We start from the raw sequence: 109,777 nt of genomic DNA on the forward strand, positions 1-109,777 counted from the left end.
CGTTCAGGACTTTGGGCTGGGTCATGTCTTGTGTTTGGGTGTTGGGGCTTGAAACAGAAAGAAGCAAGGGCGGCAAGCATAGCGACGCAAGGGCGGCCTGGCGCAGCCCGCCTGGCCTGGCAGCCGGGGGGCCAATCCGCCCGCCGGAGCTGGCGCAGGACTGCTGTAGCGGAATGATTTCTGCTATTTGATTCGTAGCATTACGTCTTGGTGAAGCGTGCGCAAATGCCGTTTTTCAGGGCCTGGATTTGCTCCTGTTTCAGAAGTGATTCCGGCCTTGCTGGCGCACCGGCTGGCGCATGTCTGGCGCGTGTTCCGCTGCGCCAGACGGCCTTGACGGATGGGCTGCTATGGCCGCTGATCTGCCGCCGCGCCGCGCTGCTGCGCCTGCAAGGCGGCGCGCACGGCATCCAGCGCTGCGCTGGTGTCGGGCCGCAGGCCGCGCCACCAGGCAAAGGATTCGGCGGCCTGCTCCACGAGCATGCCCAGGCCGTCCGACTGGCGCGGGCAGCCTGCCGCGCGGGCGGCCTGCATGAAGGGCGTGGGGGCCGCGCCATAAACCATGTCGTACGCCAGAGCGGCGGCGGCCAGCAGGGCGGCGGGCACGGCAGGCGACTGCGCGGCCAGCGAGGCCGAGGTGGCGTTGATCACGATGTCAAAGCCCTCATGCGGCGCAGAAAGCGCCGCCAGCTGCTCCAGCCCCATGCCGCGCACGGGGCAGCCAGGCAGGCGCGGGGCGAATTCGGCGGCCAGCGCTTCGGCCTTGTCCGCGCTGCGGTTGGCAATGCGCAGGCAGGCAATGCCCGCGCGGGCCAGCGGCAGCAGTGCGCCGCGCGCTGCGCCGCCCGCGCCCAGCAGCAGCACGCGCTGGCCTTGCAGGGGCTGGCGCAAGCGCGCGGTGATGTCGCGCACCAGGCCCGCGCCGTCGGTGTTGTGCGCTTCGATGCGGCCTGCGGCGTCAAAACGCAAGGTGTTGGCCGCACCGGCCAGGCGGGCCTCGTCGCTGGCGGCGTGGGCGGCGGCCAGGGCGCGCAGCTTGAAGGGCAGCGTCACATTCAGGCCGCGCCCGCCAGCGGCGATGAAGGCGGCCAGCGCAGCCTTAAAGCCGCCGGGCTGCGCGCCGCCGTCTATGGCCTCATACGTCATGCGCTGCCCCGTGGCGCGGGCGAACAGGGCGTGAATTTGCGGCGAGAGGCTATGGCCGATGGGGTGGCCGATGACGGCATAGCGGTCAGGTGCGGACATGGCGGCAAGGAAGGGTGCAAGAAAGGGAGCAAGAAAGGGAGCAAGAAGATGGGCGGCAGGGTAGCGAATGGCGCATGGCTGGCTGAAAAGGGGGCTGAAAAGGGGCTTATTTCGCTCCTTGATTCATAGCATGATGTCCTAGTGCAAACTGCGCAAGGCGGTCTTTTTGTGCCATTATTTTGCTCCTGTTTTTGTGATGCCTGGCGCGATATAGTGCCGGGCCTTGTTTCCCGCTGACCGCCATGCCCGCTGCGACTTTGCCCCCACCTGCTGAAGAACCCGTTTCGGTGCAGCGCCTGCACTTTGCCTGGGGGCGGCAGCTGCTGTATCAGGGGCTGTCGGTGCGGGCGCGCCAGCCGGGCGTCTATGGCCTGTTCGGGCGCAATGGCTGCGGCAAATCCACCTTGCTGAAGCTGCTGGCGGGGCTGCTGGCGCCGCAGCGCGGGCAGGTGCGGGCGCTGGGGTTTGTGCCGCGCCAGCGGCTGCCGCAGTTTCTGGCGCAGGTGTATCTGCTGCCGGAGGAGTTTCATCTGCCCAATCTCACGCCGCTGGAGCTTCAGCGTACGGAAGGCGGTTTTTGGCCGCGCTTTGACGCGGCGCTGTACGCCGCCTGCCTGCAAGCGTTGCAGGTGCCGCTGGCGCAGCCTTTTGCGGGCATGAGCCTGGGGCAGAAAAAGAAGGCGGCCATCGCCTTTGCGCTGGCGGCGCAAACGCCGCTGCTGCTGATGGACGAGCCGACCAACGGGCTGGACATCGTCAGCCGCGCGCAGTTTCGCGCGCTCATGGCGCGGCCCGAGCAGGCGTGGCGCACGGTCATCATCAGCACGCATCAGGCGCATGACCTGGAGAGCGTGCTGAGCCATTTGTGGTTCATGGATCAGGGCCGCATCGTGCTGGACGCGAGCATGGCCCGCCTGGCGCAGCGCCTGCACATGGGCGTGGCCGCCAGCGAGGCCGATTTGCCCGCCGCCACGCTGCACCGCGAGCCGCTGGGCGCGCCATCGCCCCACGCGCCCTGGGCCTGGGTGGCGCGCCGCGAGCCAGCGCCTGACGCGCCCGCCGCGCCCGTGCAGCTGGAGCTGCTTTACAAGGCGCTGAGCCTGGCGCCGCAGGCGCTGCTGGCGGCCATAGGCAATGAAGGCGCTGAAACCGGCGAGCCGCCCCAAGGGCATTGGCCGCAAGAGGAGACGCAGCCATGAAGCAGTCATTTTTCAGCCCCCGGCGCTTTGCGCGGCTGGCGCGCCAATACGCGCGCGAGCATGGGCGCGGCTGGGCCGTGGCGGCGCTGGCGCTGGGCGTGCTGCTGGCGCTGCTGGCCGTCATGGTGCTGTCCATCGGCTCTTACGGCCAAGGCATGCAATCCGGCTCGCAAGCCGGCTTTTATTACACCGGCCTGCTGCTGTCGGGCTATCTGGCGGCGCACCGTCTGCATGGCGTGTGGCGCTCGCGCGAGGCGGCGCTGGTGTATCTGATGCGGCCCGCCGCCGTTTTCGAGAAATGGCTGCTGGCCGCGCTGCTGGCGCTGCTGGTCTGGCCGCTGATTTACAGCGCCGTGTTTGCCGTGGTGTATGGCGTGGCGGCGCAAGTGGGCTACGGGCTGGCCGTGAGCGCGTATGAAGAGATGCTGCGGCACGGCGGCAACTGGAGCCGCCCGCCCGATGCGGCCGACTACGCCCTGTTTGTGCCCTTGCGCCAGCTGAAAAACGCGCCCGGCCTGGTGGCGCAGGGCATGCTGGCGCTGGCCTATGCCGCGCTCATGGGCTACGCGGCGGCCACGCTCACCTGGTTTGGCCGCCATGCGGCGCTGCGCGCGCTGCTGCTGCTCATTGCGCTGGGCCTGATCACGCTGGTGCTGCTGGCGGGCCTGGGCAACAGCTCCAGATGGGGCTACGTGCTGTTTGACGCCTGGCTGCGCCCGCGCCCGCTGCCCTTGTGGGCCAGCCTGCTGGCGGCGGCCTTCTGGCTGGGCGTGCCCGCGCTGCTGTGGCTGGCAAGCTGGCGCGCCTTGCGCGAAAAGGAGCTGGCATGAACGCGCCCGGCCGTCCCCGCTCTCTGGCCGCGCCGCTGCTGGCAGCGGCCATCGTGTTGTTCTGGCTGTGCTTTGCCCTGCCCGAGTGGCTCATGCCCCGCACATTTGACGAAAAGCGCCTGGCCTGGCCCGAAGGCGCGGCGCAAAGCGTGCGGCGCGTGGTGGTGGACCAGAGCCAAACCGAAGCGCGCTACGTCCCCGGTATCCGGCTGCAATGGTCTACCACGCAAGCGCCTGAAATCAGGATTGACCGGGCCGTGGGCGGCGAGACCGGTGCGTCTGTCAATCTGGAAGTCAAGGGCGACACCCTCTACATCCGCCCCCGCGCGGATGCGGCGCAACAGGCGCGCGGGCCAGAGGTGAACTCGATCACCTTGCCCATGCAAGTAGCCGAAGTGCAAGCCTGTTCGCTGCACCTGTTTGACACGTCATGCCAGCCTTGCGGCCAAAAGCCGGACACGGCAGAAAAAGACACGCTGCCCGCCCTGACGCTGCGCGGCCAGCGCATCGCCGTGGTGGGCGAAACACACATCGGCCAGCTGCATATCGACGCCACGGACAGCTCTGCCTTGTGTCCCAAAGAAGAAGAGGAATCGCGCAGCTGGGTGGAGCAGCCCGACATCGAGGTGAACGCCCGCCACGTGCAGGCGCTGCGCATTCGCGCGGCGGGCGGCTCGCTGGACTTGCGCGAAATCAGCCATCTGGACACCGTGCCCGTGACCGCCCCCGGCAAGCTGAAATTGAAGCTGGACCGCATTGAAGACGCGCACCGCGTGCGCTGGCAGCCCCTGCCGCCCTGACTTCGGGCAGGCCAGCCAAGAGGCATCAGAAACAGGAGCGAATTCAAAGGGGATAAAACCGCTCTCGCGCCCATTCCACGAGGACATCATGCTATGGATTGAGGAGCGGATTCAGGCCGCATTCCTCTTTCGCCGCCGCCGCGCGGGCTTCTTCAGGGCCGCCCCGGCAGCCCGGTTTTGCAGCGGCTCACGCTTCCATCAGCTCGGGGTCGGTGGACTCCATCTCGTAGCTGACGGCCACCAGCGCCAGGCGGGCCGCCACACCGTACATGTAAAAGCGGTTGGGGGCGCTGGCGCCGGGTTTGGCCCCGGGGCGGGGCAGGTGGTCGCTGCCTGCAAGGGCCAGGGGGCGCTGGCGGGCGTCGGGCGTGTCCAGCACTTCGCCGGAGCCGCGCCCGGCGTTCAGGCGGTAAAAGCCCCCGACCACGTAGCGGTCAATGGTGTAGATGACCGGCTCGGCCGTGGCGCTGTCCAGCCGCTCTTGCGTGAGCACGCCTTCTTGCACGACGTATTCGGCCAGCTCCGCCGCAGCGGCCTTGCCCTTGCCCCTGGCTGGCTTGGGCGCGGGCAAGGGGGCGATGTCGCGCGCGTCATGCACGGCCATGGCGGGCATGCTGCTGGAACCCAGATTGGCCTTGACCACGGCGAAGGGCTTTTCATGAATGCCGTATTCCTTGTATTTGCGCCGCACCTTCGCCAGCAGCGCGTCTACGGCGGCGCGCAGCTGGTCGGCCCCGGCCTGCGTGTGCAGGTCAATGGGGCCGGTGACGGCTGACAGCGGGTTGAGCAGCCAGGCGTCAATGCCGATGAGCTTGCCAAAGCGCTTGCACACCTCGGCATAGCAGTGGTGGAACACGCTCTTGCGCCGCACGCTGCCGCCCGCCTGCAAGGGCGGCAGCAGGTATTGCTCGTGCAGCTCTTCCAGAATGCCCGGCGCGCCCGCGTTGAGCCGGTTGTTGAGCAAGATGGTGCAGGGGGTGAAGTGATCCAGCCCCAGCCGGTAGGCGCTGCGCTGCGCGGCTTCAAAGGTGAGCAGCTGGCCATCGGCGGCGGCGTAGCTGGCCGCGCTGGCAATGGCCGGGTCGATGGAGCCGTAGCGCACGTTCAGGCCCGCCATGCGGAAGATGTCGCGCAGGCGCTCCAGCCCGGCCAGGTAGTCCGGCTGCGGCGTGCCGTTTTCGGGAATGATGAGCAGGTTGCGCGCTTCAGGGCAGATTTTTTCGATGGCCGCCTGCGCCGCCTGCGCCGCCAGGGGCATCATGCTGTCGGCCAGGTGCTGCCAGCCGTCCGGGAAAAGATCGGCCGCCACGGGCGCGAGCTTGAAGCCGGCGTTGCGCACGTCCACGGCGCAATAAATGGGCGGCGTGTGCTCCATCCACTCCAGGCGGAACCAGCGCTCGATGACGGGCGTGGCGTCGAGGATGCGTTGTTCAAGCTCGTTGATCGGCCCGGTCAGGGCGGTGGTGAGGTGGGGAACCATGTGTCAGGGTCTTTCGCGGCAGGAAGGGAAAAGGGGCCAGACAGCAGCTGGCGCATTCTAGGCCGCGAGATGCCGGCCTTTTGCGAAAGGCTCCCAGGTGCGCAGTCTTGCAAGCGCCTGTCCGCAGGCGCGAAAAAAGCGGCGAAAAGGACGGCTTCCTGCGGGCAGGCCGTGAACCGGCCGCTCCAGGCTCAAGGCCCGCCCCGCCCGCTTTGCTTGCCAGCGCAGCTCTGCACATCAAAAACAGGAGCAAATTTTGCGCCTTGAAAATGGCTCCTGCGCCCGTTTCACTAGGACGTTATGCTCTAAAACAAGGAGCGCAAATCATGCTTTCCAGCACCCGGAAAACGGCCTGCAAATTGCCGCGCGCGCTCACTGCCGGATATGCCCTTCGCCCAGCACCACCCATTTGAGCGAGGTCAGCCCCTCGATGCCCACGGGGCCGCGCGCGTGGAATTTGTCGGTGCTGATGCCGATTTCCGCGCCCAGGCCGTATTCAAAGCCGTCGGCAAAGCGCGTGCTGGCATTGACCATGCAGCTGGCCGAGTCCACTTCGCGCAAAAAGCGCTGGGCGTGCGCGTGGCTGCTGGTGAGGATGGCGTCGGTGTGGTGGCTGCCGTAGTGGTTGATGTGGGCCATGGCTTCATCCAGCCCCGCCACCACCTTGATGGCGATGATGGGCGCCAGGTATTCGGCGCGCCAGTCTTCTTCTTGCGCGGCGGCCAGTTGCGGCTGCGGCTGGCCGGGCGGCAGGCTTTGCCGCCATTTTTCAAGCAGCGCCAGGCTTTCGGCGTCGCAGCGCATGAGCACGCCTTTGGCCGCGTAGATGGCGGCCATGCGCGGCAGAAAGCGCGCGGCCACGCCACGGGCCACCAGCAGCGTTTCGGTGGCGTTGCAGGGGCTGTATTTCTGGGTTTTGGCGTTGTCGGCCACTTTCAGGGCCAGGTCTTCGTCGCACGGCTCGTCCACGTAGGTGTGGCACACGCCGTCCAGGTGCTTGATGACGGGCACTTTGGCTTCGGCGCTGATGCGCTCGATCAGGCTGCGGCCGCCGCGCGGGATGATGACGTCCACGTATTGCGGCATGGCAATGAGCGCGCCCACGGCGGCGCGATCGGCCGTGGGCACCAGCTGCACGCCGTGCGCGGGCAGGCCGCTTTCTTCCAGCGCCTGCGCGCACAGGGCAGCCAGCGCCTGGCAGGACGTCAGGGCTTCGCTGCCGCCGCGCAGGATGCAGGCGTTGCCGCTTTTGATGGACAGCGCCGCCGCCTCGATGGTCACGTTCGGCCTGCTTTCGTAAATCATGCCGAACACGCCCAGCGGCACGCGCATTTGCCCCACGCGGATGCCGCTGGGCTGCTGGCGCAGGCCGGTGATTTCGCCAATCACGTCGGGCATGGCCGCCAGCTGCTCGCAGCCTTGCGCGGCCGTTTCGATGATGGCGGGCGTGAGCTTGAGGCGGTCGCGCATGGGCGCGCTCAGTTCGCTGGCGCGGGCCAGATCGCGTGCATTGGCCTCTTGCAAGGCGGCGGCGTTTTCGCGCAGCAGCCGCGCCAGCGCGCGCAAGGCGCGGCTTTTGCTGGCGGCGCTGGCGCGGGCCATGTGCGCGGCGGCGGCGCGGGCCTGGCGGCCCAGGGTGTCCATGAGGGCGGCCAGGCCGCTGTCGGTGTGTTGTTCAGTCATGCGCGGCATTGTGGCGCAGGGCCGCAGGCCAGGCGGGCAGGCAGGGCAGCCCTCCGCGCCGGCCCCGCCTGCGCCGGGCATCAAAGCACGGCACCAAAAACAGGAGCGGATTTGAAGGGCATGAAATGCCGTTCTGCGCAATACCTACCAGGAGGTATTGCTATGGATAAAAGAGCTGAATAAAGCGCTGTATCCGGCCTCTGCGCATGCCTTGCCCGCCCGGCCTTCTGCGCGCTTTGCACCGGTTCTCAGCGCGCGCGGCTGCGGGCCACTTCGCCGGTGGCGGCGCTCACGTGGAGCTTGACGGGCTGGCCCTGCGCGTCGCGCGCCTTGACTTCGTAGAAGCCGCGCTTTTCCAGCTCGATTTCGCGTATGTCGGTATAGCCTGCCGCTTGCAGCTTGTCATGGATTTGGCCGATGTTCAGGATGGGCTGCGCGGCAGCGGGCGCGGTCTGCGCCGCCGTGGCGGCGGCTTGCTGGGCATGGGCGGCTGCGCCGGTGAGCGTGGCGGCCAGGGCAGCGGCGGCGAAAAGCGGGCGCAAAAAGCGGGGAGTCATCATGATGGATTTTCCTTTGCTGAATGAAAAAGGGGTTCAGTGAAATGGCGGCTTTCAGTCGTCAAAGCGGTTGCGTTCGATTTCTCCGGTTTGCGCGTTCACGTGCAGTTTGACGCGGTCGCCTTGGGCGTTGCGGGCCTTGACTTTGTAATGGCCATATTTTTCCAGCTCGATTTCCCGGATATTCACGTAACCGGCGGCTTCCACGCGGTCATGAATCTGGCGGATATTCAGGGCGGGCGCGGCGGTCTGGGTGGCTTGCGCGGCGCGGGGGGCAGCGGGCTGGACGGCCTGCGCCAAGGCGCTGGCGCCGCCGAGCATGGCCGAGGCGAGGGCGGCTGCGGCGAGGAGGGATCGGGTGGCGTTCATGAAGGTTTCTCCTGTATGAATCAAAGGGTTGAAAATCCGCCTCAATGGCGGCGCTGCGTATTGTTGAAAAACCAGACTGAATTCAGGCTGAAGGTTTTATTCATTCCGCATTCAGGTTTTCAATACGCAGGCCGGCAAAAGCGGAGCGCCTGTTTTTCAAAAGCGCCGCCGAATGAAAAGTGAAAAAGGCGTTCATTTTCCATTCAGACCCGGTTTGCAAACGGCTTGCGCATTTTCAGCGCCTGCGCTGAATCAGGGCTGAAAGGCGTGTTCAGCCTGCATTCAGGCGCGCGCGGTTACGGTTGCGGTTACACACAAGGCGTTTGCGCCGCCCGGCGCTCGTGCTGCTGCCTGTGCCGCCGTTTCTCACTCCCACAATCCGCCCTGCCATGAAGCGCCGCCATTTCCTGTTTCAGTCCCTGCATTCCGCCCTGGCCGCCACGCTGCTGGCCGCGCTGCCCGCGCGCGCCGATGACGACGACGATGATGACGACGATGACGATGATCACGACCGCGCCCGCCGCGCCGTGGAACAGGGGCGCGCCTTGCCGCTGCGCGTGGTGCTCGATCAGGTGGAGCGCCAGTTTCAGGGCCGGGCCGTGAACGTGGAGCTGGTGCGCGAGCACGGGCGGCTGATTTATGAAATCCGCCTGCTGCAAGCCGATGGGCGGGTGGTGAAGCTGGAGGTGGACGCCGCCAGCGGCGCGGTGCTCAAGGTCAAGCAAAAGTCAAGGAAGGACTGAAGATGCGCATCCTCGTTGTGGAAGACGAAGCCACGCTGCGCCGGCAGCTGGTGCAGGCCATTGCCGCCGCCGGGCACACGGTGGAAGAAGCGGCCGACGGCGAGCAGGCGCACTACCTGGGCGATGTGGAGTCGTTTGACGCCGCCGTGCTGGATTTGGGCCTGCCGGGCATGGACGGGCTGACGGTGCTGCGGCACTGGCGCAGCGTGGGGCGCGGCATGCCGGTGCTCATTCTCACGGCCCGCAGCGCCTGGCACGAGAAGGTGGCGGGCATTGACGCAGGCGCGGATGACTACCTGGCCAAGCCCTTTCACATGGAAGAGCTGCTGGCACGGCTGCGCGCCTTGCTGCGCCGCGCGGGCGCGCACACCAGCGCCGAGTGGCGCTGCGGCCCCATCCTGCTGGACACGCGCCAGGCGCGCGTGCTGGTGGACGGCATGCCGCTGACGCTGACAAGCCACGAGTTCAAGCTGCTGTCGCTGCTGATGCAGCGCAAGGGGCAGGTGCTCTCGCGCACCGAGCTTTCGGAGCACATCTACCCGCAAGACGGCGACCGCGATTCCAACACCATCGAAGTGTTCGTGGGCCGCCTGCGCAAAAAGCTGCCGCCCGGCCTGATTGAAACCGTGCGCGGCATGGGCTACCGGCTGGTGGAAGCGCCAGCGGCATGAGCGCAGCGCACAAGGCCCAGGCTGCGCCGGGCGAAGGCGGCGCGAGCGCTGCGGCTGATGCCGCCCCATCCGGCCCTGCCCATGAGTCATCCGCTGGCGGCGGCTGGCTGCGTTCCCTGCGCGCGCGGCTGCTGGCGGGCGCGCTGGCGTGGATTGCGCTGGCGCTGGCGCTGGCCGGCTGGGGGCTGCGCAATCTGTTTCAGGAACACATCACCGCGCAGTGGCAGGCGCAGCTGGCGGTGCAGCTGGACCAGCTCTCGGCGGCTGTCAATCTCTCGCCCGGCGGCAGCATCACGCTTGCGCCCGAACCGGGCGATCCGCGCCTGTCGCGCCCGCTCTCGGGTGTGTATTGGCAAATCGACCGGCTCCAGGCCCGTGGCGATGGCGCTTTTGCCGTGACCCAGCCTGCCGCCGCCCGTTCACGCTCGCTGTGGGACCAGACCTTGCCCCTGCCTGCCACGGCCACGGCCCCGCCGCCATCGGCCCAAGACGGCTCTGGCGGCGGCTTGGGCGGCGGCGCTGGCAGCTTTGCCGCTGCGCGGCTGCAAGACGGGCAAGGCCGGCAGCTGCTGGCGCTCACCCGCATCCTGCAACTGCCCGAAGACGAAGCGCCCCCGCTGCGCCTGACCGTGGCGGCCGACCACGCCCTGGTGGCCGAGCCGCTGCAAGGCTTTACCCGCCTGCTGCTCATCGCCCTGGGCACGCTGGCCGCCGGGCTGGCTGCCGCCGTGGCCGTGCAGCTGCACTTGGCGCTGCGCCCGCTGCACCTGCTGCGCCAGCGCCTGGCCGCCGTGCGCCGGGGCGAGGCCGACGCGCTGCAAGGCCGCTTTCCGCAAGAAGTGCAGCCGCTGGTCAGCGAGTTCAACCACGTGCTCGGCGAAAACGCCCGCATGGTGCAGCGCGCCCGCACGCAAGCGGGCAACCTGGCGCACGCCGTGCACACGCCCCTGTCCATCATGGGCAACGCCGCCGCCGTTGAAAGCGGACCGCTGGCCCGCCTGGTGCAAGAGCAAGTGGACAACGCCCGCCGCCAGGTGGACTACCACCTGGCCCGCGCGCGCGCCGCCGCCGCCACCCGCGCCACCGGCTTGCGCACCCCCGTGCGGCCCGCCATGCAGGCGCTGGCGCGCACCATGCAGCGCCTGCACGCCGGGCGCGGCGTGACTTTCGATGTGCAGGCCGGCGAGGCCCTGGCCTTCAAGGGCGAGCCGCAAGACCTCTACGAAATGCTGGGCAATCTGATGGACAACGCTGGCAAATGGGCCGCGCGGCGCATCACCGCCGCCGCCGCCATCGAAGGCGGCAGTCTGCTGATTACCGTGGATGACGACGGCCCCGGCATCCCCGCCGGGCAGCGCCAGCGCATCTTCCAGCGCGGCGCGCGCCTGGACGAAAACCGCCCCGGCTCCGGCCTGGGCCTGGACATCGTGCGCGACATGGCCGAAACCTACGGCGGCCGCATCGAGGCGGGCGAATCCCCCGCTGGCGGCCTGCGCATGAGCCTGCGCCTGCCAGCGGCGTGAGCGCCTGCTCGCGCGCTGGCCCGCGAAAGCGCGCAAGACGAATCAGGGCAGGCAGGGCGAAAGCCGCAGCCAAGCGGCCTATTCCGCTCCTTTATTCCGCTCCTTTATTCGTAGCATGATGTCCTAGAAGACATTGCGCCATAAGGCATTTTGACCCCTTTGTATTTGCTCCTTTTTCTGATGCCTTCTAGCCCGCCGTGCCAAGCTTGCGGCGCGCGGCCTGGAACTTAAAACCCGTTTGCCAAACAGGTTCTCAGGCCCCGCGCGCGTCCACGCGCACCACGGCGGAGACGGCGCCTGCGGCCAGGCCGCCTTGCACGGCAATCATGGCGTCGTGCAGGTTCACGGTGGGATCGCAGTGGCTGGGAATGAGCCAGACGGTGTCGCCCACGGCGGGCAGGGGGCCGCCAGCCGTGGCGGGGCGCAGGATGCCGTGTTCGTCGCCGCCGCTGGCGTAGATGAGGGCGGGCTGGCCAGGCAGGGCATGCACGAGGGGCGGGCCGCTGTCGAGCGCGATGCTCTTGCAGCCTGCGTCGCAGACGGCGTGCCCGTCCTGCACGCTGATGACTTGCGATTTGACGAAAAGGGCCTGCTCGAAGGCGGGCTGGGCGTTGTCGCGTTCGTTGCGGGCGTAGTCGGCGTCCATGAACAGGAAGCTGCCGGGTTGCAGCTCGTTCCACAGGCCGCTGGCCGCTTCAAGGCCGAAGGTGCCGGTGCCGCCGCCGGTGATGATGGCGGGCGCCAGATTGGCCTGGGCCAGCGCGTCGCGCGTGGCGGCCACGCGCAAGGCAGCCTGGCCGATCGCGTTGCGGCGCTCGGCCACGGTGCGCAGGTGCTGCGCGCCGCCGTGGTAAGCGTGCAGGCCCGCGTAGCGCAGGCGGGCGCTGCCTTGCAGGCGCTGGACTAGGGCGACGGCGGCAGGGCCGGGCGCAACGCCGCAGCGGCCCTGGCCGACGTCGATTTCAATGAACACGTCAATGGCGGCGCTGGTGGTTTGCATGGCCAGGGCAAGGCGGTCAATGCCTTCGTCGCTGTCCACGGCAATGGCGAGCTTGCCGCTGCGGTTTTTGAGCAGCTGCGCCAGGCCAGCCACGCGGCGCAGCTTGGCGGGGGAGACGATTTCGTTGCTGATGAAGATGTCATTGACGCCGCCTGCGGCCAGCGCCTCGCCTTCGCCCACGGTTTGCACGCACACGCCGATGGCGCCCGCCTGCATTTGCAGCCGCGCGATGTCGGCGCTTTTGTGCAGCTTGGCGTGCGGGCGCAGCTTGATTTGGTGCTTGGCCGCGAATTCAGCCATGCGCTGCATGTTGCGATTGACGGCTTCGGCATCCAGTACGAGGGCGGGGGTGTCAATGGCGTCGGGTTTCTGGCCTTGCAGGGCGGCAAAGCGGCTTTGGTGATTACTGGCTGCGTTCATCAAGCGGTTCCTGTTGGTCAAAGTGGAAAGTATCGGCCCAGGCGATGAGGGTCAGGCCCTCGGGCGTGTAAAGCAGGCGGTTGATGGCGGCGTTGGCCAGCGGCCAGCTGCGCGGCTCTTGCAGGGGCAGGCGCATGGCATGGCGGTAGAGCATGTCGAGCATGCCGCCGTGGCCCACGAGGACGATTTGCCCGCCTGCGTGCCTTTGGGCCAGACGGGCGGCGGTGGAAAGGATGCGGCGCTGGATGTCCGTCAGCGTTTCGCCGCCTTCAGGGGCGTAGGTGATGTCGCGCCCGCGCCAGCGCGCGGCTTCTTCGGGAAACTGCGCCTGCACTTGCGCGAAAGTCCAGCCCTGAAAGCGCCCCAGGTTGCGTTCGCGCAAGCCTGGCTCCAGCACGAGCGGCGCGCCGCAAGCCTGGGCAATGGCGCGCGCGGTGGCGCTGGCGCGCTGCAAATCGCTGCTATAGACGGCGGCCACGCTCTCGCCCGCCAGCGCGCGGGCGGTTTGCCGCGCCTGCCACTGGCCGTGCGCGTTCAGGGGCACATCCAGATGGCCCTGCATGCGGCTGGCACGGTTCCAGTCGGTTTCGCCGTGGCGGATGGCGATGATGCGCGTGGCCTGCATGGGGCGTCAGATGGGGCGGAGCGCTGGCGCGCGCTTCAGCGGCTGGCCTCGCCCAGCGGAATGACCACGCGCCGCCAGCCTGCGGGCGGGGTGGGAAAGCCTTGCAGCGCGGCATCAAACAGCGCTTGCAGCACGGTGTCGGATGCGCCGCGCGCGCCATCGTGCTGGGCGCGGGTTTCATACAGCACCTGGCCGCTGCGGGCGTCGCGCATGATCAGGCTCACGCGGCTGGCGTAGTAGCGCGTGGGGGTGTCCCACATCCACGCGCCGCCATAGAAGCTGCCCGTGCCCAGGCCGAAATAAAAGCGCCCCGGCCAAAAGCCCCAGCCGTCATCCCAGCCGTAATAAGGATCGCCCCAGGGATTGACCCACTGCGGCGTGACGTGCGCGCTGGCTTGCACGGTGATGCGGGCGGCTGCGTCATCGCGCACCAGTCCGGCGCGCGCCAGCGCGGCCTGCGCCAGCGCCTGCACGCGCGCCGTGCCCGGCTGTCCCGCCTGCAATGGCAGCTGCTCGAAGCGGTAGTGCGCGCCCGCCAGGGCGGCAGCGCCAGCCGATGCAGCGGGCGCTGCAACGGCGGCTGATTCCACATCAGCGTCAATCTGGCGCACGCCAGCGCAGGCGGTCAGCAAGAACGCGGCAGCGCCAGCGGCAAGCAAGGCGGTGAATCTCATGGCAAATCCTTTCCGTGCAAGCAAAAAGAAGCGAATGCGCATTGTGCGTCCGCCCGCACAAAGGAAAGAAACAGGCCGGGCAGGGCGCATGCCAGGGCTATAGTGCGCGCCCGTTATCAACCACGCCCCGCACGGGGACAACAAACCATGTCTTATGAACTGATTCAGACCCGCACCGAAAGCAATGAGCGCATTGGCGTCATCACCCTCAACCGCCCGCAGCAGCTCAACGCGCTCAATGACCAGCTGATGGACGAGCTGGGGCTGGCGCTCAAGGCGTTTGACGCCGATGACAAAGTGGGCTGCATCATCCTCACCGGCAGCGAGCGCGCCTTTGCCGCTGGCGCGGACATTGCGGCCATGCAGAAGCTGAGCTTTGTTGATGCCTACAAGGGCAACTTCATCACCCGCAACTGGGAAACCATCCGCAGCATTCGCAAGCCCGTGATTGCCGCCGTCAGCGGCTTCGCGCTGGGCGGCGGCTGCGAGCTGGCGATGATGTGCGACTTCATCATTGCCGCCGACAACGCCAAATTCGGCCAGCCTGAAATCAAGCTGGGCATCATCCCCGGCGCAGGCGGCACGCAGCGCCTGCCCCGCGCCGTGGGCAAGGCCAAGGCCATGGACATGATCCTCACGGGCCGCATGATGGACGCACAGGAAGCCGAGCGCGCCGGCCTGGTCAGCCGCGTCGTGCCCGTGCAAGATTTGATGGGCGAGGCGCTGAAGGCCGCCGAGGCCATTTGCAGCTTTGGCCAGGTGGCCGTGATGGCCGCCAAGGAATGCGTGAACCGCGCCTTTGAAAGCGCCCTGAGCGATGGCGTGATGCACGAGCGGCGCCTGTTCAACGCCCTGTTTGCCACGGCAGACCAGAAAGAAGGCATGGACGCTTTCCTGAACAAGCGCCCCGCGCAGTTTGCCAACCGGTGATACAATTCGCGCCTTTGGCGCTTTAGCTCAGTCGGTTAGAGCGATGGAATCATAATCCACAGGTCCGCGGTTCGAGTCCGTGAAGCGCCACCAGACTTCCTTTCAAAAAACCTTCGCAAGCGCCCGTGTTTCGCGCAGCGCAGCATCAAGGCACCGGGCTGATTCGCCCAGTGCCTTTTTTTCTGCCTGGCGCAGCCGCTTTCTCATTTGCCATCTCGCTTTCAGGGAACCATCATGAAACCCATTCGCCCCGCACTTGCATCCACCCTGGCTGCCTGCGGCCTCGCGCTGTGCGCGCTGGCAGGCAGCGCGCAAGCGCAACAGGTGCAGGCCCAGCAGGTGCGGCGCTTTTTCCCGGCTGGCGTGGAACACGGCATCATCGCTTTTGGCGAGCCGCCTCACATCACGCTGGACGGCAAGCCCATGCTTTTGGCGGCAGGCACACGCATCCGCAGCGAAACCAACCGCGTGATGCTCTCCGGCGCGCTCACCGGACAGACGCACATGGTCAATTACGCGCTGGGCCCCAGCGGTGAACTGCGTGAAATCTGGATTCTCACGGCCGAGGAAATCAGCGAGATCAACCAGTCCCGCCTGATTCGCCCGCGCCCCTTCAACGACACGGAGCGCAACCCGTATCGCGGCAACTGAACGCGAGCCGTGAACGGGCAGACGCACGCGAAGCGCCGCCTTGAACCAAGTTTCGCTCCTTGTTTCATAGCATGACGTCCATGCTGCATGGGCGCAGGCGGTGTTTTCAGATGCCTTGAATTTGCTCCTTTTTCAGAAGCTGCCGCTGCCCGCTTCCATCAAACTTCCCACGAAACTTTCGCCATGTCCCGCAAAGTCTTCATCAAGACCTTTGGCTGCCAGATGAACGAATACGACTCGGCCAAGATGGCCGATGTGCTGGCCGCCGCCGAAGGCTACGAGTCCACCGACGACCCGGAGCAGGCCGACCTGGTCATCTTCAACACCTGCTCCGTGCGCGAGAAGGCGCAGGAAAAAGTCTTCTCTGACCTGGGCCGCATCAAGCACCTCAAGGACAAAGGCACGCTCATCGGCGTGGGCGGCTGCGTGGCCAGCCAGGAGGGCGAGGCCATCATCGAGCGCGCGCCGTATGTCGATGTCGTCTTCGGCCCGCAACCCCTGCACCGCCTGCCCGATTTGCTGGCCGAGCGCCGCCGCCAGAACGCGCCGCAGGTGGACATCCGCTTTCCCGAAATCGAAAAATTCGACCATCTGCCGCCCGCCCGCGTGGAAGGGGCCACGGCCTTTGTCTCCATCATGGAAGGCTGCTCCAAATATTGCAGCTACTGCGTCGTGCCCTACACGCGCGGCGAAGAGTTCAGCCGCCCGTTTGACGACGTGCTCACCGAAATCGCCGGCCTGGCCGCGCAAGGCGTGAAGGAAGTGACGCTGCTGGGCCAGAACGTGAACGCCTATCGCGGCCCGATGGGCGGCAGCGGCGAAACCGCCGACTTCGCCCTGCTCATCGAATACGTGGCCGAAATACCGGGCATCGAACGCATCCGCTACACCACCAGCCACCCCAACGAATTCACCCAGCGCCTGATTGACGTTTACGGCAAGGTGCCCAAGCTCGCCAGCCACCTGCACCTGCCCGTGCAGCACGGCTCCGACCGCATCCTCATGGCCATGAAGCGCGGCTACACCGCCATGGAATACAAAAGCATCATCCGCCGCCTGCGCGCCGTGCGCCCGCAAATCAGCCTCTCCAGCGACTTCATCGTGGGCTTTCCGGGCGAAACCGACGCCGATTTCGACAAGATGATGAAGCTCATCGACGATGTGGGCTACGACAACTCCTTCAGCTTCATCTTCAGCCCCCGCCCCGGCACGCCCGCCGCCAATTTGCAAGACGACACCCCGCACGAAGTCAAGCTGCGCCGCTTGCAGCGCGTGCAGGCCGCGCTGGAGCAAAGCGAGCGCGCCATCAGCGCCAGCCGCGTGGGCACCGTGCAGCGCATCCTGGTGGAAGGCCCCTCGCGCAAGAATCCGCAGGAACTCATGGGCCGCACCGAATGCAACCGCGCCGTCAATTTCAGCGGCGGCGAGCAGCCCGCCCGCCTGATCGGCCAGATGATTGATGTGCGCATCACCGAAGCCATGCCGCACTCCCTGCGCGGCGCGCTGATCTGAAGAACGGCTGGCCGAAGGCAGAGCGCGGCCCTGCGGCTCAGCAGGGCGCGGCGGAAAGTGCGCCTCAAGTGTCAAGCCCGGCGGCCCGGCCTCTTCAGAGCGCGCACCTCAGCAGCCTGCAAGAAAAAAGCGCAGATGGCAAATAGGCGCAGCCTCATGCGTGCAAGACAGAGGAACGGCTCAATTTCGCTTCTAAAACCATAGCAACAGGCCTTGATAAACAGTGCGCAAAGCAGCCTTTGCACGCTTTTGAATTCGCTCCTGCTTTAAGAGCCAGATTGGAGTCTGTCCGTGGAGCGAAAAATGCGGCCTTGAGCGGCTCTGAGGCGTTGCAAATTCTCTTGAGCCGCAAGACCCGTCTGCGATTTGCGTCTTGCCGCCCCCGGATGCCCCCTTCGACCTCCGCGGCAGTCTCTGACAAACCCTCAAAAACAGGCGCGAATTCGGGGGCCTTAAAAGCCGTCTTGCGCAGGTTCCACTAGGCCGAATCGACATTCCCCCCACCCACAAGGGAATCGATGCGAGGTAGAGGAAAGCCAGGAAGTGGGAGGGCTTGCGGTCGAAGCGAGTGGCGATGCGGCGAAACTGTTTGAGCCTGGCAAAGCAACGTTCGATGCGATTGCGTAGCCGGTACAGTGCCTTGTCGCAGGCACGCGGTTGCTGGCAGCTGCGAGGCGGGATCACAGGCTGGGCGCCGAGCGAGTGGATCTGCGCCACCAGTTGCCGGCTGTCATAGCCTTTGTCGGCCAAGACGCACTTGGGCTTGAACCGGGCCAGCAGCGCTGGGGCTTGCGTGATGTCGTTACGCTGGCCGCCAGTGAGGATAAATCGCACCGGGCGGCCCTGGCCATCCACCGCCATGTGGATCTTCGTGCTCAGCCCTCCTGGGCAACGCCCCAGAGCCGGGTGCGTTGCCCCCCTTTTGCGGTCGCCGCCTGTGCGTGCGCCCGGACAATGTTACTGTCGATCATCAGATACTCGTTGCTTCGATCCTGAATCAGGGACTGCAACACCCGCTCCCAGATGCCCTTGGCCGCCCAGCGGGTGAAGCGCTTGTGCACGCTCTTGCAGGCTCCGTAGCGCGTCGGCAGATCACTCCAGCGCGCCCCGGAGCGCAACACCCACAGCACGCCATTGACGAAGCTGCGGTTGTCCGCTGCCGTACGCCCAGGGTCACTGGCCTTGCCTGGGAGCAGATCTTCGATCCGCTCCCATTGGGTTTGGGTCAATTCGTAGCGGCTGGGCCGCGGATGCTTGGTCTCGGACATCCGCCGGAGATACCGGATGAATGTCGATTCGGCCTAGGGCGTGTCATCAGGCGAGCCATACGCCAGTCGCTGCCAGACGGATGGCGCCCAGGAAGTTGCGAGCCGTCTTGTCGTACCGCGTGGCGATGGCCCGGCACTGCTTGAGCCTGGCAAAGAAGTTTTCGATCAGATGGCGGGGGCTTGGTAAAGATGCGGGTCGTAGTCCCGAGCTGCCTTCTTGTTGCTGCGTGAGGCAATGACAACGCCTCGAGCACTCGAGCTTGGGCGTCATAGCCCTTGTCGGCGATCACGGTTTCGGCTGCTGTTTGAGCCAAGAGCATGTCGGCTCTTTCGAGGCCGTGCGCCTGGCTTTGGCGTGAGATGAAATCCGGTGGCCCAGTGCATCCGCCGCCGCTTGAATCTTGGCGCTCAGCCCGCTGCGGCTGTGTCCGATGGCTTGCGGCCCCCCCTTTGTCCCAGCACCGTGCTGGTGCGCTCGCACGATGGTCGAGCCGATCATCGCGTACTCGTTGCCGGCCTGCTGCGCCAGGGCTTCAAAGACCTGTTGCCATACACCGCTGTAGCTCCAGCGACCGTGGTGCAGGTGCGCCACCTGGAAGTCTCCGAAACGTGCCGGCAGATCGCGCCAGGGGATGCCGGCCCGGTAGCGGCACGGCATCGACAAACAAGCGGTTGTCCTGTGCTCCTGGCTGGCCGGCACGCCCGGGCAGCCAATCCTTGATGCGCTCCCACTGATCGTCGCGCAACGCGCATCTTCTGGTCATGGCCCTTCTTCTGGGCTCTCTCCAGCAGGCTTCAAGCTCGGCACTTGGTGATTGATGACTCGCCCTAGGCTTTTGGGAGTACTTTGAAGGCAGGTTTTGAGAACTTCTTTGCCAAACTCAAGCTGTATCAAGCCACCGTCCGTCACACGCTATGGCAAAACAGCACCTCTCGCAAACAGTTTTTGAGGTAGCGGTTCGAAATCTCTTCTTTCATTTTCCAGTCGCGCCCCGCCTCGCCCCGCGCGCGACTTTAATGACAACCGCCGCTCTTGCTGCTTTCACTGCAACCGTTGCACTTGCTGCAGGCAGAGCCTGGGGCGCCGCCAGCGGTTTTCTTGCGAAAAACGAATTTGCGCAGCATGTAGATAAAACAGGCGGCGACGATGAGGCCAACGATGATTTGCTGTGTCATCCCAAAATCCTTGATGCAATCTGATAGACGATGAGGGCGAACAAGTAGGCTGCGGCAAACAGGCCGCCCGTGATCATCAGAGTGTGGCGGGCCGAATTGGTTTCGCGCCGGATGGTGGCCAGCGTGGCCAGACACATGGGCGCGTAGATGTACCAGGCCAGAAAGGCAAAGGCGGTGGGCAGACCCCAGTTGTCGTGCACCACGGGGATGAGGGCCGTTTCCAGCGCTTCTTCGGAGCTGGCTGTCATGGCATAGACAGTGCCCAGGGCCGAAACAACCACTTCACGCGCGGCAATGCCGGGGATCATGGCAATGCACATCTGCCAGGTAAAGCCCAGCGGCGCGAAAAGCGGCTGAATGAGATGACCCAGATGGCCTGCGATGCTGTAGTCAATGGCCGGCTGCGTGGCGCCTTCGGGCGCGCCGGGAAAGCTCACCAGCGCCCAGAGCACCACGCTCAGGGCAAAAATCACCGTGCCTGCGCGCATCAAAAAGGCTTTGACCTTGCCCCACAGGCTGATGAGGATGTGCTTGAAGTTGGGCATGCGGAAGGTGGGCAGCTCCATCAGCAGCGGAAACTGCTGCACGTGGCCACGCTTGCGCGCCAGCACCTTGAGCACCCAGGCCGTGAAACCCGCTGACACAATGCCCGCCAGGTAAAGGCCAAAGAGCGTGAGGCCTTGCAGGTTGAAGATGCCCAGCACGGTTTCGTCAGGAATGACGGCGGCGATGATGAGCGCGTAAATGGGCAGCCGCGCCGAGCAGGTGAGCATGGGCGCAATGGCGATGGTGACCAGGCGCTCGCGCGGGTCTTGAATGGTGCGCGCCGCCATCACGGCAGGCACGGCGCAGGCAAAGCTGGACAGCAGCGGAATGAAGGCGCGGCCCGACAGGCCGCTGCGCGACATGGCGTTGTCCAGCAGCAGCGCCGCGCGCGGCAGATAACCGGAGTCTTCCAGCAGCAAGATGAAGGCAAACAGGATCGTGATTTGCGGCAGAAACACCAGTACGCTGCCCACGCCGGCCAGGATGCCGTCTTTGATGAGACTGGCTAGCGGACCTTCATCCATGTTCTCCGTGATCACATCGCCCAGCCAGGCGAACGAATCTTCAATCATCCCCATCACCGGCTCGGCCCAGGCGTAAACCGCCTGGAACACCAGCATGAGGATCAGCATGAGAATCAGCATGCCCCAGACCGGGTGCATCACGATTGCATCCAGCTGGCGGTGCCAAGCGGGCAGGGTGAGTTCGTGGCGCACCACCTGGCGCAAGATGTCCTCGACCTGCGCATAAAGGGCGTTGCTGTCCAGCGCGTCAAGCCGTTTTTCCGCCTCTTCGAGCGTGAGGGCATGAGCGGCACCTTCAGTCTTGCGCGGCAGCCTGGCCACCGCCTCGCGCACGGCGCGCATGCTGCGGCTGTCAATGGCCGCCGTCTCCAGCACAGGCACACCCAGCAGTTCACTGAGCTTGGCCGCGTCAATCTTCAGGCCACGATGGCGCGCCACGTCACTCAAGTTGAGCGAAACCACCATGGGCAAGCCCAGCGTCTTCACCTCCAGCACCATGCGCAGCGTCATGCGCAGGTTGGTCGCATCGGCCACGGAAACAATGGCGTCAGGCTGCTGCCCGAGCTTGCCCAGCACCACGTCGCGCGCCACCTTTTCATCAGGGCTGGTTGCTCGCAGGCTGTAAGTGCCGGGCAGGTCAATCACCACCACGTTCGGGTCGTCAACAAACCGGCCTTCGCGCCGGTCCACCGTCACACCGGCATAGTTGGCCACCTTGGCATTGGAGCCGGTCAGGCCGTTGAACAAAACCGTCTTGCCACAGTTGGGCGCGCCCAGCAGGGCGAATCGACTCGCAGTCATCACAGGATTCTTCGTGAAAAAAGAGTGATTTTCACTCTTCCACGCGACACATGATCTTCGCCGCCTCCGGTCTCCTCAATGCGAACTGGGACAAATTGCCCAGCCGCACCGCGTAAGGCCCGCGTTTGAGCAAGCCGCGCGATAGCAGCGTGATGGACATGCCTTCGGAAAAACCCAAGTCCGCCAGCCGCTGGGTCACCAGCGGATCAATGTCGCCGAACTCGGCGCTGGGGACGATGGAGACGATGCGCGCCTTGACTCCCAGCTCAACCAGTGGCAATGAAATGATTTCTAACACACTCAATTCCTCAATGGCAATTAAGCACATGCCTGCTTTCTAAGCCCCAACCTAAAGTCTCACACAGCCACAGACACAATTCAACACAATCACCAATCTGACAAGTAAATTATGATAAGAAGCCAATTTGATCCATTAAAATGCCTCAATGAATTGAAGAGAATTTGTAGAGCTAGACATCATGTCATAAACTCTAGAAGAACCAACATCCTGCCGCGTCAATACACGAAAATTAAACGCAACAAACGTAGCAGTCATTTATCGCTCATCTTTATTATATTTTCCAACACTATATTTCTCCATCTGTCAACATAGTGCGAAGGCAGCCTGTCTATCAAATTTATTTTTTCACCCCAATCCGAACCCAGATTAAACACATATTCCCGACCGTCATCCGCATTCACCCAATATTTATATCCAACGAAACCATCTTCGAGAGACAATAATCCAGATTCTCCCTTTTGTTGAAAAGAAAAATAACTTCTATCGTCATTTGATTGTAATGCAATCCCCTTCCATGTAGGAACCGGCTTGATCCCCGCCTCAATAAATAGAGTCGGCGCCAAATCAACCTGCGATATCCACTTTTTATATGGCAATTGTCCGCCTGTATAGCCATAACGCAGAAATATAGCCGGTATATCAAGCACAGGTTGAAAAACACCAGCAGCATGCGAAAGAATACCATGCTCACCAAGCATTTCGCCATGATCAGCTGTAATCAAGACGATGGCATTCGCCAAATATCCTTTATTCTCCAATATATCTAGCAACTCATCAATTACTTCATCCGCCTGACGTACGCCATTATCGTAATAATTTTTAGCTAGCTCTATCTGCCTTTCGGACAAATCTAGTTCTCCGCCTTTTGCCAACCAGGGGGCGTAACTCTCGACCGGCTCATACCATTTCGAACCCGGCCAACGAACGCCAAGCGGATGATTTGAAAGCAGCATCACCTGAATAAAGGCGGGATGCCCACTAAAATCAGGTAGCTGCATTGCGGCATCGAATAGCATCTTGTCATCATTGACAAATCTTTTGCTCTGCGTGGAGGCATCGAAATAGAGATCTGCTGGCCTGTATATCTTCGACAATCCAAAATAGTTTGTGTGATCTCCCGTCAGCAAAATATAATTTTCATATCCGCGAATCTTTAAAGCTTCAGCCATGCCGATAGCATTCGCATGCATGTTTTCAGGCTGCTTCGAATAAAGCAATCCAGGCATGCCGCAAATCGTCTCCGCACATACTGATACCGCCCGCATAGGTCTACCAGCTGCCGCTTTTCCGATTCGCTCCATCAACAATGGCGTAGTATTGCGCTCGTAATCGAACGGCGTCATGTGATCTGCGCGCAGCGCATCACTTATTATAAGAATAATGTTTCTTCCTGGTCCAGTGATATCTGCTCTGAGGATCTCGCGCGCTCTATTTTCAGCTTCTTCCATCGTTTTGTCATATCGATAGGTTTTCGCGAACCCTTCATCAAATGATTTAGGAAAAAACGTCATGCTAACAGGCTCATTTAGATAGGTCGGAGGATTATCGAAAAACTCGAATACCCTAACTGCTATAACGAACGTCAAACCTGTCAAGATGGCGCCCCATATGACACCTCTTTCTATGAAAGGAAACATCCAGTCATTGGCGAGGAAAATACTCTTCCAGAGATAAAGCAGGAGTGATAAAAAAAGTACGCATATCGCCATGCACAGCGTCATGGACACCCCTGCATACTCAAATGTCGATCTAACGTTAATTACATAGGGACGCAGTATGGGCCAAGTGATAACCTTTCCGAAACCGTGAAGACCAGCCGCCACTATCAAATAATATATCACGCTAGAGAATGATATTATGGAGCAGACACACGCAGCCAAGATGGCAGACATACGTGAAGAGAAAAATCTCCTGAAGATGATCCAAAGAGCAATACCTCCTCCCCAGATACAAGCCATTATATTAATATGGGAAAGATGAGCGCCCATTCCAGGCAAAAAGGACGTCGCTCTTTCATAAAAGAACAAAAATATCAATGTTGGAGCCAACGCCAAAGACGCTCCACATAGGGCAAAGACAATTCTCGGAAAACACATGTTTCAATTACGAATTCTTCTTAGACAATTTGCAATTCATTCGAATGTCAATAATGTAGGACTCTTCGCCTTCATCCGTTTATAAAAGCTATAGGCTGTAATGTATAAGCATCAAGTAACGCTGTAGCTTCTGCAAAATTCCTTCCAACTACGGGTAGGACCAATACCTGATCTGTCTTCGTGGCAAGTTTATCCAGTTGTTCTCTCGCCTGTTTCTGGATAGGCAATGGCCAACTTGGCATCACTTCCATCAACGGCCTGGCTTTTTCTCTAATCTGTACACGAGCTTCATCGTAAGGGCGCCACAATTCTGGCCGATACGCCTCATAAATACCATGCTTGAGGGCGTCTGTCAGAATCTGGTTACGCGCACTACTGCTTTCAGGCATCCGTACAGATTTTAACGTTGGCCCAGTCCATGGCAACTCGACAAGCAACGTCCCAACTGATTGATATACATCACTGGCATGGACTACACGCAGCAGATCTTTCTCGAAAACCATGTGAACGGGCCGCGCCGCTGCGACAGTGAATACACCGTAGGCCAAGGCGAAAATTTGCAACAAACCAATTACGAAAAAGTCAAACACCTTTGCCCGGCGCGTCTTGGATTCCTGGTACACAAGCAAAGTCAAGAAAGGACCGACAATAACATCTACACCAACTACCAGCCGTAATAATTCAATCCCGCCAGATAAATAAAGATAAGGAGCCGGGTACCAAACTCCCAATATCAGCCATACAACGCATAAGGCCACAAGCAAGCTGATAGCAGCATGCCAAGACGCGGCCCTGAGTTTTCCTTCTAGCTTCATTATGAGCAATAATTTAGCGACAGCTGCTGGGCAAATATTTATTTGCTGCGTTCGACGAACAAGTCCAAATCACTGATCCTTCACGTGTCGAAGGAAAACTCGGCGTCAGACTCAAGGTTTTTCCTCGTATAGATTCTGAAACACCGCTCATTCGCATGGTTGCAGTAATTACGCCATTTGCTCCTACGGCGGTTTCTGCCACGTAAGAACCGCTAATCATTGATTTGTCTGCCAGGCCGGCTTGCAAATTATTAGAAGGAATCGTGCCGGTATTCCACCATACATCTACCACCGCTGGTTTCGCACCCGCAGCCAACGTCACGGCCTCGACCATTTGCGAACGTGCAAGATAGTCTTGATAGGCAGGCAATGCTACAACTGCCAGCACACCGATGACGGCGACAACAATCATCAGCTCAATTAAAGTGAAACCATCCTGTTTTCTCATTGAGCACCTCCTAAAAGGGAAAAGGGTGCCTTTACCAGGCACCCTTTCCATATTCGCTATTTAAAGCGACTTAAACATCAGCGGCAAGAGGAAGGCAGATATTTTGGGGCCGCATCTGAAGAGCAAGCCCATGTAAAGGACCCCAATGTAGTGCCTGCGGTACCCTTCAGTATCAGCTTTTTACCCTTGATGCCTGCATTCACGCCCGTGCTTCTCAGGTATGCAGTCGCCGTGTCACCAGTAATGTTGACCTTCTGGACGTATTTTCCGTTGATATCACCCTCAGCAGCTGCACCTGCAGCAGCGTTGTTGGCTGGCCACTGACCATGATTAGAATAGTATTCAGCCATTGTACCCTTCTGACCGCTGGCCAAAATGAATGCCTCAGACATTTGAGAACGGCCCAGATAATCCTGATAGGCAGGCAGAGCTACGGCGGCCAGCACACCAATAATCGCCACGACAATCATCAGTTCGATGAGGGTGAAACCTTTTTGCATTGCTTTCATGATTTTCTCCTTGAGAGAGTTGTGAAATGGATCTTTGGAATTCGGGGCGGATACTGATGCGCCGCCGACGCCTTTTATCTTGCAGCCGGTGTGCCAGCGCATGCCAAGGTTGAGGGTGCCGCCGGAATGAGCGGAGAAAGTGCGCATTTGGTCACAGAAGTGGCGCTCTAGCCTTCCGGAAGTGACACTTTTTGTGCAATCGGGCTGGCAAGTTGCGGCATCAATGTGTGTCAGATCGTGCCAACGCGAGAAAAGAGTGACGCAAATGGGTGTTTACCCGCATGCGGAGCTGACGTTTCATGCGCCCAGCGCTTCCCAGCGCTCCAGTGCGTGCAGCAGTTCTTCTTCGATGGCGCTGTCTCTGGCCTGTAGGGCAATGGCTTTGGGCAGGTCGCTTTGGTAGAGCGTGCCGTCGGCCAGCTGGGCGCGGACGGCGGCCTGCTCAGCTTCCAGTGCGTCGATGCGGGCGGGCAGGGCGTCCAGCTCGCGCTGCTCTTTGTAGCTGAGCTTGCGTTTGACGGCGGGTTGGGCGGCAGATTTGGCGGCGGTTTGGGCTGTCGCCGGGGCGGGCGGCGCGGCCGGGCGGGGTGCTTTGGATGTTTTGGATGCAGGCGCGGCGGCGGCGGTTTCGGGCGCCAGCCAGGCGCGGGCGCGTTCGCTTTGCTGCTGCCAGTCGGTGATGCCGCCTTCGTATTCGCGCCATTGGCCGCCGCCTTCCCAGGCGATGGTGCTGGTGACGACGTTGTCCATGAAGGCGCGGTCGTGGCTGACGAGAAAGACGGTGCCGTCGTAGGTTTGCAGCAGCTCTTCGAGCAGTTCCAGGGTGTCGATGTCCAGATCGTTCGTCGGCTCGTCGAGCACCAGCACATTGGCGGGGCGGGCGAACAGGCGCGCCAGCAGCAGGCGGGCTTGCTCGCCGCCGGAGAGGCTGCGCACGGGCGAGGCGGCGCGCGCGGGGCTGAAAAGAAAGTCGCCCAGATAGCTTTTGACGTGCTGGCGGCGCTGGCCGATTTCGATCCATTCGCTGCCCGGGCTGATGAAGTCTTCCAGCGTGGCATCCGGGTCGAGCTGCGCGCGCATCTGGTCAAAGTAGGCTACTTGCAGGCTGGCGCCCTGGCGCACGCGGCCGCTGTCGGGCGCCAATTGGCCCAGGATCAGTTTGAGCAGCGTGCTTTTGCCCGCGCCGTTGGGGCCGATGAGGCCGACTTTGTCGCCGCGCAAAAGGGTGGCGCTGAAGCCTTGCACCACGGGCGGGCCGCCAAAGGCTTTGCTGACGTTGTGCAGCTCGGCCACGATTTTTCCGCTGGGCTGGCCGCTGGCCACTTCCATGCGCACGCGGCCCAGCGCCTCGCGGCGGGCGGCGCGGGCGGCGCGCAGGACGTGCAGGCGGTTGATGCGGCCTTGCGCGCGGGTGCGGCGCGCTTCCACGCCTTTGCGCACCCAGATTTCTTCTTGCGCCAGCAGTTTGTCGGCCCGGGCGTTGAGTGTGGCTTCTTGCGCCAGCTGCTCTTCTTTTTGCGCCTGATAGGCGGCGAAGTTGCCGGGGTAGCTGCGCAGGCGGCCCCGGTCCAGCTCCACGATGCGCGTGGCCACGGCATCCAGAAAAGCGCGGTCGTGCGTGATGACAACCACGCTGCCTTTGTAGGCCAGCAGCAGCTCTTGCAGCCAGCCAATGGCGGCCAAATCCAGATGGTTGGTCGGCTCGTCCAGCAGCAGCACATCCGGCTGCGCCACCAGCGCCTGGGCCAGCGCCACGCGCTTTTGGCTGCCGCCCGAAAGCTCGGCCACGCGGCGCGCGCCGTCCAGCCCCAGCTTTTGCAGGGTTTGCTGCACGCGCTGCGGCCAGTTCCAGCCGTCTTCGGCCTCGATGCGGGTTTGCAGCTCGGCCAAATCGCCTTCGCCTTGCGTGTATTGCTCAATCAGCGCCGCCATGTGCGCCATGCCTGCGCTCACGGCGTCTTGCACGGTTTCAAAGCCTTGCAGCGCAGGCGTTTGCGGCACATAGGCCAGCCGCAGGCCCTGCTGCATTTGCAGCGCACCGTCATCGGGCTTTTCCAGCCCGGCCAGAATTTTCAGCAGCGAAGACTTGCCCGCCCCGTTGCGGCCAATCAGCCCCACGCGCTCGCGCTCCTGCAAGGCAAAGTCTGCGTGGTCAAGCAAAGGCAAGTGGCCAAAGGCCAGTTGGGCATCAAGCAAAGTCAGCAAGGCCATGAGTGAAAACCGCCAGCAAAAAAGCCCTGATTGTGCCCATTTCAATTGCAAATACGACAAAACCAGTGCGGTTATGAAGCGGCGGGTATGATGCCCGGCAATCATTCACCCAAGGAAAAAACCATGAGCGCCACGCCCGATTTGATTTGCTACAAAACCATGCCCGTCTGGACGAAAAACAATATTCCGCCCAGCATCTTGTCCCGCCACAATACCAAGGCAGGCACCTGGGGCAAACTGCGCGTGATAAAAGGCCGCGTGAAATTCCACGAGATGAACGAAGCCGGAGAAACCCTGGCCGAACATATTCTCACCCCGGAAAGCGAAGTATGGACCATTGCCCCGCAAGCCTGGCACAAGGCCGAATTGCTGGATGACGATTCGGCTTTCCAGCTTGAATTTCACTGCGAGAAAAAAGATTATTTCAGCAAGAAATACGGCATGACGGCCACCCACTCCGCCGTGGTGGACGCCGCCCGCCGCGTGCCGCCCGGCAAGGCGCTGGACCTGGGCTGCGGGCAAGGGCGCAACGCGCTCTATCTGGGCCTGCTGGGTTTTGACGTGACCGCCAGCGACTACAACCCGGCCCCGCTGGCCGCGCTGGAAGACATGGCCGACGCGGAAAACCTGCGCGTGCAAACCTGCATTTACGACATGAATACCGCTGCGCTGGCTGAAAATTACGATTTTCTCGTGGCCACCGTGGTTTTCATGTTTCTCGATGCCGGCCGCGTGCCCGCCATTATTGAAAACATGCAGGCGCACACTACGCCGGGCGGCTACAACCTGATTGTTTCGGCCATGGATACGGAAGATCACCCTTGCGTCATGCCATTTTCATTCACCTTCCGCGAAGGCGAATTGAAAAAATATTACGAAGGCTGGGAAATGGCCGAATACCGCGAAGAAATCGGCTCCATGCACGCCACCGACGCGCAAGGCAAGCCCATTCAACTCAAATTCGTGACCATGCTGGCCCGCAAGCCCGCCTGAATAGGCCGTCTCCAGCCTGCCAGGCGAGCAACCCAAACCCCAAGCCCAAGGGAAACCCAGAAATCCAAAGCTCTGGGCTTTTCCGGCACTGGCAGCTGTCGTTCAGATATCCAAAAAAGAGAGCAAAATAACGATGCTTAAAAGTTCGGTTTGCGCACGTTCCACTAGGACCTATTGCTATGGATAGAGGAGCGAAACACCTCCGCGCTTTTCCCTCCAACGGTCCGCCACCCAACCCCACGCGGCGGCAGGCCATTCGGCCTCGCGCAGCCCGGTGCTATGCTGGCTTGGCCCCCAGACCAGAAGAACCTCAAAACAACCCACCTTCTCATGACCGACGACACAAGCCGCAGCGCCGCCCCGTCTCAAGCTCTCTGGGCGGCCGTCGATCTCGGCTCCAACAGCTTCCGCCTGGAAATCGCCCGAGAAACCGCTCCAGGCCGCTTCGAGCGCCTGCACTATCTGAAGGAAACCGTGCGTCTGGGCGGCGGGCTGGACGCCCAAGGCCAGCTTTCGCCTGAAGCCATGCAACGCGGCTGGCAATGCCTTGAGGGCTTTGGCCAGCGCCTGAAAGAGCTGCCCCAGGCGCGCGCCCGCGCCGTGGCCACGCAAACCCTGCGTGAAGCGCGCAATGCCGCCGCCTTTTTGCAAAAGGCCGAGGAGTTGCTGGGATTGCCCATCGCCATCATCAGCGGACGCGAGGAGGCTGCCCTTATTTACCAGGGCGTAACCAGCCTGTTGCCTGAAGGCGACGAGCGCCGCGTGGTAGTGGACATCGGCGGCCGATCCACAGAAATCATCACTGGCCAGGGGCGGCAGGCGCAAGACATGGAGTCCTACCCCATCGGCAGCGTGACCTGCTCACAGCGCCACTTCGCCAGCGGTCAGTTCACCGCGCTCGCTTTCGCCAATGCCGAAGCCGATGCCAAGGCCGCGCTGGCTGAAGCCGCCACGCGCTTTGCGCGCCCCCGCTGGGATGCGGCCTACGGCGCCTCAGGCACCGTGGGCGCCGTGCTGGCGGCGCTGCGCAAGTCAGGACGCACCAGCATGGACGACGCCATCGCCCTGAGCCAGCTGTATTGGCTGCGCCAGCGCTTGATTGATGCGGGCGACATCAACGCGCTGGATATGCCAGGCATTCGCGAAGACCGCAAGGCCATCATTGGCGGCGGGCTGTCGGTGCTCATCAGCCTGTTTGAGCTGCTGGGCATTGACACCATGCGCCGTGGCCACGGCGCGCTTCGCCACGGCCTCTTTCATGCGGCCCATGCCGCACGTGAGCAGGAGCTGCCTGCATGGCGCCAGGCGGTCTGAGAGACTGCCCTTGAAAGGCTGAAGCGACAGTGGCCTCGTCGTCCTTGCTCAGCCTTCTCGATTGATTCAACCAGGCAAAGGCTCTCTCCACAATCCAGTGCTTGGGCAGCGCCTTAAAACCATGCCGCTTACTGCGCTTGATCACCCGCATGTTTCAGCCGAACATGCTCAGCGCTCATCCAATCAGCGCACCCGCGTAGCCGCCATCGACAAAAAGTCTTGAGGCACTCAAAGCGCATGAACAGCCTCACAGCAAAGCCCTGGCTCCCACCCGGTCCTGAACATCTTCTGAAAGCATCACCACAGCCAGCATGTGTCTGCGACAAATCAAGCTCGTCACGGGATGCACAAGTGAAAGCAGGGTTGATGCATGACAGGCTCCAGAACATCATGCCGCCCTTTCCAGAGCATTCACCCGCTACGGATTCCCGCTGATGAACACCCTTCCTACTCTGGCGCGCCTGGCTTCTGATCTGGCCGAAGGCCGCGCCAGCGCCCGCTCGCTGGCTGAAGCCGCACTGGCGCGCGCCGAAGATGCCGCTGGCGAAGGCGCGCGCGCATTCACCCTGATTGACCGCCCCCGCGCGCTGGCGCTGGCCGCCGCCAGCGACGCGCTGCGCAAGGCGGGCATCGTGCGCTCGCCGCTGGAAGGGCTGCCGGTGTCGGTCAAAGACGTGTTCGACGTGGCCGGCCAAGTGACCACGGCCGGCTCGGCCGTGCTGGCCGATGCGCCGCCTGCCGCGTGCAACGCGCCCGTCATTGACCGGCTGCTGGCGGCGGGCGCGGTCATCGTGGGGCGCACCAGCATGACGGAGTTCGCCTTTTCCGGCCTGGGCCTGAACCCGCACCGGGGCACGCCGCGCAACCCCTGGGACCGGGCCACGGGCCGCATCCCCGGCGGCTCCTCCAGCGGCGCGGCTGTTTCGGTGACGGACGGCATGGCCGCGCTGGCCATCGGCACGGACACGGGCGGCTCCGTGCGCATTCCATCGGCGCTGTGCGGGCTGACGGGCTTCAAGCCCACGCAGCGGCGCGTGAGCCGGCAAGGCGTGCTGCCGCTGTCTGCCTCGCTGGACTCCGTCGGCCCGCTGGCCGCCAGCGTGCAGTGCTGCATCACGGCCGATGGCGTGCTCAGCGGCCAGACATGGCAGCTTCAGCCCCGGCCGCTGGCAGGCACGCGGCTGGCCTGCCCGGCAGAAATCGCGCTGGACGACATGGACGCCCACGTGGCCGCCGCCTTTGACCGCGCGCTGGAGCGTCTGCACAGCGCGGGCGCACGCGTGACGCGCCTGCCCCTGCCCGAGTGGCGCGAGCTGGCCGCCCTGCACGCCAAAGGCACGCTCTCCAACGCCGAAGCCTGGGCCTGGCACCGACAGCGGCTGGCGGCCCAAGGCGCGGCTTACGACCCGCGCGTTCGCGCCCGCATCGAGGCGGGCCGCCAAATGGACTGCGCCGACTACATCGACCTGCTGGCCGCCCGCCGCCGCTGGATTGCACAGGTGGAGCAGCGCCTGGCCGCTTTTGACGCGCTGCTCATGCCCACCGTGCCCATTGCCGCCCCTGCCATCGCCAGCTTGCAAACCGACGACGCAGCCTACTGGCGCGCCAACGCGCTGATGCTGCGCAACACCAGCCTCATCAACTTTCTGGACGGCTGCGCCCTGAGCCTGCCCATGCACCCGCCCGGCGAAGCGCCCGCCGCACTGATGCTGGCTGGCTGCGCCGGCACGGACGCGCGCGTGCTGGTGCTGGGGCTGGCGGTGCAGGCGCTGCTGGATTGGTGAAGGCGCTTTCAGCGGGTGCCTGTTCCCGGAACCTGTTCAAAGTCTGCCCGTGGGTGTGAACAGCACAGAGCCGGGTTCTCTTGGGCCTGGCAGTTCATCACGATTCACTCTTTGCCTCTCACGGCCAGGCTCTGAACAGTCTCTCAAAAACAGGAGCAAATCTGATGGCTCCAAAACACCTTCCAGCGCTGTATCCATCAAGACATCATGCTATGAATAGAGAAGCAGGAAAACTCTATTCAACGCCCGTCCGCAGGCGCGAAAAGCAGCTCCATCGGCCTGCGGCGCTGCAACCGGCCAGCCGCTTGGCCTGTCCGTCTGCGGCTTGCGCATGGCCACCCAGTCTCATTCACTCTCGCGTCCGACTTTGAACAGGTTCTCAACCTCAGGACTTGCGCCTGACTGAAATTTGCGAAATACCTTCGCGCACGTATTGCATGTATTGCAATGAATACGCGCCATGAGGCGCATCGCAGGCATTTATTTTCACGGCGATGGCGCGCCGCAACAAATGTATCTATAATGTAAACAAGGCGAGCGCCCTGCGTTGCCTTGGCAAGGCAGGGTTTGTTTAAAAGAACCGTCAAGAGAAGGAGGCTGACGTGAATGCGCCGCGTATGCATTTTTACTGCGATATTCAAGCGCTGCCGTGCCCTGCCCTCCCAGAAGCGCGCTGCACAGGCGTTGCCATCAAGCATGCTCTGGCGAAGCGGATTTTGTCTCCTGAATCCGTCTGCCGATGCTTTTTCTTATGATTTAACCAATCTGGCCGCAGGCTGATTTTCAAATTCAGCCGTCTTGAGTATCTTCATTGGTAAAAAAGCATTGGTTCATTGATTTTCAGAAAATAAATGAACCCTGTCCTTTCCAGGAATATGCTTGATCAGCCCAGGCGGCCATGCCGCCGCTGCCGGCTCCAATAATGGAAAAGAAGTCGTCATGCCCCGCTCCAGCCAGCTTCTGTATCCGGCCCGCCCGCCTGCCGAGCCTCAGGCTGCGGCCTGCCTGCTTTTGCTGCGCGACGGCCCGAAGGGCCTTCAAGTGCTGCTCACGCAACGCTCCGCCCAGGCGCGGTTCGCGCCCGGCGCCTACGTTTTTCCGGGCGGCTGCGTGGATGCAGACGATGCCCGTCTGCCCGCTGCCACCCGCCCCCGCCAGCGGGGGCATGCGCTGACAGCCGCGCTGGCTGCCTTGCGCGAAACCTTTGAAGAAATGGGCGTGCTGCTGGCCCGCCGCCCTGACGGCCTGCCTGCCATAGCGCAAGACGTGGCCGGGCTGGAGCGCCACGCCCCGCTGGCGCCCCAATGCCAGGCGCGAGGGCTGAAACTGGCAGCGTGCGAGCTGTTTCTGCTGGCGCGCTGGATCACGGGCTGCGACTGGCCACGCCGTTATGACGTGCCCCATTTCGTGGCCCGCATGCCATCGGGGCAGCGTCCCCAGGCGGATGGACAGGAGCAGCTCAACGCCCAGTGGCTGACGGCCAGCGCCGCGCTGGCCCGGCATGCCGCAGGCCGCCTGCCGCTCATGTTTCCCACGCTGAAAACACTGGAATGGCTCCGGAGCCAGCCCAACGTGGCCGCCGTGCTGGCCGCTTGCGCAGGCGAGGCTCCTTTGTGGACGAGCTGCCCGCGCGCGGCCCGCCGGCAGGGACGGATTGCGCGCTTCATGGAACACGAGCTGCCCTTTGGCGAGCTGGCGCTGGTCTGTCCCGATGGGCAAGGCGAGCACGAAATTGGCTGGCAGCACGAAAAGCCCGTGCCCCTGCTGCGCAATGTGCGGCGGCTGACGGCGGCCAACTCCGGCTTCATGACCGGGCCGGGCACCAACAGCTACCTGGTGGGCGACGCTGCAGCAGGTTTCATCGTGATCGATCCCGGCCCGGCTGATGAGGCTCATGTGCAGCGCCTGTGGCAGGCCGCAGGCGGGCAGGTGCGCGCCATCATCTGCACTCACTCGCACCCCGACCACGCTCCTGGCGGCTGGCTGCTGCAAGCCATGTGCTCCAAGCAAGTGCCCGTGCTGGGCCTGCCCTCGTCGCCACAGGGGCGCCCAGACAGCGCCTTCACCCCCGACCGGGCGCTGTATGACGGCGAACGCCTGCAACTGGCAGGCGAGCAAACGCACACCCTGCGCGTCATCCACACCCCCGGCCACACCGCCAACCACCTGTGCCTTGTGCTGGAGGAAGACGGCTTGCTTTTTTCAGGCGACCACATCCTGAGCGGCAGCACCACCGTTATTGATGCGCCCGATGGCGACATGACCGTTTATCTGGCCTCGCTTGACAAATTGGCCGCCGCCTGCGCCGCCTATGGCGCGAACTTCATCTTGCCGGCCCACGGCCACGTGCTGCATGAAGCGCAGCAGGCCATCGTCCGCCTCAAGGCCCACCGGCTGGCCCGCGAGGCCAAAGTGCTCGCCGCCATGCGCCAGCGCCCCAGCGGCACGCTCGATGACTGGCTGCCTCTGGCCTATGCAGACGTTCCTCCCGAGGCGCATGCCGCCGCCCGCAAGTCTTTGCATGCGCACGTGCAACGCATACGCCAGCTGGATTTGCTGCGCGAAGACGGAGCCAGCGCCTGGCGGCAGGCCGCGTAGCTGCATGGGAAGGGTTTGACGCCCAGCAGGCCCTGGCTCAATTCCTCGTGTTCCCTGCGTTCCGGCCCGTGCTTGCCGACCGGGCTACTGCCGCGCCGTGCGCGCGCTGGCAGGCGCGGCCTGCGGGTGGCTGGCGCGCCAAGGGTTGATGTCCAGCCCGCCACGGCGCGTGTAGCGGGCCTGCACCATCAGCCGCGCAGGGCGGCAGTGGCGGGTGATGTCCATGAAGATGCGCTCCACGCAGTGCTCGTGAAATTCGTTGTGCTCGCGAAAGCTCACCAGGTAGCGCAGCAGGCTGGCCTGGTCGATTTGCGGGCCGCTGTAGGCAATTTGCACGCTACCCCAATCGGGCTGGCAGGTGACGGGGCAGTTGCTCTTGAGCAAATGGCTGGTGAGCGTCTCCTGCACGGGCTGCTCGTCAAAAGCGGCGGTGAGCAGCTCCGGCGCGGGCGGGCCGTAGCGGTCGCAGGCAATGTCCAGCCTGTCCAGGCACAGGCCCGCCAGCTCCTGCATGCGCTCGGCGCCAAAGTCTTCGGGCAGCGTCAGCCGCACGCCTGCGCCCGCCTGCATGGCGCCGCCGTGCCAGATGGCAGCGTTCACGTCGGCCAGCAGGCGCTCACGCACTTCATCCGCGCTGGCAAAGCGCGTGCCGTTGTAGCCGTTCAGGTAGAGCTTGAAAGACTTGCTTTCGATGATGTGCGTGCTCTCGCACGGCACCGTCACATGCGCCAGCGCCACCTGCGGCTTGCCGCGCGTGTTCAGCCACGAGAGTTCGTAGGCCGTCCACACATCCGCCCCCACAAAAGGCGGCTGCCCGGCCAGGCCCAGCTCCGCCCGCTTGGGCGCGCGCGGCAGCGGCTCCAGCAAGCTGGCGTCATAACGGTCAGGGTAGTGCGTGGCCTTGCCCAGCAAGGTGCCCGCCAGCGCAGCGGCGTGTTCGGTCAGGGGAGAGCGGTCTGGCATGAAAGAAAGCTCCGGTTACTCTGTTTTTGATAGCGGCCTGCGCCCATTCCACGGGGACTTGCGGCCGATTAGCCATGGAATTGGGCCATGAAATTGGACTATGAAAGCTGGCGGCGAAACACCAGCTGGCTGGCACTGGAAGCGGCGGCATCCAACGCATAGCCCTCTTCGTCAAAGCCCCGCAGGGCTTCAGGCGTGGCGGCCTGCCGTTGCACGGCCCAGCGGGCCATCAGGCCACGGGCGCGCTTGGCGGCAAAACTTTCAACCCTGTACTGCCCGCCACGGTATTGCTGAAACACGCACGTCACCACGCGGGCGCGCAGCGCCTTCTGGTCCACCGCCCTGAAATACTCCTGCGAGGCCAGATTCACCACCACCGGCTCCGCCTCGCCTTCTTGCGCCAGCCGCTCGTTCAGATACTGCGCAATGCGGCTGCCCCAAAACTGGTAGAGATTGCCGCCAGCATCCGTGGCCAGCCGCGCGCCCATCTCCAGCCGGTAGGGCTGCATCCAGTCCAGCGGCCTGAGCACGCCATACAGCCCGCTCAGAATGCACAGGCGCTCCTGCGCCCAGGCCAGCTGTTCAGCGCTGAACGTGCGCGCCTGAAGGCCGCCGTACACGTCGCCATCAAACGCCATCACGGCCTGCCGCGAGTTGCTGGCCGTGAACACGGGCGACCATGCCTCGTACCGCGCCACATTCAGCGCCGCCAGCTTGTCGGAAAGCCCCATCAGGCTGGCCACCTGCTGCGGCGAAAGCTGCCGCAGCTTCTCAATCAACTGCGCCGCCTGCGCCGCAAACTGCGGCAGCGTATGCGGCAGGCCGGGCGGCAGCGGGGTTTGGTAGTCCAGCGCCTTGGCTGGTGAAAGAAGAAAAAGCATGGAGCGATTGTGGGGGCGCGCCGAACAGGGCGCCAAGTTTCGGGTTGGCAGCAAACCAGATCCCCGGTCCTGAATGCCAGCCGAAGGCCCACCACAGCCAGCAGCAGCCCCATCGGGTGACGGCCAGGCGCTTGCGTCATCGCTGCCCCCTTTTGAGACGGGCTTGACCAATTGAGAGTCGAAGATGCCCACGCAGAAACTTGGCCCACCTGCCCGCTTGCCAGCACGGCAGTGCGCGCCACTGAAAACCAGTTCAAAGCCTGGCCGCGAGTTATGGAAAGCGGGATTTAGCTCCTTATTCAATAGCAATACGTCCTAGTGGAAAGAGCGCAGGCTCTATTTTCCGAGCCACTGAATTTGCTCCTCTTCTTGAATCAAGAAACGCGCCGAGGCGACACGAAGTGCATTTCGGGCGGGCGGACACTGGCGCCGGGTTCAGCCGCTGCGCCTGACGTAGCGCACAAAGCTGAAGGGCAGGCCGCTGGCGGCGGTGTGGCTTTCGCGGCTGGCTTCGCGCCACTGGGCCGGGTCCAGAGCGGGGGCGAAGGCGTCGCCTTCAAAGTCGGCGTCGATTTCGGTGATGAGCGCCTCATCGGCCAGCGGCAGGGCCAGGGCATAGATTTGCGCGCCGCCAATGACCCAGGCGCCCGCTTGCGGCGGGCACAGCGCCAGCGCCTGCGGCAGGCTGGCGGCAGGCCGCGCGCCCGGGGCGCTCCAGCCCGGCTGGCGGGTGATGACGATGTTCACGCGGCCCGGCAGGGGGCGAAAGCGCGGCGGCAGCGAATCCCAGGTTTTGCGGCCCATGATGACGGCGCAGCCTGCGGTGGCCTGCCTGAAGTGGGCCATGTCTTGCGGCAAATGCCAAGGCAGCGCGCCTTCGCGGCCTATGACGCGGCGGCGCGCCTGCGCCCAGATCAGGCCCAGGCGGGCCGGTCTGGCCTGGGTTTGGGGCTGGGCATTGGTTTCGGCGCTCATACGGCCACGGGCGCCTTGATGGCGGGATGGGGCTGGTAGCCGGTGATTTCAAAGTCGCCGTATTCGTAGTCGAACAGCGAAGGCGGGCGGCGCAGCAGGCGCAGAGTGGGCCAGGGGGCGGGCTGGCGGGCCAGTTGCTCTTGCACTTGCGCGAAATGGTTGTTGTAGATGTGGCAGTCGCCGCCGGTCCAGATGAAGTCGCCTGGCTGCAAATCGCACTGCTGGGCCAGCATATGGGTGAGCAGCGCGTAGCTGGCAATGTTGAAGGGCACGCCCAGAAAAACATCGGCGCTGCGCTGGTAAAGCTGGCAGCTCAGGCGCCCGTCGGCCACGTAGAACTGAAAGAGCGCGTGGCAGGGCATGAGCGCCATGCGGTCCAGATCAGCCACATTCCAGGCGCTGACGACGATGCGGCGCGAGTCGGGCGTGGTCTTGAGCTGCTGCACCACTTGCGCGATTTGGTCGATGTGGCGGCCATCGGGCGCGGGCCAGCTGCGCCACTGCACGCCATAAACGGGGCCCAGATCGCCCGTTTGCGGATCGGCCCATTCGTCCCAGATGGTCACGCCCCGCTCTTGCAGCCAGCGGGCGTTGCCGCTGCCGCTCAGAAACCACAAAAGCTCGTAGATGATGCTTTTGAGGTGCACTTTCTTGGTGGTGACGAGGGGAAAGCCCTCTTGCAGGGCAAACCGCATCTGGTAGCCAAACACGCTGCGCGTGCCGGTGCCGGTGCGGTCGGTTTTGGCCGTGCCATGCGTGTAGACATGGCGCATGAAGTCTTCATAAGTGGAGCGGGTGGTGGTGGCAGTCATGGCCGGTGATTGTCAGGCCCGCCACCCGCTGTTTCCAGGCTCAGGGCCTGTTGGCTTCAGGCCGCTTCAGCTTCGACTTCAGGGTTGCTGCTGCGGGCCGTGCGGATGCGCAAAGCCAGCAGGCCTTTGGGGCCTTTTTCCAGCGCGAATTTCACGCGCTCGCCTTCCTTGAGCGTTTTGAAACCCTCCATTTCAATGGCTGAAAAGTGGGCAAAGGCGTCAGGGCCGCCGCCATCAGGCTCAATGAAGCCAAAGCCTTTTTGATTGTTGAACCATTTGACGGTGCCGTCGGACTCACCCAACACATTGTCAGACATATGAAAACTCCTTTTCTTGATGAGGTTGCTGCCGTTTACGGCCCCATTTTGGGATTGATTTTTTTAATGTCAAGTGCGAATACGGTGTATTACGTGTTTTTTCTGAAAATTTTCTGGCCTGGCTTGCATGGCGTGGTTTTACGATCATTTGGAGCAGGCCGCGCCCGGCCCCTGCGCCGATAGAATGACTTCTCATGGCTTCGCTTCCCTCCTCCCGTCCCCCTGATTCTCCTGCCGGCCCCCAGCATGACGAAGGCGGCGGGGTGGTGCTGGAGCGTGCGCCCTCGCGCGTGCAGCCTCCGCCCATGTATCAGGTGGTCATGCTCAATGACGACTACACGCCCATGGAGTTTGTGGTTGTGGTTTTGCAGGAATTTTTCGGCAAAGACCAGGCCACGGCCACGCAGATCATGCAAAAGATCCATTTCGAGGGCAAAGGCATCTGCGGCGTGTATTCGCGCGATGTGGCCACCACCAAAGCCGCACAGGTGCAAGATGCGGCCCGCCAGGCAGGCCACCCCTTGCAATGCGTGGCCGAGCCTGCCGGGTCTGGTTGAAAGCGCCCGCCAGCGGCCCCATGTCGGTCTGCATTCGCACACACCCGCTGCTCTCGCAGCAAGAAAGGACACACCATGATTGCCAAGGAACTGGAAGCCAGCCTGCACATGGCTTTTGTCGAGGCGCGCAAGCAGCGCCATGAATTCATCACGGTGGAGCACCTGCTGCTGGCCCTGCTGGACAACCCCAGCGCCGCCGAAGTGCTCACGGCTTGCGCCGCCAATGTGGAAGAGCTGCGCGCCTCTCTTTCAAGCTTCATCGCCGACAACACCCCGCAAGTGGCGGGCGAAGGCGAGGTGGACGCGCAGCCCACGCTGGGCTTTCAGCGCGTGATCCAGCGCGCCATCATGCACGTGCAGTCCACAGCCAGCGGCAAGCAGGAAGTCACGGGCGCCAACGTGCTGGTGGCCATCTTTGGCGAGAAAGACTCGCACGCCGTCTATTTCCTGCACCAGCAGGGCGTGACGCGGCTGGACGCGGTGAACTTCATCGCCCACGGCGTGCGCAAGGACGAAGCCGACGCCGAAAGCGGCGAAGCCGCTGCGGGCGCTGACGGCGCCGCCGCTGAAAAAAACGAAAAGCAAACGCCGCTGGAGCAATACACCGTCAATCTCAACCAGCAGGCGCGCGAAGGGCGCATTGACCCGCTCATTGGCCGCGAGCACGAGCTGGAGCGCACCATCCAGATTCTTTGCCGCCGCCGCAAAAACAACCCGCTGCTGGTGGGCGAGGCAGGCGTGGGCAAAACCGCCATTGCCGAAGGGCTGGCCTGGCGCATCACCGAAGGCAAAGTGCCTGAAGTGCTGGCCGGCTCCGTCGTTTACGCGCTGGACATGGGCGCGCTGCTGGCAGGCACCAAATACCGGGGCGACTTCGAGCAGCGCCTCAAGGGCGTGCTCAAGAGCCTGCGCGACAAGCCCCACGCCATCCTCTTCATTGACGAAATCCACACGCTGATTGGCGCGGGCGCGGCTTCCGGCGGCACGCTGGACGCTTCCAACCTGCTCAAGCCGGCTCTTTCCAGCGGGCAGCTCAAGTGCATTGGCGCCACCACCTTCACCGAATACCGGGGCATTTTTGAAAAAGACGCGGCGCTTTCGCGGCGCTTCCAGAAAGTGGAAGTGCCCGAGCCTTCCGTAGCCGAAACCGTGGAAATTCTCAATGGCCTGCGCCCGCGCTTTGAGGCGCATCACGGCGTGGTTTACGCGCCCGCCGCCCTGCAAGCGGCCGTGGAGCTGGCTGCGCGCCACATCACCGACCGCCACCTGCCCGACAAGGCCATCGACGTCATCGACGAAGCCGGCGCGGCCCAGCGCATCCGCGCGCCCGAGCAGCGCAAGCAAACCATCGACCGCAGCGAGATCGAGGCCATCGTCGCCAAAATCGCCCGCATCCCGCCCGCCAGCGTCAGCCATGACGACCGCAGCAAGCTGCAAACGCTGGAGCGCGATCTCAAATCCGTCGTTTTCGGGCAAGACGCCGCGCTGGAGGCGCTGGCTGCTGCCGTCAAGGTTTCGCGCTCGGGCCTGGGCAAGACGGACAAGCCCATCGGCGCCTTCCTTTTCAGCGGCCCCACCGGCGTGGGCAAAACCGAAGCGGCCCGCCAGCTGGCCTACATCATGGGCGTGGAGCTGCAACGCTTTGACATGAGCGAATACATGGAGCGCCACGCCGTCAGCCGCCTCATTGGCGCGCCTCCCGGCTACGTGGGCTTTGACCAGGGCGGCCTGCTGACCGAGGCCATCACCAAAAAGCCGCACTGCGTGCTGCTGCTCGATGAAATCGAAAAAGCGCACCCCGACATCTTCAACGTGCTGCTGCAAGTGATGGACCACGGCACGCTGACCGACAACAACGGCCGCAAAACCGACTTCCGCAACGTCATCATCATCATGACCACCAACGCGGGCGCCGAAACCATGAACAAAGCCGCCATCGGCTTTACCAACACCCGCCAGGCGGGCGACGAAATGGCCGACATCAAGCGCCTGTTCACGCCCGAGTTCCGCAACCGGCTGGACGCCATCGTCAGCTTCAAGCCGCTGACAGAGCCTGTCATCTTGCGCGTGGTGGACAAATTCCTGCTCCAGCTGGAGCAGCAGCTGGCCGAAAAGAAGGTGGAAGTCACCTTCACCGACCACCTGCGCCAGACGCTGGCGAAAAAGGGCTTTGACCCGCTCATGGGCGCGCGCCCCATGCAGCGCCTCATTCAGGACACCATCCGCAAGGCACTGGCCGACGAGCTGCTCTTTGGCCGCCTCGTCAATGGCGGCCGCCTGACGGTGGACCTGGACGCCGAGGGCAAGGCCGTGCTCGACATCACCCCGGCTTCTTCCGGCGGCGCGCCCGCCGCCCTGCCGGAAGCGGTCGGCTCCTGAGCGTCTGAACGCAAACAGCCCGCAAATCACATCAGAAACAGGAGCAAATATGGGCAGCTGAAATGCCGCCCTGCGCAGATTCCACTAGGACATCATGCTATGGATAGAGGAGCTAAATAACACCCTGCGCATGAAAGCGGAACGGAGGGCATGAAAAAGGGAGCGCCGCCGCTCCCTTTTTTCATGCCCGCATCCTTTGGGCGCTGGTTTTGGGCGGCGCAATGCCTTGCCGCTCAATGGAAATCGGCCATTTTTTTGATCGCTCCATCTTCAAACGGCTCCGCCTGCCCGGCCACAGCCACTGGCAGGGTGAATGAAAACACCGTGCCCTGCGGTTCGTTGGCTTCGTGCGTGAGCGTGCCGCCGTGCTGCTCCACCACGGTGCGGCACAGCGGCAGGCCCAGGCCCATGCCTTCGCTCTTGGTCGTGAAAAAGGGCGTGTACAGGCGCGGGGCCACGCCGGGGGCGATGCCGCAGCCGTGATCGGCCACGCTGAAGATCACTTTGTCGCACGAGAGCGCGAGGCGGGCCGAAAAGCGCAGGCTGCGCAGCGGCGGGGGGGTGCCGCTCATGGCCTGGATGGCGTTGCGCGCCAGGTTGAGCAGCACTTGCTCCACCATCACCTGGGCGCACCACACGGGGGGCAGGTCATGCGGCACGTCCACTTCCACCATCACGTTCTGGCGATCGGCGTGCAGGTGAACCAGCGGCAGGATGGCTTGCACCAGCGCCTGCGGGGTGATGTTCACGCGCTGGTCGCTGCCGCGCCGCACGGCCAGGTGCACGCTGTGGATGACTTGTCCGGCGCGATTGGCCTGTCCGGCGATGCGGGTGAGGGCGGTGCGCAGATCGGCCACGATGGCCGCGTCCTGGCCGCCGTGCAGCTGCTCCAGCAGGTTGAGCGAGCCGGTGGCGTAGCTGGAGATGGCGGCCAGCGGCTGGTTCAGCTCGTGGCTGAGGTGCGAGGCCATTTCGCCTGCGGCGGCCAGGCGGGCGGTGGCTTGCAGGCGCTCCTGGCTGTCGCGCGTCATCTGCTCGATGCGGCGCTGCTCGCTGACATCCATGACCACGCTCATCCAGCCGATATGGCGGCCGTCGTGCGTGACCAGCGGGGCGTCGAACACGAGCACGGGAAAGCGCGTGCCGTCCTTGCGCTGGTAAATGGCTTGCTGGCCCTCTTCCGTCTTGCGCCACAGGCCCGAGAGCCACTGAATCTGGTGCTGCGCGTATTCGGCGGCCAGCTCCGGCGGCCAGTAGGGCGCGGGAATGCCGGTGCCCAGCAGTTCGCTTTCGTCGCAGTCCACCATTTCGCAGAAGGCGGGATTCACATAGACGATGCGGCCTTGCTGATCGCGCGCGCGCAAGCCCACCATGAGCGAGTCTTCCATGGCCTTGCGCACGGCCAGCGCCTCGGCCAGCGCGCTTTCGGCCCGCTGGCGGCGCGCGTGGTCATAGGCCAGCAGGGTGAGCACGGCCAGCAGCGCCAGGGCGAGACCGGCCAGCAGGGCGGTCATTTCGCTGCTCAGCAAGCTGGCGGCGGGGCGGCGGCTGTCCATGCGCAGCACCAGGGTGGCGCCCGGCAGATCCAGCACGCGCTGAAACGAGATGGCCCGGGAGCCATGCCGCACCACGCCCGCCACGGCCAGGCGCGTGCCGTCCGGCTCGGCGAGCGACACCTGGTGGCGCCGCGTGTAGGCCGTGTCCACCATGTGCGCCAGCATGGCGCTGAGCGAGTAGGCGGCCACCACGTAGCCGCGATCGACGGGCACGCACAGGGGCATGACTTCGTGGCCCGCGCCGCCGTCGTGCTGCGGCATGAACAGGCTGGGCGCGTAGGCGGGGCCGTTCAGGCGCTCCGCCGTCACGCAGGCGGCTTGCGCTTCGGCGGCCAGGCTGCGGCCAGGCGGGTCCAGGCGCGCGTGCCAGGGGCTGGTTTCGCTGGCCACGGGCCTGAGGCGGCTGTCCAGCCAGTCCAGCTGGAGCCATTCGCGGTGGCTTTGCAGCAAGGGGCGGGCGTGCAGCGCCCAGCTCGCCGGATCGGCCTGCGACAGATGCAGCCCTTGCAGGATTTGCGCGTTGTGCGACAGGGCGCGCCCCAGTTCGATGGCGGCGTCTGTGGCGTCGCGGGCGAGCGCGCGCTGGGCGCGCTGCTGGCCGTGCTCGTGCGCCAGCCAGATCAGCGCGCCCAGCAGGGCCGCCAGCAGCGTCATCAGCAGCAGCCACAGCCCCCAGCCACGCGGCGAGAGGGCCGCGCGCTTGTGCCAGGGCAGCTCCCGCGTGGGGGTGGAGAGAAAGGCAAAGTCGCTCACAGCACGCGGTGCGCCAGGGCGGGCAGGCTGGCGCGGCAGGCCGCCGTGTGGGCGGCGTCCAGCTCGGCCAGCGCCACGCCCGCGCCTTCGGCCTGCATGGCCAGTACCTGCCCCCAGGCGTTGATCAGCATGCTGTGCCCCCAGGTGCGGCGGCCGTTTTCATGCGTGCCGCCCTGGCCGGGCGCGATGACGCAGGCCAGGTTTTCGATGGCGCGCGCGCGCAGCAGCGTTTGCCAGTGCGCCTGCCCCGTCACCCAGGTGAAGGCGCTGGGCGCCAGCAGCAGATCGGCGCCCTGCGCCGCGTAGTGGCGGTACAGCTCGGCAAAACGCAGGTCGTAGCAGACGGACAGGCCCACGCGCCAGGTGTGCCCGTCGCGCGAGGGCAGATCGAACAGCGCCGGCTTGAGGCCCGCTTTCAGCGTTTGCGATTCGTCGTAGGCGCGCTGGCCGTCGTTGAAGCGGAAAAGGTGCATCTTGTCGTAGCGCGCGGCGCAGCGGCCTTCGGGCGAGAAAACCAGCAGGGCGTTGAACGCGCGCGCATCCGCGCCTGCTTCTGCGTCTTCTTCGCCCCGCACGCGCAGCGGGATGGTGCCGCCCGCCAGCCACAGCCCCAGCCGCCGCGCCTGGCTGGCCAGCCACTCTTGCAGCGGCCCCTGGCCAAACGGCTCGGCGATGAGCAGCTTGTCGGCGTCGCTTTGGCCAAACAGGCAGAAATACTCCGGCAGCACGGCCAGCTCCGCCCCGGCGCGGGCGGCCTGCTCCAGCAAGGCGGCGGCAGTGGCGAGGTTTTCTTCCACGCGCGGCGTGGAAACGGTCTGGATGGCGGCAGCTTTCATGGCAGCGTTTTCAAGGCGAAGGTTCGCGAGAAGGTTGCAGGTTCTGGGACTGTTGACGCCGGAAGGCGGGCATAGCGGCGATTCTGGCGAAAAACAGGCCATGAAACGGGCCCAATAAGCCGCAAGCCCTGATGGAATCAGCGCGGGCAGCTATTGTTTTTGCAACACCCAGGCAGGCCGCCCGGGGCCGCGCTTTTGGCCCTCACGCTTTGGCGCCTGCGGGCCATACGCGGGTTACACGATAACGGCGCGGGTATCATCCGCGCCTCTTTTCCGCTGGCAGCGGCCTGCCTGCGCCGCTGGCGCGGCGGCCCGAAGCGCCCACGATTCATGCCCGCTCCTGTTCCCGCCCAGGCCGCGTCGTCGGCCCCGCCCCCGCCGGATTCATTGCCTCATCCATTGCCTGCCACGCCTGCCGCCAGCTTGCTGCTGGCTTCTGCCGCGCAGCGGCTGCTGTGGGCGCTGCTGGCGTGCGCGGGGCTTTGGGGGCTGCTGGCCTGGGCCGTCTCGCCCGTTCAGTGACCCGGCCATGACGGCAACAGGCATGACGCCGCGCATCACCCTGCATGAGCTGACGCTGGGCTATGAAGGCCGCGTGGCGCTGCAAGATGTGTCGCTGACCATCGAGCCGGGGGCGCTGCTGGCGGTGGTGGGGCCGAACGGCGCGGGCAAGTCCACGCTGATCAAGGCGCTGGCGGGGCTGCTTGCGCCCTTGCGCGGGCGCATGGAAGGGCTGGCTGGCGCGCGCGTGGCCTACATGCCGCAGCAAGGCACGCTCGATCGCAGCTTTCCGGCCACGGTGCTGGAGCTGGCGGCGCTGGGGCTGTGGCACGAAACGGGCGCGCTGGGGCAGCTGACGGCGGCGCAGCGCGCGCGCTGCCAGGCGGCGCTGGTGCAAGTGGGGCTGGGCGATTTGGCGCAGCGCCGCCTGCACGAGCTTTCAGGCGGGCAAATGCAGCGGGCGCTGTTTGCGCGGCTGCTGCTGCAAGACGCGCCGGTGCTGCTGCTCGATGAGCCTTTCGCCGCGATGGACGAGCGCACATGCCAGGATTTGCTGGCCCTGCTGCGCGGCTGGCAGGCGCAGGGCAAAACGGTGCTGGCCGTGCTGCATGACCTGGCGCAGGTGCGCCAGGCTTTCACGCAAACCTTGCTGCTGGCCGGGCGCGTGCTGGCCTATGGCCCCACGCAGTCGGTGCTCACGCCGCAAAACCTGCTGCGGCTGCGCATGCCCGATGGGTCTGGCGAGCCAGCCGGCATGGCCTGCCAAGGGGCCGCGCCATGACGCCAGCCGCTGCGGATGCCAGCCTGTGGGCGCTGCTGGCCGGGCCGTTTCTGGAATTCGGCTTCATGCGCCGGGCGCTGGCCGGGTGCGTGGCGCTGTCGCTGGGCTGCGCGCCGGTGGGCGTGTTCCTGCTTTTGCGCCGCATGAGCCTGACGGGCGACGCCATGGCGCACGCCATCCTGCCCGGCGCAGCGGTGGGCTACCTGCTGGCGGGCCTGTCGCTGCCGGCCATGACGGCGGGCGGCGCGCTGGCCGGGCTGCTGGTGGCCGTGGCCTCGGGCGTGGTGGCGCGCTCCACGGTGCTGCGCGAAGACGCGAGCATGGCCGCCTTCTACCTGCTCTCGCTGGCGCTGGGCGTGCTCATCGTCTCCACGCGCGGCAGCCATGTGGATTTGCTGCACGTGCTCTTTGGCACCGTGCTGGCGCTCGACGACGCGGCGCTGTGGCTCATTGGCGGCATCACCGGCTTCACCCTGGCGGCGCTGGCGCTGCTGCTGCGCCCGCTGGCCGCCGAGTGCATGGACCCCGGCTTTTTGCGCAGCGTGTCGCCGCGCTGGAGCGCCGCCGCGCATTACGGTTTTCTGGCGCTGCTGGTGCTCAACCTGGTGGCGGGCTTTCACGCGCTGGGCACGCTCATGGCCGTGGGCATCATGGTGCTGCCGGCCGCCAGCGCCCGCTTGTGGGCGCGCAGCCTGGGCGGCCTGCTGGCGCTGGCGGCCGGCATGGCGCTGGCCGCCAGCGTGGCGGGGCTGCTGCTGTCGTATTACCTGGATTGGCCCGCCAGCCCTGTCATCGTGCTGTGCCTGGGGGCGCTGTATGCCGCCAGCCTTGCGCTGGGGCGGCATGGCCTGTGGCGCGGACGGGGGGAGCGGTTCTGAAAGCCTTCAATTCGCTCTTTAACCAATAGCATGAAGTCCCCGTATTCATTGCGACAACTGCGTTTTATACCCCTCTGAATTTGCTCCTCTTTCTGATGATTTCTGGCTTCTTTTCACGCTTCAAAGGAATTCCTCTCATGAAACCCCTTGCGCCTTCCGCCCTGATCGCCGCCGTGCTGCTGGCCGCCGCGCCCGCCCATGCCGGGCAGGAAGAGCCGCCGCTGCGCGTGGTTGCCAGCTTCAGCATCCTGGCCGACTTGGTGCGGCAGGTGGGCGGCCCGCAGGTGAGCGTGCAGCCGCTCGTGCCCGCTGGCGGCGACGCGCACGTTTACCAGCCCACGCCCGCCGACGCGCGCGCGCTGGGGCGCGCCGATCTGGTGTTCGTCAATGGCCTGGGCTTTGAAGGCTGGATCGACCGGCTGGTGCAGGCCGCCGGCTACAAGGGCGAGCTCGTGGTGGCCACGCAGGGCATCGAACCCATTGCCAGCGAAGAAGGCGGCGAGGGCGGCGGCCACGAGCATGAGCACGGCCATGATCACGAGCACGGCCACGGTCATCACGATCACGCCCACGGCGGCCAAGACCCCCACGCCTGGCAGAGCGTGCCCAACGCCATGCGCTACGTGCGCAACATTGCCGATGGCCTGTGCGCCGCCCGCCCCGCCAACTGCCCCGTCTGGCGCGACAACGCCGCGAAATACCTGGACGAACTCACGCGGCTGGACGCCGGCATCCGCGCCGCCTGGCAGGGCGTGCCGCCCGCGCGGCGCAAGGTCATCACCTCGCACGACGCCTTTGGCTACTACGCGCGCGCCTACGGCGTGCAGTTTCTCGCGCCGCAGGGCGTCAGCACCGACAGCGAGCCTTCCGCGCAGGACGTGGCCCGCCTCATCCGCCAGATCAGGGCCGAAAAAATCCGCGCCTTGTTCGTCGAGCAGCTGGCCAGCCCGCGCCTGCTGGAGCAGATTGCGCGCGAAACCGGCATCCGCCCCGCTGGCGCGCTGTATTCGGACGCCCTCTCGCCCGCAGATGGCCCCGCCGCCACTTACGTGGACATGATGCGTCACAACACCGCCGCGCTGACGCAGGCCGCCAAGGGCGAATGAAGGACGAATGAGGGCCGCGCTCCGTTTTTCAGCCGCTTTTTTGCCGTCTTTCCCACGGGCTGGCGCGCAGGGGGCGCGTGATATAACCCGCCGCATTTTTTTCCCACGCAAACAGGCGGTTCCCTTGACACAACGACAGGCGCGCCCCGCGCACGCAGCTTCATGAAGCGGGGCTTTTACACCATCATGGCGGCGCAGTTTTGCAGCTCGCTGGCCGATAACGCGCTGTTTGTCGCGGCGGTGGAGCTGCTCAAGGCCGATGGCGCGCCCGGATGGCAGGGCGCGGCGCTGGTGCCGATGTTTGCGCTGTTTTACGTGGCGCTGGCGCCGTGGGTGGGCGCGTTCGCCGATTCGCAGCCCAAGGGGCGCGTCATGTTCATCAGCAACGCCATCAAGATTGCGGGCTGCCTGATGATGCTGTTTGGCAGCCACCCGCTGCTGTCTTACGCCGTGGTGGGGCTGGGCGCGGCGGCCTACTCGCCCGCCAAGTACGGCATCCTGACCGAGCTGCTGCCGCCTTCGCAGCTGGTGCGGGCCAACGGCTGGATCGAGGGGCTGACGATCTGCTCCATCATCCTGGGCGTGCTGCTGGGCGGGCAGCTGGTGGGGCCGGCGGTTTCGCAGTGGCTGCTGCAAATGCCCACCGCGCAAACGCTGGGCCTGGGCAGCGCGCCGCACGCCGCCATTGCCGCGCTGACGCTGGTGTACATGCTGGCGGCCTGGTTCAACCTGCACATTCCGAAAACAGGCGTGCAGATGCACCCCATGCCGCGCAACGCGCTGGCGCTGTTGCCCGATTTCTGGCGCTGCAACGCGCTGCTGTGGCGCGACAGGCTGGGGCAGGTGTCGCTGGCGTCCACCACGCTGTTTTGGGGCGTGTCGGGCAACATGCGCTACATCGTGCTGGCCTGGGCGGGCGCGGCGCTGGCCTACGGCACAACGCAGGCGGCCAGCCTGGTGGGCGTGGTGGCGCTGGGCACGGCAGCCGGAGCGGTGCTCGCTTCCGTGCGCGTGCGGCTGGACAAGGCGCCGGGCGTGATTCCCCTGGGCATCGTCATGGGGCTGCTGGTGGGGGCGATGGTGTTCGTGCGCCACCTGTGGGTGGCCGTGCCGTTTCTGATCGCGCTGGGCGCGCTGGGCGGCTACATCGTGGTGCCCATGAATGCGCTGCTCCAGCATCGCGGCCACAACCTGATGGGCGCGGGCCGCTCCATCGCCGTGCAGAACTTCAACGAGCAGGCGTGCATCCTCGGCCTGGGCGGGCTATACAGCCTGGCGATGGGGGCGGACATGTCCGTCTTTTTGGCGCTGGGGCTGTTTGGCGGCCTGGTGGCGGCGGTCATGCTGGGCATCTGGCTCTGGCATGCGCGCAACCTGCGCTGCCACGGCAGTGAAGTGCAGCGCCTGCTGCAAGCGGCCCGCAGCGACCGCCACAGCAGCCACGGGGGCCAGGGGCAATGAAGTCCGCCCCGGCGCCAGTGGCGCGGCCCGCCAATGCCGCGCTGCCCGCGCTGGTGCTGCTGTTCAACGCCTTCATCTGGGGCACTTCCTGGCTGCCCTTTCGCGCCTTGCGCGAGCACGGCTCGCACCCCTTGTGGAGCACCGTGTTCGTGTATGTGTGCGGCGTGGCGCTGTTTTTGGCGTGGCGGCCGCGCGTGCTGGGCGAGCTGGCGCGCCATCCCAAGCTGGCCGCGCTGGCCCTTGCGGCGGGGCTGACCAACATTTGCTTCAACTGGGCCGTCACCGTGGGCGACGTGATGCGCGTGGTGCTGCTTTTTTATCTGATGCCCGCCTGGTCCATCCTGCTGGCCTGGGCGCTGCTGGGCGAGCGCCCCACGGCGGGCGCGCTGCTGCGCCTGGCGCTGGCGCTGGCGGGCGTGACGCTGGTGCTCAAAAAACCCGGCGTGGCCTGGCCCTGGCCCGAAAGCCAGGCGGACTGGCTGGCCATCGCCGGGGGCTTTTCCTTTGCCTTGACAGGCGTGCTGCTGCGCCGCTGGCGCGGCACGCCCGCCACGGCGCGCACCTTCGCCATGTTTCTGGGCAGCGCCATCGTCTCCGCTGGCGTGGCGCTGGCCGCGCAGGCCGCCCATCTGGCCGCGCCGCCTGCCCTGGCCAACTGGGTCGGCTGGCTGCCCTGGGCGCTGGGCCTGACGGCGGCGCTGCTCACGGGCAACATGGCCCTGCAATACGGCACGGCGCACCTGCCCGCGCAAACGGCCTCGCTCATCATGCTGGCTGAAGTGGTGTTCGCCAGCGTCTCGTCCGTGGCGCTGGGCGCCGCTGCCCTTGCCACGGGCACGCTGGCAGGCGGCGCCATGATTCTTTCCGCCGCCTTGCTGGCCGTGCTGATGCGGCGCTGAAGCGCCTTCCGCCCACTATTGAAACCATAGCTGCAAGTCCAGTCTGCACGGGCGCAAACGGCCCATTTGATGCTGAATCCAGGCGCGGGTCTCACGGGCAGGCGGGGCTTGCCGCGCACACGACAATCAGGCCCGTTTTCCCGCAGGGCCTTTCGCGTTGAAACCCCTTTTCCCAACTCCATGTAGAAAGCCATGCAATTCAAGGACTACTACCAGATCCTGGGCGTGGACAAAAGCGCCAGCCAGGACGACATCAAAAAAGCCTACCGCCGCCTGGCCCGCAAATACCACCCCGACGTGAGCAAAGAGCCAGACGCCGCCGCCCGCATGGCCGAAGTAAACGAGGCCAACACCGTGCTCGGCGATGCCGAAAAACGCAAGATTTATGACAGCGTGGGCGCGCAAGCCTGGGCCGCAGGCGCGCGCTCCGGCGACGACGTGCGCCCGCCGCCCGGCTGGAACGCGGGCTTTGGTTCAGGTTTCGGCGCGGAAGGCGGCGCGGGCGGCTTTCACCACTTCACAGGCGATTTTTCAGGCTACACCGGTGAAGACGCAGGCCAGTTCAGCGACTTTTTCGAGCAGATGTTCGGCCAGGCGCGCCAGGCGCGGGCTGCCCGTGCATCCGGCCCGCAAAAAGGGCGCGACGAACACGCCCGCATCGAGCTGGACCTGGCCGACGCCTACCACGGCGCCGAACGCCACATCACCCTGCGCGGCAGCCGCGTGAACGAAAAAGGCGAACTTGAAGCCGCTGACCGCACGCTGCGCGTGAAGATTCCGCAAGGCGTGAAAGAAGGCCAGCTCATCCGCCTGTCCGGGCAAGGCCACCCGGGCCTGGGCGGCGGCGAAGCGGGCGACCTGTTTCTGGAAGTGCGCCTGCGCCCCGATGAACGCTGGCAAGTGCAAGGCCGCGACGTCACGCTGAAAGTGCGCGTGGCCCCGTGGGAAGCGGCGCTGGGCGGCAGCATCGAAATCACCACGCCCGACGGCAAGGCCATCGCCGTCACCGTGCCCGAAGGCAGCGGCCACGGGCGCAAACTGCGCCTCAAAGGCCGGGGCATCCCGTCAGCCACTGCGCCGGGCGATCTGTATCTGGAGCTGCAAGTGGCGGTGCCCAGCGCCGTGACCGAGCCGCAAAAAGCCGCCTGGGCCGCCTTGCGCGACGCCTACCCTGACTTCAATCCGCGCCGAGCCTGAAGGAGAGAACACGCATGCAAACCCTTTTTGACGACACCCTTGCCAGCGCCGCCCAGTTGATGACCGATGACGCGCTCGACCCGCAAACCCTGGCCGGCGGCTGCCAGATGACGCTCGAATGGGTCAGCGCCCGCGTGCAGGCCGGCGTGCTGGAGCCGGTGAGCGGCGACAGCGCTGCCACCTGGCGCTTTGCCAGCGCCGCCCTCACCCGCGCGCGCCGCATCGCCCACCTGGAGCGCGCCTTTGACGCCGACCCCCAGCTGGCAGCGCTTGCCGCCGACCTGATGGAAGAAGTGGCCCGCCTGCGCCGCCTGCTGCCGCAGGCCGGATAAAGCGGCCGCCCCGCCTTGGGCCTCAACCCTTTTCCCAAGCCGCAGCCAGCGTGGGCGGCTGAAAGGCGGGGCGGAACTTTCAGCGCAAAAACAGGAGCAAATTCAGAGGGGCAAAAATACCGCATGGCGCAGTCTCCATCGTGACCTCAAGCTATGGATTTGGGAGCAAATACGGTGCTGGCCTTCCGGCCATTTCCGTGCCCCCCTTTTTCACTGCCGCCTGCTGCTCTTCTTCACCCGCGCGCGGCTCACTTGCCAGCCTGCTGGGCGCGGGCGGCAATTTCGTGGAAGCGCTTTTGCGCGGCGGCGGGCACTTCGGGCGGAATCTGCATTTGCTGCGGGCCGGGGCCGTCGCCCACGCGGATGAGCATGACCATGCCCATGGTGTAGTGCGGCATGCAGCGCACGCCGTAGAGGCCCGGCTGCTCGAAGGCCACCTCGATTTCCTCGTTGATCTTGCCCGTGAAGGACGGCGCGCCTTCGGGAGCCATGCCGGGAATGGAGGCAGCGTTGTGACCGTTGTGAACAGCGAGAAATTTCACCTTGTCGCCAGGGGCGATGTGCAGATAGTCCGGCTCGAAGGGCATGGGGCCGGTGGCGTTGCGGTTGAGCATCTTCACCTCCCATGTTTTGGCCCAGGCGGGCGCGGGCGCGTGCGCGGCGCAGGCCAGCGCGAGGAGCGCGAAAGCGTTGAAAAGCCAGCGCGAACGGCGATGGAAATGGCGGCGGGAATGACTGTGGATGAGGCCACGGGCGGACTGCGCCACAAAGGCCGGGGGTAAAGCGTGGAACATGCGCTGATCTCCTGGCCGCCCGCTTCTCCCGCGAGCGGCGTGGGTTGCCAAAAGGCAGCGCAGGCGGGAGCAAAAGCGCGGTCAGGGCCGGGCAGCGCGAAAGTCATGCGGGACGGCGGCGCGGCAAACGGCGCGCGCCTTGCGGCATGGCAGGTGCATGGGCCTTGGCCGGCCAGCCGCACGCCCGCAGCCGCCGACGGAAAGGCTTGAGGGCAGGCCGGTATCCGGGCTTGCGGACCGCCGCAGGCGGCGCGCGGCTTCTGGCGAAAGCGCGCCTGGCTTGCTGCGAGGCCCCGGCCTTCCCGCGCCAGCCCTGAATAGCTCAGGGCAAGAAGCGCAGTGGCTGCCGCGCGCGAGGGGCGCGCTGGCTGTCGGGGTTTGGTTTCCGCTGACCGTTGCGGGGGCAGCGCAGGCTTTGCGGCCCGGGCGCATGCCGTTGCGGCATGGCCTGAAGACGCGCACCTGCTTCCCGTTTAACCCTTTGACCGCAAGAAAGCAGCCTTGGGGCACCTGTCAAGCTGGCCGCCGCCCTTTTCGCATGCGATGGCGCATGGGAGCAAGGCGGCGGCCGGGGGCGATTGTGGCGCAGCGCGGCCCGCCGCCAGGCGGCGCCAGCGCCTGCGCGGCGGTATTCGCTTCAGAAAAAGAAGCAAATTAAAGGGGTAGAAAACAGCGTTTGCGCTCTTTCCACTAGGACATCACGCTATGGATTCAGAAGCAAATTGACGTTTCTCTTTCCGCCGCCTGTTGCGCTGACGGCCGTGACAGGCACAAAAAAAGCCTGCCGGGAGAGGGCAGGCTTTGGTGGCGGGGGCGGCTCAGCGGTTGGGCCGGTCGGCCGGGGTGGCGGGGCGGGGCACTTGTTCGATGAATTTGCGGGCGATGGCGTCGCGGCGCATGAAGACGGCGTCTTTCTTGGACTGCGCGTAGCGGATGAATTCGGCCAGGCCGTTGGCGCGGGCGGGGTTGCCGGTGATGCGCGGGTGCAGGCCGATGGACATCATGCGGCCGCAGTCGTCGCCGTCGTCGAGCAGCTGGTCAAGCGTGCGCGAGGCCATTTCCACGAAGTCGGAGGCGGCGGCAAAGCCGGTGCCCATGATGTAGCGGCAGTCGTTGGTGACCAGCGAGTAGGGCACGATGAGGTGGGATTTGCCGTTGATGAAGGTCCAGTGCGGCAGGTCGTCGCCGTAGTAGTCGGAGTCGTAGAGAAAGCGCCCGTCTTCCACGAGCAGCTCGCGGGTGTTGACGGACATTTCCCGGCAGTACCAGCCGCTGGGCTGGCGGCCCAGGGTTTTCTGGAACGAGTCCATCGCCAGGTTGATGAGGGCTTTTTCTTCTTCGCGCGAGTATTCGTAGTGGTCAATCCAGCGGTAGCCGTGGCCGACGACTTCGTCGCCGCGTTCGTTGAGCTTGCGGGCGACTTCGGGGTTGCGCTCCAGCGCCACGGCGGCGGCAAAGAAGGTGGCGGGCACCTGGCAGCGGTCGAAGATGCGCAGCAGCCGCCACACGCCGGCGCGCGAGCCGTATTCGTACATGGATTCCTTGGCGAGGTCGCGCTGGTCGTCCACGTTGAAGGGCAGCTCGTACATGCCGTCATTCATGCGGTCGCCCATGGCGAAGGTTTTTTCGGAGCCTTCTTCGTAATTGACGACGATGTTGATGGCGACTTTGGCGCCCCCGTCCCAGCGGATGCGGGGCGGGCGCTCGCCGTAGCCAATGATTTCGCGCTCGGGGCCGCTGACGCCGGGCAGGTCGTCGTTGCGATACCAGTGGTTTTTGGCGATTTGTTCCGGGCTGGGCATGGCATGGGCCTTTCTCTGTGGGTGGAAACAGCCGGATTCTAGGAAGCGGAGAAACGCCAATCACATTGTGAATACCCACAAGTTACAAGAGTCCATTTCGGGCGCAAGATGCCGTGCTTTGCAACGCCATTTCGCAAGGAGTGAAAAAGTGTCTGATCTGCCCGCAGCCGGCGGCCGCCAGGAGCCGCAAGGCAATGAGGAGTTCATGCTGGAGCCGGTGCCGCGCGGCGCGCGCCGCTCTTGGTGGGCCATGTTCGCCATCTGGGTGGGCTTTGGCTATGTGCCCACGGGGCTGATCGTGGGCGGGCAGCTGGCGGGCCAGGGCGGCCAGCCAGGCATGCCGTTTGGCCAGGCGCTGCTGGCCATTGCCACGGGCGAGGGGCTGCTGCTGGCGCTGACTTTTCTGCTGGGTTACGCGGCCATGCGCACGGGGCTGAATCTTTCGCTGATTTCGCGCATTTCCTACGGGCGCAAGGGCATGGTGCTGCCCATGCTCATCATGGCCTGCCTGACGCTGGGCTGGTTCGCTTCCATCACCGGCATGGTGGGCGACATTTTCAAGGCGGCGCTGGGCGATGTGACGGGCGTGACGGTGGTCAATGGCCTGTCGCTCGAATACGTGCTGCTGTGCCTGCTGTGGGGCGCGGTGTTCACCTACTCGGCCTGGCGGGGCATTGCCGCGATCGAGAAGATTTCGTCGGCGGCCACGCCCTTCGTGCTGGTGGTGGCCGTGGTGGTGGCCGTGATGATGGTGGGCGAGGCCGGCGGCATGGGCGCGGTGCTGCGGCAGGCGGCCACGCGCTCGGGCATGACGCCCGGCACGGCCGTCACGGTGCTGATTGGCGCGTGGATTGCGGGCGTGATCATGGGCGTGGACATCTTCCGCTACGCGAAAAACGCCGCGCATGTGCTGGTGGGCGCGGCGGCCTGCTTCGTGCTCACCAATCCGCTGCTCAATGTGGTGGGCTACCTGGGGGCGGTGGCCACGGGCAATTCGGACTTCATCGCCTGGATGGTGCAAAAGGGCGTCATCCTCACCGTGCTGGGCGTGGCGCTGTGGGTGCTGGCGCTGTGGACGACCAATATGTCCGAGCTGTACTGCAACGCGCTGTATGTGGGGCCTAGCGCCGAATCGCTGGGCGCGCGCTGGCCGCGCGGGCGCATCGTCATCATCGTGGGCGCTCTTGGCTCCGTGCTGGGGGCGCTGGGCTTTTACAGCCATCTTTTCGGGCACTTCATCACCATTTTGGGCGCGGCCTTCGTGCCGCTGGCCGGCCCCATCCTGGCGGACTTTTACTTCGTGCGCCGCGCCGAATACGCCACGGCCAACCCCAACGACATGCCGCCCGTGCGCTGGCCCGCCATCCTCTCATTCAGCGCCGGAGCCGTGGCGGGCGTGGCGTTCCAGTACAAGCTGCCGCTGCCGTTTGACTTTCCGTCAGGGCTGGCGGCGCTCATCATCACGTTCGTGCTGCACCTGTCGCTTTCCAAAGCCATGGCCAAGCGGCCCGAACAGCGCCAGGTGGTTTCACCAGGCTTTGCCAGCCCGATGGCCGAGCGAAGCTGATGCCCCAAAAAAAGGAGCAAATTCAGAGACCTGAAAACTGGCGTTGCGCACGTTCCACTAGGACATCATGCTATGAATCAAGGAGCGAAATCATCCTTTCTACTCTGCTTTCCCTCCCGGTTCGGCATGGCGCCAGCGGGCAGGTTGCGGCTTGCCGCTCATGCATGAAAAAACCGGCATCGGCCTTGCCCCGCTGGCGGCGCAACGGAAAATGGCCCATCCGCCATTTTTCATTTGCGGATAACGCCTGCCAGCGGCATGGCAGAAGGCGAGTGGCATGCTGTTGAAACGGATTTTCAGACTGCGCGGCGGCCCATGATTCGCAGGCGGGCAGGCATTGCGCCTGGCGCGGCTGGAAATGGGTTTTCACTCATACGGGCCAGACGGTGCGCGCCGTGAAAGAAAGGAAAAATACGGCGCGGCGAATTCAAGCTTGCGCCGTCATTTTTTTGCTCCTGCTTTGACAGCTGCCAGCGCAGGAGGGTTGCGCGCCAAGGCTGTTTATGGGATGGAAAATCTGCTCTTCTTTTTGATGCCCTGCGCCTTGCCGAATGGCGTGCGGTCTGGCGGTTGAGCGCCATTTGAAAACCAGATTATCAAAATAGGATGCAACGCAATGATGGCCCGCCGGTTTCACACATCGATTTCCGGCAGGCAAATCATGCCGAAAATCGCCTTATCCATTGTGCAGACATGAAATCCGCCGAATGCAAAACGCATTATTCTTCCGGCCTGCAATCGCCCGCTTCATTTGCCTGCCGGAACCGGAAAATGCTGAAATTCTTGCCCGCTCTTTTTCTGCTGGCGGCCACGGCCGTTTTTGCCGCGCCGCCCGAGCCGCCGGTCAATAGCGAAATCAGCCGCCTGGCCGACACCAGCGTGCTCACCAGCGAGCATGAGGGCTACGCTTTTCACCGTTTTGATTTGAATGACGAAGACGGCCGCCCGCACCGCGTGTTTGTGGCCGTTCCGAAGGCCGCGCCGCCTGAAGGCGGCTTTGCCGCGCTTTATGCGCTGGATGGCAATGCGCTGCTTGAATTTCTGCCCGCCGCCCGCCTGCGGCCGCCGCTGGAGCAGCTGCCGCTGCTGGTGCTGATCGGCTATCCGACCGAGCGGCGTTTTGACACCGCCGCCCGCGCCTGGGACTACACCCCGCCCGGTCCGCAAGGCCAGCCCCTGCCCGATCCGGTGGCAAAGGAGCGCGTCAATGGCGGCGCGGCGGCGTTTTTGCGCTTCATCGAGCGCCAGGTCAGGCCGCGCGTGGAGCAGCTGGCGCGCACCGATGCGCGCCGGCAGACGCTGTGGGGGCATTCATATGGCGGGCTGTTCGTGCTTTACACCCTGCTGAATCAGCCGCAGGCGTTCACGCGCTATATCGCCGCCGATCCTTCGCTGTGGTGGCAAAAGGGCCTGATGCTGCAATACACGCAGCAGGCGCTGGAGCGGCTTGAGCGCTCCGCCTTCAGCGGCCGGTGGATGCTGATTCAGAAAAGCGGGCGCGCCGATGACAAGCGGCCCGCCAACGCGCAGCAGGCCGCCATGCTGGCGCGCCGCGAGGAAATGACCCGCGCCGTGCCGCCTGAAGCGGCGGCGCAGCTGGCCCAGCGCCTGGCCGGGCATGGCTTGCGCGCCGATTACGCCGCCTTTGCCGGTTTGACGCATGGCGGCTTGCTGGCCAAGTCGTTCATGCAGGCGCTGGAGCAGGCGGCGCTGCCGCTGGAGAAATAGGCGGCGCGGGGGCGGCCAGAGTCAGCCTTCGGGCGGGGCCGCGTCCTGGGCGTCCTGGGCGTCTTGTTCTTCGCTTTCGCCCCAGCGGTCCAGGTCTTTCATGGCCAGCCGCATCCAGGCCCAGGCCAGGTTCTGGCGCTCGCCGAAGGCGTCGTAGAGCGCGTCTTCGCTCATCACGCTGTATTCGCCTTCGGTGCGCAAATCAACGGGCAGGCCCGCCGAAATGGCCTGGTTCAGGGGGCCGTATTCCTGCTCGTAAAAGTCTTCCAGCTGGCGCATGAGGCCGCTGGCTTGCCGCCATTGCCGCTGGGCGGCTTGCAGCGCGGGCAGCAGGCGCAGCCACTGGCGGTAGAGGGACTGGATTTCGTCGATGCGCCGCTGGGCTTGTTGAAGGTCAGGGGAGGGCATGTTTTCTTCCGGTTTTCAGGATGCCAGTCTGCTTGCCAGCGCGGCGGCCAGCTCGCGCGCGAAGGCGGGGCGCAGCTGGGGGTAGAGCGCGGGTTCGATGAGTTCGACTTCGTTGATGGAAAAGCCGCTTTCGCCGCTGCCGCCTTCGCTGATGAGGCCGTCCACGCGGGCGTAAAGCGGCGGCTCGGGCAGGCAGCGCAAGGCGGCTTCGGCGCAGGCCAGCCATTCCGGGCGGGGCGTGACGGACTCGATTTGCGCCCCATAGGCGGAGTTGGCGCGCCACTCGCCGGGCGCGAGGCGGCGGCGCGCGGCGTGCGAGTAGCGCCCGGCCAGGTAAATGAGGCAGACCTCGCCGAAGCTGGCCTGCACGAAAGGTTGCAGCAGCGCGCCTTGCGGGTAGCTGGCCAGCGCAGGCGCTTCGCCTTCAGCCAGGCGGCGCACGCCGCGCCCGCTTTGGCCAATGAGCGGCTTGACGACCGGGCGCGGCCAGCCGCATTCGGCCACGCGCCGCGCCCAATCGGGCGCGTGCTGCGGCAGCAGCGCCAGGCTGGGGGTGACGGGCAGGCCGCGCGCGGCCAGCTCGCACAGGTAGCGCTTGTCCATGTTCCACAGTTGCAGCGCGGGCGGGTTGAACACGCGCGCGCCTGCGGCTTGCAAGGCGTGCAGCCAGTCGCGAAAAGCGTCCGGGGTTTCGCTGTAGTCCCATGCGGCCAGAGGCAGCACGGCGGCAGGAGAAGGCTGGGCGGCCAGGGCGGCGGGGCGGATGTCCTGCCAGGGCGCGAGCGTGGCGCGCAAGGCGGCGGCCAGCGCTTGCAGCCCGGCGTTGCCCTGCGGCCAGTCGCGGCAGGTGGCGATGTAGGCGTTCATGCGAAAAAACAGTGTGAAGACGAGGGGCCAGGGAGCGGCGGCGCGCATTGTCTCCGCCGCCGGGGCCGGCGGCAGATGAAAGTCATTCCTGATGGCTGCCTACAATCGCGCCCGCTCTGGCGCTTGCCGGGGCTTTTTTTGTGTTTGCTGCCAGCGGATGCGCAGCCTGCTGTACGGCGGGCGTTCACTAGCGGCTTTTTGGAAGGAACCTCCCCATGAAAACCTCTCGCTTCGTTGCCGCTGCCGCCTTGCTGGCCGCAGGTCTGGCCGCCAGCCAGGCCGCGCAGGCGGCCAGCCATCCCGTGAAGATTGACAACTGCGGCGTGACGCTGCAATTCGAGCAAGCGCCCAAGTCTGCCGTCACCATTGGCCAGGCGGGCACTGAAATGCTCTACGCGCTGGGCGTGGGCGACAAGGTCGTGGGCACGGCGCTGTGGTTCAACCCGGTGCAGCCGCAGTTCGAAAGCATCAATGCCAAGGCGCCGCGCCTGGCCGATGACATTCCGAGCTTTGAATCGGTCATCAACAAGCGCCCCGGCCTGGTGGTTTCGCAGTTCGAGTGGATGGTGGGCAAAAACGGCGTGGTCGGCACGCGCGAGCAGTTCAAGGAAATCAATATCCCCGTCTATGCCATGCCCACCGACTGCGAAGGCAAGGACAACGAAACCGGCGCCGACGGCACGCGCAAGACGGCTTTCCATGTGGACACGCTCTACAAGAGCATCACGCAGCTGGCCGCCATTTTTGGCGTGCAGCCCAAGGGCGAGGCGCTGGTCAAAGAGCTGAAAGAGCGTGAGGCCAAGGCCGTCGCCAAGGTGAAAAACGCGCAGCTGAAAGACCTCTCGGCCGTGCTGTGGTTTTCCAGCGCCGATTTGACCGTGGACCCCTACGTGGCGGGCCGCAAGGGCGTGGCCGGCTACATGCTGAACACGCTGGGGCTGCGCAACATCGTGCAGTCGGATGAAGAGTGGCCCACCGTGGGCTGGGAAACCATTGCCAAGGCCAATCCTTCGGTCATCGTCATCGCCCGCATGAACCGCCGCCGCTTTCTGGCCGATGACTACGAGAAAAAGCTCGAATTTCTCAAAACCGATCCGGTCGCCAAGGAAATGGACGCCGTCAAGAACGATCGCATCGTGATCGTGGACGCCGACGCGCTGCAAGGCTCCATCCGCATGGCCAGCGGCATGGACCAGATTGCCGACGCGGTGCTCAAGCTCAAGAAGTAACGCGCCGCATGAAGGCCCCGCCTGGCGGGGCTTTTTTCCGGTTTTCCGCGCTTGCCTGGCGCGGGGCCTGCGCGGCCGTTTTCCTGCGACCCTCTCCGTCTTTTCCTCTCATGACAACTCATTCAACCGCCCGGACGTGGCTGCGCATCGCCTTGCTGACGCTGGGCGCGGCGGCCGTGCTGGCCGTCACGCTGCTGCTGGGCACGGCCATTGGCGAAACGCGCATTCCGCTGGAGATGGTGCGGCAGGTGCTGGCCAACCAGCTTTTCGGCGCTGGCTACGCGGTCGATCCGATTGACCAGGGCATCGTGTGGAACTACCGCCTCACGCGCGCCATCGTCGCCATGTGCTGCGGCACGGGGCTGGCGCTGTCGGGCGTCATCCTGCAATCGCTGCTGCGCAACGCGCTGGCCGATCCGTATTTGCTGGGCATTTCGGCGGGCGCTTCCACCGGCGCGGTGCTGGTGACCGTGGCGGGGCTGGGCGCGGGCGCCATTTCCATGACGGCAGGCGCCTTTGGCGGCGCAGTGCTGGCCTTCACGCTGGTGGCGCTGCTGGCGCACGCCGCCGGCGGCGGCGGGCTGCACAACAGCGGGCAAATCGTGCTGGCGGGCATCGCCGGATCGCAGCTTTTCAACGCGCTCACCTCGCTCATCATCACCAAATCGGGCAGCGCCGAGCAGGCGCGCGGCATCATGTTCTGGCTGCTGGGCAGCCTCTCGGGCGCGCGCTGGCCCAGCGTGTGGCTCACGCTCACGGTGGCCGTGGCAGGCGTGCTGGCGTGCCTGTGGTTTGCGCGCGCACTGGACGCCTTCATCTTCGGCACCGAATCGGCCGCCGCGCTGGGCGTGCCCGTGCGGCGCGTGCAAATCGTGCTGCTGCTCACGGCGGCGCTGGTCACGGCCGTCATGGTGTCGGTGGCCGGAGCCATCGGCTTTGTGGGGCTGGTCATACCGCACGTGGCGCGGCTGCTGGTGGGCGTGCGCCACAGCCGCCTGCTGCCAGCCAGCGCGCTGCTGGGCGCGGTGTTTCTGGTGGCGGCGGATGTGGTCTCGCGCATCCTCATAGCCGGGCAAGTGCTGCCCATTGGCGTCATCACCTCGCTGGTGGGCGCGCCCATATTCGCGCTGATGCTGCTGCGCCAGCGCCAGGGAGGCCGCTCATGAGCACGCAAACCCATCTGCAAACCCATCTGCAAACCAGCCCGCAGGCCAGTTCGCCAACCGGCACGGCCCTGCCCGCCCTGCAAGGGCGCGATCTGGTCTGGGGCGCCACGCGCGGCGGCGCGCCCATCGTGCGCGGCGTCTCGCTCACCGTGCGCGCAGGCACGACGGTGGGGCTGATCGGCCCCAATGGCTCCGGCAAATCCAGCCTCATGCGCCTGCTGGCAGGCGTGACGCAGCCGCAATCGGGCGAAGTGCTGCTGGGCGGCCAGCCCATGCAGCGCCTCACGCGCCGCCAGATTGCGCACCAGCTCGCCCTCGTCTCGCAAATGGCCGACACGCAAGACGCCATCACCGTGCAAGACGCCGTGGAGCTGGGCCGCACACCCTGGCTGTCAGCGCTGCAAACCTGGTCGGCGCGCGACGACGCCATCGTCGAACAAGCCCTGGCCGACGTAGGCATGGCCGAAAAAAAGGGCCGCGTGTGGAACACCCTCTCCGGCGGCGAGCGCCAGCGCGTGCACATCGCCCGCGCCCTGGCCCAGCAAACCAGCGTGCTGCTGCTGGATGAACCGGGCAACCACCTGGACATCCACCACCAGCTCGCGCTCGGCCAGCTCATTCACCGCCTGCCCGGCACCAAAGTCATGGCCATTCACGACCTCAACCAGGCCCGCCACTGCGACTGGCTGGCCGTGATGCAGCAAGGCCGCCTGGTGTGCGAAGGCGCGCCCGACGACGTGCTGCAAGCCGATTTGCTGGAGCAGGTGTTTGAAGTGCGCCTGCGCGTGCTGACCGACCCCGAAGACGGCGCGCGCGTGCTGCGCTTTTTGCCGCTATAGGTTCTGATTCACACTTTCCGCACCTGCGGGCAGACTGTGAACGGCCTCTCAAAGGGGGCGGTCGGCGTCCGGGTTGGGCGCGCGGCGCTGGGGAGCCAGCAGCAGCCAGGTGAGCACGGGCCACAGGGCGGCTTCAAGCAGCGGGGCCAGCAGGGTGAGCCAGCCGGGGGCGACGCCGCCGGCGATCAGCCGCACGAGGGTGATGAGCGCGTAGGAAAGGGCGAACAGCGGCAGCAGTTGCAGCGCCTGGGCCAGCACGGGCAGCCACAGAATGCGGCGCTGCAAGGCGATGGCGGCAAAACTCAGCGCCGAATACGCCAGCGCATGCTGGCCGAGCAAGGCGGCCTGGTGCACGTCCAGGCACAGGCCGAAGACGAAGGCGGCGGCCAGGCCCACGTGGCGCGGCTGGTGCACGTTCCAGAACACGAGAACGACGGCCAGCACGTCGGGCATCCACACCAGCCGCCCCAGCGGCAGCAGATTGACGAGAAAGGCCAGCCCCAGCGTGATCCAGATGAAGGCGGGCGAGACGGGCAGCAGCAGCGGCTGGCCTGTGCGCATGATCATGAAGTTCTCCCGGCTGGCGCGCCGCTGGCATCTGGGGCGGGCTGCTCAAAGCGCACGGGCTGCAAGACCATGACGTGGGTGACGCCGTGCAGGGCCGCCACGGGCGCGCATTGCACGCGCATGAAGGTGGCTTCGCCCTGGCGGTCAACGGCCAGCACGCGGGCCACGGGCAGGCCGGGCGGGTAGATGCCGTCGATGCCGCTGGTGGTGAGCAAATCGCCCTCGCGCATGTCTTCGGTGGCGAAGGTGTAGCGCAGCTCCATCAGGCCGCTGCGCGGGGCGGGGTCGCCATAGGCCACGCTGCGCACGCCAGAGCGGGTGTTGATGACGGGAATGGCCTGGTCGCGGTCGATGAGCAGGGTGATTTCGCTCACGAAGGGATAGACGCGCGTGACCTGGCCGAGCACGCCCGATTCGTCCATGACGGGCGAGCCGGGCTGAATGCCCTGGGCGCTGCCTTTGTCGATGATGACGCGGCGGGTGTAGGGGTCGGTTGCGTCATAGAGCACTTGCGCGGCGGTGGCGGGCGTGCTGGTGCGTTCGCGCAGGGCCAGCAGCTGGCGCAGGCGTTCGTTTTCCAGCAGGAGCTGCTCGACTTGCCCGGCGCGGCGTGATTGTTCGGCCAGGCGGGCGCGGGCGGCTTCTTCGGTTTTCTGCGCGGTTTTCAGCTCGGTCAGGTAGCCGTAGCCGTTGCGCGCCCATTGCACGGGCTGCAAGGCCAGCCATTGCGCGGGGTAGAGCACGGCGGCAATGGCGGCGCGCAGCGGCTGCATGAGGTCGAACCGGGCATCGGCCACCATCAGCGCCAGCGCCAGCGCCACGCAGATGAGAAGCCGGGAAACAACCGACGGGCCGCGCCGGAAGAACGGCGGAGGCGAGTGGTCGTAAGGTTCAAACGGCATGGACGAAGCGGGCTGGCGGCAGCGGCTGGCGGCAGTGGGCGGCTGGAGCGGGCGGGCTGTTCTGCATCAGAAAAAAGGAGCAGATTCAGAGGGGCAAAAAACCGTGGCGTCCTAGTGTAATCTGGAGATACTGCTACGGATTCGAGAGCGAAGCTGCGGCCTTTCATTGAGGCGCTCACGGGCCAGTCAGCCCGCGCGAAAAGCATTATCTCCGTGCAAGCGCGGGCCTTTTGAAAGGCGCGTCCGCCGCCTGGCTGGCCTGAAACAGGCGCTCACTCGTTGGCGAAGATGCCGCCTTGCTTGTCCATGTTTTCCAGCGCCATGCCGCAGCCGCGCACCACGCAGGTCAGGGGGTCTTCGGCCACCAGCACGGGCAGGCCGGTTTCCTCGGCCAGCAGGCGGTCCAGATCGCGCAGCAGCGCGCCGCCGCCAGTGAGCATCATGCCGCGCTCGGCAATGTCGGCGCCCAGCTCGGGCGGGGTTTCTTCCAGCGCGCGCTTGACTTCGGAGACGATGCTGTTGATCGGCTCGGACAGCGCCTCCAGCACTTCATTGCTGCTGATGGTGAAGCTGCGCGGCACGCCTTCGGAGAGGTTGCGGCCCTTGACTTCCATCTCCCGCAGCTCGCTGCCGGGAAAGGCGCTGCCAATCTCCTTCTTGATGAGTTCGGCGGTGGGGTCGCCAATGAGCATGCCGTAGTTGCGGCGGATGTAATTGACGATGGATTCGTCAAAACGGTCGCCGCCCACGCGGGCGCTGCCTTTGTAGACCATGCCGCCCAGGGAAATGACGCCCACCTCGGTGGTGCCGCCGCCGATGTCCACCACCATGGAGCCGCTGGCTTCGCTCACGGGCAGACCCGCGCCAATGGCGGCGGCCATCGGCTCTTCAATCAGGTAAACCTCCGAGGCGCCCGCGCCCAGCGCCGATTCACGGATGGCGCGGCGCTCCACTTGCGTGGAGCCGCAGGGCACGCAGATGATGATGCGCGGATTGCTGAACCAGCCGCGCGCATGCACCATCTTGATGAACTGCTTGAGCATTTGCTCGGTGACGGTGAAATCGGCGATGACGCCGTCTTTCATGGGGCGGATGGCTTCGATGTTGCCGGGCACCTTGCCCAGCATGGCCTTGGCTTCGTGGCCCACGGCCTGAATGGTTTTTTTGCCCTGCGGGCCGCTTTCGTGGCGGATGGCGACCACGGAAGGCTCGTCGAGCACGATGCCTTTGCCGCGCACCACGATGAGGGTGTTGGCCGTGCCCAAGTCAATGGCCAGGTCGGTGGAGAGATACCGGCGGAACAAACCGAACATGCAAATGCTTTCCTTGGCGCGGCCACGCCTGGCCGGCAGGCGCGGCCGCAGAAAATTCTGGTGAAAAGGGGGGAGATGGGTGCAAAAAAGCGCCTTTTCAGGCGCGTTGCGGGTAGCGGCGGATAATACTTCATCCCCTAGGCAGCAACTGGGCGCAGACAACGCCTGGCGGGCCATTTCACACACATTTACACGCGGTATTTCTCCCTTTCATGTCACTTGATTTGCAGGATATTGAGCGCATCGCCCATTTGGCGCGTTTGCAAGTGCAGCCAGACGAAGCCGAGCGCCTGATGGGCCAGCTCAACGGCTTTTTCGGCATTGTCGAAGCCATGCGCGCCGTGGACGCCACGGGCGTGGAACCCCTGGCCCACCCGCTGGCCGCCGTGCAGGACGTGCAGCTTCGCTTGCGCCCTGATGAAGTCCAGCCCTGCGGCAGCCGCGAGGAAAACCAGCGCAGCGCCCCCGCCGTGGAAGACGGCCTGTTTCTCGTGCCCAAGGTGATCGAATGAGCCAGCCCGATCTGCACCTGCGCACCGTGGCCGGCCTGGCCGCCGGCCTGCGCCAGAAAGAGTTTTCCGCCGAAGAAGCCGCCCGCCACTTTCTGGCCCGCATGCGCCAGCATGAGGCGCTGGGCGCGTTCCTCAGCGTGGACGAAGAGGCCACGCTGGCCCAGGCCCGCGCGGCCGATGCCCTGCTGGCCCGTGGCCAGGCCCCCGCGCTGGCGGGCGTGCCCATCGCGCACAAAGACATCTTCGTTACCCGCGACTGGCCCACCACCGCCGCCTCAAAGATGCTCGAAGGCTACCGCTCGCCCTTTGACGCCACCGTGGTCAGCCGCCTGAAAGACGCTGGCGCCGTGTGCCTGGGCAAGCTCAACTGCGACGAATTCGCCATGGGCTCCGCCAACCGCAACAGCGCCTACCAGCCCGCGCTCAACCCGTGGAACGCGCAGCGCGTGCCGGGCGGCTCTTCCGGCGGCAGCGCCGCCGCCGTGGCGGCGGGCCTGGCCCCGGCGGCCACTGGCACCGACACGGGCGGCTCCATCCGTCAGCCCGCCAGCTTTTGCGGCATCACCGGCATCAAGCCCACCTATGGCCGCGCCAGCCGCTACGGGATGATCGCCTTTGCCTCCAGCCTTGACCAGGCCGGCCCCATGGCCCGCACCGCCGAAGACTGCGCCCTGCTGCTCACCCACATGTGCGGCCCCGACGTGGAGCACGACTCCACCTCGCTGGACATGCCCGCCGAAGACTTCACCCAATCGCTGGGTGCGCCGCTCAAGGGCCTGCGCATCGGCATTCCGAAAGAGTTTTTCGGCGACGGCCTGGCCGATGGCGTGCGCCAGGCGCTCAACGCCGCACTCAAGGAATTCGAGCGGCAAGGTGCCGCCCTCGTGCCCGTCTCGCTGCCGCGCACCGAGCTGGCCATTCCCGTCTACTACATCATTGCCCCGGCCGAAGCCAGCAGCAACCTCAGCCGCTATGACGGCGTGAAATTCGGCCACCGCGCCAAAGACTATGCCGACCTGGAAGACATGTACAAGCGCACCCGCGCCGAAGGCTTCGGCCCTGAAGTCAAGCGCCGCATCATGATCGGCGCCTACGTGCTCTCGCACGGCTACTACGACGCCTATTACCTGCAAGCCCAGAAAATCCGCCGCCTGATTGCCGACGACTTCCAGCAGGCCTTCAAGCAGTGCGACCTCATCGCCGGCCCCGTGGCCCCGACCACGGCCTGGGCGGCGGGCGCGCACCAGGACCCGTTGGCCGACTACCTGGCCGACATCTACACCCTCCCCGCCAGCCTCGCCGGCCTGCCCGGCATGAGCCTGCCCGCAGGCTTTGACGAAAACCGCCTGCCCGTCGGCCTGCAACTCATCGGCAACTATTTGCAGGAAAGCCGCCTGCTGGCCGCCGCGCACCAGTTCCAGCTGGCAACCGATTGGCACACGCAGCGCCCGGGCGGGTTTTGAGGGGAATGACCAAAATGACGCAAACCACCCAACTCATCCAGGGCTACGAAGTCGTCATCGGCTTTGAAACGCACGCCCAGCTGCAAACCAAAAGCAAGATATTCAGCCGCGCATCCACGGCTTTTGGCGCCGCGCCCAACACGCAAGCCAGCGTGGTGGACATGGCCCTGCCCGGCACGCTGCCGGTGATGAACCGCGAAGCGGTGGCCTGCGCCATCAAACTGGGGCTGGCGCTGGGTTCGCATATTGCGCCGCGCAGCGTTTTTGCCCGCAAGAATTATTTCTACCCCGATTTGCCCAAGGGCTATCAAATCAGCCAATTTGAAATTCCGGTGGTGCAAGGCGGCGAAGTTTCCTTTTTTCTGGATGGCGACAAAAAAAACGTGCGCAAAACCGTGCGCCTGGTGCGCGCGCATTTGGAAGAAGACGCCGGCAAATCGCTGCATGACGCCTTTCAGGGCATGAGCGGCATTGACCTGAACCGCGCGGGCACGCCGCTGCTGGAAATCGTCACGGAACCCGATATCCGCAGCACCGAAGAAGCCGTGGCCTACGCCAAAGAGCTGCACAAAATCGTCACCTGGATCGGCATTTGCGACGGCAACATGCAAGAAGGCAGCTTCCGCTGCGACGCCAACGTGAGCGTGTGCAAACCCGGCCAGCCCCTGGGCACGCGGCGCGAAATCAAAAACCTCAACAGCTTCCGCTTCATGCAGCAAGCGATTGATTTTGAAATCCGCTGGCAAATCGAGCAACTGGAAGACGGCCACGCCATCCAGCAAGCCACCGTGCTGTTTGACCCCGACACGGGCGAAACCCGCGCCATGCGCACCAAGGAAGACAGCGCCGATTACCGCTATTTCCCCGACCCCGATTTGCCGCCTTTATGTATTTCTACTGAGTGGATAGAGCAAACCCGCGCGCAAATGCCCGAATTGCCGCGCAAAATGGCCGAGCGATTCGTGGCCGAATATGGTTTGCCTGAATATGACGCCGCCACGCTGACGCAATCGCCTCAAATGGCGGCCTATTTTGAGCAAGCCGCGCAAAAAAGCGGGCAGCCCAAACTCGCCAGCAACTGGGTCATGGGCGAAATCTCCAAACGCCTGAATGCCGAAGAAATCGGCATCGAATCGGCCCAGGTCACGGCGCAGCAACTGGCGCAAATCATCCAGCGCATTCAAGACGGCACGATCAGCCACAACGCCGCCAGACAAGTGTTCGACGCCCTCTGGCGCGGCGAAGCCAGCGACGCAGATGCCGTCATTGAAGCCAAGGGCCTCAAGCAAATGAACGACACCGGCGCACTGGAAAAAATCATCGACGAAGTCATTGCCGCCAACCCCGCCAACGTGGAGCAATACCGCGCCGGCAAAGACAAAGCTTTCAACGCCCTGGTCGGCCAGGTCATGAAAGCCAGCAAGGGCAAAGCCAACCCGCAGCAAGTCAATGAATTACTGCGCGCCAAGCTGGCCTGATGCAAAGCTGGCTGGCAAAGCGCGCCGCCAAGCGCGCCCGGCGCATGAGCGCGGCGCTGGCTTGAGCTTGAGACAGCTCCCAATCGCACCCAAAAACAGGAGCAAATTCAAGGGGGTAAGAATGCCATTCTGCGCAGGTTCCACTAGGACCTCTTGCTATGAATAGCGGAGCTAATTTGTCTCCTGTCCGCAAACCGCAGGCCGCCGCGCCGCGTTTGTATGTGCCGCAAGCCCTGCCTGAAGGCGGCGAGCTGGATCTGCCGCACGGCGCGGCGCGCCACGCCCAGGTTCTGCGCTTGCAGCCGGGCGACGCGCTGACCCTGTTCAATGGCGAAGGCGGCGAATGCCGCGCCACCATCATCCGCATGGGCCGCAGCAGCGTGCAGGCGCGCATAGGCGCTCATGCCGCCATTGAGCGCGAAGCGGCCCGCCGCGTGCATCTGCTGGCGGGCCTCATGGCCAGCGAGCGCATGGACTGGCTGGTGGAAAAAGCCACCGAACTGGGCGCTGCCAGCCTCACCCCCCTGCTCACCCAGCACTGCGCCCTGCGCCTGAGCGGCCCGCATGCCGCCAAAAAGCACGCGCACTGGCAAGCCGTGGCCGTGGCCGCCTGCGAGCAAAGCGGCCGCAACCGCCTGCCCCTCATTCATCCGCCCCGCCCCCTGGCGGAGGGCCTTGCAGGCCAGGCCGAAGCCGGGGACGGCGCGCGTTTTGTCCTCTCCCTGAAGCCCGGCGCCGCTTCTTTGCGCGCTGCATGCGCCGGCCTGCCCGCCGCGCAAACCGTCACCCTTCTTTCCGGCCCCGAAGGCGGCCTGAGCGCCGCAGAAGAAGCTCAGGCGCTGGCGGCAGGCTTCACCCCTGTCAGCCTCGGCGCGCGCGTGCTGCGCGCCGAAACCGCGCCCGTGGCCGCGCTGGCGCTGCTCGCGTGAGAGTCTGGAATCTGTTCAGAGGCATCTGCCGGCCGTTTCCCGTGCGTCTTCATGCTGCTCGGCAAGCGGGCGGCCTGTGGACATCGGACGCGGCGGCTGGTTTTGCGCGCCTGAACTTGCGCGCTTCATTCGCTGAAGTCACTGGAGCTTTCGTCCGCGTCAGGCCAAGCGTTCAGCACGCGGCGCACCACGTCGGCGGCGAAGCCACGGGCTGCCAGAAAGCGGGCTTGCCTGGCGCGGGCGGCGGCATCGGCGGCAGGGGCGCCAAACTTTTTCTGCCAGACGGCGCGGGCGCGCTCCAGCTCGGTGGCGCGCAGCTGCCCGGCAGCTTCGGCCAGCGCTTCGGTGCTCAGGCCCTTGGCGCGCATTTCCTGTAGCACGCGGGCCGCGCCCAGGCGCGGGGCGCGGCGGCGCATGACGGATTCGGCCACGCGCTCTTCGCTGATGAGGCCCTGGGCCGCCAGTTCATTCAGCATCCGGGCCAGTTCGCCCGCTTGCTCCTCATGGCAAGACAGCTTGCGCTCCAGTTCGGCGCGGGAGTGTTCCCGTTGCGACAGCAGGCGCAGGGCGCGCGCTTTGAGGGAAATGGGCATGGATGAAAACGCGGGGCGAAGGCAGGGCGGCCAGCCGGTCTGCCAGAGCCGCCAGAGGGCTGGCTGGAGCAGGGCGGCACATACAATACGCGATTTCGCGCAGGGCCGGCATGGCTGCTGCTCTCGCCTCTGCTTATTCACCCATCATTTTCTGGAGCCTGGCTCATGTTCATCTCAAGCGCCTTCGCGCAAACCGCCCCGGCCGCCGAAGCGGGCGCCAATGCGGCGGCGGCATCGCCTTTTTCGGGCCTGCTGCTGCCGGTGGTGATGCTGGTGGTGCTGTACTTCATCATGATCCGCCCGCAGATGAAAAAGCAAAAAGAAGTGCGCGCCATGCTGGACGCGCTGGCCAAAGGCGATGAGGTGGCCACGGCTGGCGGGCTGCTGGGGCGCATTGTTCAGCTGGGCGACAGCCACCTGACGCTGGAGGTGGCCGATGGCGTGCAGGTGCAGGTGCAGCGCCACGCCGTGGTGCAGGTGCTGCCCAAAGGGTCGCTGAAGTAGGCCGCCTGGCGCGGCGAGCCGCCGGAATCGGCTTGGCCGCCCTTGTTTTCTTCGCCCGCAGCGCCTGTCTGCGGGCTTTTGTGCATCAAAAGACTATTCGCATGAACCGCTACCCGCTCTGGAAATACGCGCTGATTGCCGTGTCGCTGCTCATCAGCGTGATCTACACCTTGCCCAACCTGTATGGCGAAGCGCCTGCGGTGCAGGTGTCCGCAGGCAAGATGACCGTCAAGGTGGATGGCCAGACGCTGGAGCAGGTGGAGAAGGCTTTGCAGGAAGCGGGCATTACCGCTGACAGCGTGGTGTTTGACGGCCAGTCGGTGCGCGCGCGCTTTGATACCGAAGACACGCAGATCAAGGCCAAGGACGTGATTGCACGCGCCCTGGCCGCTGGCAAGGAAGAAGGCGCCTACATCGTGGCGCTCAATCTGGTCTCCCGCTCGCCTGACTGGCTGACGGCGCTGCACGCCAAGCCCATGTATCTGGGGCTGGATTTGCGCGGCGGCGTGCATTTCATGCTCCAGGTAGACATGCGCGCGGCCATCACCAAGCGGCTGGACACCACGGCCAGCGACATTCGCATGCTGCTGCGCCAGAAAGACATCCGCCACGGCGGCGTGAGCCGCTCGGGCGACGCCATTGAAGTGCGCATGCGCGATGCCAACATGCTGGATGCCGCGCGCCGCCAGATCGCGCAGAACCAGCCTCAAATGGATGTGGCGGCCGCGCCGGATGGCTCCCGCCTGACCGTGACCTTCAAGCCTGCGGCGCTGCATGAGGTGCAGGAGCAGGCCATCAAGCAGAACATCACCACGCTGCACAACCGCGTGAACGAGCTGGGCGTGGCCGAGCCGGTGATTCAGCAGCAGGGCGCTGACCGCGTGGTGGTGCAGCTGCCTGGCGTGCAGGACACGGCCAAGGCCAAGGACATTCTGGGCCGCACGGCCACGCTGGAGATGCGCCTGGTGGACGAAAGCGCCGAAGGCCGCGCGGCGGAGGGCGGCACGGGGCCGGTGCCGTTCGGCTCCGAGCGGTTCATGACGCGCGAGGGGCATCCCGTCATCGTCAAGCGGGAAGTCATCCTCACGGGCGACAGCCTGGACAACGCCCAGCCCGGCTTTGACGAAAACCAGCGCCCTTCCGTGGACCTGGTGGTGGACGCCAAGGGCGGCCAGATCATGCGCGACACCAGCCGCCGCAATCTGAAAAAGCGCATGGCCATCGTCCTGTTCGAAAAGGGCAAGGGAGAGGTGCTGACGGCGCCCGTGATCGAGGGCGAGCTGGGCAACCGCTTCCGCATCTCCGGCTCCATGTCGGTGAACGAAGCCAATGACCTGGCGCTGCTGCTGCGCGCCGGTTCGCTGGCCGCGCCGATGGAAATCGTGGAAGAGCGCACCATCGGTCCCAGCCTGGGCAAGGAAAACATCGCCAAAGGCTTCAAGAGCGTGATGTGGGGCTTTGCCGTCATTGTGGTGTTCATGAGCCTGTACTACATGATGTTCGGCGTGTTTTCGAGCATCGCGCTGGCGTTCAACCTGCTGCTGCTGGTGGCCATTCTTTCCATGCTGCAAGCCACGCTCACGCTGCCGGGCATGGCGGCCATGGCGCTGGCGCTGGGCATGGCCATTGACGCCAATGTGCTGATCAACGAGCGCATTCGCGAAGAGTTGCGCAACGGCTCATCGCCGCAGGCGGCCATCAGCGCGGGCTATCAGCATGCCTGGGCCACCATCCTGGACTCCAACGTGACTTCGCTCATCGCCGGCCTGGCGCTGCTGGCCTTTGGCTCCGGCCCGGTGCGGGGCTTTGCCGTGGTGCACTGCATCGGCATTCTGACTTCGATGTTCTCCGGCGTTTTCTTCTCGCGCGGGCTGGTCAATCTCTGGTACGGGCGGCGCAAGCGGCTGAAAACAGTGTCCATCGGCACCGTCTGGCGGCCTGAAACGGCAGGCGCCGCCGGCGCGCTCGCGCCCCGCGAAACCAGCGGGCAATGAAAGGGAGCTGAATCATGGAATTTTTCCGCATCCATCGTGACATCCCGTTCATGCGCCACGCGCTGGTGCTGAACGCCGTTTCCCTGATCACCTTCATTCTGGCGGTGTTCTTTCTGGTGCACAAAGGGCTGCACTTGTCGGTGGAATTCACGGGCGGCACCGTCATGGAGGTGAGCTACCAGCAGGCCGCCGATCTGGAAAAGGCGCGCGAAGCCATCGCCAAGCTGGGCTATGGCGAAGTGCAGGTGCAGAACTTCGGCTCGTCGCGGGACGTGATCATCCGCGTGCCCGTGCACAAGGACGTGAAGCCCGCCGAACAGAGCGCAAAGGTGATGGAGGCGCTCAAGGCCGACGACCCCGGCGTGGAGCTGCGCCGCACGGAATTCGTCGGCCCGCAAGTGGGCAACGAGTTGCTGACGGGCGGGCTGAAGGCGCTGGGCTTCGTCATTCTGGGCATCGTCATCTATCTGTCGGTGCGCTTTGAATGGAAGTACGCCGTGGCCGGCATCATCGCCAACCTGCACGACATGGTGATCATCCTGGGCTTTTTCGCCTTCTTCCAGTGGGAGTTTTCGCTGGCCGTGCTGGCGGCGGTGCTGGCCGTGCTGGGCTATTCGGTGAACGAATCGGTGGTGATCTTTGACCGCATCCGCGAAACCTTCCGCCGCCAGCGCAAGATGAACGCGCACCAGATCATCGACCACGCCATCACATCCACCATCAGCCGCACCATCATCACGCACGCGTCCACGCAAGCCATGGTGCTGTCGATGCTGCTGTTTGGCGGCGAGACGCTGCACAACTTCGCGCTGGCACTGACCATCGGCATCTGTTTTGGCATCTATTCATCGGTATTCGTGGCGGCGGCCATCGCCATGTGGCTGGGCGTCAAGCGCGAAGACCTGGTCAAGTCCCGCAAAGAGCACGATCCCGACGACCCGAACGCTGGCGCCGTGGTGTAAGCCAGCTTCTTCTGGGCAGCCAGGCGAGGCCCAAGAACGCACATGACACCTCCTCCCGCAAATTCCCCGCAGATGCGTCTGGCCCGCCAGACGCGAGAACAGTTTGTCGCGGAGCTGGTCCGCTGGCTGCCGCAACTGGTGGCCACCATGCGAGAGCGCCTGTCCAATGCCATCGACATGCCCGCCAGCATGCAGGAGCAGCGCCTGGCCCTGGATGCGCGCATGGGCTTCGAGCCTCAGCGCGACGTTTGGGAGCGGCAGGTGCGCCAGGCGCTGGAAAAGGCGCTGGCCCAGGCCCAGCCCGCCCCGGCAGCCGCCCCTGCCGGGCTGACGGCTTTTTCGCTGCTGGATGACGAGGTGGTGGAAAACAAGATCATCGCTTCGCGCCTGAGCCTGGCGGCCATCGACAAAAGCGGAGCCGAGCTGAACGACCTGAACGTCCGCATCCAGTTTCTGGAGCAGACGCCTGACATCAGCCCAAAAGACGTGCTGCGCCCGGAGTGCCTGCCAGGCATCCTTATCGAGCAGTGGCGCGCCTGCGACCTTTCGCGCGAAATGTGGAGCGTGGTGCATGAAACCGTGCGGGCCGCGCTGGCGCTGGCGCTGGCGCAGGCTTATCAGAACGCCAACAAATTCCTGATCGAGCGCGGCGTGATGCCGCAAATCAACCTCAAAGCCATGGTGCGCAGAACCGCAGGCGGCCCGCGCACAGGCAGTGCCGGGCTGGGCGGTTCGCCAGATAGCGCGCCCGGCTCCAGCCCGGATTGGAGTGGCGGCTGGCAAGGCGATGCAGCAGGCAATGGCCGGGCCGCCTCAGGCAGCTTCGCGCCAGCGGGCCAGAGCCAGCCCGGCATGGCGCCCGTGCGCCCCACCGACCTGATGCGCGTGGCCGAAGAAACGCGCATGCTCACGGGCGCTGCGCCCATGATGCGCATGCGCGCACGCGCCCAGGGCGTGCTGGGCAAGCTGCGCCGCCTGCTCAGCGACCGCGTCACCGATTTCAGCCACACCCAGCCCATTGAACCCAGCCCCCAGCTGGCGCAGGCGCTCGCGCACCCGCCTTCGCCGCTGGATACGGCGCTGACCCAGCTGGATGGCGCGGCCACTGACCCGTACCGCCCCACCATTGCCGCCCTGCCGCCCGCCGTGCAGGTGCAGCGCGTGGAGCAAGTCGCCAGCCGCCTGCGCCATCAGGCCGCCGAACTCAAGCAGGAAGCGGGCACCAAGAACGAAAAGGCCATCATCGAAATCGTGGCCCTCATGTTCCAGGCCATCCTGGCGGAGGAGCGCATTCCGGCGGGCATCCGCGTGTGGTTCGCGCGCCTGCAAATTCCCGTTTTGCGCCTCGCGCTGGCCGAGCCGGACTTTTTCAGCAACATCGACCACCCCGCCCGCCAGCTGATCGACCGCATGGGCGCTTGCGCCATGGGCTTTGAAGCCGCCAGCGTCAGCAACGCGCGGCTGGAGCGCGAAATCAAGCGCATCGTGCAAGTGATCGAGCAATACCCGGAAACCGGGCGGCGCGTGTTCCAGCTCGTGCTGGACGAATTCAGGAAATTCCTGGCCCAGTTCCTCACCGAAGGCGGCAGCGCCGAGCGCGTGGCCACGCTAGCGCAGCAGGTGGAGCAAAAAGAAGCGCTCGCGGTGCAATACACCATCGAACTCAACAAGATGCTCGCCAATCTGCCCGTGCGAGAAGAGGTGCGCGAATTTCTCTTTCACACCTGGGCCGAAGTGCTCGCCACCGCCTCCGTGCGCCACGGCGCGCAAAGCCGGCAGGCGCTCGAATTCAAGCGCGCCGCGCACGACCTGCTCTGGGCCGTGAGCGCCAAGCCCAACCGCGACGAGCGCGCGCGCGTGCTGCAAAGCCTGCCCGGCCTCATCCAGACGCTGCGCCAGGGCATGAGCGGCCTGGGCATGCCGCAAGACGTGCAGGACCGCCACGTCAAAACCCTGAGCGACGCCGTGACCGAAGCCTTCATGGCCCGCTCCGAAGCCATTTCCGACGAAACCCTGGAGACGCTCAGCCGCAAGCTCAACGCGCTGGAAGACGTGGTCAGCGACGATGCCGTGGGCGACGTCATGCTCGATCCGGGCGCCATCGAACTCATGCTCGGCGTGGACGCGGGCGATCTGATCGTCATCTCATCCGGCGGCTCCATGCCCAGCGCCGCCACCGTGGCCTGGGCGCGCGAGCTGGAGCTGGGCGCGTGGTTTGAAATGGAGCAGGGCGGCAGCCTGGTGCGCGTGCAATACGTCTGGCGCAGCCCGCGCGGGCAGCTGCACATCTTCACCGGCGGCAACAAGAACTACATGGTGCAAACCCGCCGCCTGGCCGCCTGGCTCCAGGCTGGCCTGCTGGCGCTGGTGGAAGACGAAGCCCTCACGGTGCGCGCCACCCGCGACGCCCTGGCCCGGCTGGACGCCCAGCCCGCGCAGCTGCTGTCCTGAAAAGCCGCTCGCGAATCCGCCCGCACGCGGCAAGGTCTTCAACAAACCGCAGGCGCACGGCATTATTTAGCTACTCAATCAATAGCGCGACGTCCTAGTCAAAAGCGCGCAAGGCGGCATTTTCAGCCTCTGAATTTGCTCCTGTTTTTGCGGAGCGGGGCATCACGAAAGCTCCCGCACCGTCTCCATCAAGAGCCTGCTGCGGACTTGCCGCATCGGCGCTTCAGAACCCGCTCACAGCCGTTTGCGGGAACACAAAGGCGGATCAGCCCGTCATCCCGCCTGCCCTGCCCCGCTCCAGAGACTGCCCCGTGCAGCCATCACGCACGTATTCCCGCCACAGATCGTGCTCCAACGGCCCGCTGAACCAAACAGGCCAGGATGTGCGAAGCATGCAGCGCCAAACGCTCCTTTACCAATAGCACGATGTCCTAGTAGACATTACGCAAAGCGGCATTTTTACCCTGCCAAATTTGCTCCTCTTTCTGACCTGCAAGCCGCTTCAGCGGCGCAGCTTCACTCGGCCAGCTCCTGCCCTGTCAGCGCCTTCAGGGCTTCGCGGTAGCGGGCGGCGGTGTTGGCGATGACTTCGGCGGGCAGCTCGGGCGCGGGGGCGTGTTTGGGCCAGGGGCGGCCATCCACCTGGGCCGTTTCCAGCCAGTCGCGCAGATACTGCTTGTCGTAGCTGGGCGGGTTGATGCCTTCGCGGTATTCGGCGGCGGGCCAGTAGCGGGAAGAGTCGGGGGTCAGCACCTCGTCCATCAGCACAACCTGGCCGGTTTCGTCCAGGCCGAATTCAAATTTGGTGTCGGCAATGATGATGCCCTTTTGCAGCGCCAGGGCGGCCGCGCGGGTGTACAGGGCCAGCGAGAAATCGCGAATCTGCGCGGCCACGGACGGCCCGGCGATTTCCACCGTGCGCTCGTAGCTGATGTTTTCGTCATGCTCGCCCACGGCGGCCTTGGCGGCGGGGGTGTAAATGGGCCGGGGCAGTTTGCTGGCGTTTTGCAGGCCCGCCGGCAAGGGCACGCCGCATACGCTTTGGCTTTGACGGTATTCCTGCCAGCCGCTGCCCGCCAGGTAGCCGCGCACCACGGCTTCCACGGCGATGGGCCGCAAGCGCCGCACCAGCATGCTGCGGCCCCGGATTTGCTCCGCTTCGCTGGCGCTGACAACCCTGGCCGGGTCTATGCCCGTGAGATGGTTGGGGCAGATGCCCTTGAGCTGCTCAAACCACCACTGCGCCATTTGCGTGAGCAGCCGCCCCTTGCCGGGGATGGGCTGGCCCATGATGACGTCAAAGGCGCTGATGCGGTCGCTGGCGACCATGAGGATGCGGTCATTGCCAACGGCATAGTTGTCGCGCACCTTGCCGCGCGCGATGAGCGGCAGGCTGGAAAGCTGGCTGGTGAGCAAGGCGGAAGATGAGGGCATGGCGGCAGGCCCCGGGCAGGGCGAAAGTCAGACACAAAAAGCAAAAAAAGCATTGTGCCGCAGCACGTATGCTCCCGCGCTCATCAGTGTCTGGCACTGTTTTTTTGCTAGCGCCCGCCCGCAGCCAGATGGCGGGAGGGCCGATCATTCAGGAGGTTTTGAGCCATGCCAATCCGCCACATCGGAGCTGCCGCGCTGCTGCTGGGCGCTCTCGGCGCCGCCACAGCCCAGGCCGTTTCACCCCAAGCCACGTCAGAAGGTAACAGTGACATGAAAACGTCTTCCGCCGCCACCGCCGCCGCGCCTTTGCGCACCCTGGGCGAATACACCGATCCGCGCGGCATTCGCCGCCTCTACCTGCTGGTTTCGCCCAACTTGAGCGACGCGCAGATCATGACGCTGGCGCAGGCCGTTCACGCCAAGGAGAAAAACGCCTGGCTGTGGCTGCTGGACAGCGACGAAAAAGCCGCCCAGATGATGGAGGCGCTGCCGCGCACGGCCCAGGGCGACATGGCGGGCTACCCGGGCGCCTGGGTGCAGGCGCACACCGTCGCCCACTCGCAGCAGGAGCTGCTGCCCAAAGGAGCCGGCAAGCGCTGGGCCTTGTACAAGGGGCCGTACACCGGCACGCTGCTGGGCGAGCTGCCCTGAGGGCCTGTACGCAGTCCATCCCGCAGGCGCAAAAACGCGCGGATCCGGGCGAGGCCGGAGCAGCCTTGGGCATTGCAAATGCCTCGCCGGACGCGCAAGCAAGCGAGCAACAATCCCGCCTGTGCAGCCCATCCCAATCCACTCTTTGCTCCTTGCGCTCTGGCCGTGGAAAGCGGAAAGAGCCAGCCAGAGTGGACGGGCGAAGAGGCACATTTTTGCTACTCTATTTGTAGCTATAGGTCCTAGTGAAAACTGCGGGGGACGGCGTTTTCACCTGTTTTGATCCGCTCCTGTTTTTGGTGTTTTCCGGCTGGCTGCGCGGCGGCTCGTGAGTGGTTTCTTGCGGCGGTGGCTGCATTTCACTCTTCACACTTGGCAGCGCTCTGCCGCAGGCGGGTTTTCCGCCAGCCGGGCTTGCAGGCGGCTGGCGTAGATGGCGTAAGGCTCGAAGTCGGGGCGGATGGCGCGCAGGGCGTACAGCTTTTGCGCGAAGGGGCGCAGGCGGCTGGCCTGCCAGTCGTCGAGCGCCTGTTGCCACAGGGCCAGCTCCTGCGCGAGCAGCGCGGCGACGGGGCCTGCGGGCGCTCGCGGGGTGTGGATGGTGACTTCTTCCTGGCGGCCGCGCACGGAGATGCGGTCCAGCCGCTGCCAGACGGCTACGTCTTCCGCCTGCGCGCGCGTGGCGTCGCCTGCCAGGATGGTGACGCCCCAGGTGCGCGTCTGCGCTTCCAGCCGGGCGGCCAGATTGACGGCGTCGCCCACGGCGGTGTAGGCGCGGCGCACGTTGGAGCCCATGTCGCCCACGGAGGCCACGCCGGTGTTGATGCCGATGCCCACGCCCAGCGCGGGCAGGCCCATGCAGACGCGCTCGGCGTTGATTTCATGCATGGCCTTGTGCATGGCCAGCGCGGCGGCCACGGCGCGGGCGGCGTGGTTGCTGCTGCGCAGGGGCGCGCCCCAGAAGGCCATGACGCAGTCGCCCATGTATTTGTCGATGGTGCCTTCGTGCTCGCGGATGACTTGCGTCAGGCGCGTGAAGATGCGGTTGAGCAGGGCCTGCAATTGCAGCGGCGCCATCGTCTCCGACAGGCTGGTGAAGCCGCGCATGTCGCAGAACATGACGGTGATTTCCCGCGCCTCGGCCCGCATGGTGTACAGCTCCGGCTGGCTGGCCATGCGTTGCACCAGCTCAGGCGGCACATAGGTGCCAAAGAGGTCAATCAGGCGGCGGCGGGCGCGGCTTTCGATGAAGTAGCCATAGCCCAGATTGAGCATGAGCAGCGCCATCACCACGAACAGTTGCGCGGCCAGCGGCAGGGCCAGCCCTTGGGCGGCGTAGAGCCAGAAGTTGAGCGCGGCCAGCGCCGCCGCCAGCCCCAGGCCCAGCGCCAGCGCGCCTGCCACGCCCAGGGCGGGCAGCAGCAGCGCCAGCAGCAGGCCGCTGGCCAGCAGCAAGGCGGCGTCCAGCACGGGGGCGTAGCCGGGGTGGGCGGGCACGCGGCCATCGAGCATGCCGGAGATGAGGTTGGCGTGCACTTCCACGCCGGGATAGACGGCGCTGACGGGCGTGGCGCGCAAGTCCATCAGGCCCGGCGCCGTAAAGCCCAGCAAAACGATGCGGCCTGCCAGCGCGCCTTCGGGCAGGCTGCCGCGCAGCACGTCCGCCGCCGGGTAGTAGCGAAAAGACCCGCCCCGCGCTCCGCCCGGGCCGCGATAGGGCGCCAGCGCCGCGCCGCTGGCCGTGAGCGGCACTTGCAACGCCTGCCCCGGCCCGCCTCTTGTGTGCGGCAGCCGCAGGCCTTGCAACAGGGGCGGCTCGCCCGCCCACTGAAGCGCTGGCGCGGGCAAGGCCCGCGAAGACGCCTGGGCCACGCCGCCATACAGGTACTGGCGCACCACGGCCAGCGCGAGCGATTCACGCCAGCCGCCATCGACGGCGGCGACCAGCGGCACGGAGCGCACGATGCCGTCGCTATCGACCAGTGCGTTGAAAAAGCCTTGCGGCGCGGCGCTGGCCAGCTTGGCGATGCTGGCTCCGTAGCCATCCCATAGCATGAGGGCGGGCGTGTCCTGCGCCGCCAGCAGCGGCGCGATGGGCGCAGGCAGCGCGCCGCTGCGGTGGCCCTGGCGGTCACTGGTGAGGTAGTAGCCCAGCACGGCGGGCCGGCCTTGCAAGGCGGCGGCAAAGCGCGCGTCGCTTTCTTCGCTGCCGCGCCCGGCTTCGGCAAACACGGCGTCAAAGCCGATGACGCTGGCGCGCTGGCGGCGCAGCACTTCTTCCACCAGCTCTGCCATGCGCTCGCGCGGCCAGGGCCACTGGCCGAGTTCGGCCAGGCTGGCTTCGTCCACATCCACGATGACCACGCGTTCGTCCAGCGTGGCGGGCATGAACAGGCGCAGCCGCGCGTCATACAGCCGCTGGTCGGCCAGCGTCAGCAGGTCCGATTCATGAACGCCCAGCGCGTGCAGCAGGGACAGCGCGAGAACGGCCAGCGCCAAGGCCATGCGCCAGAAGCGGTGGAAGGGCAGGCGCATGGAGCAAGGCTTTCAGCAGCGAAGCGAAGGCTGCGGCGCGCTGGCGAGCAGGCGGCGGGCAGACACGAAATTCGCTCCTTTATCAATAGCAATAGGTCTTAGTGGAATGAGCGCTGATGCCATTTTTGATGCCGCTGATTTCGCTCTTCTTTTTGAATATCTGCACGCTGGCAACCCGCACCCGCCCGTTCTTGGAGAGGCTGCCGCAACGGGTGAAGCGGCGGCAGACTCAACCGTCAATGAACTCCATGCGGATGCCCGCCAGCTCAATGCGGTCATGGTTGCGCAGCATGATGGGGCCGTCATCCAGCGCCACGCCATTGACGGTGGGCACGTATGCGCCTTCCATCAGCGCCAGCTCGAAGCCTTGCGGCTTGCGCGTGATGGAGGCAACTGAAACGCCCGGCTTGCCGATGGTGGTGACTTCCTTGGTGAGCAGCAGCTCGCGCCCCGTGGCCGAGCCGTTGAGCACGCGCACGCGCGGCCCCGCTTTCTTGGGCGCGGCCGGGCGCGAGTCCTGAAAGCCCGTGGCGGCAAAGGCCGATGCCGCGCCAGCCGCCTGCTGGGCTGGCGCTGCGGGTGAAGACGCCGGCTTGGCAGGCGGCGTCTGGGGCATGGACGGCGTGGCCCGGGCGGAGCCGGTGGCGTGGTAATCAATCTTGTAGCGGCCCACCTCGATGCGATCGCGATCGGCCAGCTTCTGGCTTGTGATGCGCGCGCCATTGACATAGGTGCCGTTGGTGCTGTGGCAGTCTTGCAGGATGACGTCGCCGTTTTGCATGAGGATGACGGCGTGCTCGCCGCTGACGGCAAGGTGGTCAATCACGATGTCGTTGTAGGGCCTGCGGCCCAAGGTGGTCCGGTCTTTGGTCAGCTGCGCTTCCTTGACCACCACTCCGTCCACCGAAATCACCAGCTTTGGCATGTATCTTTCTCCTCTGAGGCCCGCTCACGCACGCATGGACTCGCCCTGTTTGGTGCGGATCGTCATTTTCGTTGCAATTTTGAAAGAAATCCTGTTTTTTTTGCCGGCCCGGTAAAGCGGCACAACGCCACTGAAACGTTGTCGCGCCCGCCGTTGGCGTTGGCCTCGTCCACCAGGGCGCGCGCCGCTTCGTGCAGCTCGGCCGACTGGGCCAGCAGGCTGGCCAGGCGGCTGTCGTCCACCATGTCGGTCAGGCCATCGGAGCACAGCAAGATGACGTCGCCCGTGCGTGCGCGCATTTCGCTGACGTCCAGCTGCACCCAGTCTTCCACGCCCAGCGCGCGCGTGACAAAACCGCGAAAGCCCGATTCCGCTGCTTCTTCGGGCGTCATCAGGCCGGCATCCATGCGCTCTTGCAGCAGGGAATGGTCGCGCGTGATGCGCGTGAGTTCGCCGCTGCGCCACAGGTAGGCGCGCGAGTCGCCCACGTGGCCTACGTGCACACAGTCGCCGTGGCATACGGCCATGACCAGCGTGGTGCCCATGCCCAGGCATTCGGCCCGCGTGTGGGCAGCTTCGAAGATGGCGTGATTGGCGCTGGCCACGCTGGCATGCATGGCGCGGGCGATGTCTTCTGGCGCGATTTCGCCGCAGCTTTCGGCCAGCCACTGCGCCAGGGCGCTGGCCACCAGCTCGGTCGCCAGGGCGCTGGCCACTTCGCCTGCGTTGTAGCCGCCCATGCCGTCGGCCAGCACGGCCACGCCCTGCTCGGGGTGGATGACGATGGCGTCTTCATTGTTTTGCCGCACGCGCCCCACGTCGGTGAGAGTGGCGTAGCGCCACAGCGGGCCTGTGCTGGCTTCACTGGGCATGGCAAGCCGCCTTTTTGCCCCTGGCGCGCCGCGCCTTCAGCGCCTGGCCAATGGCCAGCACCAGCAGGGCGCCCGCCGCGCCCAGGGCGTAATGCCAGGACTGTTCCTGCGGAATGAGGTCTTTCAGCATGGGGTCGGTCTGGAACATGCCGCCCGCAATCCAGCCCAGCAGCATGCCGCCCAGCAAGATGATGACGGGGAAGCGGTCCATGAGCTTGAGAACGATCTGGCTGCCCCAGACGATGATGGGAATGCTGACGACGAGGCCGAGAATGACCAGCGCCATCTGGTGCTGCTCGCCCGCATTTTGCGCCGCTCCGGCAATGGCGATGACGTTGTCGATGCTCATGACCAGATCGGCCACGATCACGGTTTTGACGGCGCTCCAGAGCTTGTCGCTGGCCTGGATGTTGCCGTGCGCGTCTTCGTCGTGCGGCGTGATGAGCTTCACGCCAATCCATATCAGCAAAGCAGCGCCGGCTATTTTGAGAAAAGGCACTTTCAGCAGCGAGATGGCAAAGGCAATGAGCGCCACACGCAGCAAAATGGCGCCCGCCGTGCCCCAGAGAATGCCCTTGAGCCGCTGGTTTTCAGGCAATTGGCGGCAGGCCAGCGCAATGACGACGGCGTTGTCCCCGCCCAGCAGGATGTCGATCAGGATGATCTGGCCCACGGCCACCCAGAAATGGGCTGTCAGGAACTCTTCCACGGTCGCGCGTCTTTCTCAAGTGCATGAAAAAGCCGGATTATCCCGAAGGAGAATCCGGCTTGCCGGTCTGGCTGGCGGCGCCCTTCATGGGGCGCGCGCTTCAGAGCAGGCTTTTGAGCAGCTTGCCCATTTCAGACGGGTTGCGCGTGACCTTGAAGCCGCACTCTTCCAGAATGGCGAGCTTGGCGTTGGCCGTGTCAGCGCCGCCGGAAATCAGCGCGCCGGCATGCCCCATGCGCTTGCCCGCAGGCGCGGTGACGCCAGCAATGAAGCCCACCACGGGCTTTTTCATGTGCTGCTTGCACCAGCGGGCGGCATCGGCTTCGTCGGGGCCGCCGATTTCGCCGATCATGATGACGGCGTCGGTGTCCGGGTCGTCATTGAAGGCCTTCATCACGTCAATGTGCTTGAGGCCGTTGATCGGGTCGCCGCCAATGCCCACGGCGGAAGACTGGCCAATGCCCAGCTCGGTGAGCTGCGCCACGGCCTCATAGGTCAGTGTGCCGGAGCGGCTGACAACGCCGACGCGGCCTTTTTTGTGAATGTGGCCGGGCATGATGCCGATCTTGATTTCTTCCGGCGTGATGATGCCGGGGCAGTTGGGGCCGAGCAGCAGCGTTTTCTTGCCGCCGGCGGCTTCCTTGGCGCGCATCTTGCTGCGCACTTCCAGCATGTCTTTGACGGGAATGCCTTCGGTGATGCAGATGACGAAGTCCAGATCGGCCTCCACGGCTTCCCAGATGGCGGCGGCAGCGCCTGCGGGCGGCACGTAGATCACGCTCACGGTGGCGCCGGTTTGCTGGGCGGCTTCCTTGACGGTGGCGTAGATGGGCACGTCAAAAATCTTTTCGCCGGCTTTTTTCGGGTTCACGCCCGCCACGAAGCAGTGCTTGCCATTGGCGTATTCAATGCACTTTTCCGTGTGGAACTGCCCGGTCTTGCCGGTAATGCCCTGGGTGATGACTTTGGTGTCTTTATTGACGTAAATCGACATGTGTGGCTCCGGGGCTGGTTTACTTGACGGCGGCGACGATCTTGGTGGCCGCATCGGCCATGGTGTCGGCCGAGATGATGGGCAGCTTCGAGTCGGCCAGGATTTTCTTGCCTTCTTCTTCAAAGGTGCCTTTCATGCGCACCACCAGCGGCACTTGCAGATTGACGGCCTTGCAGGCGGCCACCACGCCTGTGGCGATGGTGTCGCAGCGCATGATGCCGCCGAAGATATTGACCAGAATGCCCTTGACCTTGGGGTTCTTGAGCATGATCTTGAAGGCTTCGGTCACTTTTTCGGTGGTGGCGCCGCCGCCCACGTCCAGGAAGTTGGCCGGCTCGCCGCCGAAGAGCTTGATGGTGTCCATCGTCGCCATGGCCAGGCCCGCGCCATTGACCATGCAGCCGATGTTGCCGTCCAGGCTGATGTAGGAGAGGTCGAACTTGCTGGCTTCCAGCTCGGCCGGGTCTTCTTCGTCCAGATCGCGCAGGGCCACGATTTCGGGGTGGCGGAACAGCGCGTTGCTGTCGAAGTTGAATTTGGCGTCCAGCGCGATGATGTTGCCCTTGCTGTCGCGGTTCAGCGGGTTGATTTCAACGAGCGAGGCGTCCGTGTCCATGTAGCACTTGTAGAGCTTCTTGCACACGTCGATGAACTGGGGCACGCTGCCTTCGGGCATGTTCACGCCTTTGGCCAGCTCCTGGCCTTGCGCGTCGGTCAGGCCCGTCAGCGGATCGACGAAGACCTTGACGATCTTCTCGGGGTGGCTGTGCGCCACTTCTTCAATGTTCATGCCGCCTTCGCTGCTGGCGATGATGGCCACCTTCTGCGAAGCGCGGTCGGTCAGCACTGACAGGTAATACTCTTTCTGGATGTCCGCGCCTTCTTCAATGTAGAGGCGGCGCACTTTCTGGCCTTCGGGGCCGGTCTGGTGCGTCTTGAGCTGCATGCCCAGAATCTGGCCGGCCAGCGTCTTGACTTCATCCAGCGTCTTGGCCACTTTCACGCCGCCGCCCTTGCCACGGCCGCCTGCGTGAATTTGCGCCTTGACCACCCACACGGGGCCGCCCAGCTTTTGCGCAGCCTCAACCGCTTCCTGCACGGTAAAAGCGGGAATGCCGCGCGGCACAGGCACGCCGAAGCTGCGCAGAATCTCCTTGCCTTGGTACTCGTGAATCTTCATGGATTTCCTCTGTGAAAAGAGAAGCAGACCGGAGGGCCTGCATGAACGAAAGAATCTTCGCAGGGCAAATGTATCATGCGGCAACACCCTGGCCGCCCCAAAAACTGCCCCAAACCCGTCTGTGAGCGGCGCAAAGCGGTTTTCCCTGATTGAACGCAAATGACGAAAAAAGTATTTATCGACGGCGAAGCAGGCACCACCGGCCTGCAAATCCGCCAGCGCCTGCAAGATATGGCTGGCGTGGAGCTGGTCAGCATTGATCCGGCCTTGCGCAAAGACCCCGCAGCCAAGCGCGCGCTCATGGCAGGCGTTGATCTGGTCATTCTTTGCCTGCATGACGACGCCGCGCGCGAATCCGTCGCGCTGATTGACGGGCTGCCCGCGCCCCGCCCGCGCGTGATTGATGCCTCAACAGCCCACCGCGTGGCGCCTGGCTGGGTGTTTGGCTTTGCCGAGCTGGCGCCCGGCCAGCGCGAGGCCATTTGTCAGGCCGAGCGCGTGGCCAACCCCGGCTGCTACGCCAGCGGCGCCATCGCCTTGCTGCGCCCGCTGGTTGATGCAGGCGCGCTGCCGCCCGATTACCCCGTCACCTTGCCCGCCGTCAGCGGCTACACGGGCGGCGGCCGCGCCATGATCGAGGCTTACGAGGCGGGGCAGGCTCCCGCCTACGAGCTGTATGCGCTGGGCCTGTCGCACAAGCATTTGCCTGAAATCATGCGCTATGGCGCGCTCACGCGCCGCCCGGTTTTCATGCCCGCCGTCGCCAGCTTCGCGCAAGGCATGCTGGTGGAGCTGCCCCTGCATCTGGATTTGCTGCCCGGCCAGCCTTCGCCTGAAAGGCTGCTGCAAATCTACGCCGCCCATTACGCGGGCAGTGAATGGGTCACGGTGCAGGCCGCGCCTGAAAACGGCAAGCTGGACGCCCTGGCGCTGGCGGGATCCGACACGCTGGAAATCCGCGTGTTCGGCAACGCCGCCCACCATCAGGCTGTGTGCGTGGCCCGGCTGGACAACCTGGGCAAAGGCGCCAGCGGCGCGGCCGTGCAGAACCTGCGGCTGATGCTGGGGTTGTGAGAACCTGTTCAAAGTCTGGCTGGAAACCGCCTCCCAGGCCCGGGCATTCAACTTGGATTTCTGGCTCCTATTTAGCTACTGCATTCGTAGCATTAGGTCCTAGTGGAAAGAGCGCAGAAGCCTCTTTTAGACCCTCTAAATTCGCTCCTTTTTCTGAACCTATTCAGCCTCTTTGACAGCGCGCAAGCGGGTTTTCGGTGCAAAAAAAAGCCCCGGGCCGAAGGGCCTGGGGCTTGAATCCACCTTAGGAGGGGTGGAGGAGACAAGGAGTGCAAAGCGGTCTGACCGTTTCAGCCAGGCTGTCTGCGTGGGCGCGGAGTGTAGACCCATCCCCGTTTTTCTGCACGCCAACCCGCCATCCAACCTGACAGACGGTCGTTTTGTTGCGGCGAAGCGCCCAGGCATGTTGCTTTCGGGCCAAAAATTGGCGCTTTCGCGTTTGGTTTTGCGCGTTTTCCTCAGACTCTGAACAGCTTCCCAAACCCTTCACCACAGGAGAAACCCATCATGGAATGCACCGTCAGCTGGAGCGCCCCCGCCGGGTCGCGCTCGGGCATGAGCTTCATCGCCGAAACCGGCAGCGGCCACGTTCTGGCCATGGACGGCGCGCCCGACGCTGGCAGACCCGAGCAGGGCGGGCAGAACCTGGCGCCGCGCCCGCTGGAGGCCATGCTGGCAGGCGCGGGCGGCTGCACGGCGTATGACGTGGTGCTCATCCTGCGCCGGGGCCGCCATGACGTGCGCGGCTGCACGGTGCGGCTGAGCGCCGACCGCGCCGAAACCGACCCCAAGGTTTTCACCCGCATTCACATGCACTTTCGCGTGTCAGGGCGCGAGCTGCCCGCGCAGGCCGTGGAGCGGGCCATCCACCTGAGCCACAGCAAATACTGCTCGGCAGCCATCATGCTGGGCAAGACGGCGGAAATCACCACCTCTTTTGAAGTGCTGGATGCCTGAGCCGAAAACGCCATCTTCCGCAGCGCCATCCTCCGCGCCGCCGCCTGCCCAGCAGCCCATCGAAACGCACCCCTTCGCCGCCGTGCTGCCGCCGAAGGCCACGGTGATGATGATGGGCAGCTTTCCGCCCGCGCCCGAAAAGCGCTGCATGGACTTTCACTATCCCAACTACCAAAACGACATGTGGCGCATCTACGGGCTGGCCTTCTTTGGCGACGTGGCGCACTTTCAGGTGGCGGGCAAAAAGCGTTTTGATGCCGTGCGCATCCGCGCCTTTCTCATGGAGCGCGGCATTGCCCTGTGCCCCGCCGTGCGCCGCGCGCGGCGCGAGCAGGGCAATGCGTCCGACGCCTTCCTGACCGTGATCGAGCCGGTGAACCTGGCTGCCGTGCTGCCCCAGGTGCCGCACTGCCGCACCCTGTTTGCCACCGGCGGCAAGGCCGCCGAAGTGCTGCTGGGCCTGCTGGCGGCCCAGTCACCCAAAGCCCCTGCGCCCCAGCTGCCCAAACCCGGCCACAGCATTCCTTACGGCTACGCGGGCCGCAGCTTGCAGCTGTACCGCCTGCCATCCACCTCGCGCGCCTATCCCATGCCGCTGCTGCAAAAGGCGCAAATCTGGCGCGCGTTCTTCAAGTCGCAGGGGCTGCTGGATTGAGCCGCCCCGCCTTTCCTTGAAATGCACCGGCCCGGCGGCAACTCCTGTTTTTTGTCATTCCTTGAGCAGCCTTTCGCCCATGAACACGCCCGAAAAACCCGACACGACCGATCCCGCCCAGCCTGCGCCGCAGCCTGACCCCATGCAATTTCCCATGCGCTTTCCCATCAAGGTCATGGGAAAGAATGAAGACGGCTTCGTGCACGCCATCACCGAAATCGCCCGCCGTTTTGACCCCACGTTTGACGCCGCCACCGTGGAGCTGCGCGAAAGCTCCGGCGGCAACTACTTGAGCGTGACCGTCACCGTGCTGGCCACCAGCCGCGAGCAGCTGGACGGCATCTACCGCGCCATCACCAGCCACCCCAAAGTGAAATGGGCGCTGTAGCCGCCGGGCGCTGAAAAAATTCCCATGAAAGTCATCCATCTCGGGCGCGCCGATTACGTGCCCACCTGGCGCGCCATGCAAGCCTTCGCCGCCCGGCCCTTCGGCATGGAAGGCGAAGAGCTTTGGCTGTGCGAACACCCGCCCGTCTTCACCCTGGGCATGGCCGGCCGCCCCGAACACGTGCTGGCCGCAGGCGGCATTGATGTGGTGCAAACCGACCGTGGCGGGCAGGCCACCTATCACGGCCCCGGCCAGGTGGTCGCCTACCCGCTCATCAATCTGGGCGAGCGTCCCTACTTCGTCAAGGAATACGTGCACCGGCTGGAAGAAGCCGTCATCCGCACCCTGGGCGAATGGGGCCTGCCCGGCCACCGCGTGGCGGGCGCGCCGGGCATCTACATCCGCCTGCAAGACCCCTACAGCCACGCCCCCTTGCCCCAGCGCCCCATGCGCCGCCTGCCCGGCACGCCCGCGCCGCAGCCCGACTTCACGGGCCTGGCCAAAATCAGCGCGCTGGGCATCAAAGTCAGCCGCCAGCACGCCTACCACGGCGTGGCGCTGAACGTGGACATGGCGCTGGAACCCTTTGAGCGCATCAACCCTTGCGGCCACGCGGGCCTGCCCGCCATTGACCTTTCCAGCATCGGCGTGCGCGCCTCCTGGGACGAAGCCGCCAGCGCCCTGGCCGCGCACCTCACACGCCTGCTGGCCCCCTGAAACCCGCCTCCTTGCAAGAAAAAACACGTCATGACCGAAGTCATCCGCGAAGCGCCCGCTCCCCACGCCTACAACCCCAGCGCCAAGCAAAAAGCCGCCGCCAAGCTCGCCCGCATCCCCATCAAGGTGCAGCACACCGGCCCGGCCCTGCCCAAGCCTGACTGGATTCGCGTCAAGGCCGGCAGCCCCAGCACGCGCTACTACGAAATCAAGGACATCCTGCGCCAGAACAAGCTCGTCACCGTCTGCGAAGAAGCCAGCTGCCCCAACGTGGGCGAATGCTTCGGGCGCGGCACCGCCACCTTCATGATCATGGGCGACAAGTGCACGCGCCGCTGCCCTTTCTGCGATGTCGGCCACGGCCGCCCCGACCCGCTGGACGCCCAGGAGCCGATCAACCTGGCCCGCGCCATCGGCCAAATGCGCCTCAAATACGTCGTCATCACCAGCGTGGACCGTGACGACTTGCGCGACGGCGGTAGCCAGCACTACGTGGACTGCATCCGCGCCGTGCGCCAGGCCTCGCCCGGCACCCGTATCGAAATCCTCACGCCCGACTTCCGTGGCCGCGACGACCGCGCCCTCGAAATCCTCAAGAGCGCCCCGCCCGACGTGATGAACCACAACCTCGAAACCGTGCCGCGCCTGTACAAACAAACCCGCCCCGGCAGCAACTACGAATTCAGCCTCAACCTGCTCAAGAAATTCAAGGCCCAGCACCCCGGCATCCCCACCAAAAGCGGCCTCATGGTCGGCCTGGGCGAAACCGACGAAGAAATCCTGGCCGTCATGCGCGACATGCGCGCGCACCACATCGAAATGCTCACCATCGGCCAATACCTGGCCCCCACCAGCGCCCACCTGCCCGTGCAGCGCTACGTCACCCCCGACACCTTCAAGATGTTTGAAGCCAAGGCTTACGAAATGGGCTTCACCCACGCCGCCGTCGGCGCCCTCGTGCGCAGCAGCTACCACGCCGATCAGCAGGCCCAAGGCGCCCTGTCCGGCAGCGCCGGCTGCGGCCACTGAGAACCTGCGCTCCGGCCCGCTCCTTGACCACGCCCAGGCAAAAACAGGAGCAAAAACAAAGGGGCATAAATGCCGTTCCGCGCTTTATCCACTAGGACATCATGCTATTTTTAAAGGAGCAAATCAAGGGAGCAGCCCCGCGCGCTCTGATGACCACAGGAGCAAGCCAGGCCGGCACTCGCATTGCAAAACCGTGAAACGCGCACGGGTGTTTTCTTCCGACTCTCATGGGCGCACTGGAACGTGGCAGAAACATGATCGCCAGCAAGCTCCGGAAGGGGGGCGCCGCCTGCGTGGCGGCGGCGTCTGTCCCTTAGACTCGCACGCTTGCCCGCGCCTTCTCCATGCCTCTTTACTGGTTCATCCTGCTCCCCTTCGTCGGCAGTCTTGTGGCTGCCATGATGCCAACCAAGGCCCGCAATGCGGCGGCAAGCTGGGCGGCGCTGGTGGCCGCTGGCGGGCTGGGCGGGGTGCTGCTGCTGTATCCGCAGGTGCAGGGCGGGCAGGTGCTGCGCGAGCAAGCGGCATGGCTGCCGCAGGCGGGGCTGGCGTTTGTGGTGCGGGTGGACGGCTTTGCCTGGCTGTTCGCGCTGATGGTGACGGGCATCGGCTTTCTGGTGGCGGTGTACGCGCGCTACTACATGAGCAAGGACGATCCGGTGCCGCGCTTTTTCTCCTTTTTTCTCGCCTTCATGGGCGCGATGATGGGCGTGGTGCTGTCGGGCAATCTGATTCAGCTGGTGTTTTTCTGGGAGCTGACGAGCCTGTTTTCTTTTTTGCTCATCGGCTACTGGCATCACCGCAAAGACGCACGGCGCGGCGCGCGCATGGCGCTGACGGTGACGGGTGCGGGCGGCCTGTGCCTGCTGGCGGGAGTGCTGGTGCTGGGCCGCATTGCGGGCAGTTATGACCTGGACGCCGTGCTGGCCGCCGGGCCGCAGATTCGTTCGCACGCGCTGTATGCGCCCATGCTGGCGCTGGTGCTGCTGGGGGCGCTGACCAAGAGCGCGCAGTTTCCTTTTCACTTCTGGCTGCCGCGCGCGATGGCCGCGCCCACGCCGGTTTCCAGCTATCTGCATTCGGCCACGATGGTGAAGGCGGGCGTGTTTCTGATGGCGCGGCTGTGGCCGGCGCTGTCGGGCACGCAGGAGTGGTTCTGGATTGTGGCGGGCGCGGGCGCTTGCACGCTGGTGCTGGGGGCGTATGCGGCCATGTTCCAGAACGATTTGAAGGGGCTGCTGGCGTATTCGACGATCAGCCATCTGGGGCTGATCACGCTGCTGCTGGGCATGAACCGCGAGCTGGCGACGGTGGCGGCGGTGTTTCACGTGATGAATCACGCGACGTTCAAGGCTTCGCTTTTCATGGCGGCGGGCATCATCGATCACGAGACGGGCACGCGCGATATCCGGCGGCTGGACGGCCTGTTCAAGGCCATGCCGGTGACGGGCACGCTCGCTTGCGTAGCCAGCGCGGCCATGGCGGGCGTGCCACTGATGAACGGCTTTCTCTCCAAGGAAATGTTTTTTGCCGAAACGGTGGACTTCATGAGTCCCCAGCCGTGGGTGGAAGACGCGCTGCCCATCGCCGCCACGGTGGCGGGCATGTTTGCAGTGGTGTATTCGCTGCGCTTTACGGTGGACATCTTCTTTGGCCCGCTGGCAACCGATTTGCCGCGCAAGCCGCATGAACCCGTGCGCTGGATGCGCCTGCCGGTGGAGCTGCTGGTGGTGGCCTGCCTGGTGGTGGGCATGGCGCCCAACTGGTCGGTAGGGCCGGTGCTGGAAATGGCGGCGCAAGCGGTGCTGAACGGGCCAACGCCGCATTACAGCCTGGCGGTGTGGCACGGCTTTAACAAGCCCATGGTGATGAGCCTGGTGGCGCTGGCGGGCGGCTTTGCGCTCTATCTTTTGCTGGGCCGCGCGATGGAGGCGGGGCGCTTCAAGAGGCCGCCTTTCATTGGCGGGCTGGATGGGCAGCGCCTGTTTCAGGGCGCGCTGGTGTGGCTGGATGGCGCCGTGCGCCGGGCGCTGCGCCTGGCCAGCAGCCAGCGCTTGCAGCCGCAGATGTTTTTGCTGGTGTTCGCGGCCGTGGCGGTGGCGGCGGCGTCGCTGGGCGGCAATGGCATCAACTGGGGCGACCGCGAGCGCGTGCCGGGCAGCGTGCTTTTCGCGCTGCTGTGGACGGCAGGCGGCCTGTGCGCGCTGACGGCTGCGGCGCAGGCCAAGTTCCATCGCCTGGCGGCGCTCATCCTGGTGGGCGGCGTGGGGCTGATGGTGTGCCTGACCTTCATGTGGTTTTCTGCGCCCGATCTGGCGCTCACGCAGATTGCGGTGGAAGTGGTGACCACCATTCTTTTTCTGCTGGGCTTGCGCTGGCTGCCCAAGCGGCTGGATACGGAGCCGGCGCGCCTGGGGCTGCGGGTGCGGGTGCGGCGCGCGCGCGATCTGGTGCTTTCGGTGGTGACGGGCGGCGGCATGGCGCTGCTGGCTTACGCCATGATGACGCGGCCTGCGCCGCAGAGCATTTCGCCCTTTTTCATTGACCGCGCGCTGCCCGAAGGCGGCGGGGCCAACGTGGTGAATGTGATGCTGGTGGACTTTCGCGCTTTCGACACGATTGGCGAAATCACGGTGCTGGGCATTGTGGCGCTGACGGTGTATGCGCTGCTCAGGCGCTTTCGCCCCCCGCGCGAGAGCGTGCAAGCGCCAGAGCAGCAGCGCGTGATTCCGGCAGACCTGAATACCGATCTCATCAATCCGCGCACGGCCAAGGACTCGGCCCTGGGCTACATGCAGGTGCCTGCCACGCTGGTGCGGCTGCTGTTGCCGATTGCGGGCGTGGTGGCTGCTTACATCTTCATGCGCGGGCATAACGAGCCGGGCGGCGGCTTCGTGGCGGGGCTGGTGCTGTCCATCGCCCTGCTGGCGCAATACATGGTGGCGGGCACGCAGTGGGTGGAAGCGCGGTTTCAGCTTCAGGTGATTCGCTGGATAGGCGTGGGCTGGCTGCTGGCGCTGGCCACGGGGCTGGGGTCGCTGTGGTTCGGCTACCCGTTTCTGACCACGCACACCATGCACGTGACGCTGCCGCTGGTGGGCGAAGTGCATGTGCCCAGCGCCACGTTTTTTGATGCGGGCGTGTTCGCCGTGGTGGTGGGCGCCACGCTGCTCATTCTCACGGCGCTGGCGCACCAGTCGCTGCGCGCGCACCGCACGGCGCTCAAGAAGACCGCTGCACATGCCGCCGCGCCGCAAGGCGAAGGAAAGCAAGACTGATGGAAGTCATTCTGGCCATCGTCATCGGCGTGCTGGGCGGCTCCGGCGTGTGGCTGGTGCTGCGGCCGCGCACGTTTCAGGTACTCATGGGGCTGTCGCTGCTGTCGTATGCCGTCAATCTGTTCATTTTTGCCATGGGCAGCCTGCTGCTGGCGCGCGAGCCGATCGTGCAGGCGGGCGTCGCGCCCACGCTGGAGAACTACACCGACCCGCTGCCGCAATCGCTGGTGCTCACGGCCATCGTCATCGGCTTTGCCACATCGGCGCTGTTTCTGGTAGTGATGATGGCCCTGCGCGGCCTGACCGGAAACGATCACGTGGACGGGCAGGAGAGGGACGGCTGATGGATGCGCTGATTGCCCGCTTGATGCCGCATCTGATCGTGATGCCCGTGCTGCTGCCGCTGGGCACGGCGGCGCTCATGCTGCTGCTCGGGCCGCAGCGCAGGCCGCTGAAGGCCGTGGTGAACGTGGCTTCGTGCCTGCTGGGGCTGTGCGTGTCGCTGGCGCTGCTGCGCTGGACGCTGACCGAGGGCGGCGCAGCGGCAGTGGGCATTTACATGCCTTCCAACTGGCCCGTGCCTTACGGCATCGTGCTGGTGCTGGACCGGCTCTCGGCCATGATGCTGGCGCTGACTTCGCTGCTGGCGCTGGCGGCGGTGCTTTATTCGTCGGCGCGCTGGCACAAGGCGGGGGTGTATTTCCACCCGCTGTTCCAGTTGCAGGTGATGGGCCTGTCGGGGGCTTTTCTCACGGGCGACTTGTTCAACCTGTTCGTTTTCTTCGAGATCATGCTCACGGCCTCCTACGGCCTGCTGCTGCATGGCTCCAGCCCGGCGCGGGTGCGCGCGGGGCTGCACTACATCGCCGTCAATCTGATGGCTTCCACGCTGTTTCTCATCGGCATTGCCATGCTCTATGGCGTGACGGGCACGCTGAATCTGGCTGACATGGCCATGATGGTGCCCGCCATCGCCGAAGACGACCGGGGCCTGCTGCACGCGGGTGCGGCCATCATGGCCATTGCCTTTTTGGTCAAGGCGGCGGCCTGGCCGCTCAATTTCTGGCTGCCAGCGGCCTACTCCAGCGCCGCCGCGCCGGTGGCTGCGCTCTTTGCCATCATGACCAAGCTGGGCGTGTATGCCGTGCTGCGTGTGTGGACGCTGCTGTTTCCGGCCAGCGCGGGCGTATCGGCCCTGTTTGGCGGCGATCTGCTCATCTGGATGGGGCTGGCGACGGTTGCCTTCGGGGCCATTGGCGTTTTGGCCACGCAGCAGCTGGCGCGCATGACGGCGTTTGCCGCCATCCTGTCATCAGGCACGCTGCTGGCGGCCATTGGCTTTGGCCAGCCTGCCGTGACGGGCGCGGCGCTGTATTACGCCTTCAGCTCCACGCTGGCGATTGCGGCGCTGTTTTTGCTGATTGAGCTGGTCAAGCGCGCCAGCGAGAGCGAAGAGCAGATTGCCCTGATCAGCGACACGGTTTTCGAAGAAGACGAGGCTTTTGCCGACTACCAGGCCAGCCCCGCCTCGCTGCCCGACGTGAATCTGGACGATGACGAGCAGGCGCTGATTGGCCGCGCCATTCCCTTCGCCATGGCGTTTCTGGGCCTGTCGTTCGCGCTTTGCGCCTTGCTGATTGCGGGGCTGCCGCCGCTGTCGGGCTTCATTGGCAAGTTCGCCATGCTCACGGCGCTGCTTCAGCCAGCGGGCATGGGCGCGGCCATGCCAGAGGCTGCCAGCCTGCCGGTTGATGAAGCCGCAGGTCTGTCCGCCAGCCTGCCTGTTGACACAGCGGCCGCCTTGCCGGGCATGGCTGAAGCGGCGGGCGTGCCAGTGGCCGCCTGGACCTTCATGGCGCTGCTGATTGCGGGCGGGCTGCTGTCCACCATTGCGCTTTCCCGCGCGGGCATCCGCCTGTTCTGGGCGCCGCAGGGCAGGCCGGCGCCGCGCCTGCGGGTGATCGAGACGCTGCCCATTGCCGCGCTGCTGCTGGTGACAGTGGTCATGGTGTGGCAGGCGCAGCCCGTCATGCAGTTCGCGCACTGGGCCGCGCAAGGGCTGCACGAGCCGCGCAACTACATCAACACCGTGATCGGCACGCGCCCCGTGCCTTCGCCCGGCGAGACGGACGGCGCCGGCGAAGAACTGGGCGGCCAGGCGCTGCCTGACAACGCCCCCGCGCCCGCAGAGGAGGCGCAGCCATGATGCGCAAGCTGCTGCCCGCCCCGCTGCTGTCGCTGGCCCTGCTGGTCATGTGGCTGCTGCTGGTGCGCTCCTACACCCTGGGGCAGGTGCTGCTGGGCGCGCTGGCGGGCTGGGCCATGCCCTGGTTCTTCGCCTCGCTGCGCCCGCACCGCCCGCGCATTCGCAGGCCCCTCGTGCTGGCCCGCTACATCCTCACCGTGGGCTGGGACGTGCTGCTGTCCAACCTGCAAGTGCTGCGCGGCGTGCTGCGCGTCTCGGCCCGCGCGCCCGCGCAGGATGGCTTTGTCATCATCCCCTTGCAGTTGCGCGACCCTTCCGCACTGGCGGCGCTGGCCATGGTCACCACCGTCGTGCCCGGCACGGTGTGGTGCGAGATGGCGCGCGATGGCAGCGCCTTGCTGCTGCACGTGTGGGACCTGGAGGACAAAGCCGCCTTCATCGCCCACTACAAACAGCGCTACGAGCAGCCGCTGATCGAGATTTTTGAATCATGAATCCCCTGCTTCACGGCTCCATCCTCGCCACCTTGTTCGCCTATGGCCTGGCCATGCTGCTATGCCTGTGGCGGCTGCTGCGCGGCCCGCGCGCGCAAGACCGCGTGCTGGCGCTGGACACCATTTACGCCATCGGCATGCTCATCGTGCTGGTTGCGGGCATCCGCTACGCCAGCCAGATGTACTTTGAGGCGGCGCTGCTGATTGCCCTGTTCGGCTTCGTCGGCACGGCTGCCATGGCCAAGTTCTTGCTGCGCGGCGAGGTCATCGAATGAGCGCCGCTGCCCTGCCCGTGCCTTTGTGGGCCGAAATCCTGGTGTCGCTGCTGCTGCTGGCCAGCGCCGTTTTCACGCTGGCCGCCGCCATTGGCCTGGTGCGCCTGCAAAGCTTTTTCCAGCGCATGCATCCGCCCGCGCTCATCTATACGGGCGCAGCCTGGTGCGTCACCCTGGCTTCCATCACCTACTTTTCAGCGCAGGGGCACGGCCTGGTGCTGCATGTGTGGATCATCATCATCTTGCTGTCCATCACGGTGCCCATCGCCACGGTGCTGCTCGCTCGCGCAGCGCTTTTTCGCAACCGGCAAGAACGCTTGGCGGGCACGCCCCTGCCGCTGCAACCGATGGTGGAGCCCAGCCTGGCTGAGGGCGAAAGCGCCGATCCTCAAACATGAAATGGCGCAAAGCAGGCGCTGGCGCGGCAATTCATCCGCCACGCCGGGCGGGCACGGCGGCTCGCCTACACTGCCCGCGCGTGCGCAAAAGCACGCACTTGAAAGCACGCACTTTTTCTCCCTCTTTTTCTTGAAAGGAACGCACCGTGTTCAAAAAACTGCTGCTCCTGGGCGCCATGCTCTGCTGCTCCTCCCTGTTTGCCGCAGACGTCAATACAGCCACTGCCGCCGAGCTGGACGCGATCAAGGGCATCGGCCCAGCCATGTCCGCCCGCATCATGAGCGAGCGCGAAAAAGCCCCGTTCAAGGACTGGGAAGATTTCAAAACCCGCGTCAAGGGCGTTGGCGACAAAAACGCAGCCAAGCTCTCTGACGCCGGGCTGACCGTGGGCGGCGGCGCTTACCCGCAAGCCAAGGCGGCCGCCCCGGCCGCTGCGGAAAAGCCTGCCGCCGAAGGCCGGAAGGGGAAGAAAGCCGAGAAGGCGGCCAAGGCTGAAAAACCAGCCGAATCGGCCAAGCCGTAAAAACGGCCCTCTGCTCACGCAAAAAAGCCCGCACACGCGGGCTTTTCCAATTGAAGGCAGAGCTGCAAATACTGACGCCACAAGGGCTTCCCAGCTTTTGCCTCTACCAACAAGCCACAGAAAGAGCGCGCCTGGCCCGGTAATGCACAGGCATAAACTTAGCTCTTCTATTCATAGCAATAAGTCCTAGTCGAAACTGCGCGGAATGGCATTTCACCCCATCTTTATTCGCTCCTGTTTTTAATGTGGACAGCAGACGCAGCCAGGCCGCGCAAACCTAGAATGCCCCTTTCTTCACTTCCTGCGATGCTGTCATGACCCTGCCACGCCCTGCCGCCAAGCCCCGCTGCCCCCATTTTTCTTCCGGCCCTTGCGCCAAGCGCCCCGGCTACAGCCTTGCGGCGCTGGAGACGCAAACGCTGGGCCGCTCGCACCGCTCGGCCATCGGCAAGCAGGCGCTGGCCAGGGCATGCAGCGAAACGCACCGCCTGCTGGGGCTGCCAGCCGACTGGCGCCTGGGCATCGTGCCCGCCTCGGACACCGGCGCAATGGAAATGGCCCTGTGGAGCCTGCTGGGGCCGCGCGGCGTGGACGCGCTCGGCTGGGAAACCTTTGGCCTGACCTGGGTGAAAGACGTGACGCAGCAGCTGAAGCTGCCCGACGTGCGCGTTTTCCAGGCCCCTTACGGCGAGCTGCCTGACCTGGCGCAAGTCGATTGCGACCGCGACGTGGTCTTTGCCTGGAACGGCACCACCAGCGGCGTGTGCGTGCCCAATGGCGACTGGATTGCCGACGATCGCCAGGGCCTGACCCTTTGCGATGCGACCAGCGCCGCCTTTGCGATGGAGCTGCCCTGGCACAAGCTGGACGTGGCCACCTTCTCGTGGCAAAAGGCGCTGGGCGGCGAAGGCGCGCACGGCGTCATCGTGCTGTCGCCGCGCGCCGTGGCCCGGCTGCAAAGCTACACGCCGCCCTGGCCCATGCCCAAAATCTTCCGCATGACCACGCCCGACAAGCAAACGGGCGGCAACCAGCTCAACGAAGGCATCTTCCGGGGCGAAACCATCAACACCCCTTCCATGCTCTGCGTGGCCGACTGGCTGGACACCCTGGCCTGGGCCGAAGCGATGGGCGGCGTGCCCGCCCTGGCGGCCCGCAGCCGCCAGAGCCTGGCGCACATCGAGGCCTTTGTGGCGCAGCGCGACTGGATCAGCTTTCTGGCGCGCGATGCGGCCACGCGCTCATGCACCAGCGTGTGCCTGAAGCTGGCGCTACCAGACGAGCAAGTCAAACAGCTGGCCAAACTGCTGCAAGACGAAGGCGTGGCCTACGACATCGGCTCCTACAAAGACGCTCCCGTGGGCCTGCGCATCTGGTGCGGCGCCACCGTGGAGCCGGAAGATGTGCGCGTGCTGCTGCAATGGCTGGACTGGGGGCGCGCGCAGCTTGGTCAAGTGTGAGCGGCGCATGCGCAAGACGGCGGCGCGGCGCTGTCTTGCGCCGCTCACCCCCTTCATTCGCTCTTTTATCAAGAGCAAGATGTCCTAGTGAAACCTGCGCAAGGCGTCTTTTTGCCCCTTCAAATCAGCTCCTGTTTTTGATGCTCCTCGAGCTGGCCGCCGGATTGGGCTGAAGGCTAGGGCGCGCGCAGCGCCGCCGCGTGGTGCGCCATGTGATCGGCCATGAAGCTGGCCATGAAGTAGTAGCTGTGGTCATGGCCCGCGTGCATGCGCAGCGTGAGCGGGTGGCCCGCCCGCTCGCAGGCGGCTTGCAGCAAATCGGGCCGCAGCTGGGGCAGAAATTCATCCGCCTCGCCCTGATCGACCAGCAGCGGCAGGCGCTCGCCCAAAGGCTGGGCGATGAGGGCCGTGGCATCGTGCGCCAGCCAGGCGGCGGGGTTATCGCCCAGATAGGCGGCAAACGCCTTGCGCCCCCAGGGCGCTTGCGCGGCGGCGCAAATGGGCGCGAAGGCGCTCACGCTGCGATAGCGCCCTGAATGCCGCAGCGCCAGCGTGATGGCCCCGTGCCCGCCCATGCTGTGGCCGCTGATGCCGCGCACGGGCAGCGCGGCAAAGTGCCGCTCCACCAGCGCGGGCAGCTCCTGCGCCACGTAATCTTCCATGCGGAAATGCGCGGCCCAGGGCGCTTGCGTGGCGTTCACGTAAAAGCCCGCGCCCTGGCCCAGGTCATAGGCCGCGTCATCCGGCACGCCAGCGCCGCGCGGGCTGGTATCGGGCGCCACCACGATCAGCCCGTGCTGCGCCGCCCACTGCTGCGCCCCGGCCTTGGTGATGAAGTTCTGCTCGGTGCAGGTCAGCCCCGAAAGCCAATACAAAACCGGGCATTTTTCTCCCGCCAATGCCGCTGGCGGCAGGTAAATGCCGAATTTCATGGGCGTGCCCGTGCTGTCGGAGTCGTGCTGCCAGACTTCCTGGCGGCCGCCAAAACTGGCGTGCTGTTCAAGGCGTTGCATGATGGTTTTTCCTGATTTGGCGTGTTTTTCAGAAACCGCGCTTAATAGGTTCATTCATATTGATTCAAATAACATGAATCGCGCAAATGGCGAAATCAATAATGCACCACGCTGCGAATGGATTGGCCCGCGTGCATCAATTCAAACGCCTCGTTGATGTTTTCCAGCGGCAGGGTGTGCGTCACGAACGGGGCCAGTTCGATTTCGCCTTTCATGGCCTGCTCGACCATGCCGGGCAACTCGCTGCGGCCCTTGACGCCGCCAAAGGCGCTGCCCAGCCAGCGGCGGCCGGTGACGAGCTGGAAGGGGCGGGTGGCAATTTCCTGCCCCGCGCCTGCCACGCCGATGATGACGCTCTGGCCCCAGCCCCGGTGCGCGCATTCCAGCGCGGCGCGCATGACTTGAACATTGCCAATGCATTCAAAGCTGTGGTCCACGCCCCAGCCGGTCATTTCGATGATGACTTGCTGGATGGGCTGCGCGTGGTCTTTGGGATTGACGCAATCGGTCGCGCCGAAGGTGCGGGCCAGCTCGAATTTGGCGGGGTTGGTGTCGATGGCGATGATGCGGCCCGCCTTGGCGAGCTTTGCGCCCTGGATAACGGCCAAGCCGATGCCGCCCAGCCCGAACACGGCCACGCTGTCGCCCGGCTGCACTTTGGCGGTGTTTTTCACGGCGCCCAGGCCGGTGGTCACGCCGCAGCCCAGCAGGCAGACTTGCTCCGGATTGGCGGCGGGGTTGATCTTGGCCAGCGAGACTTCGGCCACCACCGTGTATTCGCTGAAAGTGGAGCAGCCCATGTAGTGATACACGGGCTGGCCCTGGTATGAAAAGCGCGTGCTGCCGTCGGGCATCAGGCCCTTGCCTTGCGTGGCACGCACGGCAGTGCACAGATTGGTTTTGCCGCTTTTGCAAAACAGGCACTGGCGGCACTCGGCGGTGTACAAGGGGATGACGTGATCGCCCGGCTGCACGCTGGTAACGCCCTCGCCCACTTGCACGACGACGCCCGCGCCTTCGTGCCCCAGCACGGCGGGAAAGACGCCTTCGGGGTCATCGCCGCTCAAGGTGAAGGCGTCGGTGTGGCACACGCCGGTGTGGGTGATGCGCAGCAGCACTTCGCCCGCGCGGGGCGGGGCCACGTCGATTTCGACAATCTGCAAGGGTTTGCCGGGTTCAAAGGCAACGGCGGCGCGTGATTTCATGGCCTGGCTCTCCTGTGAATGATGGGGAGCGGGCAGTGTAGGCCCCGCCGCCCGGACTGGCGCGAGAGAAGGCGGGCGATGAAACAGACGGGCAAACAGGCGCGGGAGACAGACGCGAAATAGGCGAGAGAGGGCGGGCCGCGTGGTCAGTCTATGTCGCAGGCCGTGCCGTTTTGCAGGCGGCGGGCGCGGTCATGCGTGTCGGGGTGGGTGCTGAACCAGTTGTCACCGCCGGGGGCCGGAGAGTCGGCTGGTTTGCGCCGTTCAGGCTGGTTTTCAGGTTTGGGGGCCTGGCCCGCCTTGCGGGATGGGGAGGGCGCGGGCGGCTTGTCGTTCCATTTTTCAGCGGCCAGCAGCAGCGTGCCCAGCGGGGCGGCGGGCATGTGCAGCGCGTGCAGCAGGCGCTGGGCGTAGCAGTCGGCTTCGCGTTCGTGGCTGCGGCTGTAGGAGGTGGCGGCCAGCAGCGTGGTGGCGGAAGCGGTGACGGTGGGCAAGTCGCCCAGCGCGAAGCCCAGGCCCAGGCCGATAACGCTTTGCTCCAGCACGGAGCGGGTGCCGTGACGGTGCTGCACGTGGCCGATTTCATGGGCGAGCACGCCCATGAGCGCTTCGTCGCCCGCGCCGGGGGTGCTGCCGGCCAGTTCCACCATCGCGTCGGTCATGACGATGGCGCCGCCGGGCATGGCGAAGGCGTTGGGCGGCATGCCGGAGCGAAAGCGCAGCTCCAGCGGGGGCGCGTAGCCGCTGTAGTGGTGCAGGGCGGCGTCTTGCTGCACGGCGGCGGCCAGGCGGGCGAATTGCGCTTGCAGCTCAGCCTGGCGCGCGGGCGGGATTTTGCTGGGCTTGAGATAGCCGCCGTCCAGCTGATCAAGCACTTGCCGGGTGACTTGCCGCTCCCAGGCCAGCGGCACGGCGCGCGTCAGATGGCGGGCGGCCCAGGGCGTGCCGTGGTGGTAGAAGGTCCACAGCCCCGCGCCCACGAGCAGCAGCATGCCCAGCAGCGCGGGCCAGCGCGTTTGCATTTTCTCGGCCAGCGTGGGCCGCCCGCCAGCAGCGGCCAAGGCGGCCTGCCAGGCGGCGGGATCGTGCACTTGCAGGCTGCCGTGAGGCCCCAAGTCGATGGAGAGGGTTTCGGGCGTGCGGCGCGCGCTCCAGCGTTCGGGCCACTGCACGTCTTTGCGGGGCACGGCAAAGGGCGCGCCGCCTTCGGGGCGCAGCCACAGCACGGGGCCTTGCGGACTGGCCTGAAGCAGCGCCTGCGCGGGCCGCGCGCGGGTGCTGCGGCCATCGAACCAGTGAACGTTCAAGGGGGGCATTGCGGGGCGCTCAGATCAGATCCAGCCCCAGCACATCGGCCACGGCGTCGCCGAAAGCGCCTTGCTGGCGCACCATTTCACCGCTCACCTGGTCCAGCCCGCCGCGCACGTACAGCGTGACGGAATTGGCGCGCGCCGCGTATTCGCTGGCCACGGCATAGGGGCGGTAAAAGCCCAGGGTGAGCAGCGTCAGCAGCATGTTCCTGACGCACAGCCACACGTAGGCGCCAGTCTTGAGGCTGGTTTTGGAGCGGGCCATGCCGCCCAGCCCGGCGCCGTTCCACACCAGCTGGAACCGGCGCGCCACGCGGAAGGCGCGCGCGGGCACCGTGACGGCCACCACGAGCGTGAGGATGACCAGCGCCGCCATCACCAACATGCCAATGTTGCCGGGGCGCCCCCCGCCCGCCGCCGCTCCCATGATGCCCACAAAGGCAAGCGTCATCAGCACCCAGGCGGCCACCATGCCGATGGCGCCGATGATGCCTATCTGCACGTACATCACCACCCACTCGCTGAAGGCCAGCCGCAGCCGCCCCGGCTGCTGACCCAGAAAGGCGCGCCGCACGCGCAGCACGCAGTAGTTGTATTCCAGCCGCATGAACGCCAGCCAGCCGCCCAGCACGGCCAGCAGCATGCCGCCCAGCGCCAGCATCATGTGTTCCGGCAGCTCCGGCTCGCGGGCATCGCCGGCGGGTTCATCGCCGGATTCGTCAAGCTCGCCAGATTCGCTCTCTCCGGCTTCGCTCTTGTCTGCGCCAGGTTCGCCGGATTCAGGCGCGCGCGCTTCAGCTGCATCGCCTTCTGGCGGCAGTCCGTCCGGCGTCGCAGCCTGCGGGCCGCTGCCGCTGGCAGCGGAATGAGATGCGGCAGAGGATGCCGCGCTGGCGGCCGTTTCTTTTCCGTCTTCCAGCACTGCGGCGGCGAAGCCCACGCCCATCATCAGCGCGCCCGCCAGCGCCAGCGGCCAGCTGGCCTTGTACACCTCGCCCCAGGTGGCGCGAAACGACATGCGCACCCCGCGCCAGCGCGTGCAGCCAAAGCGAAAACGCATGGCGCTGCCCCACAGAAACGGCAGCACCGCCAGAAAGGCTGCCCACAGCCCGATTGCCAGCTTCTGGAAGCCGAAGTGATTGGCCGCCTCGAACAGGCCGTAGAACGAGAGCATGACCACAAAGCCCAGAAACATGCGCCACGGCCTGCGCACCGAAAACTCCAGCGGGCTGCCCGCCACCTGCGTGTGCCCGTAAAAGTATTTGATGCTGCGGTAGCGCGCAAAGGGCGTGTACAGCCCCAGCGTGGCCAGCATCAGCAGCACATTGACGATCCACACCCTGAAATATTCGCTGCCCAGCCCCGTGAAGCGGACGGCATGGGCCTCAATGGCGGGGCGCTGCGCCGCCGCTGGCAAAGGCGGCGGCGCGAAGGACGGTGAAGGCGGCAATGGCGGTGTGACTGACATGGCTCAATTGTTTCATGAGGTGACGGTCACGCCCCTTCATGGCCAGGCCGTGAAAAAAGGAAAAGGCGGACCGCTACAGGCGGAGCGCGGCAATCCCAGGTGGCTATTCACTCGCCAGAGATTGTTCTCAGCGAATTTCTTCTCCATGGACATGCCGGAAGGCAAAAAGAATTTGATGGTTGGCCGCTGCCAGGACTTGCCGTAACCATCACGCCCAGCCCAGCCCCAGGCGCAAGGGCAAATACACGGCCATGCCCGCGCCGATCACGCCCGGCAGCGTCCAGGGCCGGCCCTGAAACCGCCTGTAAAACAGCGCAGCCGCCAGCGCGGCCCACAGGCGGGCGTCGCGCCACTGGAAAAAGTCCTGCATTTGCAGCGCCAGCACATCCGGGGCCACCACGGCAGCCAGCGCGGCAATGGGGGCGTATTGCAGGCCGCGCTCCAGCCAGCGGGGCATGGGCAGCGGGCGCGCGGAGATGAAAAACAGGCAGCGCGTGATGACCGTCAGGGCCGTCAGCCCCGCCAGCGCCAGCAGCGTCCAGCCGTCGGTTGCGCCCGCACTCATGGGCACTGCCCTCGCGGGCGGGCCAGGCCCTCCAGCGCCAGCCCGGCCGACACGGCAGCGGCAATGGCCGCGACGATGCCCAGGCGATACGGCATGGCATGGGCGGCCACGGCCGCCGCGCCCGCCACCAGGGCGGCTATGCCGCGCAAGCGCCGTCCTGCCAGCGACAGCGTCACGCCCAGCAAGGCCAGCGTGCCCGCAAACTCCAGCCCCCAGCCCGGCGGCATGGCATGACCGGCGAAGATGCCCGCCAGGCCCGCCGCCTGCCAGCTGCACCAGCCCAGCGCGTTGCCGCCCCACAGATAAGCCAGCCGCGCGCGGCGCTGGCGCGGCGTGCGGCCCGGCGCGGGGAAGCGCCGCACCAGCAGCACATAGCTCAAGTCGCCCGTGGTGTAGCCCAGCAGCAGGCGGCGCAGCAGCGGCAGGTGAATGAGGTAGGCGCGCAAATGCAGGCTGAAGACGACAAAGCGCAAGTTCACGCACAGCGCCGTCAGCCAAATGACCCACAGCGGCGCGGCAGCGGCAATCAGGGGCAGCGCCGCCAGCTGCGCACTGCCTGCATAGACAAGCAGCGCCATCAGCACGCTTTCAGCCACCGACATGCCGGACTTGACCATGGCCACCCCCGTCATGAACGACCAGACGGATGTGCCCAGGGCCACGCCCGCCATGTCTTGCGCACCGGCGCGAAAGAAAGGGTTGTGCAGCAGCTGAAAAAAAGCGCGCCGCCGCTGCCCGCATGCCGCGCGCGCGCCGGCATCAGTCAAGCAGCGCTCCGGCTTGCAAGGCGGGCAGGCCGCGCACGAAATCGCTGGCAGGCAGGCGCTTGCCGCCAGCGCGTTGCAGCTCGCTCACGCACACCGCGCTGGCGCCCGCGCCTGTTTCAGCGTCAGCCCCGCAAGCGATGTGTATGCCCTGCCCGTCAATGGCCAGCACCTGCCCCGGCCGGCTGCCGGCGGGCACGGGCAACGGGCTGAGGGCGCTGCGCCAGAGCTTGAGCGTTTCCGCGCCCAGGCGGGCGCTGGCGCAAGGAAAGGGGTTGAACGCGCGAATGCGGCAGTCAATCTGCCGCGCCGGCAGCGCCCAGTCGATGGCGCTTTCGGCTTTTTCCACCTTGCGCGCGTAGCTCACGCCTTCTTCAGGCTGCGGCGTGGCGCGCAAGCCGCCGCAAGCGGCGATTTCCAGCGCCTCGACGATGAGCCGCCCGCCCAGCGCGGCCAGTTTGTCGTGCAGCGTGGCCGTGGTGTCTTGCGCGGCGATGGGCAAGCGCTCGGTCAGCAGCATGCCGCCCGTATCCAGGCCCTCGTCCATTTGCATGATGGTCACGCCCGTTTGCGCGTCGCCCGCCTCGATGGCGCGGTGTATGGGCGCCGCGCCCCGCCAGCGCGGCAGCAGGCTGGCGTGAATGTTCAGGCAGCCCAGGCGCGGCATTTGCAGCGCCCAGACCGGCAGGATGAGGCCGTAGGCGGCCACCACCATCACGTCGGCTTGCACCGCCTCCATCGCCGCGCGGGCCGCTTGCGCCTCGTCGGCAAAGCGCCCATCCAGCCGCAGGCTGCGCGGCTGAAGCACCTGGCTGGCGGCCAGGCCGTGCGCCAGCGCCCATTGCTTGACGGGCGAAGCCTGCTCTTTCATGCCCCGGCCGGCGGGCCGGTCAGGCTGGGTGAGCACCAGCGGCACTTCAAAGCGGGCCGCGCACAGGCGCTCCAGCGCCACGCGGGCAAATTCAGGCGTGCCAGCGAAGATGACTTTCATGGTTTTTTCCCCGGCTTTTCCGGTTTTGCTTCCGGCTTGATTTCCGGCTCAGGCAGGGCGGCGGCGGCTTCGCAAGGCGTCAGGCGTTGGCCGGCCAGGCTGCGGGCCAGGCGCTCGCGCCAGGGGCGCAAGGCGCGCGTGACAGCCTCGACAAGGGCCTGCTGGTTGTGCGGGTTGGAAACATAGGCTTCGTCCGTGCGATCCACCAGCACGCCCGCTTCCAGCAAAACGGCGGGCATGGCGGTTTTGCGCAAAACGGCCAGCCCGTCATATTGGTAAATGCCCAGGCGCTGGTGGAGCAGCGGGCGGTTTTCACCTTCCACCGCCTCGGCGTGGTGCAGCGTGGGCGGACGGCCCAGGGCCAGTATTTCTTCGCCCAGGCTTTCGGCCAGGCAATAGGAATTGCGAAATTGCGGGTTCTGGCCCGAAACAAACAGCGAATAACCGCGAATGGGGCGCGTGGCCTCATAAACCTCGCCATTTTCCGTCTGTTTTTTTTCCAGAAACTGCAATTGCGCCGAATCGTGGTGAATGGACAAAAACACGTCGGCCTTGAGCCGGTTGGCCAGGGCGGGGCGCTGCCCCAGCGCCATTTCCTGGCCGCTTTGGCGCGTCAGGCGCACGCGCCAGCCGTCTTTTTGCAGCGCGGCGGCCAGCTGGGCCACAAGGCGGTCGTTGTAGGCCAGTTCATGAACGCCGCGCACGCCCAGCGCGCCGGGAGCGGCAGGGCTGTGCCCGGCGTCCAGCACCAGCAGGGGCTGCCGCTGGCTGGCGGGCAGCGCGGCGGCAGGCCACGCCAGCCAGCAGGCAGCGGCGGCCAGGGCCAGGCGCCGCTTCCACTTCCACATGACAGGGCGCGGCATTACCAGCTTTGCTGCGCAATCATGTCGGGGCGGCAGGTGCCAACCTTGCATTCGCGCAGGCGGTCGCGCAAATATTCGGTTCGCTCGCGGTTGAGGCGGTAATTGCAATCCACATTGATGGTGCCGGATTCAGGCTGGCAAACGCTGTCGCGGTATTTCATCCATTTGCGCTGGATGATTTTCAAGTCCTCGCGGACGTCGGCATTGATTTGTTTGCCCAGCGCCTTGTAAACCTCGTTGAGTTCCTTGTCTGATTCAATAAAGAGCTTCGCAAGGCAATAAGTCCGGTCATACGAGGTGGTGTATTTGTCGCATTCACCGGCGGCATGCGCGGATGAGCAAAAAGCCCACGCCGCCAAAGCGGCAGCCATGATTCGAGAGATTTTCATCATGATTCTCCTGGATTGAAAAACAGTTTTGCACGCCGCGCGCCGCTTGGCATGGCGCAAGATGCAGCGGCAGGAAAGCCTTCATCACAGCGGCTGAAGAAACCCGCGAATTGTGCATGGAGCCGTTTCATGACCCGCCCATAACGGCCAGGCGCAAACAGGGAACCGAGAGAATGATTTAGCTCCTGTATCCATAGCAATGGGTCCTAGATGAATCTGTTCAGAATGGCGTTTTGGTGCCTTTGCTTTTGCTCCTGTTTTTGGTGTAAATACTGCGCTCCTGGCGGCTCATGCGGACTGTGGGCAGGCAGCGTTGAGGCCCTTTTTCAAGTCTGACCCTGGGGGCGGCGGCGGTTCAGAATGGGCTGCAAGGCGCAGTTTTGCGCCCCATCAGGGATTTGCGGCGCCCAGGAGCATCCCAATCCGCGCTTTCACGCTCACGGACGAGCCATGGCTTTGAATGCCAGGGCGGCGGGCCATTTTGAATATGAATGCGCCGCCAATCCGGAAAAGAACGGAGAAGAAAATGGGCAAAAAAAAGCCGCCTGAATAATCAGGCGGCTTTTTGAATCCTTTGGCGGAGTGGACGGGACTCGAACCCGCGACCCCCGGCGTGACAGGCCGGTATTCTAACCGACTGAACTACCACTCCGCGCCGGTGCGACTTTTTGCTTTCTTGCGAAAGCCAAGCGCCGCAAAACTTGGCGACCCTACGGGGATTCGAACCCCGGTACTCACCGTGAAAGGGTGATGTCCTAGGCCTCTAGACGATAGGGTCAAAAACCGATTTTTTGGTGGAGGTAAGCGGGATCGAACCGCTGACCTCTTGCATGCCATGCAAGCGCTCTCCCAGCTGAGCTATACCCCCGTTTCATCTGCGCTGGCTTTTGCCTTGCAGCGAAAGCGCGAATTCTATATCAATTTTCAGGCTTTGCGCAAGCAGTCCAGAACTTTTTGCTGGTGGTGCAGCGCCAGCACGGCGTCGAGGCTGGGCGTCTGGTGCGTGCCCATGACGAGCACGCGCACGGGCATGGCCAGCTGGGGCATTTTCAGGCCGTGCTCGGCCAGCGTTTGCTTGACGGCGGCGGAGATGGCGGCGGCGTTCCATTCGCTGACGGCTTTCAGCCTGTCATGCAGGCTGGCGATGGCGGGGCGAATGGCGTCGGTGACGAACTGGTCCAGCTCTTGTTGCGGCGGCTGCACGTCGGCGTAGTAGGCGCGCGCCCAGCCGGCCAGGGCCACGGTGGTTTCGCAGCGGTCTTTGAAGAGGGCGCAGATGGCGGGCAGGCGTTCGTCGGTTTGCGCGATGCCGCGCTTTTGCAGCTGCCCGGCCACCAGCGGGGCCAGTTCGGCGTCGGGCATGGCCTTGATGTGCTGGGCGTTCACCCAGCGCAGCTTGGCTTCGTCGAACTGGGCGGCGCTTTTGCCCAGGTGATCCAGGTCGAACCAGGCCAGGAATTGCTCGCGGCTGAAGATTTCATCGTCGCCGTGGCTCCAGCCCAGGCGGGCCAGGTAGTTGATCATGGCGTCGGCCAGGTAGCCTTCGTCGCGGTATTGCGTCACGGCCTTGGCGCCGTTGCGCTTGCTCATTTTTTCGCCCTGTTCGTTGAGCACGGTGGGCAAGTGGGCGTAAACGGGCGGCTCGTGGCCCAGCGCGCGGAAGATGTTGATCTGGCGCGGCGTGTTGTTCACGTGGTCGTCGCCGCGTATGACGTGGGTGATGCCCATGTCCATGTCGTCCACCACCACGCAGAAGTTGTAGGTGGGCGTGCCGTCGGGGCGGGCGATGACCAGATCGTCCAGCTCGGCGTTGCTGATTTCAATGCGGCCCTTGACTTTGTCGTCCCAGGCCACCACGCCGTCTTTCGGGTTTTTGAAGCGCAGCACGGGCTGCACGCCTTCGGGCACGGGCGGCAGCGTTTTGCCCGGTTCGGGCCGCCACGTGCCGTCGTAGCGCGGTTTTTCGCGCGCGGCTTCCTGGCGGGCGCGCAGCGCGTCGAGTTCCTGCTTGCTCATGTAGCAGGGGTAGACGTGGCCGGCCGCTTGCAGCCGGGCCAGCACTTCTTTGTAGCGGTCCATGCGCTGCATTTGGTAGTAGGGGCCTTCATCCGGCTTCATGCCGAGCCAGTCCATGCTTTCCAAAATGACATCGACGGCGGCCTGGGTGGATCGCTCCAGGTCGGTGTCTTCGATGCGCAGCACGAAATCGCCCCCCTTGGCGCGGGCGAAGGCCCACGGGTAAAGCGCAGAGCGGATGTTGCCCAGGTGAATGAAGCCCGTGGGCGAAGGGGCAAAGCGGGTGCGCACGCGGGCGGGGGTTGGGGAAGATGGCTTGGTCATGGGATTGGGAAAAAAGAAAACGGCGGCGGTTCAGCCTTGCAGCCCGCGCAGCAAGTCGGCGCGGATGTCGTCCAGGTGCTCCAGCCCCACGGCCACGCGAATCAGGCCCTGGGTCACGCCGGCGGCCTGGCGCTGCTCTTCGCTCAGGCGGCCATGCGAGGTGCTGGCGGGGTGGCTGACGATGGTTTTCACATCGCCCAGGTTGGTGGCGATGCTGCACACGCGCAGCGAGTCAATGAGATGGAAGGCCCGGCGGCGCGCTTCATCGGGCGTGCTGCCGGGCAGGCTGAAGGCCAGCACGGCGCCGCCCAGGCCGCCTTGCTGCTGCATGGCCTGCGCGTGCTGCGGGTGCGAGGGCAGGCCGGGGTAATACACGCGCTCCACGGCGGGCTGGCTCTCCAGCCACCGGGCCAGTTGCAAGGCGGCTTCGCTTTGGGCACGCACGCGCAGCGAGAGCGTTTCCAGCCCCTTGTGCACCACCCAGGCGTTAAAGGGCGAGAGCGTCAGCCCCGCTGCGCGCGCCACGGGCGCGAGCTGGCCAATGAGTTCGCCGCTGCCGCACACGG

Annotated in this window: 104 protein-coding genes, 4 tRNA genes, 3 pseudogenes and 1 riboswitch (2 of these 112 only partly in view); of the genes and pseudogenes, 55 read left to right on the top strand and 56 right to left on the bottom strand. The window is 65.1% G+C overall.

The window, feature by feature from the left end; translation table 11 throughout:
- Together C1720_RS04715 and aroE are read right to left on the bottom strand one after the other, a co-directional pair.
- A protein-coding gene (locus tag C1720_RS04715; protein ID WP_050715337.1) for a class I SAM-dependent methyltransferase crosses the window boundary here: on the bottom strand, positions 1–25 show its beginning. It extends 572 nt beyond the left edge of the window; only the first 25 of its 597 coding nucleotides appear in the window; the start codon lies at positions 23–25; its stop codon lies off the left edge, out of view.
- Positions 26–348: 323 nt separating this feature from the next.
- Entirely contained in the window at positions 349–1,245 is an 897-nt protein-coding gene (gene aroE, locus C1720_RS04720; RefSeq protein WP_102283402.1) for a shikimate dehydrogenase, read from the bottom strand.
- A gap of 242 nt (positions 1,246–1,487) precedes the next feature.
- On the opposite strand from aroE, the gene C1720_RS04725 reads away from it, so the two are divergent.
- Genes C1720_RS04725 through C1720_RS04735 form a run of 3 tightly spaced genes read left to right on the top strand, consistent with a single transcriptional unit; the run spans position 1,488 to position 4,074 of the window.
- Positions 1,488–2,444: an ATP-binding cassette domain-containing protein gene (locus C1720_RS04725; RefSeq protein ID WP_102283403.1), complete on the top strand. Its 957-nt coding sequence runs from the start codon at positions 1,488–1,490 to the stop codon at positions 2,442–2,444.
- On the top strand, positions 2,441–3,274 hold the full coding sequence (locus C1720_RS04730; RefSeq protein ID WP_102283404.1) for a hypothetical protein: 834 nt from the start codon (positions 2,441–2,443) through the stop codon (positions 3,272–3,274). Before C1720_RS04725 ends, C1720_RS04730 begins: the two co-directional genes overlap by 4 nt.
- Complete coding sequence (locus C1720_RS04735) at positions 3,271–4,074, top strand: hypothetical protein (RefSeq protein ID WP_102283405.1); 804 nt, start codon at positions 3,271–3,273, stop codon at positions 4,072–4,074. Before C1720_RS04730 ends, C1720_RS04735 begins: the two co-directional genes overlap by 4 nt.
- Positions 4,075–4,261: 187 nt before the next feature.
- Here C1720_RS04735 and gshA read toward each other — a convergent pair whose 3' ends face one another.
- The 4 genes from gshA to C1720_RS04755 form a co-directional block, all read right to left on the bottom strand.
- The gene (gene gshA, locus C1720_RS04740) at positions 4,262–5,554 is read right to left on the bottom strand and encodes a glutamate--cysteine ligase (RefSeq protein ID WP_102283406.1); all 1,293 of its coding nucleotides are present in this window, start codon (positions 5,552–5,554) and stop codon (positions 4,262–4,264) included.
- Between the two features lie 372 nt (positions 5,555–5,926).
- Complete coding sequence (locus C1720_RS04745) at positions 5,927–7,198, bottom strand: glutamate-5-semialdehyde dehydrogenase (RefSeq protein ID WP_102284504.1); 1,272 nt, start codon at positions 7,196–7,198, stop codon at positions 5,927–5,929.
- Positions 7,199–7,485: 287 nt separating this feature from the next.
- The gene (locus tag C1720_RS04750) at positions 7,486–7,794 is read right to left on the bottom strand and encodes a PepSY domain-containing protein (RefSeq protein WP_102284505.1); all 309 of its coding nucleotides are present in this window, start codon (positions 7,792–7,794) and stop codon (positions 7,486–7,488) included.
- Positions 7,795–7,848: 54 nt separating this feature from the next.
- Positions 7,849–8,163, bottom strand: coding sequence for a PepSY domain-containing protein (locus C1720_RS04755; protein WP_102283407.1), 315 nt, complete (start codon positions 8,161–8,163; stop codon positions 7,849–7,851).
- A gap of 389 nt (positions 8,164–8,552) precedes the next feature.
- Here C1720_RS04755 and C1720_RS04760 point away from each other — a divergent pair, with 389 nt between their 5' ends.
- Genes C1720_RS04760 through C1720_RS04770 form a run of 3 tightly spaced genes read left to right on the top strand, consistent with a single transcriptional unit; the run spans position 8,553 to position 11,100 of the window.
- Entirely contained in the window at positions 8,553–8,906 is a 354-nt protein-coding gene (locus C1720_RS04760; RefSeq protein WP_102284506.1) for a PepSY domain-containing protein, read from the top strand.
- Positions 8,907–8,908: 2 nt separating this feature from the next.
- Entirely contained in the window at positions 8,909–9,577 is a 669-nt protein-coding gene (locus tag C1720_RS04765; protein WP_050715330.1) for a response regulator transcription factor, read from the top strand.
- Entirely contained in the window at positions 9,574–11,100 is a 1,527-nt protein-coding gene (locus C1720_RS04770) for a sensor histidine kinase (RefSeq protein WP_102283408.1), read from the top strand. The genes C1720_RS04765 and C1720_RS04770 overlap by 4 nt, the downstream gene beginning before the upstream one ends.
- Positions 11,101–11,353: 253 nt before the next feature.
- Here C1720_RS04770 and C1720_RS04775 read toward each other — a convergent pair whose 3' ends face one another.
- Genes C1720_RS04775 through C1720_RS04785 form a run of 3 tightly spaced genes read right to left on the bottom strand, consistent with a single transcriptional unit; the run spans position 11,354 to position 13,819 of the window.
- Entirely contained in the window at positions 11,354–12,520 is a 1,167-nt protein-coding gene (locus C1720_RS04775; RefSeq protein ID WP_102283409.1) for a DSD1 family PLP-dependent enzyme, read from the bottom strand.
- Positions 12,504–13,145: a histidine phosphatase family protein gene (locus C1720_RS04780; protein ID WP_102283410.1), complete on the bottom strand. Its 642-nt coding sequence runs from the start codon at positions 13,143–13,145 to the stop codon at positions 12,504–12,506. The genes C1720_RS04775 and C1720_RS04780 overlap by 17 nt, the downstream gene beginning before the upstream one ends.
- 35 nt (positions 13,146–13,180) lie before the next feature.
- Positions 13,181–13,819, bottom strand: coding sequence for a DUF4136 domain-containing protein (locus C1720_RS04785; protein ID WP_158241632.1), 639 nt, complete (start codon positions 13,817–13,819; stop codon positions 13,181–13,183).
- Positions 13,820–13,966: 147 nt separating this feature from the next.
- Here C1720_RS04785 and C1720_RS04790 point away from each other — a divergent pair, with 147 nt between their 5' ends.
- The 4 genes from C1720_RS04790 to miaB all read left to right on the top strand — a co-directional run bounded on the left by C1720_RS04790 (position 13,967) and on the right by miaB (position 16,912).
- Entirely contained in the window at positions 13,967–14,749 is a 783-nt protein-coding gene (locus C1720_RS04790; RefSeq protein ID WP_102283412.1) for an enoyl-CoA hydratase, read from the top strand.
- A gap of 16 nt (positions 14,750–14,765) precedes the next feature.
- Positions 14,766–14,842 (top strand) — tRNA-Met (locus C1720_RS04795).
- A 141-nt stretch (positions 14,843–14,983) separates the two neighbouring features.
- The gene (locus tag C1720_RS04800) at positions 14,984–15,400 is read left to right on the top strand and encodes a hypothetical protein (protein WP_102283413.1); all 417 of its coding nucleotides are present in this window, start codon (positions 14,984–14,986) and stop codon (positions 15,398–15,400) included.
- 183 nt (positions 15,401–15,583) lie between these two features.
- Positions 15,584–16,912, top strand: coding sequence for a tRNA (N6-isopentenyl adenosine(37)-C2)-methylthiotransferase MiaB (gene miaB, locus C1720_RS04805; RefSeq protein WP_102284507.1), 1,329 nt, complete (start codon positions 15,584–15,586; stop codon positions 16,910–16,912).
- Between the two features lie 501 nt (positions 16,913–17,413).
- Here miaB and C1720_RS04810 read toward each other — a convergent pair.
- The 10 genes and pseudogenes from C1720_RS04810 to C1720_RS04855 all read right to left on the bottom strand — a co-directional run.
- Positions 17,414–18,180, bottom strand: a pseudogene (locus C1720_RS04810) (IS5 family transposase); the annotation flags it as partial.
- A gap of 46 nt (positions 18,181–18,226) precedes the next feature.
- Positions 18,227–18,944: pseudogene (locus tag C1720_RS04815) on the bottom strand (IS5 family transposase).
- A 250-nt stretch (positions 18,945–19,194) separates the two neighbouring features.
- Entirely contained in the window at positions 19,195–19,356 is a 162-nt protein-coding gene (locus tag C1720_RS04820; RefSeq protein ID WP_102283414.1) for a FeoB-associated Cys-rich membrane protein, read from the bottom strand.
- Positions 19,353–21,227 carry a ferrous iron transporter B gene (feoB, locus tag C1720_RS04825; RefSeq protein ID WP_102283415.1) on the bottom strand — a complete coding sequence of 625 codons (1,875 nt, stop codon included), beginning with the start codon at positions 21,225–21,227 and terminating at the stop codon, positions 19,353–19,355. The genes C1720_RS04820 and feoB overlap by 4 nt, the downstream gene beginning before the upstream one ends.
- A gap of 31 nt (positions 21,228–21,258) precedes the next feature.
- The gene (locus C1720_RS04830; protein WP_102283416.1) at positions 21,259–21,555 is read right to left on the bottom strand and encodes a FeoA family protein; all 297 of its coding nucleotides are present in this window, start codon (positions 21,553–21,555) and stop codon (positions 21,259–21,261) included.
- A gap of 224 nt (positions 21,556–21,779) precedes the next feature.
- A complete protein-coding gene (locus C1720_RS04835) occupies positions 21,780–23,249 on the bottom strand; it encodes a sulfatase-like hydrolase/transferase (protein ID WP_158241633.1) in 1,470 nt (489 codons plus the stop codon).
- A gap of 446 nt (positions 23,250–23,695) precedes the next feature.
- Complete coding sequence (locus C1720_RS12805) at positions 23,696–24,439, bottom strand: pilus assembly protein (protein ID WP_146006865.1); 744 nt, start codon at positions 24,437–24,439, stop codon at positions 23,696–23,698.
- A gap of 13 nt (positions 24,440–24,452) precedes the next feature.
- The gene (locus tag C1720_RS04845; RefSeq protein WP_102283419.1) at positions 24,453–24,887 is read right to left on the bottom strand and encodes a pilin; all 435 of its coding nucleotides are present in this window, start codon (positions 24,885–24,887) and stop codon (positions 24,453–24,455) included.
- A gap of 77 nt (positions 24,888–24,964) precedes the next feature.
- A complete protein-coding gene (locus tag C1720_RS14495) occupies positions 24,965–25,543 on the bottom strand; it encodes a pilin (protein ID WP_304528920.1) in 579 nt (192 codons plus the stop codon).
- A gap of 150 nt (positions 25,544–25,693) precedes the next feature.
- On the bottom strand, positions 25,694–27,607 hold the full coding sequence (locus tag C1720_RS04855) for an ATP-binding cassette domain-containing protein (protein WP_102283421.1): 1,914 nt from the start codon (positions 27,605–27,607) through the stop codon (positions 25,694–25,696).
- A gap of 123 nt (positions 27,608–27,730) precedes the next feature.
- Between C1720_RS04855 and tehB the strand changes: the two genes are divergently transcribed.
- On the top strand, positions 27,731–28,600 hold the full coding sequence (gene tehB, locus C1720_RS04860; protein WP_102284508.1) for an SAM-dependent methyltransferase TehB: 870 nt from the start codon (positions 27,731–27,733) through the stop codon (positions 28,598–28,600).
- A gap of 330 nt (positions 28,601–28,930) precedes the next feature.
- A complete protein-coding gene (locus C1720_RS04865) occupies positions 28,931–29,914 on the top strand; it encodes a Ppx/GppA family phosphatase (protein WP_158241635.1) in 984 nt (327 codons plus the stop codon).
- Between the two features lie 16 nt (positions 29,915–29,930).
- Here C1720_RS04865 and C1720_RS14705 read toward each other — a convergent pair.
- Positions 29,931–30,059 (bottom strand): annotated as a pseudogene (locus C1720_RS14705) (IS5/IS1182 family transposase); the annotation flags it as partial.
- A gap of 289 nt (positions 30,060–30,348) precedes the next feature.
- Here C1720_RS14705 and C1720_RS04870 point away from each other — a divergent pair.
- Together C1720_RS04870 and C1720_RS04875 are read left to right on the top strand one after the other, a co-directional pair.
- Positions 30,349–31,698, top strand: coding sequence for an amidase (locus C1720_RS04870; RefSeq protein WP_102283423.1), 1,350 nt, complete (start codon positions 30,349–30,351; stop codon positions 31,696–31,698).
- A gap of 939 nt (positions 31,699–32,637) precedes the next feature.
- A complete protein-coding gene (locus tag C1720_RS04875) occupies positions 32,638–34,296 on the top strand; it encodes an MBL fold metallo-hydrolase (RefSeq protein ID WP_102284509.1) in 1,659 nt (552 codons plus the stop codon).
- An 84-nt stretch (positions 34,297–34,380) separates the two neighbouring features.
- On the opposite strand, the gene queF is transcribed toward C1720_RS04875, so the two are convergent.
- The 5 genes from queF to C1720_RS04900 all read right to left on the bottom strand — a co-directional run bounded on the left by queF (position 34,381) and on the right by C1720_RS04900 (position 38,244).
- The gene (gene queF / locus C1720_RS04880; protein ID WP_102283424.1) at positions 34,381–35,259 is read right to left on the bottom strand and encodes an NADPH-dependent 7-cyano-7-deazaguanine reductase QueF; all 879 of its coding nucleotides are present in this window, start codon (positions 35,257–35,259) and stop codon (positions 34,381–34,383) included.
- Positions 35,260–35,357: 98 nt separating this feature from the next.
- Positions 35,358–36,140 carry a peroxide stress protein YaaA gene (yaaA, locus tag C1720_RS04885; RefSeq protein ID WP_102283425.1) on the bottom strand — a complete coding sequence of 261 codons (783 nt, stop codon included), beginning with the start codon at positions 36,138–36,140 and terminating at the stop codon, positions 35,358–35,360.
- Between the two features lie 435 nt (positions 36,141–36,575).
- A complete protein-coding gene (locus tag C1720_RS04890) occupies positions 36,576–37,115 on the bottom strand; it encodes a dihydrofolate reductase (RefSeq protein WP_102283426.1) in 540 nt (179 codons plus the stop codon).
- Positions 37,112–37,927, bottom strand: a complete 816-nt coding sequence (locus tag C1720_RS04895) for a thymidylate synthase (RefSeq protein WP_102283427.1) — start codon at positions 37,925–37,927, stop codon at positions 37,112–37,114. Before C1720_RS04895 ends, C1720_RS04890 begins: the two co-directional genes overlap by 4 nt.
- Before the next feature lie 56 nt (positions 37,928–37,983).
- A complete protein-coding gene (locus C1720_RS04900) occupies positions 37,984–38,244 on the bottom strand; it encodes a cold-shock protein (RefSeq protein ID WP_102283428.1) in 261 nt (86 codons plus the stop codon).
- On the opposite strand from C1720_RS04900, the gene C1720_RS13985 reads away from it, so the two are divergent.
- The 3 genes from C1720_RS13985 (at position 38,245) to clpA (ending at position 41,180) form a co-directional block, all read left to right on the top strand.
- The gene (locus C1720_RS13985) at positions 38,245–38,427 is read left to right on the top strand and encodes a hypothetical protein (RefSeq protein ID WP_146006867.1); all 183 of its coding nucleotides are present in this window, start codon (positions 38,245–38,247) and stop codon (positions 38,425–38,427) included. It abuts the gene before it with no gap.
- An 11-nt stretch (positions 38,428–38,438) separates the two neighbouring features.
- Positions 38,439–38,801: an ATP-dependent Clp protease adapter ClpS gene (gene clpS / locus C1720_RS04905; RefSeq protein WP_050715314.1), complete on the top strand. Its 363-nt coding sequence runs from the start codon at positions 38,439–38,441 to the stop codon at positions 38,799–38,801.
- 75 nt (positions 38,802–38,876) lie between these two features.
- Positions 38,877–41,180: an ATP-dependent Clp protease ATP-binding subunit ClpA gene (gene clpA / locus C1720_RS04910; RefSeq protein ID WP_102283429.1), complete on the top strand. Its 2,304-nt coding sequence runs from the start codon at positions 38,877–38,879 to the stop codon at positions 41,178–41,180.
- A gap of 233 nt (positions 41,181–41,413) precedes the next feature.
- On the opposite strand, the gene C1720_RS04915 is transcribed toward clpA, so the two are convergent.
- Together C1720_RS04915 and C1720_RS04920 are read right to left on the bottom strand one after the other, a co-directional pair.
- Positions 41,414–43,489 (bottom strand): sensor histidine kinase, encoded by a 2,076-nt coding sequence (locus C1720_RS04915; RefSeq protein ID WP_233199805.1) that lies wholly within the window; start codon positions 43,487–43,489, stop codon positions 41,414–41,416.
- The gene (locus tag C1720_RS04920) at positions 43,486–44,325 is read right to left on the bottom strand and encodes a carbon-nitrogen hydrolase family protein (protein WP_102283430.1); all 840 of its coding nucleotides are present in this window, start codon (positions 44,323–44,325) and stop codon (positions 43,486–43,488) included. Before C1720_RS04920 ends, C1720_RS04915 begins: the two co-directional genes overlap by 4 nt.
- Before the next feature lie 330 nt (positions 44,326–44,655).
- On the opposite strand from C1720_RS04920, the gene C1720_RS12820 reads away from it, so the two are divergent.
- The 8 genes from C1720_RS12820 to C1720_RS04955 all read left to right on the top strand — a co-directional run bounded on the left by C1720_RS12820 (position 44,656) and on the right by C1720_RS04955 (position 51,480).
- Positions 44,656–44,847 (top strand): hypothetical protein, encoded by a 192-nt coding sequence (locus C1720_RS12820; protein WP_146006868.1) that lies wholly within the window; start codon positions 44,656–44,658, stop codon positions 44,845–44,847.
- Between the two features lie 7 nt (positions 44,848–44,854).
- The gene (aztA, locus tag C1720_RS04925) at positions 44,855–45,607 is read left to right on the top strand and encodes a zinc ABC transporter ATP-binding protein AztA (protein WP_102283431.1); all 753 of its coding nucleotides are present in this window, start codon (positions 44,855–44,857) and stop codon (positions 45,605–45,607) included.
- Complete coding sequence (locus tag C1720_RS04930; RefSeq protein WP_102283432.1) at positions 45,604–46,485, top strand: metal ABC transporter permease; 882 nt, start codon at positions 45,604–45,606, stop codon at positions 46,483–46,485. The genes aztA and C1720_RS04930 overlap by 4 nt, the downstream gene beginning before the upstream one ends.
- Before the next feature lie 137 nt (positions 46,486–46,622).
- On the top strand, positions 46,623–47,591 hold the full coding sequence (locus tag C1720_RS04935) for a metal ABC transporter substrate-binding protein (RefSeq protein WP_102284511.1): 969 nt from the start codon (positions 46,623–46,625) through the stop codon (positions 47,589–47,591).
- A gap of 162 nt (positions 47,592–47,753) precedes the next feature.
- The gene (gene lplT / locus C1720_RS04940) at positions 47,754–49,052 is read left to right on the top strand and encodes a lysophospholipid transporter LplT (protein WP_102283433.1); all 1,299 of its coding nucleotides are present in this window, start codon (positions 47,754–47,756) and stop codon (positions 49,050–49,052) included.
- Positions 49,049–49,951 carry an EamA family transporter gene (locus tag C1720_RS04945; protein WP_199170956.1) on the top strand — a complete coding sequence of 301 codons (903 nt, stop codon included), beginning with the start codon at positions 49,049–49,051 and terminating at the stop codon, positions 49,949–49,951. The genes lplT and C1720_RS04945 overlap by 4 nt, the downstream gene beginning before the upstream one ends.
- Positions 49,952–50,143: 192 nt before the next feature.
- Positions 50,144–51,148 carry a DnaJ C-terminal domain-containing protein gene (locus C1720_RS04950; protein ID WP_102283434.1) on the top strand — a complete coding sequence of 335 codons (1,005 nt, stop codon included), beginning with the start codon at positions 50,144–50,146 and terminating at the stop codon, positions 51,146–51,148.
- Between the two features lie 14 nt (positions 51,149–51,162).
- The gene (locus C1720_RS04955) at positions 51,163–51,480 is read left to right on the top strand and encodes a chaperone modulator CbpM (protein WP_102283435.1); all 318 of its coding nucleotides are present in this window, start codon (positions 51,163–51,165) and stop codon (positions 51,478–51,480) included.
- Between the two features lie 248 nt (positions 51,481–51,728).
- Here the strand turns inward: C1720_RS04955 and C1720_RS04960 are convergent, their stop codons facing one another.
- Positions 51,729–52,274, bottom strand: a complete 546-nt coding sequence (locus C1720_RS04960; protein WP_102283436.1) for a pseudoazurin — start codon at positions 52,272–52,274, stop codon at positions 51,729–51,731.
- A gap of 198 nt (positions 52,275–52,472) precedes the next feature.
- Positions 52,473–52,789, bottom strand: a riboswitch (cobalamin riboswitch).
- 303 nt (positions 52,790–53,092) lie between these two features.
- A complete protein-coding gene (locus C1720_RS04965) occupies positions 53,093–54,076 on the bottom strand; it encodes a polysaccharide deacetylase family protein (RefSeq protein WP_102284513.1) in 984 nt (327 codons plus the stop codon).
- 148 nt (positions 54,077–54,224) lie between these two features.
- On the opposite strand from C1720_RS04965, the gene C1720_RS04970 reads away from it, so the two are divergent.
- The 3 genes from C1720_RS04970 (at position 54,225) to C1720_RS04975 (ending at position 57,371) form a co-directional block, all read left to right on the top strand.
- On the top strand, positions 54,225–55,643 hold the full coding sequence (locus C1720_RS04970) for a purine-cytosine permease family protein (protein WP_158241637.1): 1,419 nt from the start codon (positions 54,225–54,227) through the stop codon (positions 55,641–55,643).
- A 358-nt stretch (positions 55,644–56,001) separates the two neighbouring features.
- On the top strand, positions 56,002–56,217 hold the full coding sequence (locus tag C1720_RS12825; protein ID WP_146006869.1) for a hypothetical protein: 216 nt from the start codon (positions 56,002–56,004) through the stop codon (positions 56,215–56,217).
- A 197-nt stretch (positions 56,218–56,414) separates the two neighbouring features.
- Positions 56,415–57,371, top strand: a complete 957-nt coding sequence (locus C1720_RS04975; protein ID WP_102284514.1) for an alpha/beta hydrolase — start codon at positions 56,415–56,417, stop codon at positions 57,369–57,371.
- 21 nt (positions 57,372–57,392) lie between these two features.
- Here the strand turns inward: C1720_RS04975 and C1720_RS04980 are convergent, their stop codons facing one another.
- Together C1720_RS04980 and C1720_RS04985 are read right to left on the bottom strand one after the other, a co-directional pair.
- Positions 57,393–57,779, bottom strand: coding sequence for a DUF4298 domain-containing protein (locus tag C1720_RS04980; protein WP_102283438.1), 387 nt, complete (start codon positions 57,777–57,779; stop codon positions 57,393–57,395).
- 15 nt (positions 57,780–57,794) lie between these two features.
- A complete protein-coding gene (locus tag C1720_RS04985) occupies positions 57,795–58,646 on the bottom strand; it encodes an ATP-grasp domain-containing protein (RefSeq protein ID WP_146006870.1) in 852 nt (283 codons plus the stop codon).
- A gap of 215 nt (positions 58,647–58,861) precedes the next feature.
- Between C1720_RS04985 and C1720_RS04990 the strand changes: the two genes are divergently transcribed.
- The 3 genes from C1720_RS04990 (at position 58,862) to C1720_RS05000 (ending at position 61,880) form a co-directional block, all read left to right on the top strand.
- The gene (locus tag C1720_RS04990; RefSeq protein WP_102283440.1) at positions 58,862–59,875 is read left to right on the top strand and encodes an ABC transporter substrate-binding protein; all 1,014 of its coding nucleotides are present in this window, start codon (positions 58,862–58,864) and stop codon (positions 59,873–59,875) included.
- 110 nt (positions 59,876–59,985) lie between these two features.
- Positions 59,986–61,041, top strand: a complete 1,056-nt coding sequence (locus C1720_RS04995) for a FecCD family ABC transporter permease (protein WP_050715301.1) — start codon at positions 59,986–59,988, stop codon at positions 61,039–61,041.
- Positions 61,038–61,880, top strand: a complete 843-nt coding sequence (locus C1720_RS05000) for an ABC transporter ATP-binding protein (RefSeq protein ID WP_102283441.1) — start codon at positions 61,038–61,040, stop codon at positions 61,878–61,880. Before C1720_RS04995 ends, C1720_RS05000 begins: the two co-directional genes overlap by 4 nt.
- A gap of 48 nt (positions 61,881–61,928) precedes the next feature.
- Here C1720_RS05000 and mreD read toward each other — a convergent pair whose 3' ends face one another.
- The 3 genes from mreD to C1720_RS05015 all read right to left on the bottom strand — a co-directional run bounded on the left by mreD (position 61,929) and on the right by C1720_RS05015 (position 64,662).
- Positions 61,929–62,447, bottom strand: coding sequence for a rod shape-determining protein MreD (gene mreD, locus C1720_RS05005; RefSeq protein WP_050715300.1), 519 nt, complete (start codon positions 62,445–62,447; stop codon positions 61,929–61,931).
- On the bottom strand, positions 62,444–63,349 hold the full coding sequence (gene mreC / locus C1720_RS05010; RefSeq protein ID WP_050715299.1) for a rod shape-determining protein MreC: 906 nt from the start codon (positions 63,347–63,349) through the stop codon (positions 62,444–62,446). The genes mreD and mreC overlap by 4 nt, the downstream gene beginning before the upstream one ends.
- Before the next feature lie 272 nt (positions 63,350–63,621).
- The gene (locus tag C1720_RS05015; protein WP_050715298.1) at positions 63,622–64,662 is read right to left on the bottom strand and encodes a rod shape-determining protein; all 1,041 of its coding nucleotides are present in this window, start codon (positions 64,660–64,662) and stop codon (positions 63,622–63,624) included.
- A gap of 212 nt (positions 64,663–64,874) precedes the next feature.
- On the opposite strand from C1720_RS05015, the gene gatC reads away from it, so the two are divergent.
- The 4 genes from gatC to C1720_RS05035 all read left to right on the top strand — a co-directional run bounded on the left by gatC (position 64,875) and on the right by C1720_RS05035 (position 69,044).
- Positions 64,875–65,174 (top strand): Asp-tRNA(Asn)/Glu-tRNA(Gln) amidotransferase subunit GatC, encoded by a 300-nt coding sequence (gene gatC / locus C1720_RS05020; protein ID WP_050715297.1) that lies wholly within the window; start codon positions 64,875–64,877, stop codon positions 65,172–65,174.
- Positions 65,171–66,637, top strand: a complete 1,467-nt coding sequence (gene gatA / locus C1720_RS05025; protein WP_102283442.1) for an Asp-tRNA(Asn)/Glu-tRNA(Gln) amidotransferase subunit GatA — start codon at positions 65,171–65,173, stop codon at positions 66,635–66,637. The genes gatC and gatA overlap by 4 nt, the downstream gene beginning before the upstream one ends.
- Positions 66,638–66,651: 14 nt before the next feature.
- The gene (gatB, locus tag C1720_RS05030) at positions 66,652–68,115 is read left to right on the top strand and encodes an Asp-tRNA(Asn)/Glu-tRNA(Gln) amidotransferase subunit GatB (protein WP_102284515.1); all 1,464 of its coding nucleotides are present in this window, start codon (positions 66,652–66,654) and stop codon (positions 68,113–68,115) included.
- Between the two features lie 176 nt (positions 68,116–68,291).
- Positions 68,292–69,044, top strand: coding sequence for a 16S rRNA (uracil(1498)-N(3))-methyltransferase (locus C1720_RS05035; protein ID WP_428982711.1), 753 nt, complete (start codon positions 68,292–68,294; stop codon positions 69,042–69,044).
- A 125-nt stretch (positions 69,045–69,169) separates the two neighbouring features.
- On the opposite strand, the gene recX is transcribed toward C1720_RS05035, so the two are convergent.
- Positions 69,170–69,637 carry a recombination regulator RecX gene (gene recX, locus C1720_RS05040; protein WP_102283444.1) on the bottom strand — a complete coding sequence of 156 codons (468 nt, stop codon included), beginning with the start codon at positions 69,635–69,637 and terminating at the stop codon, positions 69,170–69,172.
- A gap of 165 nt (positions 69,638–69,802) precedes the next feature.
- Here recX and yajC point away from each other — a divergent pair, with 165 nt between their 5' ends.
- The 4 genes from yajC (at position 69,803) to C1720_RS05060 (ending at position 75,548) form a co-directional block, all read left to right on the top strand.
- On the top strand, positions 69,803–70,141 hold the full coding sequence (gene yajC, locus C1720_RS05045; RefSeq protein ID WP_050715293.1) for a preprotein translocase subunit YajC: 339 nt from the start codon (positions 69,803–69,805) through the stop codon (positions 70,139–70,141).
- 101 nt (positions 70,142–70,242) lie between these two features.
- Positions 70,243–72,135 (top strand): protein translocase subunit SecD, encoded by a 1,893-nt coding sequence (gene secD / locus C1720_RS05050; RefSeq protein ID WP_050715292.1) that lies wholly within the window; start codon positions 70,243–70,245, stop codon positions 72,133–72,135.
- A gap of 14 nt (positions 72,136–72,149) precedes the next feature.
- Entirely contained in the window at positions 72,150–73,097 is a 948-nt protein-coding gene (gene secF, locus C1720_RS05055) for a protein translocase subunit SecF (protein ID WP_050715291.1), read from the top strand.
- Positions 73,098–73,139: 42 nt separating this feature from the next.
- Positions 73,140–75,548: a DUF1631 family protein gene (locus C1720_RS05060; protein WP_102283445.1), complete on the top strand. Its 2,409-nt coding sequence runs from the start codon at positions 73,140–73,142 to the stop codon at positions 75,546–75,548.
- A 516-nt stretch (positions 75,549–76,064) separates the two neighbouring features.
- On the opposite strand, the gene C1720_RS05065 is transcribed toward C1720_RS05060, so the two are convergent.
- Positions 76,065–76,982, bottom strand: coding sequence for a phosphoribosylaminoimidazolesuccinocarboxamide synthase (locus tag C1720_RS05065; protein ID WP_102283446.1), 918 nt, complete (start codon positions 76,980–76,982; stop codon positions 76,065–76,067).
- A 165-nt stretch (positions 76,983–77,147) separates the two neighbouring features.
- On the opposite strand from C1720_RS05065, the gene C1720_RS05070 reads away from it, so the two are divergent.
- A complete protein-coding gene (locus C1720_RS05070; RefSeq protein WP_102283447.1) occupies positions 77,148–77,633 on the top strand; it encodes a hypothetical protein in 486 nt (161 codons plus the stop codon).
- A 366-nt stretch (positions 77,634–77,999) separates the two neighbouring features.
- Here the strand turns inward: C1720_RS05070 and C1720_RS05075 are convergent, their stop codons facing one another.
- From C1720_RS05075 to sucC, 6 genes are all read right to left on the bottom strand, one after another.
- Positions 78,000–80,168, bottom strand: a complete 2,169-nt coding sequence (locus C1720_RS05075) for a CHASE2 domain-containing protein (protein WP_102283448.1) — start codon at positions 80,166–80,168, stop codon at positions 78,000–78,002.
- A 229-nt stretch (positions 80,169–80,397) separates the two neighbouring features.
- On the bottom strand, positions 80,398–81,093 hold the full coding sequence (locus tag C1720_RS05080) for an FHA domain-containing protein (RefSeq protein ID WP_102283449.1): 696 nt from the start codon (positions 81,091–81,093) through the stop codon (positions 80,398–80,400).
- A 62-nt stretch (positions 81,094–81,155) separates the two neighbouring features.
- On the bottom strand, positions 81,156–81,965 hold the full coding sequence (locus tag C1720_RS05085; RefSeq protein ID WP_102283450.1) for a Stp1/IreP family PP2C-type Ser/Thr phosphatase: 810 nt from the start codon (positions 81,963–81,965) through the stop codon (positions 81,156–81,158).
- Complete coding sequence (locus C1720_RS05090) at positions 81,955–82,674, bottom strand: TerC family protein (RefSeq protein ID WP_050715284.1); 720 nt, start codon at positions 82,672–82,674, stop codon at positions 81,955–81,957. The genes C1720_RS05085 and C1720_RS05090 overlap by 11 nt, the downstream gene beginning before the upstream one ends.
- 100 nt (positions 82,675–82,774) lie before the next feature.
- Positions 82,775–83,668, bottom strand: a complete 894-nt coding sequence (sucD, locus tag C1720_RS05095; RefSeq protein ID WP_050715283.1) for a succinate--CoA ligase subunit alpha — start codon at positions 83,666–83,668, stop codon at positions 82,775–82,777.
- Between the two features lie 19 nt (positions 83,669–83,687).
- Positions 83,688–84,848 (bottom strand): ADP-forming succinate--CoA ligase subunit beta, encoded by a 1,161-nt coding sequence (gene sucC / locus C1720_RS05100; protein WP_102283451.1) that lies wholly within the window; start codon positions 84,846–84,848, stop codon positions 83,688–83,690.
- Between the two features lie 159 nt (positions 84,849–85,007).
- On the opposite strand from sucC, the gene argC reads away from it, so the two are divergent.
- The 14 genes from argC (at position 85,008) to C1720_RS05170 (ending at position 98,303) form a co-directional block, all read left to right on the top strand.
- Complete coding sequence (gene argC, locus C1720_RS05105) at positions 85,008–85,922, top strand: N-acetyl-gamma-glutamyl-phosphate reductase (protein WP_102283452.1); 915 nt, start codon at positions 85,008–85,010, stop codon at positions 85,920–85,922.
- 507 nt (positions 85,923–86,429) lie between these two features.
- Positions 86,430–86,879: an OsmC family protein gene (locus C1720_RS05110; protein WP_102283453.1), complete on the top strand. Its 450-nt coding sequence runs from the start codon at positions 86,430–86,432 to the stop codon at positions 86,877–86,879.
- Entirely contained in the window at positions 86,872–87,534 is a 663-nt protein-coding gene (locus C1720_RS05115; protein WP_050715279.1) for a DNA glycosylase, read from the top strand. Before C1720_RS05110 ends, C1720_RS05115 begins: the two co-directional genes overlap by 8 nt.
- A 79-nt stretch (positions 87,535–87,613) precedes the next feature.
- Positions 87,614–87,922, top strand: coding sequence for a YbeD family protein (locus tag C1720_RS05120; RefSeq protein WP_050715278.1), 309 nt, complete (start codon positions 87,614–87,616; stop codon positions 87,920–87,922).
- 24 nt (positions 87,923–87,946) lie between these two features.
- Positions 87,947–88,639: a lipoyl(octanoyl) transferase LipB gene (lipB, locus tag C1720_RS05125; RefSeq protein ID WP_102283454.1), complete on the top strand. Its 693-nt coding sequence runs from the start codon at positions 87,947–87,949 to the stop codon at positions 88,637–88,639.
- Between the two features lie 30 nt (positions 88,640–88,669).
- Positions 88,670–89,668, top strand: coding sequence for a lipoyl synthase (lipA, locus tag C1720_RS05130; protein WP_050715276.1), 999 nt, complete (start codon positions 88,670–88,672; stop codon positions 89,666–89,668).
- Positions 89,669–90,012: 344 nt separating this feature from the next.
- Positions 90,013–92,946, top strand: coding sequence for a monovalent cation/H+ antiporter subunit A (locus C1720_RS05135; RefSeq protein ID WP_102283455.1), 2,934 nt, complete (start codon positions 90,013–90,015; stop codon positions 92,944–92,946).
- Positions 92,946–93,290, top strand: a complete 345-nt coding sequence (locus tag C1720_RS05140) for a Na+/H+ antiporter subunit C (protein ID WP_050715274.1) — start codon at positions 92,946–92,948, stop codon at positions 93,288–93,290. Before C1720_RS05135 ends, C1720_RS05140 begins: the two co-directional genes overlap by 1 nt.
- On the top strand, positions 93,290–95,152 hold the full coding sequence (locus C1720_RS05145; protein WP_233199807.1) for a monovalent cation/H+ antiporter subunit D: 1,863 nt from the start codon (positions 93,290–93,292) through the stop codon (positions 95,150–95,152). The genes C1720_RS05140 and C1720_RS05145 overlap by 1 nt, the downstream gene beginning before the upstream one ends.
- Positions 95,149–95,646, top strand: a complete 498-nt coding sequence (locus C1720_RS05150) for a Na+/H+ antiporter subunit E (protein ID WP_199170957.1) — start codon at positions 95,149–95,151, stop codon at positions 95,644–95,646. The genes C1720_RS05145 and C1720_RS05150 overlap by 4 nt, the downstream gene beginning before the upstream one ends.
- A complete protein-coding gene (locus tag C1720_RS05155) occupies positions 95,643–95,921 on the top strand; it encodes a K+/H+ antiporter subunit F (protein WP_050715271.1) in 279 nt (92 codons plus the stop codon). The genes C1720_RS05150 and C1720_RS05155 overlap by 4 nt, the downstream gene beginning before the upstream one ends.
- Positions 95,918–96,319, top strand: a complete 402-nt coding sequence (locus tag C1720_RS05160; protein WP_050715270.1) for a Na+/H+ antiporter subunit G — start codon at positions 95,918–95,920, stop codon at positions 96,317–96,319. The genes C1720_RS05155 and C1720_RS05160 overlap by 4 nt, the downstream gene beginning before the upstream one ends.
- A 146-nt stretch (positions 96,320–96,465) precedes the next feature.
- Positions 96,466–96,843, top strand: a complete 378-nt coding sequence (locus tag C1720_RS05165; protein ID WP_102283457.1) for a ComEA family DNA-binding protein — start codon at positions 96,466–96,468, stop codon at positions 96,841–96,843.
- Positions 96,844–97,157: 314 nt separating this feature from the next.
- Positions 97,158–98,303, top strand: a complete 1,146-nt coding sequence (locus C1720_RS05170) for a phosphoserine transaminase (protein WP_102283458.1) — start codon at positions 97,158–97,160, stop codon at positions 98,301–98,303.
- A 176-nt stretch (positions 98,304–98,479) separates the two neighbouring features.
- Here the strand turns inward: C1720_RS05170 and fghA are convergent, their stop codons facing one another.
- The 4 genes from fghA to C1720_RS05190 all read right to left on the bottom strand — a co-directional run bounded on the left by fghA (position 98,480) and on the right by C1720_RS05190 (position 103,299).
- Positions 98,480–99,316 (bottom strand): S-formylglutathione hydrolase, encoded by an 837-nt coding sequence (fghA, locus tag C1720_RS05175; RefSeq protein ID WP_102284517.1) that lies wholly within the window; start codon positions 99,314–99,316, stop codon positions 98,480–98,482.
- Between the two features lie 95 nt (positions 99,317–99,411).
- Positions 99,412–100,521, bottom strand: a complete 1,110-nt coding sequence (locus C1720_RS05180) for an S-(hydroxymethyl)glutathione dehydrogenase/class III alcohol dehydrogenase (RefSeq protein ID WP_102283459.1) — start codon at positions 100,519–100,521, stop codon at positions 99,412–99,414.
- A gap of 146 nt (positions 100,522–100,667) precedes the next feature.
- Complete coding sequence (locus tag C1720_RS05185) at positions 100,668–101,837, bottom strand: M48 family metallopeptidase (protein WP_102283460.1); 1,170 nt, start codon at positions 101,835–101,837, stop codon at positions 100,668–100,670.
- A 10-nt stretch (positions 101,838–101,847) separates the two neighbouring features.
- Positions 101,848–103,299, bottom strand: coding sequence for a YjgN family protein (locus tag C1720_RS05190; RefSeq protein ID WP_102283461.1), 1,452 nt, complete (start codon positions 103,297–103,299; stop codon positions 101,848–101,850).
- On the opposite strand from C1720_RS05190, the gene C1720_RS05195 reads away from it, so the two are divergent.
- Complete coding sequence (locus tag C1720_RS05195) at positions 103,289–103,504, top strand: hypothetical protein (protein ID WP_146006871.1); 216 nt, start codon at positions 103,289–103,291, stop codon at positions 103,502–103,504. The genes C1720_RS05190 and C1720_RS05195 overlap by 11 nt on opposite strands.
- Positions 103,505–103,507: 3 nt before the next feature.
- On the opposite strand, the gene C1720_RS05200 is transcribed toward C1720_RS05195, so the two are convergent.
- The 10 genes from C1720_RS05200 to C1720_RS05245 form a co-directional block, all read right to left on the bottom strand.
- On the bottom strand, positions 103,508–103,864 hold the full coding sequence (locus tag C1720_RS05200; protein WP_102283463.1) for an AzlD domain-containing protein: 357 nt from the start codon (positions 103,862–103,864) through the stop codon (positions 103,508–103,510).
- A complete protein-coding gene (locus tag C1720_RS05205; RefSeq protein WP_233199809.1) occupies positions 103,861–104,631 on the bottom strand; it encodes an AzlC family ABC transporter permease in 771 nt (256 codons plus the stop codon). Before C1720_RS05205 ends, C1720_RS05200 begins: the two co-directional genes overlap by 4 nt.
- The gene (fmt, locus tag C1720_RS05210; protein WP_102283464.1) at positions 104,624–105,619 is read right to left on the bottom strand and encodes a methionyl-tRNA formyltransferase; all 996 of its coding nucleotides are present in this window, start codon (positions 105,617–105,619) and stop codon (positions 104,624–104,626) included. The genes C1720_RS05205 and fmt overlap by 8 nt, the downstream gene beginning before the upstream one ends.
- A complete protein-coding gene (locus C1720_RS05215) occupies positions 105,616–106,467 on the bottom strand; it encodes an N-acetylmuramoyl-L-alanine amidase family protein (protein WP_158241638.1) in 852 nt (283 codons plus the stop codon). Before C1720_RS05215 ends, fmt begins: the two co-directional genes overlap by 4 nt.
- A 14-nt stretch (positions 106,468–106,481) precedes the next feature.
- Complete coding sequence (locus tag C1720_RS05220) at positions 106,482–106,871, bottom strand: lysozyme inhibitor LprI family protein (RefSeq protein WP_233199811.1); 390 nt, start codon at positions 106,869–106,871, stop codon at positions 106,482–106,484.
- Positions 106,872–107,446: 575 nt separating this feature from the next.
- Positions 107,447–107,523 (bottom strand) — tRNA-Asp (locus C1720_RS05225).
- A 50-nt stretch (positions 107,524–107,573) separates the two neighbouring features.
- Positions 107,574–107,649: transfer RNA gene (locus tag C1720_RS05230), tRNA-Glu, on the bottom strand.
- A 14-nt stretch (positions 107,650–107,663) separates the two neighbouring features.
- Positions 107,664–107,739: transfer RNA gene (locus C1720_RS05235), tRNA-Ala, on the bottom strand.
- A 56-nt stretch (positions 107,740–107,795) separates the two neighbouring features.
- Positions 107,796–109,211 (bottom strand): glutamate--tRNA ligase, encoded by a 1,416-nt coding sequence (gene gltX / locus C1720_RS05240; RefSeq protein ID WP_102283467.1) that lies wholly within the window; start codon positions 109,209–109,211, stop codon positions 107,796–107,798.
- 30 nt (positions 109,212–109,241) lie between these two features.
- Positions 109,242–109,777, bottom strand: the end of a protein-coding gene (locus C1720_RS05245; protein WP_102283468.1) for an O-succinylhomoserine sulfhydrylase. It continues 682 nt past the right edge of the window; 536 of the gene's 1,218 nt are visible here — the last part of the coding sequence; its start codon lies beyond the right edge, outside the window — the gene reads right to left on this strand; its stop codon occupies positions 109,242–109,244.

This window comes from Ottowia massiliensis (assembly GCF_900240305.1).
Classification (GTDB): Bacteria; Pseudomonadota; Gammaproteobacteria; order Burkholderiales; family Burkholderiaceae_C; genus Ottowia; species Ottowia massiliensis.

What these genes read in the sequence shown, in the direction of transcription:
- C1720_RS04990 (WP_102283440.1), top strand. Translation starts at nt 58,862, where the DNA reads ATGAAAACCTCTCGCTTCGTTGCCGCTGCCGCCTTGCTGGCCGCAGGT.
- C1720_RS04865 (WP_158241635.1), top strand. Translation starts at nt 28,931, where the DNA reads ATGACCGACGACACAAGCCGCAGCGCCGCCCCGTCTCAAGCTCTCTGG.
- C1720_RS04725 (WP_102283403.1), top strand. Translation starts at nt 1,488, where the DNA reads ATGCCCGCTGCGACTTTGCCCCCACCTGCTGAAGAACCCGTTTCGGTG.
- lipB (WP_102283454.1), top strand. Translation starts at nt 87,947, where the DNA reads ATGAAAGTCATCCATCTCGGGCGCGCCGATTACGTGCCCACCTGGCGC.
- C1720_RS05155 (WP_050715271.1), top strand. Translation starts at nt 95,643, where the DNA reads ATGAATCCCCTGCTTCACGGCTCCATCCTCGCCACCTTGTTCGCCTAT.
- fmt (WP_102283464.1), bottom strand. Translation starts at nt 105,619, where the DNA reads ATGAAAGTCATCTTCGCTGGCACGCCTGAATTTGCCCGCGTGGCGCTG.
- recX (WP_102283444.1), bottom strand. Translation starts at nt 69,637, where the DNA reads ATGCCCATTTCCCTCAAAGCGCGCGCCCTGCGCCTGCTGTCGCAACGG.
- secF (WP_050715291.1), top strand. Translation starts at nt 72,150, where the DNA reads ATGGAATTTTTCCGCATCCATCGTGACATCCCGTTCATGCGCCACGCG.
- C1720_RS04995 (WP_050715301.1), top strand. Translation starts at nt 59,986, where the DNA reads ATGACAACTCATTCAACCGCCCGGACGTGGCTGCGCATCGCCTTGCTG.
- C1720_RS04870 (WP_102283423.1), top strand. Translation starts at nt 30,349, where the DNA reads ATGAACACCCTTCCTACTCTGGCGCGCCTGGCTTCTGATCTGGCCGAA.
- gltX (WP_102283467.1), bottom strand. Translation starts at nt 109,211, where the DNA reads ATGACCAAGCCATCTTCCCCAACCCCCGCCCGCGTGCGCACCCGCTTT.
- C1720_RS04920 (WP_102283430.1), bottom strand. Translation starts at nt 44,325, where the DNA reads ATGAAAGCTGCCGCCATCCAGACCGTTTCCACGCCGCGCGTGGAAGAA.
- C1720_RS05150 (WP_199170957.1), top strand. Translation starts at nt 95,149, where the DNA reads ATGATGCGCAAGCTGCTGCCCGCCCCGCTGCTGTCGCTGGCCCTGCTG.
- C1720_RS05220 (WP_233199811.1), bottom strand. Translation starts at nt 106,871, where the DNA reads ATGAAAATCTCTCGAATCATGGCTGCCGCTTTGGCGGCGTGGGCTTTT.
- C1720_RS05085 (WP_102283450.1), bottom strand. Translation starts at nt 81,965, where the DNA reads ATGCCCAGTGAAGCCAGCACAGGCCCGCTGTGGCGCTACGCCACTCTC.
- C1720_RS04960 (WP_102283436.1), bottom strand. Translation starts at nt 52,274, where the DNA reads ATGTTCCACGCTTTACCCCCGGCCTTTGTGGCGCAGTCCGCCCGTGGC.
- C1720_RS05185 (WP_102283460.1), bottom strand. Translation starts at nt 101,837, where the DNA reads ATGCCCCCCTTGAACGTTCACTGGTTCGATGGCCGCAGCACCCGCGCG.
- C1720_RS05190 (WP_102283461.1), bottom strand. Translation starts at nt 103,299, where the DNA reads ATGTCAGTCACACCGCCATTGCCGCCTTCACCGTCCTTCGCGCCGCCG.
- clpS (WP_050715314.1), top strand. Translation starts at nt 38,439, where the DNA reads ATGGCTTCGCTTCCCTCCTCCCGTCCCCCTGATTCTCCTGCCGGCCCC.
- gatB (WP_102284515.1), top strand. Translation starts at nt 66,652, where the DNA reads ATGACGCAAACCACCCAACTCATCCAGGGCTACGAAGTCGTCATCGGC.
- C1720_RS13985 (WP_146006867.1), top strand. Translation starts at nt 38,245, where the DNA reads ATGAAAACTCCTTTTCTTGATGAGGTTGCTGCCGTTTACGGCCCCATT.
- C1720_RS05065 (WP_102283446.1), bottom strand. Translation starts at nt 76,982, where the DNA reads ATGCCCTCATCTTCCGCCTTGCTCACCAGCCAGCTTTCCAGCCTGCCG.
- C1720_RS04855 (WP_102283421.1), bottom strand. Translation starts at nt 27,607, where the DNA reads ATGGCCTTGCTGACTTTGCTTGATGCCCAACTGGCCTTTGGCCACTTG.
- sucD (WP_050715283.1), bottom strand. Translation starts at nt 83,668, where the DNA reads ATGTCGATTTACGTCAATAAAGACACCAAAGTCATCACCCAGGGCATT.
- tehB (WP_102284508.1), top strand. Translation starts at nt 27,731, where the DNA reads ATGAGCGCCACGCCCGATTTGATTTGCTACAAAACCATGCCCGTCTGG.
- aztA (WP_102283431.1), top strand. Translation starts at nt 44,855, where the DNA reads ATGACGGCAACAGGCATGACGCCGCGCATCACCCTGCATGAGCTGACG.
- C1720_RS05060 (WP_102283445.1), top strand. Translation starts at nt 73,140, where the DNA reads ATGACACCTCCTCCCGCAAATTCCCCGCAGATGCGTCTGGCCCGCCAG.
- C1720_RS04980 (WP_102283438.1), bottom strand. Translation starts at nt 57,779, where the DNA reads ATGCCCTCCCCTGACCTTCAACAAGCCCAGCGGCGCATCGACGAAATC.
- C1720_RS04820 (WP_102283414.1), bottom strand. Translation starts at nt 19,356, where the DNA reads ATGACACAGCAAATCATCGTTGGCCTCATCGTCGCCGCCTGTTTTATC.
- C1720_RS05135 (WP_102283455.1), top strand. Translation starts at nt 90,013, where the DNA reads ATGCCTCTTTACTGGTTCATCCTGCTCCCCTTCGTCGGCAGTCTTGTG.
- miaB (WP_102284507.1), top strand. Translation starts at nt 15,584, where the DNA reads ATGTCCCGCAAAGTCTTCATCAAGACCTTTGGCTGCCAGATGAACGAA.
- C1720_RS04955 (WP_102283435.1), top strand. Translation starts at nt 51,163, where the DNA reads ATGCAAACCCTTTTTGACGACACCCTTGCCAGCGCCGCCCAGTTGATG.
- C1720_RS12825 (WP_146006869.1), top strand. Translation starts at nt 56,002, where the DNA reads ATGGGTTTTCACTCATACGGGCCAGACGGTGCGCGCCGTGAAAGAAAG.
- C1720_RS05070 (WP_102283447.1), top strand. Translation starts at nt 77,148, where the DNA reads ATGCCAATCCGCCACATCGGAGCTGCCGCGCTGCTGCTGGGCGCTCTC.
- queF (WP_102283424.1), bottom strand. Translation starts at nt 35,259, where the DNA reads ATGCCAGACCGCTCTCCCCTGACCGAACACGCCGCTGCGCTGGCGGGC.
- C1720_RS04895 (WP_102283427.1), bottom strand. Translation starts at nt 37,927, where the DNA reads ATGACTGCCACCACCACCCGCTCCACTTATGAAGACTTCATGCGCCAT.
- C1720_RS04945 (WP_199170956.1), top strand. Translation starts at nt 49,049, where the DNA reads ATGAAGTCCGCCCCGGCGCCAGTGGCGCGGCCCGCCAATGCCGCGCTG.
- C1720_RS04760 (WP_102284506.1), top strand. Translation starts at nt 8,553, where the DNA reads ATGAAGCGCCGCCATTTCCTGTTTCAGTCCCTGCATTCCGCCCTGGCC.
- mreC (WP_050715299.1), bottom strand. Translation starts at nt 63,349, where the DNA reads ATGCCGTTTGAACCTTACGACCACTCGCCTCCGCCGTTCTTCCGGCGC.
- gatA (WP_102283442.1), top strand. Translation starts at nt 65,171, where the DNA reads ATGAGCCAGCCCGATCTGCACCTGCGCACCGTGGCCGGCCTGGCCGCC.
- C1720_RS05180 (WP_102283459.1), bottom strand. Translation starts at nt 100,521, where the DNA reads ATGAAATCACGCGCCGCCGTTGCCTTTGAACCCGGCAAACCCTTGCAG.
- C1720_RS04730 (WP_102283404.1), top strand. Translation starts at nt 2,441, where the DNA reads ATGAAGCAGTCATTTTTCAGCCCCCGGCGCTTTGCGCGGCTGGCGCGC.
- secD (WP_050715292.1), top strand. Translation starts at nt 70,243, where the DNA reads ATGAACCGCTACCCGCTCTGGAAATACGCGCTGATTGCCGTGTCGCTG.
- C1720_RS04785 (WP_158241632.1), bottom strand. Translation starts at nt 13,819, where the DNA reads ATGAGATTCACCGCCTTGCTTGCCGCTGGCGCTGCCGCGTTCTTGCTG.
- aroE (WP_102283402.1), bottom strand. Translation starts at nt 1,245, where the DNA reads ATGTCCGCACCTGACCGCTATGCCGTCATCGGCCACCCCATCGGCCAT.
- C1720_RS04775 (WP_102283409.1), bottom strand. Translation starts at nt 12,520, where the DNA reads ATGAACGCAGCCAGTAATCACCAAAGCCGCTTTGCCGCCCTGCAAGGC.
- mreD (WP_050715300.1), bottom strand. Translation starts at nt 62,447, where the DNA reads ATGATCATGCGCACAGGCCAGCCGCTGCTGCTGCCCGTCTCGCCCGCC.
- C1720_RS04745 (WP_102284504.1), bottom strand. Translation starts at nt 7,198, where the DNA reads ATGGACACCCTGGGCCGCCAGGCCCGCGCCGCCGCCGCGCACATGGCC.
- C1720_RS05160 (WP_050715270.1), top strand. Translation starts at nt 95,918, where the DNA reads ATGAGCGCCGCTGCCCTGCCCGTGCCTTTGTGGGCCGAAATCCTGGTG.
- C1720_RS04965 (WP_102284513.1), bottom strand. Translation starts at nt 54,076, where the DNA reads ATGCCCAGCCCGGAACAAATCGCCAAAAACCACTGGTATCGCAACGAC.
- C1720_RS05120 (WP_050715278.1), top strand. Translation starts at nt 87,614, where the DNA reads ATGAACACGCCCGAAAAACCCGACACGACCGATCCCGCCCAGCCTGCG.
- C1720_RS05110 (WP_102283453.1), top strand. Translation starts at nt 86,430, where the DNA reads ATGGAATGCACCGTCAGCTGGAGCGCCCCCGCCGGGTCGCGCTCGGGC.
- lplT (WP_102283433.1), top strand. Translation starts at nt 47,754, where the DNA reads ATGAAGCGGGGCTTTTACACCATCATGGCGGCGCAGTTTTGCAGCTCG.
- C1720_RS05015 (WP_050715298.1), bottom strand. Translation starts at nt 64,662, where the DNA reads ATGTTCGGTTTGTTCCGCCGGTATCTCTCCACCGACCTGGCCATTGAC.
- C1720_RS04985 (WP_146006870.1), bottom strand. Translation starts at nt 58,646, where the DNA reads ATGAACGCCTACATCGCCACCTGCCGCGACTGGCCGCAGGGCAACGCC.
- C1720_RS04835 (WP_158241633.1), bottom strand. Translation starts at nt 23,249, where the DNA reads ATGACGCTGTGCATGGCGATATGCGTACTTTTTTTATCACTCCTGCTT.
- C1720_RS04780 (WP_102283410.1), bottom strand. Translation starts at nt 13,145, where the DNA reads ATGCAGGCCACGCGCATCATCGCCATCCGCCACGGCGAAACCGACTGG.
- C1720_RS12820 (WP_146006868.1), top strand. Translation starts at nt 44,656, where the DNA reads ATGCCCGCTCCTGTTCCCGCCCAGGCCGCGTCGTCGGCCCCGCCCCCG.
- C1720_RS05145 (WP_233199807.1), top strand. Translation starts at nt 93,290, where the DNA reads ATGGATGCGCTGATTGCCCGCTTGATGCCGCATCTGATCGTGATGCCC.
- C1720_RS04890 (WP_102283426.1), bottom strand. Translation starts at nt 37,115, where the DNA reads ATGAGCGCCGAAACCAATGCCCAGCCCCAAACCCAGGCCAGACCGGCC.
- C1720_RS04875 (WP_102284509.1), top strand. Translation starts at nt 32,638, where the DNA reads ATGCCCCGCTCCAGCCAGCTTCTGTATCCGGCCCGCCCGCCTGCCGAG.
- C1720_RS04845 (WP_102283419.1), bottom strand. Translation starts at nt 24,887, where the DNA reads ATGAGAAAACAGGATGGTTTCACTTTAATTGAGCTGATGATTGTTGTC.
- clpA (WP_102283429.1), top strand. Translation starts at nt 38,877, where the DNA reads ATGATTGCCAAGGAACTGGAAGCCAGCCTGCACATGGCTTTTGTCGAG.
- C1720_RS05080 (WP_102283449.1), bottom strand. Translation starts at nt 81,093, where the DNA reads ATGCCAAAGCTGGTGATTTCGGTGGACGGAGTGGTGGTCAAGGAAGCG.
- sucC (WP_102283451.1), bottom strand. Translation starts at nt 84,848, where the DNA reads ATGAAGATTCACGAGTACCAAGGCAAGGAGATTCTGCGCAGCTTCGGC.
- C1720_RS05075 (WP_102283448.1), bottom strand. Translation starts at nt 80,168, where the DNA reads ATGCGCCTGCCCTTCCACCGCTTCTGGCGCATGGCCTTGGCGCTGGCC.
- lipA (WP_050715276.1), top strand. Translation starts at nt 88,670, where the DNA reads ATGACCGAAGTCATCCGCGAAGCGCCCGCTCCCCACGCCTACAACCCC.
- yaaA (WP_102283425.1), bottom strand. Translation starts at nt 36,140, where the DNA reads ATGCTTTTTCTTCTTTCACCAGCCAAGGCGCTGGACTACCAAACCCCG.
- C1720_RS04950 (WP_102283434.1), top strand. Translation starts at nt 50,144, where the DNA reads ATGCAATTCAAGGACTACTACCAGATCCTGGGCGTGGACAAAAGCGCC.
- C1720_RS05000 (WP_102283441.1), top strand. Translation starts at nt 61,038, where the DNA reads ATGAGCACGCAAACCCATCTGCAAACCCATCTGCAAACCAGCCCGCAG.
- gshA (WP_102283406.1), bottom strand. Translation starts at nt 5,554, where the DNA reads ATGGTTCCCCACCTCACCACCGCCCTGACCGGGCCGATCAACGAGCTT.
- C1720_RS04800 (WP_102283413.1), top strand. Translation starts at nt 14,984, where the DNA reads ATGAAACCCATTCGCCCCGCACTTGCATCCACCCTGGCTGCCTGCGGC.
- gatC (WP_050715297.1), top strand. Translation starts at nt 64,875, where the DNA reads ATGTCACTTGATTTGCAGGATATTGAGCGCATCGCCCATTTGGCGCGT.
- yajC (WP_050715293.1), top strand. Translation starts at nt 69,803, where the DNA reads ATGTTCATCTCAAGCGCCTTCGCGCAAACCGCCCCGGCCGCCGAAGCG.
- C1720_RS04770 (WP_102283408.1), top strand. Translation starts at nt 9,574, where the DNA reads ATGAGCGCAGCGCACAAGGCCCAGGCTGCGCCGGGCGAAGGCGGCGCG.
- C1720_RS05200 (WP_102283463.1), bottom strand. Translation starts at nt 103,864, where the DNA reads ATGAGTGCGGGCGCAACCGACGGCTGGACGCTGCTGGCGCTGGCGGGG.
- fghA (WP_102284517.1), bottom strand. Translation starts at nt 99,316, where the DNA reads ATGCAACGCCTTGAACAGCACGCCAGTTTTGGCGGCCGCCAGGAAGTC.
- C1720_RS04930 (WP_102283432.1), top strand. Translation starts at nt 45,604, where the DNA reads ATGACGCCAGCCGCTGCGGATGCCAGCCTGTGGGCGCTGCTGGCCGGG.
- C1720_RS05140 (WP_050715274.1), top strand. Translation starts at nt 92,946, where the DNA reads ATGGAAGTCATTCTGGCCATCGTCATCGGCGTGCTGGGCGGCTCCGGC.
- C1720_RS04830 (WP_102283416.1), bottom strand. Translation starts at nt 21,555, where the DNA reads ATGTGCTTAATTGCCATTGAGGAATTGAGTGTGTTAGAAATCATTTCA.
- C1720_RS04765 (WP_050715330.1), top strand. Translation starts at nt 8,909, where the DNA reads ATGCGCATCCTCGTTGTGGAAGACGAAGCCACGCTGCGCCGGCAGCTG.
- C1720_RS04790 (WP_102283412.1), top strand. Translation starts at nt 13,967, where the DNA reads ATGTCTTATGAACTGATTCAGACCCGCACCGAAAGCAATGAGCGCATT.
- C1720_RS04735 (WP_102283405.1), top strand. Translation starts at nt 3,271, where the DNA reads ATGAACGCGCCCGGCCGTCCCCGCTCTCTGGCCGCGCCGCTGCTGGCA.
- feoB (WP_102283415.1), bottom strand. Translation starts at nt 21,227, where the DNA reads ATGACTGCGAGTCGATTCGCCCTGCTGGGCGCGCCCAACTGTGGCAAG.
- C1720_RS04975 (WP_102284514.1), top strand. Translation starts at nt 56,415, where the DNA reads ATGCTGAAATTCTTGCCCGCTCTTTTTCTGCTGGCGGCCACGGCCGTT.
- C1720_RS05215 (WP_158241638.1), bottom strand. Translation starts at nt 106,467, where the DNA reads ATGTGGAAGTGGAAGCGGCGCCTGGCCCTGGCCGCCGCTGCCTGCTGG.
- C1720_RS04900 (WP_102283428.1), bottom strand. Translation starts at nt 38,244, where the DNA reads ATGTCTGACAATGTGTTGGGTGAGTCCGACGGCACCGTCAAATGGTTC.
- C1720_RS05115 (WP_050715279.1), top strand. Translation starts at nt 86,872, where the DNA reads ATGCCTGAGCCGAAAACGCCATCTTCCGCAGCGCCATCCTCCGCGCCG.
- C1720_RS04750 (WP_102284505.1), bottom strand. Translation starts at nt 7,794, where the DNA reads ATGACTCCCCGCTTTTTGCGCCCGCTTTTCGCCGCCGCTGCCCTGGCC.
- C1720_RS14495 (WP_304528920.1), bottom strand. Translation starts at nt 25,543, where the DNA reads ATGCGCACTTTCTCCGCTCATTCCGGCGGCACCCTCAACCTTGGCATG.
- C1720_RS05170 (WP_102283458.1), top strand. Translation starts at nt 97,158, where the DNA reads ATGACCCTGCCACGCCCTGCCGCCAAGCCCCGCTGCCCCCATTTTTCT.
- C1720_RS04755 (WP_102283407.1), bottom strand. Translation starts at nt 8,163, where the DNA reads ATGAACGCCACCCGATCCCTCCTCGCCGCAGCCGCCCTCGCCTCGGCC.
- argC (WP_102283452.1), top strand. Translation starts at nt 85,008, where the DNA reads ATGACGAAAAAAGTATTTATCGACGGCGAAGCAGGCACCACCGGCCTG.
- C1720_RS04935 (WP_102284511.1), top strand. Translation starts at nt 46,623, where the DNA reads ATGAAACCCCTTGCGCCTTCCGCCCTGATCGCCGCCGTGCTGCTGGCC.
- C1720_RS12805 (WP_146006865.1), bottom strand. Translation starts at nt 24,439, where the DNA reads ATGAAGCTAGAAGGAAAACTCAGGGCCGCGTCTTGGCATGCTGCTATC.